Below are 115,343 nucleotides of genomic sequence, written 5' to 3' on the forward strand. Positions count from 1 at the left end.
TCATGTTTAATTCTTTTCAATTAAGAAAAGCCCTATCACATTTACGAAACTTTGTTCAGTTTTCAAAGGACTACCTTGTTGATAGTTGCAATCAACTACACAAGTTTATCATAACCATCAGTTTGTTGTCAAGAAAAAGTTTTAAAAACTTTTTGGTGAAGCGCTTCATAACGCCTCGCGACAACTTTTATATCATACCAACATTTTCAGAAAGTGTCAACAACTTTTTTTGCTGACCTTTTGGAAACGCCGGTGTTATCAAAAAGACAACTTTGATATCATACCAAGCACTGGCGATACCGTCAAGGCTTTTTTCAAAGAAAATATTCTCAACGTGAAATATTCAAAAACACCAACAAAAAAGACCAGCACAAAGGCTGATCTTTCAACGGTTCAATTAAGCTTTGGTGATGACAGTTTGGCCGCCCATGTAAGGGACTAACACATCTGGAATGGTGACACTGCCATCAGCATTTTGGTAGTTTTCCAAAATCGCAGCAACAGCACGACCAACGGCTAAGCCAGACCCGTTCAACGTGTGAACGAATTGTGGTTTGCCATTGTCATCGCGATATTTGATGCCGGCACGACGCGCCTGGAAGTCGGTACAGTTAGAACAACTGGAGATTTCACGATAACGGTCTTGGGCAGGCAACCACACTTCAAGGTCATTGGTTTTGGCACTGGTAAAGCTGGCATCCCCACTGGCTAAGGTGATCACATGATAGGCCAGGCCCAGCTTTTGCAGCAAGTCTTCAGCGTCGTGGACTAAATTGTCAAGTTCATGCCAAGAGTCTTCTGGTTTGCAGAATTTCACCATTTCGACTTTGTTGAATTGGTGCATCCGGATCAATCCGCGAGTATCACGCCCGGCAGACCCAGCTTCAGAACGGAAGGCTGGGGATAAAGCGGTGAAAGATTCAGGGAGTTTGGCAGCATCGATAATTTCACCCCGATGGAAGTTGACCAATGGCACTTCAGCTGTTGGGATCAACGTCATGTTTTGATCGTCATTGGTGATGCTATAAACGTCTTCAGTAAACTTAGGGAATTGGCCAGTCCCATACATGGAATCATCATTAACCAAATAAGGGGTGATCATTTCTGTGTAGCCTTCTTTATAGTGTTCATCTAAGAAGAAGTTGTACACCGCCCGTTCCAAACGCGCGCCGGCACCGATATAGTAGACAAAACGCGCACCAGATACTTTGGCGGCCCGTTCAAAGTCTAAGATCCCGAGGTCTTCACCAATTTCAAAATGGGCTTTCGGCTTGAAGTCAAAAGTCGGGATCGTCCCCCACTTGTATTCTTCACGAGAGTCGTCTTCATTCAAAGACATTGGGACATCATCTGCTGGGAAGTTAGGCAAGCGTTCGAGGATCTGTTTGATTTGTTCGGAAACTTGCTTCAATTGGCCGTCGAGTTTGCCAACTTGTTGACCAACTTCACGCATCGCTTTGATTTGTTCAGTGGCGTCCTCTTTGGCTCGCTTGGCTTTGGCGATTTCATCAGATACGGTGTTACGCTTAGCCTTTAAACCTTCTGTTTCTTGAATGATGGTCCGACGTTGTTCATCTAATGCCAACACTTCGTCGATTTTTTCCGCTTTGACGCCACGGGCTGCCAATTTGGCTTTGGCCCAATCTGGCTTTTGACGCAATAACTTAATGTCTAACATTCCATTCCTCCTATAAAAACACAAAAAGAGCCTCCATCCGTTTGGGACGAAAGGCTCTTTTTTCCGCGGTACCACCCAAAGTTCAGCCAATTGGCTACACTCTGTTGGGATAACGGCCCGACCGTGCATGATTAATGCCCACTCTTGCGCTGGAATAAGGGGATTCGAAGCTCGCACCGACCGCTTCGTCTCTGATACCCCATAATAGGCGCTGTTGTTGTGTTTGTTGCCTATAGAATAACGCATTTTTCCTAGTTTGACAACTAGTCCACTAAGGCATCGCGATCAAGTATTGTCACTTTACGACCAGGACCTTGCGTTAAGACTTTGGCAGATTCTAACTCCCGCAATTTGCGACTCAATGTTTCTGGCGTCGTTCCTAAAAATTCTGCCAATTCTTTTTTCTTCATGGGTAAGGTAAACGTCGGGCCAAACTCTTCAGTCAGCTCGTTTAAATAATGCGCCAACCGCGTCGCCACATCAGTAGTGGTCACTAAAGTGGTTTGGGTTTCTAAAGCAGCGATGCGATGTGCTAATGACGCGATCACTTCTTTGGCGATCGCCGGGTAGTCTTCGAGCAGCGCTTGAAAGTCTTTTTTATATAAGACACAGGCGGTCACTGGGGCCATAGCGACAGCTTCAGCTTGATGTTGTTGATCCATCAACAAGCCTTGATCGCCATCAAAATCCCCGCTGTGTAGCACCCGCAACAATTGCTGGCGACCATCGGCACTGGAACGCAAGATCTTCACCGAACCGGCATGCAAAATATATAACGCATCAGCAGGGCTGTTTTCCAAGTAAAGCGTGCTGTTAGCAGCAAAATGACGATGTTGCACCAACGCTTCGATTTGTTCCAATTGGGCATGTGGCAACCCTTTAAAAATCGGTACTGCTGCCACACATAAATGTTCAGACTTAGTAGTCGCCATCGCCATCCACACTTAACTTATCATCCCAGATCTGACGCAAGGTGGCATATAACTCGCCATACCAATCGTTAGAAGACGTCGAGGCCCACTTAAAGGTCAACGCATTGCCTTTTTTCTCGTCAACATCTGGCACTGTGGACGACATGATCACCAAATCGACTTGATCAAGATCTTCATGTTCAGGAGACGACAGTTCGACCCATGGTTGACTCATCAAAAAGGCCAACAAATCGATATACCCTAATAAGGTTTGTTCGATCACCACCGCGACTTTGACTTTCACTGGTGGGACGAATTGAACAACTAATTGCAAAACATTGCGATAAAAACTGCCAGTCAACACATCAACATAATCAGAGAAATCATCTAACTCATGGCTAAAGACGATATGCTCCAAGGTTTGACGAACCTTTTTGCGTAAGGTTGGGTTTTCTGGCATTTGATGCAGTTTTTCGTTGACTTCATAGGCAATGGTTTCCGTCAGATCTTCCCCAAATTCAAGGATCGACACGGTCACTGCCAACAAGTTAGCCAACAACATATTCATGGTTGCTTCTGGCAACACCCCATCGGCGATAAAGTCCACTGGCAACTTCGTCAAAAATTCCGTGACCAAGGTGTAGATCTCTGGGTTGTAACGTTCAAACCGTTTAACCACTGTGGATTTAATGTCAGCGCCAGTGGTCACATAAAATGGCAAGAAGTTGAATAAGAAGAACAAGGCCGCAGATTCACCCATTTGTTCGCCGATAGACATCGGACCAAATGCTGGGGCTGGGTCGAGTTGTTCGCTCATTTCTTCAAAGACATTAGGCACTGGGTACTTCAACGCAAAATGGGTATTTTGAAGCGATAAGCTATGACCGTCTTTGGCGCGTTGTTCTGCCACTGCGGCATAATACATCGCAATTTCGCGGGTCACTAAGTTCGGCTTGCCCATATCAAACATGTTGATGATCGCATCGATTTCACGACCTTTTTGATCGCGATCAGTTTCTTCAAATGGCCAGCCAGCGCCATCAGTGGCCATCCAAAAGATAATGGTCAAAAAGACGCGGATGCGTTTTTCATCGCCTTGTAAGCTCAACGTCTCATAAGAAAAACGGACGCCGAACTTCCGAGCAAAATCACGCACCGGCTTCAAATGCCGCAACATCGTCGCTTTGGAAGTATCTTCGTGATCAAGGAAGTCTTCAAAGTTGGCATAGCGATGATACAACAACGCCTCTAAGAATTTGTAAGGTTGACCTTGTTGGACAAAATACAAACGCACTTCACTTGAAGGTTGATTAAACAACTTCATGGTAGGTGCGTCTTTATGGTGCGTCATGGTTTCCAAGGTTTCAACTAAGCCATTGTAAGTGTTGTAGACACTCCCATAGTTACGGCCAGTTAATGACGCGATTTGTTTTAAGTTAACATCTTTGACTAATGGCTTCTCAGCGCGTTCCAGCGTTAATCGGTCTTCAACTGGTGTTTGAGCCACCCGCGCATTGACGATCCGACGAAAAAGACTCATTTTTTCAGTTTCAGACATTGACAGGAATATATCTTCCCGACCTCGCATATACAATTCCTCCAATGATTAAGTTGACAATATTTCTGAAATAATTATAACCGCAATCAGTAGCATTTTTCAAATTAAGTTTTATGAAAAATGACGCCGTCACAAAAATGAAACCTAAAGGCTATTTTTTTTAGAAAAAAGCGGCGCGATCAGGGATTTGACCGCTGAGATTTTTCCGGTACAAATTTCGTCAAGGCAACCAGCCGTAGTGATTTAGTCGACTTTTGTGATCACGACCCCACTTAAGTCTCAACCACGAATCCGGATACAATCGTGATCAGTTATACAACATTTCGTCGATTTATGGACAGCAATCGCACGTAACGTGCGAGTCCGATTTACACAAATGCAAGGTTTTAAATTCAGTTCAAAATTAGGGAAACCAATTACACAAAAATTACGTTGACAATTGACATCCCCTGCGGTTGATAAAAACACAAATTGGTAGTATTTTTTGGACAATTTGATATAATGACTGTGGAATCGGGAATAAAGGGGTGTCTTTATGCAGTTAGAAGCGGTATTCCTTGAAAAAACCGCCCAGCAAAAAATCGCATTACTCGCGGCCTTATGCCGTCGTGCCCATGCTGGGATCACCATTGCCGACTTAGCGGAACAGCTCGGCATCACCTATCAGCGGACCTACAATTTATTTCAAGAACTCAACGCTGATTTAGCAGAACTTTATCACCAAGCCCCTGATGAAATGCGACAACGTTTGATCGAAAGTGCTCCAGAAACCATTTCATTAGACTTATACACAGCGCAGCAATTTCGTGCGGCGACGGCTTGGCAATTTTTCAATACTGTGGTGCAAGGTCACCAGCCTAACTTAGATCGCTTTTGTGATGACTATTTCTTATCTCGTTCAACTTTAATGCGGAAAACAGCGAAGTTACGGGCATTTTTGACTCACTATGGGTTTAAATTGGTTTATCCAAGCATGCAGATCACTGGGTCTGAAGCTTGTTTGCGTTTATTGTTGCAGCAATGTTATTGGCAAGCGACTCAAGGGGCCAGCTGGCCATTTACAGCCATTGCTGAAGCGGACTTGTCGCGTCAATACCAACAATTTCCTCGGGTCCATACCAGTTTGCTCGCGCAACATATGGATCTTTACTTACTGGCAGTCAGCCGCTTGCGGATGGCGCAAGGCCATGCCTTAGATCATCAAATCGCCGCGATGTTGCCAAACGCCAATGCCTATTTCACAGCAGCTCAATTTCCACGTTTAACGGCTTCGCAATTAGTATTTGAAAATCAGTTCATCGCTTTTCACCAAGCTGCGGCGTTGCGTTATGGCCAAATCGACTTAGACAGCTGGACCAAACGGCGGCAACGATTGACCACGGCAACCCCTACTGCTGCCAAAGTGTTGCAAGCCTTACAACAAGATCTCCTGAATCCTGATGATCCGGGCTACGTGGCTTTGCACACAGACTTGGGTTTACAATTAAATTTACTGCGGGTATTGGCCTGTTTTTTAAGTTTAGGCCAAGACTTCTGTAAAGCCAGTGACTTTGATACCCCACCTAAAACCAGCAACCGCCTCAATCAACTCAGCATGCGGGTTTACACTTTTGTTGAAAACTTGCCGCATACTCCTGAATATGCCGTGTTACATCAATGCGCACACGCATTTTGTCGCTTCGCCACTTATGTGCTGGCCCCGACGATCAATGCCAACGATGCGCATGTGCGGGTCAAAGTCGCCTTATTATTGGAACCAAACGATATTTTACACCGACGGTTAAAGCATTTCTTAGACAACATGACCTTTGTGGATCGCCTAGTCGGTAGCGATGCCTTACAACACTGCGATTTTTTGATCACAGAAGCCGACATGTTACTGGCACCAATGACCAAAGCCTTCACCCAAGCATATCCTGAGGCCAGCTTGGTTTGGGATCTTGATGCTGATGAAGTTGATTTTCACCATCTGCATCAAAAGCTCACCGCCATGCGCGCCAGTCGCTTAGTGGCTTTGTCACCAAGCTTAGCGCCAGATGATTGAAAAAGTCCAAGACTTCAATTTCCCTATTGGAAACTGAAGCTTTGGACTTTTTTCTTGCGTCACACTGTCGCCGAATGCGGTTGTGACTCTTGATTTTGTTCACGTTGGGCCAAACGCCGCAATGCTGCCGTGTGATAAATATCATCTAAGCGGCGGTCATCATTACCGAGCTCATACATCACGATAGTCATCACTTCAAAATTCGTGAAAAAGCGATGATGACTAGGCATTGTTTGCAACCATTGGGCGAATGCCATTTCAAAATCATCGACGGTTTGATTCAAGCGACCAAGCAGTTGTTTGAGTAACTGCTTTTCAAAGCTGGTCACCTTCAACCATGAACTGTGGTAATTAAACGACTTTAAATCAACGTCATTTTGGACATCAAGTTCAGAATACATTAATTGCATCAGCGTGTGCACCGCAGCGTGATCGTGATGAGTGCCAAATTCTAACTTCAACTGATGACGCAACAACAACGCTAAATAATCTTGATCGTCTGCGGCTTGGCTTTTCGCCTGATCTAACAACGCTTGCACTAAAGGATAGCCTTGCAGATCGGTGCGATAAGCCAACCGCTTGGCGCGAGGAAAATCGATCACACCAGGCAGATAATATTCATGGATCCATAACCAATCATCAATATCGCCTAGCACCTTGCGCGCTTTCGCCGTTAGTTCATTGCCTGTGGCTACAGCTTGCAAATAGCCATGGTCAACCAGCTTGGTGAAGGTTTTCTGTGGGTCGAGATGATAGCGCTCAAACCATCGTGGATCTTGAAGCGTTTGTTGAGCATCTGCCATTGATACCATGTATAAAAAGACCTTTACCTCTGGGGTCATGCGCATACTGTCGCCTCCGTTTCTTGCCTCTCAATTGTAGCGGCTTGAGAAAGCGTTGTCAATTTTTGGTGATCGTAAAATAACCGCCAGTGAATAGCTGCAGTTGACCCAATGTTCGCGATCCCTATTGATCAAGCAACGCCCAGAAAAAAACGCCTCGACACCACGATTAAAAGATAAATCGTGACGCCAAGGCGTTTATATGATGTGCGGTCCCAGCCGCCAGCACATTATTGTTCTTTGGTTTCTTTGCGATGATCGCGATGTGGCGTTAAGTCGATTTCATCAAGTTTCAACAAGTGGGTTTTATGTTTGACTTTGTACCACACCGTCAAAATGATGAACAATGGGATCGACATGTAAGAGATCAACAAGCGATCCCAAGCAAAATGCGTCACACTGTTGATATCTTGACCTAAAATCACGATCAAACTCATGATGATCGCTAAAATCGGTCCGATCGGGAACCATTTGGCATGATACACCAATTCAGAAAGCTTGTGGCCTTGGGCAACAAACGCCCGCCGGAAGCGATAATGCGATACCGCGATCCCAAGCCATGCCAGAAATCCAGTCAACCCACTAGCAGCAACTAACAACTGATAGACATTAGGTCCCATAATACTGGATAAGAAGGTCAACGCCCCAACTGCAGTGGTAGCCAGCAAGGCTGGCAACGGCACCCCACGGTTATTGGTTTTCCCAAAGATCTTCGGGGCAAAGCCAGAATTCCCCATCGCCCAAAGCATTCGCGTGGAGGCATACATCCCAGAATTAGCTGAAGACAATACCGACGTTAAAATCACGGCATTCATCACACTAGCGGCCCCAGCTAAGCCGATCCGCTTAAACACCAAAGTAAAAGGTGAAATCGCCACATCAGAAGCAGAGGCGCCTAATAAATTCGGGCTAGTATAAGGAATGATCGCCGCGATCACAGCAATGGCTAAGATATAAAACAATAAGATCCGCCAAAAGACTTGCTTGATGGCTTTAGGAATACTGGTTTCAGGGGTTTCTGATTCCCCAGCGGTGATCCCGATCAACTCAGTGCCTTGAAACGAGAACCCAGCTACGACAAACACTGACAAAGTTGCTGGCCACCCACCGACAAATGGCGCTTGTTTATAGGTGTAATTGGCAAAACCGATACGTTGGCCACCTAAAATTCCAAAAATCGTCATCACCCCGACCACAAGGAAAATGATCACGGTGACCACTTTGATCAACGATAACCAATATTCAGTTTCCCCGAAGCTTTTAACGGAAATGATATTGATAATAAAAATCAACGCCAAAAACGTTAAACTGATGATCCAACCAGGGATCGTTGGCAACCAAAAGTGCATCACGATGGCAGTGGTTGCGATATCGACGGCCACGGTGATCGCCCAGTTGAACCAGTAATTCCACCCTAACGCAAAGCCCACTGCCGGATCAACGAAGCGACTGGCATATTCAGAAAAGCTCCCAGACACTGGAATATAAGTCGCCATTTCCCCTAAGCTCGTCATCAGGAAAAATACCATCACCCCAATGCCTAAGTAAGCGAGGATCGCCCCACCAGGTCCAGCACCAGCGATCGCGCCACCACTGGCGACGAATAATCCGGTACCGATCGACCCACCTAACGCGATCATCGATAAATGCCGGGTTTTCAATGACCGCGACACTTGATTATGTTCAGATTGATTTGCCAAAACAAACTCCTTTTTTGACCAAAAGAAAAGCGCCGCCTAAGCGTGCGCCAAAAAAACAAGTTCATTAGCACAACGCATTCGCGACAGTCCAAGCGGTATTTCCGACTTGGCCCAAGTTTCACTGATGTTGCAGTGTCCCTTTCGGCGTGAAAGCCTTTAAACCGGTTTCAATGTGGCAACACCCACCAAACCGGTCGACTGATCATTCACGCGACCTCTAAAGATTGGATTCAATTTTTTCATTTCACAGTATAGCAAAAAGCCGCCAGCATAAGCTAGCGGCTCTCACGGCGTTCTCACTTACTTCTCAGCAAGTTCGATATCACTGACGATTTCATCACTGTCGAGGTCCAACTTCAAAAATTCTGGTTCGTTGATCGGCAAATGCAGATCCAAATTCTCAAATGCTTGCAGTTGCAGGTCTGCTTTCAAGACATCCGCATGCAATAAGTGGCCCCCAAATTGGTGGTCATCACTTAAAAAGTGCAAGTGAAACCCAGGAGCAGCAGCCCCGGCAAACAATTTCGGCGAATAATAACCGATGATCGTTCCAGTGACTGTATCGCGGGTGAACACACTTTGTGCCGCTGCGGTGGCTTTTAAACTCGGGTAAGGCCGCGTTTGGGCAGCGACTGCTCGCGTGGTGACATTGGCAAACGTCCCAGTTAACGTCACACTCGAAAACACATTCAGCGAAACCAATTTGTGGGCTAAAGTGTCACGTAATTGTGCATCAGTTACCTGGTCGACTGCGCCAGCTGCGGTGAAGTCAGCGAAATGAACATTGGCAAATGGCACCATTTCATCAGCTTCAACGATCCGAACAACGCCTTGGGCATTCACTTGATACACAGTGCCTTGTAAAATGATCAACTCACCATCAAGGCCAGTCAAAGTGCCGATGCCAGTATCCCCATGTTGTAATAACTCGTGAATCGATAAGGTGCCGTTAAACAAGCCAGGCACTAAATTTGCTAAAGTGCCATGTTGAAATAGTTGCATATTGCTCCTTTTTTCTGGGGATCAGAATTGATCTTCCAGCATGTCTTGCGATAACTTCAAGTTGTCTGAATAATCCACTGGAATATCCACCACTACCGGACCATCAGTCGCGAAGGCTTCATCTAACACGGCCCCTAGTTGATCTGGCTTTTCAACCCGCAAACCTTTGGCCCCAAAGCTTTCAGCGTACTTCACAAAATCCACTGGTCCAAAGTCAACGCCGGCAGCATGGCCATATTTCATTTCTTCTTGGAATTTCACCATATCATAATGGCCATCATTCCAAATAATATGCACCAAGTTAGCATGCAGCCGCACTGCAGTTTCTAATTCTTGACCAGAGAATAAGAAGCCGCCGTCGCCTGAAATCGAAATCGCCTTTTCATTCGGGCGGACCAAAGTCGCTGCGATCGCCCACGGCAAGGCCACCCCTAATGTTTGCATCCCGTTAGAAAACAGCAAGCGGCGAGGTTGATAGCTGCGGAAGTGCCGCGCCATCCAAATATAAAAACTCCCGACATCAACTGCCACCGTCATATGATCAGTGACGCGTTTTTGCAATTCAGCCACAATGCTCAAAGGATGGGCGTAAACTTGATCTTCAATGGCAGGTGGGACATCGCGTTCTTGCAACTTCGCTTGTTGCGCGTGTAAGTAACGCTTGGCACTTGGCGCGACTTGATAGCCGCGAACCAATGGCGTCAGAATTTCTAAGGTTTGGGCAATATCACCGATCAATTCAGTTTCTGGTTGGAAGTTATGATCGATTTCTGCAGGGGCTTGGTCGATCACCACGATCCGCGCTTTGCCATCAGCGTTCCAGTTACGCGGTTCATATTCCACTGGGTCGTACCCAATGGTGATCACCAAGTCAGAGCGTTGCAGGAGTTGATCCCCTGGTTGATTGCGGAATAAGCCGACGCGACCAAAGAAATTATCTTCAAGATCTGCTGAAATGATCCCAGCGCCTTGGAAAGTTTCCACAACTGGTAATTCACTGACTGATAATAATTCGCGGATAGCTTTGGTGACTGCGGCACTTGATGCCCGCATCCCCAGCAACAACACTGGCAATTGCGCGTCTTTGATTTGACGCGCTAAGTAAGTCATATCTGCAGGGCTAGCAGGACCTAGCTTTGGGGCGTTCATCGACCGGATCACGTCAGAAGTGACTTCGGCATCAGTGACATCTTGTGGCACTGAAACAAAACTAGCACCTTGCTTCCCAGATTCGGCCGCTTGATAAGCATTAGCAATGATTTCTGAGACGTTATCAGGATCTTGAACTTCAGCAGAATATTTGGTGATCGGCGCAAACAGATCTGCGTTTTTCATACTTTGATGCGCAGAACGCAATAAATCCGCACGCTTGACTTGACCAGAAATGGCAAGCACTGGGTCGCCTTCTGCGTTAGCAGTGACCAAACCAGTGGCGAGGTTGGATGCCCCAGGGCCAGACGTGGTGATCACGACCCCTGGTTTGCCAGTGATCCGACCGATCCCACTAGCCATGAATGAGGCATTTTGTTCGTGGCGAGCGACGATCAATTTCGGTGCTTTAGGGTTGGTAGGATGTTCGAGTTTTTCAAAGACGCGATCGATTTTTGCTCCTGGGATCCCGAAAACATAATCAACGCCGTGGTTGACTAAGCTGTCGACGATTAAATCTGCGCCATAACGCTTTTCTTCTGACATGATAAGCCTCCTGAATAGTTGTCTGTCATATACATTACCACGAATGTGTATTAATGCAACTACATTTTTTAAATGAATCGTTGCACAATATGGTTTTCCCTGTTTCATTTCAAAAAGTAATCTGTATTCATTTTGCAAGTCAGCAAGGTTTAAAGCGGTTGCATTTACCGCTATCATACTTGGTATTTCATCAACACACAACTTTTTTCATGGGCATTTACAGCCAACAAAAAAGTCGAGGCGCTAGTCCTCGACTTCACTACTATGCTTTAAAGGTTTTGCTGATTTTCCCGATCCCTTGTTCAGGATCCGTCATTTGGAACTCAAAATCGTACTTTTCAAAAATATGTTTGAGCTTGGCATAATTTTCCTTATCAAAGGAACTGATGTTGCCATCGATTTTACCCACTTCAGCTTTGCGGGCTAAGTTCATGAAGGCTTTTAAGGCCAGTTGCGCTAAGCCCATGTTTTGGAAATCGTAAAAAGCTAAACGACTTTCGCTACCTAAAGTTTCTAAAACCGTGATGTGCATTTTATCTTGCCAACGATCGGTATCAAACAACAGTTGAGATTGGAATTCAGCTTTTGAATGCCCATATTTGTCGACATTTTCAAACGGCGTATACACCGAGATCGTGAAACTTTTGGCCGGCTTGTCAGGCTTGTAGTCTGTATAAACGATGTATTGCGTCGCCTTGGCTTCGCCTTCTTGCTGCGGCTGATTCATACTGGATAAAATGGTAAGCTGGTGGTCGCGTTCGATCGCGGCCAAGCGTTTGGCATACACCTGATCATACTCTGTTTGGGAACTCATCTTGAAACCTCCACCTGAAATGTTGATTTCATTATAGCATTATCTATCGCATCCCACGACAGTTCTTTTTAAATTGAAATGAAAAAATAATTTTACCGTCATCAAACGATAAAAAAAGTGACTTTTCATGCACTCGGGAGGCGTCGATAATAAGCTTCAACCACTTGGCCGTCGCGTCGCAACCCTGCTGGGATCGGCACTTGATACTGATAAACAAAGCGATGGGCCGTCAACAAGTTGATCGAACGGGTATTGTCAGGATACACCGCTGCCCAGATCTCAGTCACGCCAGCTAACCACAAAAAATCACACAATAATTCTAGCGCTTCTGCCATCAACCCTTGTCCCCAAAATGCTGGATCTAGCGCATAGCCTAACTCACGAGTGAAAGACTCAGGATCATCAGGGTCTGGCGTCGGTTGATAGGCGCCAATATTGCCGATCAGCTGATCATTTAAGGTGATCGCAAAGTCGCTACGTTGCGTCATAAAGCGGGTCACTGCCGCTTGGGCATCACTTAAATTCTGTAAGGTTTGCATCCCTGCTGGTATTGCCACCCGAGGATCAGTGGCATAGCGGAAATACGCTGGGGCATCTGCCAAGGTAAAATCTCGAATCACGATGTGTTTGCCGACTAAATGCATGCGATCACCTCCTGAATTCAGTGTAAAGCATTTAGGTCTGTTGAACAATTTCGACGTTATGGTACTGCCTAAGCGTCGTCTTGAATCCTGCGTTCCAAACCAAAAGAAAAAGCCGCTACTTAAGCATAAGCTTAAGTAGCGACTGGTCGTCACGGCCGTAGACGACGAAAGAATTACTTCTTAACTTCGGTAAAGGTAACGCGTTTGCGCAACTTTGGAGAATACTTCTTCAAAGAAAGACGGTCTGGCGTGTTACGCTTGTTTTTGGAAGTCAGGTAGATCCGTTCGCCGGTTTCAGCGCATGCAAGTAAAATGTTATCACGCATGTTCTTCACCTCGCTTTTAGATTTAAACTAACTTATTTATCATATCGAATTTCAGGCGTTTGTCAAGGAATTTTTCTTGACTAAGCCGTCGCTGCATTCAAAAAAGTTTCCAAATTCCGTGATTGGTTCACCCGAGCCAAGGCTTTGGCGATAGCGTAAGTCGAATCTGCCTCTTGATCGCCAAGCTTCTCCATTGCTTGGGCGCGCAAGGCGTATAACTCGTCTAACAAGAACAACGAGTCATGGCTGACCGCTACTTCGATACCAGCGCCAACATGTTTAAGGACTTGTTGATATTCCCCTAGTTCATAGTAGATCCGCGCAGTATGCCAATAAATCGTCAATTCGACATCGAGATATTTGGCTTCTTTTAACGGCATCCCTTTCAACAACCCTAAAGCTTGATCGATATAGACCCGAGCACGTTCTTGGGCGCCTTTTTCGGCGTAAGCCAAGCCTAACCCCAGCGTTGCCATGATTGCCAGTAAGTCACGTTCACGGGTGACCAGTGGGTTCAATACGCGGCCGAAGTAATAAATGGCTTCATCAGGTTGCTTTTCAGCAAATAATTCGATCATCCCGCGGAAATAGTAGAAGCGTTTCTTATCATCTGAATTCTTCAACTTATCCACATTGAGCTTGGCTAACGTTTCTTTCGCCGTGTCAAATTCTGAATGACGAACCAATTTTTCCACAGCGGATAATATTTGTTGGGTCTTATCGCGGTTTTCCACCACAATATCTGCCATTGTGACGCCTAGGCGCTCCACCAAGCGCACCAGGATATTCATGCTCGGCACTTTATTGCGTTTTTCGATCAACGAGATCGTGGCTTGGGTGCAAATGCCTTTGGCTAACTCTGCTTGTGATAAACCTTTCAGTTTCCGGTAATGGCGGACGCGTTCCCCCAGGATGCGTAGCGCCGGCTGTGTTTTTTGCATGACGTTCACTCCCATACTCTATCCTATTCACAATTACTAAGCGATGAAAATATCATTGTGTAGGGTTAATTATACTGAAAAATATTGTGGTTGACCAGTATTATTGTCACGTCACACTAAAAATGAATAAATATCACGCTTTTGTTTGTGAATTAATGACGGTTTACATGAGGCTTCAATGACAGCCTTGTCATCATCGTTAGAAAAACTTCATTTTCAAACATGATGACAACGCTGTTTAGAACGGGTCTAACTTGCAAGGCAACAGTCTAATGTGAGTCGTTATTTAAAATCCTAAAATTTTAACTTAATAGCCGTCGATGATTTTCTGCAAATAATCAACCACCACTTGCGGCATATCCGCACGCATGATGCAGGCTTCTAGCAATCGCGAACGGTTATACCAACGGTTCCAAAAAGCCACCGATTCTTGAGGTTGAACATGACGCAGACGCTTTTGCCAAGCAGTCAACGCCATCACCAACGATTGCGCATAAAACTGATGCATTGCGGCTAAATTCGTCAAATATAACGCAAAGCGCATCGCTTCGCCATCGATCAATGGGTGGGCCATCCGTTGCCACCCATTAAGCGCAGTCATCATTAAAAAGACTTTTTGGGCACGAGTCAGCGAGCTGACATCGCTGAGTTCATCCAGTAAATTCCCAATATGGGTATAACTGTGCGCCCAGCCTTTGTTTTCCACATAGCCGCGGCCATCTTGTTCTAAGGCAATATAAGTGGCCACAGGTAATACCAAATCATTGTAGTCTTGATCAGATAACACATGATAAGTGTTGCGATCAGCATATACCACCGCACTTAAGATCATCACTGCAAATGACCGCAAGAACACCGCATCGTTATCTGGCTCTAAGATATGGGCATACAACACGTCAGGGGCTTGAAGGCGTTTGAACAACCATTGCAGCTGTTCTGGTTTCGCCCCACCACCTTGAAGCCAATCGCCTAAGGTGAAAAACACCCCTTTATCGCGCACTGCTGGCTGTAAACTCCCTAAATGATCCACTAAAAAATGTAACTCGTCATCGCTTAATTGCGGCTGCGGCATTTTTTTATTGCGGGCATTGATGGCTTGGATCTTTTGCAATGCGGCTAGATCGTCGCTAGGCACGATCACTGGCGTCGCCGCCGCTGGTGTGATGTTGGCCATAATTTGTTGAATGCTGGCTGGCAAGCTGACAAATTTTTTGCCGGCGATCAGTTGATCATAAAGTTGTTTCAGTGCGTGATACGTGGTTGTGAGTTCGTTCATAACTGCTCCTACAATAAAATGGGTCGGGTGATTTTTTCTGTGGGATGGGCTAACACCCACCCGAAGTCATCGGCAGTGATCGGTTTGGCCACCCGCATTCCTGATTGCGCCATGATGGTAAAGGCGTAGTGATGCGCAAGCGCTTGTTGCATATAAGGCGTGATCACACTTTGCGGCATGCGGCCGTTCAAGTAGACCCGGTAGCCGGGATAGCGTTCCAGCACCGAATCCAATAAGTTGAAGATCCGCTCATCATGGAGTTGTCGCACGGTGACGGCCATCGCCACCCGTTCGCGAAAATTACCTAAAAACGCCCGCTTTTCATCAGGTTTGATCGTGGGAATGCCTAATGATTTGGCTTTGATAAAATCATTGAGATCTTCAGCCATTTGATCACCTCCTTATACCAACAATTTTAACACAGGGTCTGGACAACACCTATTTTATCGCGATGTTGTCGCCAAGCCCCGACCAAGAGCGGAATCTGATACAATGGAAATCATGATCGTCAGGCAGTCGCGCACGACGTCAAAAGGTAAACTTGGAGGAATTATCATGCAAACAATCGCAAGCCTCATTGCTTTGGGTGGCATTGTCCTTGCTGTCCACGGTGTTTTTGAATGGCGCAATCTCAAAAAACAAGGCGCAGACACGAAAAAGGCAAAATTAATGATCCCAGTCGGCATATTAGGCGTCATTATCGGAGGTGCCTTGATCACCACCACTCCAGAATATCAAAAAGGCTTAGCAGAATACGAAAATGGGACCCGCAACAGTCAAAAGGCTGATCGATGATCCCCCCAAAAAATGCCGAGACATCAATAAATCTTGGCCCTTTTGATACAAATGCTTTCCCGCAGCGTAAGTGTGAATTTGATTTTCTAACTAGCCATCCCAATTGCCTTGCGGCACGAAAATCTGTGGGCTCCGATGATTTGGCGACACTGCGGTGAATTGGACAAGTTGCCGGTGCGGCCGTCTGCAGAAATCGGCAAAGCCCGCCGATGTTCTTTCGACTAAATATTGAACCGGAGAAATTCACTCCGTTTCAATATTTACCGGTAAAATCTGCGCGAACCGCCATAAACCGGCGTTTCACTTGATTTCACTGCCACAGGCAATTGTCCAATTCACCTCCGTTCTGCTAAATCATCTCCGCCCACAGCTTTTCTACGTTGCTTTGCTAACTTCCAAATCAAATACGCTCATGTGCGACTTCATTCAATAAATGAAATGTCACTATGTAGCGGCGGCCAGCTTCCGTCCCAATTTCAAATCGCTGGAATCGAGCTAGTCCACTGTCTCCTGGTGGCGGCATGAAACACTTTCGCTGCTGGACATCATCACAAAAAAGGTTGAGACGAAGATGTCTCAACCTTTTTTATTTTGAAAATGATCAGCCGATGCCGCCATCCATTTCCATGCCGATCAAACGATTAAGCTCAACGGCATATTCCATTGGTAATTCTTTGGTAAATGGTTCGACAAAGCCCATAATGATCATTTCAGTGGCTTTCGCTTCAGAGATCCCACGGCTCATCAAATAGTACAACTGCTCTTCAGAGACTTTAGAGACTTTGGCTTCATGTTCCATCGCCGCTGTCGCATTGTGAATTTCATTATATGGAATGGTATCAGATTTGGATTTTTCATCCATTAAAATCGTGTCACATTCCACATGGCAAAAGGCATTGGCCGCTTTTTTAGTAAAGCGCACCGTGCCGCGATAATCCACCCGGCCACCGTTTCTCGCAATAGACTTGGAAATAATGTTAGAGCTGGTGTTTGGGGCGTTGTGGATCATTCGCGCCCCATTATCTTGGTCGACCCCTTCGCCAGCAACGGCAACAGACAACATCGTTCCGCGAGCCCCTTCACCATCCAAATAAACACTTGGGTACTTCATGGTGGTCTTGGACCCTAAGTTCCCATCGACCCATTCCATCGTGGCATTCTTCAAGGCTTGCGCACGCTTGGTTTCCAACGAGAAGACGTTTTTAGACCAGTTTTGAATGGTGGTATAGCGGCAGTAGGCATCATCTTGAACGAAGACTTCAACCACCGCCGCATGCAAGGAATCGCTGGAATACGATGGTGCAGTACACCCTTCAACATAATTGACATGCGCACCAGGGGCCACAATGATCAACGTCCGTTCAAATTGACCAGAATTTTCCGCGTTGATCCGGAAGTAAGACTGGATCGGCACATCAGTTTGCACCCCTTCAGGCACATAAATGAAGGAACCACCAGACCACACGGCAGAGTTTAACGCTGCAAATTTGTTATCGGTTGGGTGCACCAAAGTCCCGAAATATTGTTTGACCAAGTCAGGATAATCTTTTAAAGCAGAGTCCATATCTTCAAAAATGATCCCGAGTTTTTCAAACTCATCATGCATATTGTGATACACCACTTCTGATTCATACTGCGCCGAAGCCCCTGCTAAATATTTCCGTTCTGCTTGCGGCACCCCTAAGCGATCAAAAGTATTTTTAATGTCATCTGGGACATCTTCCCAATCTCTGTAAGTTTTATCGGTGGCTTTGATGTAATAACGCATCCGATCAAGATCGAGATCTGAAAGGTCAGGCCCAAAGTCTGGGTCTTTCATTTTCAAATAAGTGTGATAGGCCTTCAAACGAAAGTCTAACATCCATTGTGGTTCCTTTTTTTCTGCGGAGATCGCGCGGACGATGTCTTCAGTCAATCCACGCCCAGTGTCAAACACTGGGTCGATGTCATCATGAAAGTCGCCAGGATTTTCTGTGGGTAAGAAATCAACCGTATCCGCAACGGTTTCGTTGTTTTTCGTATTTTTGGTTTCAGGCATTCGCTTCACCTTCCGTTAATGCTTGGCTAGCTGCTTTCCAAGCGAGCATCGCACATTTGACCCGCGCTGGGAATTGATGGACGCCTTTTAAAATCGCCGCATCCCCGAGCACGTCTTCGTGTTCATTTTCGCCGTCGATCACCAGATCTGAGAACGTCGCCACCATGTCTTGCACTTCATCAGGCGTGTGGCCGATGATTTGATCGGTCATTAAACTGCCGCTTGCTTGGGAGATCGTGCAGCCACTACCTGAAAAAGCCGCATCGGACACTTTGCCGTCAGTCACTTTCAAGTCTAACGTCAACACATCCCCACAACTTGGGTTACGTAACGTGATTTCATGAGTCGGCGCATCGAGTTTGCCGTGATGTCTAGGATGATATGCTTCATCTAAAATCACTTGGCGATACATTTGATCGAGTTTAGTCAAGGCCATGGAAATACCTCCTTGCAGCACTCACTGCCGCCACTAATTGATCGACGTCATCGTCATTGTTATACACACCAAAGCTTGCGCGCGCCGTGGCTGGAATGCCAAGGCGTGCCATCAAAGGTTGTGCACAGTGATGCCCTGCCCGCACCGCAATGTCTTGTTCATCTAAGAAAGTGGCCAAGTCATGCGGGTGGATGCCTTGTAAGTTGAAGCTGACAGTCGACAAACTCTCGTCGCTGCCGTATAACACAATATCTTCAATGTCAGACAAACCGGCGCGGAGTTTTTTGACAAGGCGATTTTCTTCTGCCATCACTTGTGGCATGTCGAGTTGTTGCATAAAGTCGATGGCTGCCCCTAACCCAAAGACTTGGGCGATGTTTGGGGTCCCAGCTTCAAATTTCAATGGCACTTCTGCCCAGCTAGTGGTTTGATCTTGGACTTCATCGATCATTTCCCCACCAAATTGCACTGGTGGCATCGCCTCAAAGAACTTGTAGCGGCCATATAACGCACCAGAACCAGTTGGCCCGTACATTTTATGCCCAGAAAAAGCATAAAAATCGGCATCGATGGCTTGGACATCTACTGGCATGTGCGGCACGGCTTGCGCACCGTCAACAACAATGTAGCCGCCTTGGGCATGGACCAAATCAGCAAGTTCGCGTACAGGCACTAAACCACCAGAAACATTGGTGACTTGCGCCACAGCCAGGATCTTCGTTTTGGGTGTGATGTATTTCTTCAGTTGCGCGACATCGGTATCGCCATCAGATTTGACTGGTGCGATCACAAACTTCGCACCAACGCGGTGAGCAAGCTGTTGCCAAGGGATAAAGTTTGAATGATGTTCAGCACCAGATACTAAGATCTCATCTCCTGGTTTGATGACCATTTCACCAAAACTTGAAGCCACCAAGTTCAACCCATCAGTGGTACTGCGCGTGAAGGTGATTTCTTCAGGCCGACTCGCGTGAATGAAGTTTGCGACTTTACCGCGCACCGCTTCAAAGCCTTCAGTGGTGTTATAAGCGAGTTTGTATAAGCCGCGATGCACATTGGCATTGTCGTTAATATAATAATCTTGCAACGCTTTCAGCACACTGGCAGGCTTTTGGCTGGTGGCTGCTGAATCTAAATAAACGAGTTTTGGATGAGCTTCAAAAAAAGGAAATTTCTCACGCATCAGCATTCACCAACGTTTCATCAATTGTCTTAAACAGTTCATTGCGTAAATCAGGATCGGCGATTTCACTTAACCCGGCTTCCAAGAATCCGCGGATCACTAAGCGCTTAGCGACCGCCTCAGGAACCCCGCGACTCATTAAGTAATACATTTGTACTGCGTCCACGCGAGACACAGAAGCGGCGTGGCCAGCGGTGACGTCATTTTCGTCGATCAACAAAATTGGGTTAGCATCCCCGCGGGCTGCTTCAGATAACATCAACACGCGATTTTCTTGTTGGGAATCAGAGCCGCGAGCACCTTGGACGATATGGCCGACACCGTTAAACGCGAGGTGTGCTTTATCCACTAACACGCCGCGTTGATTGATGTGGCCGACAGTTTTTTCACCATAGTTGGTGATACCAGTGACATAGCCGATGTGTTGTTTCGCAGAAGCTAACACGCCGACATTGACGGTGGCTTCAGCCCCTGAGCCGTTAAGATCAGTGGTCAACAAACTGGCGCCGGAGTTATGAGAAAAGCCCGCAACCGTCCAGTTCAAATGCACATCTTTGCCTAAGCGTGCATACCGTTGCAAAATCACCATATCAGCGTCGAACGCATCATAGCTCAACCAATCGATTTGGGCGCCTTCATCAGCGTCAAGTTCAACTGAGACCCCAAGCATTTCACCGCTTGACACCCAGCGTTCTTGCAACGCCACATGCGCATTGGCGCCGACATGGATCAACACGTTGCCACCAGTGGTTTGCGGGCCACTGATTTTGATTGGCGTCGGATCGTTGTAGTTTTCAGGAATTGAAATCTCAGTTTGCGATTGCGGCGCATCTTGTAGCCAAGTATCTAAGCTGCTAGCTTCCGTCATTGCAACTGCCGAATCGGTGGACACTTTGACGCTATCAGGTGCCTGCACTGATGATTGACCTCGGACGTCGTCTTTGGCTTGTTTCAAATAACGCGCTAACGGGATCTTTGGCGTGTCAGGTAAAGTCAATTCAGGCATTGGCGTCACCTGCTTTGAGGTGTTCGTAGCCGGTTTTCTCCAATTCTTTTGCGAGTTCGGCGCCACCAGTTTCGATAATTTCGCCGTCTTTCATGACATGAACGAAATCAGGGACAATGTAGTCGAGTAAGCGTTGGTAGTGGGTGATCATCAAGGTCCCAAATTCAGGGGAGCGCATTTTGTTGACGCCGTTTGCGACAATGCGTAAGGCATCGATATCAAGCCCTGAGTCGATTTCATCAAGCAATCCGAACTTTGGTTTGATCATCATCATTTGGAGGATTTCGTTACGCTTTTTTTCACCACCGGAGAAGCCTTGGTTCAAATAGCGATCCGCCATGTCTTCTGGCATTTTCAAAAAGTCCATGGTGGCATCGAGATCTTTAAGGAACTTCATGATCGAGATCTGATCATCGTCTGGGCGGCGAGCGTTGATCGCCGCGCGAATAAATTCGGCGTTAGTGACCCCAGCAATTTCTGCAGGATATTGCATCCCTAAAAACAACCCGGCGCGGGCGCGTTCGTCGACGCCTTTATCTAAAATGGATTCACCGTCAATGGTGATATCCCCTTGGGTCACCAAATACTTAGGGTTCCCCATGATGGTTTCGGCTAAGGTTGATTTCCCGTTACCGTTAGGACCCATCAAGGCATGGATCTCGCCAGTGGATACGGTTAAGTTGACCCCTTTGAGAATTTCTGGGTGTTCTGGCTCTTCTTTAACTTTGACGTGTAAATCAGTGATCTTTAATGTGGTCACAACCGTCGCCTCCTATGGATTATGTATCGTATTGTTTATTGTAAGATAATCGATTGCGTGCGGCAAATCGCGCAAATTGAAAAATTGTCATTATTTTTGTGAGGAAAAGCACCAAGAAGCCATTCGTAGCGCTTTCTTAGATGAATAAAAAATTTGAAAATAATGTGAGTCGTGACAAACCACAAGTTTTTACACGGATTCGCACAAGTTTTCCACAGATAATGCCAATTTATTTTTTGGCAGATTCACGCAATAATCGGGTAAATAAGCTGCCAGCTGCACTCAATTGCCGATAAGCGTACACTGCAGTTAAACTTTTCGTCGTCATGTCTGTCGGCAATGCGATCAATTCGCCATCATCGAGCTGCGATTGGACACAAAACTGCGGGAGAAACGCCACTCCTAAACCAGAAATTGCAGAATTGCGGATCGCTTCGATACTCCACAGCTCCATATTCGGTTGCAAGCGAATGCGTTTGGCGGCCAAATAGGCATTGAACAACTCTAAATAACGGGCATGCGGGTCGTTCATTAAGCCGCAAACTGCTTTTGATTGACCTGGCGTGACGAAATCTTGTTGGGCCGCAGTTAATGCGGGACTGCCGACTAACACCAACGGATAGTCACCGTATGTGTCAGTATGGACACTGGCAGGATAATCGCGAACATCATAATGCACCGCAATATCCACTTGTCCGTCAGCCATTTGTGCATAAATGTCGTAACAATTCAGCACGCGGATCACCAATTCGACCCCAGGGGCTTGTTGTTTGAAATCATGTAACACACCTTGCAGTTGATAGGTCAACAAGGTTTCTGGAACGGCCACCACTAAGCGGCCGACAAGCCCGTCAGCATTTTGGGCAAAACGTTGCAGCGCCGCTTCATCTTCGAGGAGTTGATCGATCAACGGCATCGCCGCAGTCCCTTTGGCAGTTAACACCATTTGTCTGCCTACTTTGGTAAACAATTGCACCCCTAGTTGCACTTCCACTTGTTGCACTTGAAAGGTGACAGTTGAAGGCGCGTAGTTCAATAAAGCCGCCGCTTTTTGAAACGAGCCAGCAGCTTGAATGGTTTGGACAGTTTTTAAATATTTCAAGTCCATAGTTAGTTCAACCTTTTTGAAGTATGAGTTCGAATGTTTCGACTAGACTGAAGCAAACGACACCTATAGACTAACAGATATTGATGCAAAATGGGAGGCAACTATGAAAATATCACCTTATACATCCGATCCACACACCACTGCCGAATTGATCGACTTGATTCTTTACTGCCAAAATACCGAAGCGCAACTCAACATCACCATGGCAGAACAACCCGATGTGTTGATGATCCCTGAATATTATCAAGCACGCGGCGGGGAGTTTTGGGTGGCCACTCAGCAAGGCCACGTCGCCGGCTGTATTGCGTTACTCCCTGTGGATAAACACACCGCTGTTTTGAAAAAGTTCTTCACTTATCCCCAGTTTCGTGGCGGTAACGTGCATCTTGGTTGGCAGTTGTACCAAAGCTTCTTGGCATATGCTCAAGCCCACCACTTCAAACGCATCGTTCTCGACACCCCAGAAGGTGAGCATCGCTCGCATCAGTTTTATGAACGGCAAGGCTTTAAACAAATTCCCTTTGAACAGCTCGGTGTCGACTATGCGTTTCCTGATCGACACAGTCGCTTTTATATCTTGGATCTGGCGTAATTGTGGTATCCTGAAAGTATTGAAACCACAAGGAGCCGCCTATGTCTGTCAATAAAATTTCCACCTTGTTTACCAGCACCTTAAAAAATTCTGATTTATCAGAAAAACAACAAGCTGTCCTCACCGCTTGTTTAGAACTTTTCTCTGAACAAGGTTATGAAAATACCTCAACGGCTGACATCGCCAAACGTGCCCGCGTCGCAGAAGGCACGGTATACAAGCATTTCAAAACCAAACAAGAGATCCTCAACGCCATTTTAAAGCCGATGACTGATACTGTGGTCCCAGAAGTCGCCGCAGAATTCGTTGATCAGATCCAGCCTGATCAGTTCACGAGCTTAGAGGCATTATTGCGCTTTGTCGTCGCCGACCGCTTGCAGTTTGCCTTAGATAACCGCGCGATCATTCGCGTCTTTGCCCAACAAGCCTTCGTCCGTCAAGATCTGCTACAAAAAGTCCTCACCACCTTAAATACGCAATTTAACCACGGCTTCTTACCCGCGCTGCATCAACTCCAAGCACGCGGCGAAATGGTGAAATGGGAGGATGTCCGGATCTTTCGGTTGATCGGCAGCACGGTGTTAGGATACGCCTTGCCTGTGGTGATGATGCCTGCAGGAACTTCGACTTTTGATTTTGAAAAGTCAACGAATGAAATTGTGGAAACGTTGTCGAAAGCCTTCAGCGCTTAGGAGGGACATGATGGCAGACGAAATTTTTTGGCCAGACTCAGATCCTTTGTTACGCAAATATTATGATAACGAATGGGGCTTCCCGGAACACGACGATCAAAAGCTGTTTGAATTATTGACCCTTGAAGGCATGCAAGCAGGCTTATCTTGGTTGACTGTGCTCCGCAAACGTCAGGCTTTCGTTGATGCTTTTCATCAATTCGACATTGAGACTGTCGCAAAAATGTCCACAACAGACGTCGATGACTTAATGAAAAATCCGAATTTGATCCGCAGTCGCAACAAACTCAACAGCGTCATCACCAATGCGCAAGCGATTCAAAAGGTGCAACAAGAATTTGGAAGCTTTGACGAATTTCTCTGGCAATTCGTTGATCACTCCCCCATCATCAATCACCCCACCTCAAACGCCGATATCCCGACTCAAACGGAATTGTCTCAAACTGTCGCCAAAGCCTTGAAAAAACGCGGCTTCAAGTTCGTGGGGCCGGTGATCACTTATAGCTTCTTACAAGCAGCAGGACTGGTGAACGATCGTTTCTAAACGCATAACAAAAGACCGTCGAAAAATTTCGACGGTCTTTTTGATACCCTTAATTTTAGTGTTGCAGTTTGCGAGTAATGATATCCCCAACAAATTGGAAAATGAACACCATGACCAAAATGAGGATCGTTGCGACCCAAACGACATCGTTTTGGAAGCGTTGGTACCCCATCGCAATGGCCATGTTCCCTAAACCACCACCACCAACGGCACCAGCCATGGCAGTCAAACCGACGACAGAAATTACTGTTAAGACAGTGACCCGGACTAATTCACCTAAGCCTTCACGTAAATACACGCGGAACACAATGCCCATGGGACTGATCCCCATCGCTTCAGCAGCTTCGATCACCCCAGGGTCAACCGTGACTAAGGCATTTTGCACTTGGCGCGCGAAAAATGGTGCGGTGCCGGCGATCAATGGCACTAACGCCGCCGTCGCCCCGATCCCAGTCCCGACGATGGCGTGAGTAACAGGATACATTACCGCCAGCAAAATAATGAATGGGATCGCCCGGAAGATGTTGACGATTTTATCTAAAATAAAGTATGCCACGCGGTTTTGCAATAAGCCGTGGTCATCCCACAACACCAACAACACCCCAAGGATCAACCCGAGGATCGCAGACACGATCATGGTGACGACCGTCATATACAAAGTTTGCCAAATGGCTTGCACAAAGCCGCCATCGCCATTCCAAATCGGCACAACGTTTGGTAAATAGTGTTCAAAAAAGCTCATTATTCTGCCTCCGTGGTAATGTGTTGCACTTGCACGTCGTTATCGGCCAAGTACTTGAAGGTGCGGTCAATGTCAGCTTGGGTGCCTGACAACACAACGATCAAGTTCCCAAATGGCGTCCCTTGTAAGATTTGAATGTCACCAAACAAAATGTTGGCCGTGACATTGAAATCTTTGTACAACGTTGCGACTAATGGTTGATCAGTGGACGCACCTAAGTAAGTCAACCGCACCAATTGGTCGGCGCCTTTTAAATGCGCAACTGCTGGTTGTTTGCGAACAGATTCGATCGCCGCATCTAATTGCAAAGTGGTGTCGATGAAGTCTTTGGTCAATTGTTCTTGCGGTTTGGCGAAAATGTCCAACAAACTCCCACGTTCAATGATGCGACCAGCATCCATGACGGCGACTTTGTTACAGATCTGCTTCACAGCTTCCATTTCATGGGTGATCAACACAATGGTCAAGCCTAAGGTCTCATTGAGTTCTTTCAACAAGTCCAAAATGGAACTGGTGGTTTTAGGATCCAGCGCAGAAGTCGCTTCATCAGAAATCAGAATTTCAGGATCTGAAGCTAACGCGCGGGCAATGCCGACCCGTTGTTTTTGACCGCCTGATAACTCAGTTGGAAAAGCCGTCGCCCGGTCTTCCAAGCCAACGAGTTTCAACATTTCAGTGACTTTTTTGTCGATTTCAGCTTTTGATTTCAAGCCTTTTAATGGGAAAGCGACGTTTTCAGCGATAGTCAGCGAGTTCATCAAGTTGAAGTGTTGGAAGATCATCCCGATGCGTTTGCGTTCAGTCCGCAATTGCTTGGGGCTTAACGCCAACATATCTTCTCCTAACACGTTCACTGCACCACTGGTTGGGCGCTGCAGTAAGTTGATAGTGCGCACCAACGTTGATTTGCCGGCGCCAGAGTAGCCAACCACACCATAAATATCGCCGCGTTCAACAGTGAGATCCACGTGATCGACCGCGTGGACACTACGGTTTTTTTCACGAAATTGTACATCCACGTCGCTTAACGTGATGACTGCTTCTTTTGCCATGCATTCTTCCTCGTTTCTTCTCGTCGCATTTTACAAACGAAAGCGGCACAACATTGCGTGCCGCTCAGCGTTATCTAGTTTACCACAATCGCAAGCTGTTGCGACAGGTGCAAAATTTTAGGATCGTTCGTCGAGCTGCGCCAAGCAACGCTCTGGCCTACTTCCAAGCTGGAACCGTGGTGCCTTTGTAAACTTTCTTCATTAACTTCGCAGTTTCTTTGGTTTGATAAGCCTTGACGATTTTTTGATACGTCTTGTTCTTCTTATCTTTAGCGGACTTTGCAGAAATGAAGTTGATGTACGGACTAGACTTGTCGGTGATTTTTTCAACGGCGATGGAATCTTTGATCTTCAACTTCGCAGCAGCAGCGATATCGTTGTTAACGACCGCAGCGGCAACATCATTCATTGAACGGGCCGTTTGCGCAGAATCAAGCGGTTTGATCTGCAAGTCGAGCTTGTTTTCAGTGATATCTGCAGTTGAAGGACTCTTCACACCAGCTTTAAGCTTGATGACTTTTTCTTGGGCCAACAAGTTCAACGCGCGGCCTTCGTTAGAAGCATCGTTTGGTACGGATACCGTGTCCCCTTTTTTCAAATCATTCAATGATTTGATCTTAGTGGAATAGGCGCGGATCGGACCGAGGTAAGTGTCGCCGATGGAGACGATCTTGGTGCCATGCTTTTTGTTCCAATCATCCAAGAAGGTGTAGTTTTGGAAGGCGTTCAAGTCGACGTCGCCATCTTGTAAGGCTTTGTTTGGCGTGTTGTAATCGGTGAATTGCACCAACTTAATGTTGACGCCTTGTTTTTTGAGGCGCTTTTGAATGTTAGACCAGATCTCCACGTCATTGCTCATGATGCCGACTTTGACGGTTTTGTCAGCAGAACTGGAACTGCTGGAATTGCCGCAAGCGGCTAATGCTAAAACTGGTAAGGCCACTGCAACAGTGGCAACGATTTTCTTCCATAACTTCATAAGCGATAACCTTCTTTTTTAATTGAAAACTTTGATGTCGTCGAGCTACTTCAAGCAACGCTGATACGTCTAGCTACGCCTCAGCAATCGGACCAAAACCCGGTCCAAGCACTGAGGCTAGGCTACCCGATCAGCTAAATGCGCTTGAATCCGCTCTGGTTTACTTCCAGGCTGGAACTGTAGAACCTTTGTAGTACTTCTTCATTAACTTTTCAGTTTGGCTGGTTTGGTAAGCCTTGACGATCTTCTTGTAAGTGGCGTTCTTCTTGTCTTTCTTAGAAGCAGCGGCAATGATGTTAATAAATGGTGCAGAGTTCTTGCCGATCTTTTCAACGGAGATCGCTTTGCTTGGGGTGAGCTTTGCGGCAGCGGCGATATCGTTGTTGACGATGGCAGCGTCCACATCGTTCATGGAGCGAGCCGTTTGAGCAGCGTCAAGTTCAGTGATCTTCAAGTTCAACTTGTTTTCGGTGATGTCGCGAGTGGTTGGGTTCGTGACGCCAGCCTTAAGTTTGATCAACCCTTTTTGTTCAAGGAGTTGCAAGGCACGGCCTTCGTTGGCAGCGTCGTTAGGAACAGAAACCGTGTCGTCTTTTTTCAATTCAGACAAAGACTTGATTTTGTTGGAGTAAGCGCGCATTGGGCCGAGGTAAGTGTTCCCAACAGAGGTGATGGTATCTTTATGCTTCTTGTTCCAAGCGTCCATGAATTGAACGGTTTGGAAAGAGTTCAATTGGATATCGCCATCATCCAACGCTTTGTTTGGCGTGTTGTAGTCGGTGAATTCGACTAACTTAATGTTGACGTCTTGTTTCTTAAGGCGCTTTTGAATGTCTTGCCAAATTTCTTTATCGTTGGTCATGATCCCCACTTTAACCGTTTTGTCAGCAGAGCTAGAGCTGCTGGAGTTCCCACAAGCCGCTAAAGCAAATACTGGTAATGCAATTGCCACGCTGGCAACAATTTTCTTCCACAATTTCATGTCGTAAATCCCCCTATAAATTAAATGCCTATGTCTTTTGCAACAAACAAAAACCGCTCCTAACCAAAGTTAGAAGCGGTTTATCCCGCGGTACCATTCTAATTCAACAGCCATGCTGTCCTCACTAACGCGTCAAACAACGCGCGTGCGAGATAATGGTCGCCACCCATTGCAGCCTTAGGAATTCCCTCGGTGCACCGATCCGTGAGCCATTCTCAAGTGTGCTTGCTACCCCGCTCTCAGCAATCCGGGTTTTCTGTACAGCCTTGCACGCTATCTCTCTCACATCGTTCGTTTGTTGCTTTGAATTGTCTTTGATATTACAAGGTAAATGAGTAAATGTCAACACTTGATGAGAAAAAAATGAGTTTTTGTTGATCAGCCTTCGAAAAAGTTTTGAAAATTCAAGATTTTGCCAACGAAAAACGCCCAGCCGCAGCCAGACGTCACAACACGTTTATTCAAACCCTTCGCTGTCCCCTGAGAACATATAGCTTTGGTGATGGAACCGCATCGACAGTACCATCCCCACACATAACATATCCGCTAGCAAGAATGATCCCCCTTGGGAGATGAATGGCAGCGGGATCCCAGTTAATGGCAACAACCCGATGTTCATGCCGATATTTTCAAACACGTGGAATAAGATCATCATGATCACGCCAGTGCAGATATAAGCATAGAATTCGTTTTTGGTATCAAAGGTCACGCGGATCATTTGATAGATCAACAACATGTACAACAAGATCACCACCGCACAGCCGATAAAGCCGAATGCTTCACCGATCGTCGAGAAGATCATATCAGATTCCCGCACTGGAACCGTGACTTTCAAGTTGTTGAAGCCTTTACCCGTCAATTGACCAGAACCGATGGCTTTCATCGATTGCCACAATTGATAAGAATCCCCTGACGTCGCGCCACTAGGGTTCATCCATGAGTCGATGCGAGAGAACTGGTATGCTTGAAAGCCGACTTTTTCTAACAAATGCCGACCCCAAGTTTGCGTGACCATCACGATCGCGCCGCCGCCGATGACGACAGCACCGCCAGCAATCGGGCCAATGATCTTCCAGGTGGTGCCAGATACGAGTACTACCCCAGCAAAAATCGCTAAGAACACCAACATCGTCCCAAAGTCATGTTGTAATAACATTAAGATGAGCACAGGCAGCGTCCATAAGAACATCGTCCCGATCAACCGCCAATCATTGGCAGTGGAATGTGAATATTGCGTATTGTGTTGGGTGACCACGCGCCCTAGCATTAAAATATATGCCGGCTTCATCACTTCTGAAGGTTGGAAAGTGATCGGACCGACACTGAACCAACTTTTCGCCCCAGTCGACGCGGCAACGCTACGCGAGTATAAAAACAGCACCGCGATCAACAAGAAGATCCCTAAGCCATATAGGATCGGTGCCACGCGCCACAGTTGCTCGGCGTCAAATTGCATCACGAAAAAGATCCCGACGCCACCGATCACATACCACACCGCTTGCATGATCATCGCATGCGTTGGCGACGAACTTGCTGACGAGTCATGAACGACTGCCATATAAATGGCCGCCATCCCGATCAATGCCAGTAACATCACTGATAAAATGATCCCATAATCAATGCGGTTTTCGTTTCTGTTTTCAGTTACTTCTTGTGCCAAGAGTTCAGCTCCTTCATCATGTTTCTTGTTTGCAAGGTGGCATTGAGACTTTCGGTCGTCAGTCCAAATCCTTCAGTCAACTGGCCGCCTTGCTTCCCCACGTCGCACACCAGTTATCATCATAAACACGCGATTGGGGAGTCGTGGTCGCGGCTGAGGAAATCATCTGTCAGCGTAAAGCGACTGGCGGAAGGTGCGGCTGAAATCATCGAACGTGGCAGAACAATCAGTTGAGACAGTGAACTTCTGACTCAGCTGATTGTTCAGGTAAAATCAAAGACGCAGTTTTGGGCTTTGATTTTAGGCGAAAGAGCATCGGCGTTTTGTGCCGATTTCTGCAGCCGGCCGGCCACGAGAGATGATTTCAGTCGCACCGTGGCGCCGATCGTCCACAACTTCGAGATTTTCTTGCCACCCCTATTACAACAAAAACCACGCCAAAAAGCTATCCTGGCGTGGCAATCGTAAGCTTGTCTTAACTGTGGTGGAGGTGAAATTCGCTGATCAAGAAGTTGACCGCGTCGTCCATCGACTTGAAGTGGTTCGCCCGACTTTCACCGGCTAAATACGCGTTGAAACGTCCTTCGACAGTTTCGACATAGCCGATTTCATTTTTGTTGACCGTCAAGACGGATACCGTGTGCCCGTTACGCGTCACATCTTCTTGAACGACTTGAATCTTTTGTTCCTTAGCCATTATTGCCTCCGTGGTAATGTTCCCAATTCATGGTTTCATCAATATTTTTATCTGGGTCAGGGTTGCGGCGCAAAGTGAAGTAATCCGGCACCGGATCCACGCCACCTTTAGCAAAAGGATTGCACCGCAAGATCCGCGCGATCCCCATTAAGCTACCTTTGACCGCGCCATGTTTAACTAATGCCTGATAGGTATAAGTCGAACAGGTCGGATAATAGCGGCAGCTCGGCGGCAGTAGTGGTGAGATCGCCGCTTTATAAAAACTCACCAGCGCCATTAAAATGTATTTCATTATTTCAAGAAATCAGTGATATGCAACCAAGTGCTTGGCATAAACACTGCCCAAGGATCGCCGCCACCGATGGCAAATCCCACCATGGCGCCAATGATCAAGGCGATAATGGCAATTAAAACGCCCCAAGCAATTTTTCTCAAAATGCGATTGGCATAATGTGCGCTCATTGGCGACCCTCCTTTGATCACAAAATAATCTTAATACTGCTTATGGTGAGCGATATTGTCTAACAACACGCCAGTCCCTAAAGCAACGGCGTCTAATGGATCATCAGCTAACAACACTGGCACTTTGAGTTCTTGAGCGAATAACTTGGAGATGCCTTTCAACAAGGCACCACCACCAGTTAACATCACGCCGCGGTCAATGATATCAGCAGACAATTCTGGTGGGGTTTGTTCCAAGACGTCTTTAGCAGCGGCAACGATTTGCATCATCGTGTCATGCAAGGCTTCAGACACTTCAGCACTGGTGACGATCACTTCGCGAGGCAAGCCAGTGGCAATGTCGCGGCCGCGCACTTCGATTGTTTCTTCAGGATCAGCTTCGTAAACGGCACCGATTTGAATTTTGATTTGTTCGGCAGTGTGTTCACCGATCAACAGCTTGTGTTTGTTTTTGACATAAGCGGCGATGGCGGCGTCCATTTTGTCCCCTGCTAAACGCAGAGAACGGCTCGTGACGATTTCGCCCATGGATAACACGGCGACATCAGAGGTGCCACCACCCATGTCGATGACCATGTTGCCTTGCGGTTGGAAAATATCGAGGCCGGCGCCGACAGCGGCCACTTTTGGTTCAAATTCCAAGTAGACGCGATGGCCACCGGACTTTTCAGCGGCTTGAATAATCGCCTTTTGTTCGATCGACGTCACATTGGTTGGCGCGCAGATCAAAATGTTTGGCTTAGACATAAAGCCTTTAACATTCAACTTGTTGATGAAATATTCCAACATCGCTTCAGTAATATCAAAGTCTGCGATCACGCCGTCTTTTAACGGACGAATCGATTTGATGTTACCAGGGGTACGGCCCACCATTTTATAAGCTTCGGTCCCAACTGCTAAAACCTTGCCAGATTTGGTGTCGATTGCCACGACAGATGGTTCGTTCAACACGATCCCTTTGCCTTTTACATTGATGAGAACGTTCGCCGTCCCCAAATCGATGCCGATGTCTTTTGCCATTATTTCTCTCCTTGATCCACTTTTAAGCCCACGCAGGCCATTATCTTCAACTTATCAATTTTACCATAGCACAAAGCTTGCCTCAACTAAGATTTCCTTAACCGCGAGGGTGCCGTACCGCTGCCTACTTCAACAAGTAAGGCAAGTTCGCCGACGCCGACAAGACGGATAAGAAAAATTGTGACACATTATAGCCGATGGCAATAGCGATGAACAACAATAATAAGCGACTCGCGCCCACATGATTGGGCCGCAAAAACTTATCAAACCGCACTGCCGACAACAAGCGGAAGCTGATGGCGATAAACAGCACATGTGACACGATGGTTAAAAATCCGGATAATCCCATTGATTGATACATGATCGCCCTCCATTTTCTGAAACTAGTATAGCAAAACAGCCGCGACTTTGCGCGGCTGTTGGCGAAAATGCTGAAGAAAATTAAACCTCTGACTTAGCATAGGTGTGATCGAGGACTTTATCGTTGCCCCAGGTGAATAATCTGCGAATTCAAAAACCGCGGGTCAAAGTTTAACCTGGCTTGAAATGGAAAAGCGATAACAACTCAATCAGACTAAGCGTCCATCTTCAAACAAAAGTAAGCATCCAAAACCATCAACCCAAGCCAAGATAAAAAGATTTTCTGTCATTAACCACTGAATCTTGCATCTTCGTTATCGATCATGCCATAACCTGTTTTCAGGATTCAATTGTAAAAATGTTATTTACAAGGCACATTTTTTGCTGTAGTTTTTGATTTTTTGTGAGGTTTTTTCACCAAAATCAGACAGCATCAACAAAATCTGGTACCCAGCCAAAATCATTTCACGACACAACAAATCCACGAAATCAGGGCTAATTTCGTGGACTTCAATATACGATTACGTTCATATCGCTATTAAGTATCAGGTGGGTGTCTGCGTAGCCTTGGCTTATTGTACCTTAGCCGCTTTGATCGCTAATAGGCTCTGCATTGCCGTTCGCCTACAGGCTTCACCTGCTTCTCATGTCACCATGAGGCAGTACTTCCGCGTATACCTTGTTTGCGTCCACCAAACGAGACACTTCAGTACCGGCACTCTGGTATGGAAGAGCCAGCCATTAGAGTCACCTCACCTGACTGCGGATCGCTCTTCCTCGGTTTGCGAGGCACTTCCCCTCGTTGCGAAGTAATACTGACGACGTAGCCTTAGCCGCCCCTTCCTCCTCGATACCGCTTACAGAATAACACCGAAAAAAACAGAATTCCAGCATTAAATTGTAAATGTTTTGTATCTTGATAGTTAGTTTTCATTCTAAATAATAGTATTTGGCTCTGAGTTTTGTTATATTGGTCTACACAATAAAACTGATTGACAATACATCGTGAATGATTTTCGATTGTTTGTTTTATCTTTCGTATTTTAGCCGTGATATGAACGGAAGTGATCGGGCCTTGGGACGGAAGCTGACCGCCGCGACGTGGTGAGATTCTGGTAAGCGACAAGTCGCTTACCAGAACCCGCAGGGGAAGATCCGGCTGGTGGTGAGCGTAGCGAGACATCCAGGCTAGCTTCCCCGAGGACCCTCTCCACGTCGCGGCGGCCAGCTGGAGTCCCAAGGCCCGATCACTTCCACTACATAAAAAAATGACCAAGTCGTATGACTTGATCATTTTGGAAGTTACTTACCAGTTTTAACGTGGATCCGGTTGATGGCACGTTGCAAAGCGACTTGGGCGCGTTGCAATTCGTCAGTATCAGCCTTAGATTTCGCGTCATCGATACGACGTTGGGCCCGAGCACGAGCGGCTTCAGCACGCGTCAAATCAATATCGCGTTCACGTTCAGCAGAATCAGCGACGATGGAAGCGACGTTGCCGCTCATTTCCATGAAACCGCCGTTCACCGCGATGGCATCTTCATGACCTGGGTTATCCGTCCGCTTAACGCGAATTTCACCGATCACAAGAGGTGCAACGACTGGTTCGTGGTTGGCCATGATCCCCATTTCACCGGCGATGGTTTTCACCACCACCATGTCAGCATGGTGATCATAAACTAAACCGTTTGGGGTGACAATGTTCACCGTTAACACATTCGAAAGTTCAGCCATAATGCCTTACCTCCTAGTTTGCTGCGGCTTGCAAGTCATCTGATGCATTGGCGTCAGGATCAAAGCCCATCTTCTTGGCTTTTTCAACGACATCTTCGATACCGCCGACCAAACGGAAGGCTTCTTCTGGATAATCGTCATATTTACCATCGAGGATATCTTTGAACCCACGCACAGTGTCTTCGACCTTCACATACTTACCAGGTAAGCCAGTGAAGCGTTCGGCAACAGAGAAGGATTGTGACAAGAAGTTCTGGATCCGACGCGCACGCGCAACGGTGATCTTTTCGTCATCAGATAATTCATCCATACCTAAGATAGAGATGATATCTTGCAATTCCTTGTAACGTTGCAACACTTGTTGGACCTTCATGGCCACGTCATAGTGTTCTTGACCGACAATTTCAGGGGTCAACGCACTTGAAGTGGATTCCAATGGATCAACGGCTGGGTAGATCCCTTGTTGCGTCAAGCGACGTTCCAAGTTAGTCGTGGCATCCAAATGGGCGAAAGTCGTGGCAGGGGCCGGGTCGGTATAGTCATCGGCAGGCACGTAAACGGCCTGGATGGAAGTAACTGAACCCTTTTTCGTGGAAGTGATCCGTTCTTGCAATTGACCCATTTCAGTTGCCAACGTTGGTTGATAACCAACGGCAGAAGGGATCCGGCCAAGCAAGGCAGACACTTCAGAACCAGCTTGCGTGAAGCGGAAAATGTTGTCGATAAACAACAGCACATCTTGGCCTTCGACATCACGGAAGTATTCCGCGATCGTCAAACCAGTCAAGGCCACACGCATCCGGGCACCAGGTGGTTCGTTCATTTGACCGAACACCATGGCCGTGTTTTTCAAAACGCCAGAACCTTGCATTTCAAAATACAAGTCGTTCCCTTCACGGGTCCGTTCGCCGACACCAGTAAACACTGAAATGCCGCCGTGTTCTTCAGCGATGTTGTGGATCAATTCCTGGATCAAAACGGTTTTGCCGACACCGGCACCACCGAACAACCCAACTTTCCCCCCACGAAGGTAAGGTTCAAGCAAGTCGATGACTTTGATCCCAGTTTCAAGGATCTCAGAAGTCGTGTTAAGGTCTTCGAACGCAGGAGCTTCTCTATGGATAGCGTCGCGGCGGTGATCAGCCGCAAATTCAGGGCCGTTATCGATCGTCTCGCCTAACACGTTGAACACCCGGCCGAGGGTATCTTTACCAACAGGCACGGAGATCGAAGCACCAGTATCAGTAACTTCCATCCCACGTTGGAGCCCATCAGTAGAGTCCATCGCAACGGTACGCAACACGCCGTCGCCAAGTTGTAAAGTGACTTCAAGAGTTAACGTCTTGTCGTCAGACTTGGCAACAGTCAACGCATTGTTGATCGCTGGGGTTTCACCGTTAATAGGGAATTCGACGTCGACAACAGGGCCGATCACTTGCACGATTTTACCAGTATTATTACTCAATCAAATCGTCCTCCCTGTTGTAGATTCAAGCATAATGCTTGTTGAGTTTCATGATTATTCAAGCGCGTTAGCCCCGCCGACGATTTCCGTGATCTCAGTGGTGATAGCCGCTTGACGGGCCCGGTTATAGGTCACAGACAAGCGAGAGATCAAATCATTGGCGTTATCAGTGGCAGATTTCATGGCTGTCGTTGAAGCCGCATGTTCTGCAGTCTTCGCATCCATGATCGAACCAAAGATCAAGCTTTCAGCGTATTGTGGCAAAATTGCTTCCAACACAGCATCAGGATCTGGTTCTGTGAGGTAGTCGATATTTTTGTCAGCGACTTCCGAAACATCTAAGTCGGTGATCGGAAGCATTTTTTCAGCGCGGAATGCAGAAGTCAACGAGTTGACATGGTGGTTGTAGCAAACATAAAGTTCGTCAAACACACCAGAATCAAACATGGTGACCGCTGTTTTCACGATTTCGCGGACTTCATTGAACGTTGGAATGTCAGAAACACCCCGATATTCATAGGCCAAGTCCACACCGCGGGCTTTGAAGAAGTCAGCGCCAGTCCCACCAACAGCTAAAATGCAATATTCGTCAGGCGACTTGTGGTCGTCTTGGATCATTTGCATCATCGCTTTTAAAATGGTGGAGTTGTAGCCGCCGACTAACCCACGATCAGAAGTGATCACGAGGTAGCCAGTTTTCTTGACTTCGCGTTGTTGCAACAAGCTAGCGACTTGCATGACCTTTTTAGGATCTTGGTTGCCGGCTTGTTGGTTCGCTTCGATTTGCAACAGTTGGGCTGCTGCTAAATGCGTCACGATTTCACGCACCTTGTTGGCGTAGAGTTGGTAGTTATTCGCCCGCTTTTCGATTTGAGAAAGCTTGGCACCTGAAACCATTTGCATGGCTTGGGTGATCTGACCAGTTTTCTTCGTCGAAGCAATTTGGCGCTTGATGTCCATTAATGATTCAGCCATGCGGCACCTCCTTATTTCGCGTCGGTGCTAGCAGCGAACCCATCAGCAAAAGCTTTGATGGCGGCATCAAAGGAGTCGCCTTCAGGCAGTTTGCCAGTGTTTTTAATGGTATCAAGATCTTGTTTGTCGTTGGAGTCTAAGTAATCGGCTAAGCCAGCTTCAAAGCTAGCAATATCGTCGATCGCAATGGCATCCAAATACCCATGAGTCAACGCATAAAGGCTGGCCACTTGATATTCGACAGGCATTGGCTTGTGAACAGGTTGCTTTAAGACTTCAACTGTCCGCCGCCCACGGTTCAACTTCGCTTGCGTTGCCGCATCCAAGTCAGAACCAAATTGGGTGAAGGCTTCCAGTTCACGGAAGGACGCGAGGTCCAAACGTAAAGTCCCGGCAACTTTCTTCATCGCCTTGATCTGCGCATCACCACCAACACGAGAAACTGAAGACCCGGCATCGATGGCAGGACGTGTGCCTGAGTAGAACAGATCAGATTGTAAGAAGATCTGTCCATCGGTGATGGAGATCACGTTGGTTGGAATGTATGCGGAGATATCCCCTGCTTGCGTTTCAATGATCGGCAAAGCAGTCATTGAACCGCCGCCTAAATCATCAGACAATTTCGCGGCACGTTCCAACAAACGGGAGTGCGTGTAGAAAATGTCCCCAGGATAGGCTTCACGACCTGGAGCGCGACGCAGCAACAGGGATAATTCACGATAAGCAGTGGCTTGCTTGGTTAAATCATCATAAATGATCAACACGTGCTTGCCGTTGTACATGAATTCTTCACCCATCGCAGCCCCGGCATAAGGCGCGATATAAAGCATTGGTGCTGGTTCAGAAGGACCAGCAGTCAATACGATCGTGTAATCCATGGCACCATATTTCTTCAACGTTTCCACTTGGGCACGAACCGTAGAGTCCTTTTGCCCAATGGCGACGTAGACACAGATCATGTCTTGGTCTTTTTGGTTGATGATCGTGTCAATGGCGATCGATGTTTTACCAGTTTTACGGTCACCGATGATCAATTCACGCTGGCCACGGCCAATTGGAACTAATGCATCGATAGCTTTCAAACCAGTTTGCAACGGTTCCGTAACAGATTGACGTTGCATAACGCCTGGGGCTTTGACTTCGATAGGACGAGTTTTGGTCGTCTTGATCGGGCCATTGCCGTCGACAGGTTGTCCCAAAGAGTTAACAACGCGACCGATCATCGCTTCGCCAACAGGAACTTCCATGATCCGGCCAGTGCGTTTCACTTGGTCGCCTTCGTGAATGTCGTCAAAACTCCCAAGAATAATGATACCAACATCATTACTTTCAAGGTTTTGGGCCATCCCGTATGAGCCATTGCTAAATTGCAGTAATTCACTGGCCATCGCGTTTTCAAGGCCGGTCGCACGGGCGATCCCATCACCAACATAGGTAACAGTGCCGACTTCTTCAACATCGAGGTCATCTTGATAGTTTTCAAGTTGTTTTTTGATCAGAGAACTGATTTCCTCAGTCTTGATGCTCATCCGGTTCACCTCTTTTTCCAGTTACTTCGCGAGCAGTTGTGCCCGCAGTTTCCCTAAGCGCGTTGCCACAGACCCGTCGATAACAGCATCACGAGTTTGGACTTTCACCCCACCGAGCAAGGCCGGCTCAACTTGAGTGGTCATTTGCACGGATTTGGCGTGGAATTTATTGGCAATCGCAGCACTTAATGCTTGTTGTTGCGCTTCAGTCAATGCAACTGCCGTAGTGACAGTGGCATCGAGTTGTCCGATCGCATCAGCATACCGTTGATAAAAATCTGCGAAGATCAAAGGCAAAGCTGCCACGCGGCCATAATCAAAAGTCACTTGCAGTAAGTTGGCAACCAAAGTGGATGCTTCAGACTTTAAGGTATTGATCAAGGCTTGCTTATCTTCGAGTTTAACCGTCACGGCTGTCAATGTGGTCAACAAGCTAGGGTTTTGCGTCAACACTTGGCGCAATGAATCGAGCTCTTCGGACACCGCTTGAAGTTGGTCAGTTTCCTGTGCTGCTTCAAACAATGCGCGAGCATAACGCGGAGCTACAGTGGCATTAGTGATTGCCATTGACATCACCTAACCCTTTAATGTAGCCATCGATCAAAGCTTGTTGATCGTCTGCGTTTAATTCCTTGCCGATGATCTTCGTGGCAATTGCCAACGAAAGTTCAGCAACATCATCTTTAGCGCTGTTTAAGGCATCGGCTTTTTGTTGGGCGATGTCTTGTTGGGCGTTAGCTTTCAAAGTCGCGACTTCAGCATGAGCTGCGTCGACGAGTTCTTGACGTTGTTTTTCACCGTTTTGTTTTGCGGTAGACACAATTTTAACGGCATCGGCCTGGGAGTTTTTGAGCTCGGCTTGGCGCTTTTCAGCCAGCGCCTGGGCTTCAGTGCGGGCGTTTTCTGCATAATCTAAGTCGTTGTTGATCTTATCAGAACGTTCGCTCATCATTTTGGTCACAGGACCCCAAGCGAATTTCCCAACTAAGAACAGCAGCACGGCGAAGGTGAGCAACAGAAAAAGCGTATCACCTAATGAAGCCATGTGTAGCCACTCCCTTCTATCTGTTCACTCGTGAGTGAATTACTTCATCATTAACATGAAAGCAACAACGATAGACAGGATCGGCACGGCTTCGATCAAACCAACACCGATAAACATGGTTGAACGCAGAGCACCGGAAGCTTCAGGCTGGCGAGCCATCCCTTCCAAAGTCTTGGAGATAACTTGACCGTTACCATAAGAAGCGGCGAGCGCGGCGAGGCCGGCTGCGATAGCTGCGGCGATGTATTGCATATTATTCTTCCTCCTATTATTCAGAAACTACCTTGTGAGAGACATAAACCATCGCAAGGGTGACAAAAACGTATGCTTGGATCGACCCAATGAATACTGAGAACCCTTGCCAAACCATTTCCAACACGAAACCAACGATCAAACTTGTGATTCCGCCTGTACCTGAAAACGCAAATTGACGAATCAACAAGACCAGCACTTCGCCGGCAAAAATGTTCCCATACAGTCGCATGGCCAACGTCATGAAGTTCGTAAACTCTTCAATGATGTTGATCGGCAACAAGAACGACACTGGTTCGATATAGCCTTTCAAATACCCACCAAAGCCTTTCATGGCAACGGCAAAGTAATGAGACAATAACAACACCAGCATGGCCAAGCTCATCGTGATCACCGGATCTGCTGTTGGTGAGCGGAACCAGGTCTTTCCCCCAACATCGACTTGTAAGAACAAGCCGATTTGGTTATTCAGAAAGATAAACACAAACAGCACGAACGCCAACAAGCCAAAACGATTGCCTTCAGGACCAGGCATGGACTGTTTGACAATGCCGTTCGTGAAATCAATGAGATATTCTAAGACGTTCTGCTTGCCAGAGGGACGCAACTGCGGCTTACGTGATAGCCAAAAGACTAAACAAAATGCCAGCACCGCAGTGACTAAGATCCCAATGTCGTTCGTCAAATTAAACGTTAGCCCAAACAATTTAACGTAGGGATAACTTTCGTTCACAGAATTCACCTCCTTAACCGAAGCAATAGTTCTATGTAGGGCTCGTCAACCAACATTGACAGTCGGGCATTAACTATCGTTTCTAAAATCGCGGAATGTCCGGATACTTATCCTTCAAAACACAACCATTACTCTATCACCAAATGGTAGAAAAGACAAAGACTCTCGTCACATTTTTGTCATCTTGTCGCTTGGCTTTTCAATCCTTTTTTCATTGCTTGTCATAGTACTATTCAATTGGTTGAATAACGTCAAATGCCCATATGACGGCCTGTCACTGATGCCTATTGGGGTTTGCAGGCGTCGTCGGTCCCTTCAATCGCCTTTAGGTGGCGCTTACATTCCATTTTGAGCTTAAACATGAAAGTTCGCTTACATCTGTTACAAATTTCGGTTTTCAACTGTACTTACAAGCGAAATCTTCCAGCTAGCTATGCCGCGTGCATCTGGTACGAAAAGCTGTGGGCTCCGACGATTTGGCGTCACTGCGGTGAATTGGACAAGTTGCCGTGCGGCCGCCTGCAGAAATCGGCAAGAACCGCCGATGTTACGGGTCTTCGACGCATTTTGAACCAAAGAAAATCACTTTGTTTCAAAATCTGCCGGTGAAATCTGCGCGAACCGCCAAAAACCGGCGTTTCACGTATTTCACTCCCACAAGCAATTGTCCCATTCACCTCCGTTTTGCCAAATCATCTCCACCCACAGCTTTTCTTCGTTGCTATCACTAGCTTACAAATCCAATACACTGACGTTAAGACGTCGTTCATCAGATCAAATTTGATATGAGATCAACGTCGGTTTCAGTGTTTCGTAGCCATCAGGTGACATCGGTTTACGTCGTGGAAGTGATTTGAAATGGGAACGGAAGCTGACCGCCGCTACATGGTGAGATTCTCGTTAGCGACTTGTCGCTTACGGAAAGCCGCAGGTCGAAATCCGGCGAGTGGCGAGTGGAGCGAGACAGCTCGGCTAGTTCGGCTCGGCCGAGGACCCTCACCATACAGCGGCGAGCCAGCTGGAGTCCCCATTTCAAATCACTGCAACGGTGAGAACCCACTGACGCTGACAATATTGATATTAAAAAAATAAGGCTGAGACGAAAGGTCTCAACCTTATTGCAAAACTTTATTTGGTACCGAACAAACGGTCACCGGCATCGCCTAAACCAGGAACGATGTAACCGTCTTTGTTCAAGTGATCATCTAATGATGCGGCGTAAATGTCAACATCAGGATGGGCTTCTTGAACAGCTTTAACCCCTTCTGGAGCCGCCACTAACACGACCAAACGCATGGAGGTCGCACCACGCTTCTTCAACGCTTCGATCGCCATGTTGGCAGAACCACCAGTAGCGAGCATTGGGTCAACAATGATCAAATCACGTTGATCGATGTCCGTTGGCATTTTAACGAAGTATTCATGTGGCTTCAAGGTCACTTCGTCGCGGTACATACCGATATGCCCCACTTTAGCAGCTGGGATCAATTCCAAAACGCCGTCGACCATACCAAGGCCAGCCCGTAAAATCGGAACGACAGCTAATTTCTTACCTGCGAGTTCTTTTTGGACCGTCTTGCCCATTGGGGTCTCGATTTCAACGTCTTCCAACGGTAAGTCGCGGGTGATTTCATAAACCATCAATTCCGCAATTTCGTTGGCGACTTGACGGAACTCCTTGGTCCCGGCGTTCTTGTCGCGAATCAAAGTCAGCTTGTGTTGAATCAGTGGGTGGTTCAAAACCGTAAATTTGCCCATGCTAGTTAGGTCCTCCTTCAAATTTATGCGCCGATGCGCAAAACCTTATCTATGATAAAGGATGAAGGGCAGTTAACGCAAGGACTGATTGCTTAATTTCTGCAAGTTTTGCTGGATCTTCACGATTAGCGATGGCAGCAGAGATCAATTTTGCTACTTGTTTGCATTCTGCTTCATTGAAACCACGCGTGGTGATGGCAGCTGAGCCGATGCGGACACCTGAAGTTTTGAATGGGCCATTTTGTTCGCCTGGCACTTGGTTTTTGTTGGTAGTGATATCAACAGTATCCAACAGATCTTGAACATCCCGACCAGTGACGCCGTAACCGGTGACGTCTAACAAGACCATATGGTTATCAGAACCACCAGAAATCATTTTCAAATGTTCATCTTCGGCAAAGCCTTCACACATCGCTTGGGTGTTTTTGACGATTTGGGCAGCGTAAGTCTTAAATTCAGGCTTCAATGCTTCGCCTAAAGCCACTGCCTTAGCTGCGATCACATGATCTAATGGCCCACCTTGGATCCCTGGGAACACTGCAGAGTTGATGGCTTTGCCATATTGCGCTTTGGCTAAGATCATCCCGCCACGAGGACCGCGTAAGGTTTTATGCGTTGTGGTGGTCACAACATCCGCATATGGGACTGGGTTCATGTGCGCACCACCAGCTACCAAGCCAGCAATATGCGCCATGTCGACCATCAAAAAGGCCCCAACGCGATCGGCAATGTCACGAAAACGGGCAAAATCGATTTTGCGGCTATACGCAGAAGCCCCAGCCACGATCATGCGTGGATGAATTTCTTCAGCAAGGGCTTGGATCTTGTCATAATCCAAACGGCCAGTTTCAGGATCTAAGCCGTAATGATAGAAGTGATAAGTTTGACCAGAGAAGCTGACCGCAGCCCCGTGAGTCAAATGGCCCCCATCAGTTAGATCCATGGCTAAGACTTTGTCACCATCTTCAAGAAAAGCACGGTAAGTCGCCATGTTCGCGCCAGAGCCTGAATGCGGTTGAACGTTCGCATATTCGGCGCCAAACAGTTCCTTAGCGCGGTCGATGGCGAGCTGTTCGATCACATCGATATACTGATTACCGCCATAATAACGGTGGCCAGGGTAGCCTTCAGAATATTTATTGGTCAACACCGAGCCTTGAGCAGCGCGAACCGCTGGGCTGACAATGTTTTCAGAAGCGATCAATTCAATGTTGTGCTGTTGGCGTTGTTCCTCATCATGAATTGCAGTAAACACTTGTGGATCATAATCGTTAAAGTCCAATGTCTTGTACCCCTTTCTGAAAGTAGCTTCAGTATACCAGAACGTTTTTCACTTTGCAGGTTTAAAGTGTTCGTTCCCAGCAGATTTTAATAGGCGGTTCATGTAAGCGGCACCGAGGCCAACAGCCGGAAAGGCTTGCGCCAGCACTAAGGTCACTGTCGGATGTAAGTCAAACCACCGCAAGCCAGCAAACAGCGCATGCGTCGCGCTTTGAATGTCAGTCCCTAATGAAAATTGTGGCGTTGCCTCTGGCACTTGCGTCAAAATATCATCTGTGGCGAGCACACCAAAAGGTTGATTTTGGGTGGCGACCCATTTTAACGCTTCAGGGAATTGTTCGGGATCGTCAACAATCACCACTTGTGCCGTCGGGGCATAATGTTTGTACTTCATGCCAGGCGCTTTAGGCGTTTCGTTGGCGCCGACATGATGCATTTCGGAATCAACGGTGCCGATCACTGGATATAATTCTTTGGGACCGATCGCACCAGGACGCAAGATCGCCACTGGATCCACCGTTAAATCAACGATCGTCGACTCCACCCCGACTTCAGTGGGACCATCATCTAAGACGCCAGCAATTTCCCCGTCAAAATCATGCAATACATGATCGGCAGTAGTTGGTGAAGGTTTGCCAGACTTATTGGCAGAAGGACCAACGATCGGCACCCCAGCTTCGGCGATCAATTCGCGTGTCAGTTGGTTTTCAGGCATTCGAAACGCCGCAGTGTCTAGACCACCCGTCACGGTTTTGGACAATGACCCTGGATGAATGGTTAAGATAATGGTTAATGGTCCAGGCCAAAAAGCATCCATCAACTTCCCCGCTTGTGGGGTGATATCGGCAAACTGTGCCACCATTTCACGACTCGACACCGTGACGATCAAAGGATTATCACTTGGGCGGCCTTTGGTGGTGTATACCGATTTAGCCGCTTCGGCATTGGTGGCATCAGCCCCTAGCCCATAAACAGTTTCTGTGGGAAAAGCGACTAATTCACCACGACGCAATGCCGCGGCAGCTTCTGGGATCGTCGTTTTATTAAAGCGTTTGGTTTCCAATTCAATTGCTTCCCTTCTATATTAAAAGGTCAATTTCACCATACGAGGATGACCTGCAAGATCTTGACGAAATTCAACTTGGGCTTGCGGTAAGGTCTCAGCAAAAAGTGTCGCTAATGCTGGCTGTTGGTGATAACCAAATTCTAAATAAACTTGTGAACCAGGGTGAACATGTTTTGGCAATTGTGCACAAAAGCGTTCAAACAACGCCAAACCATCGTGTTCTGCAAATAAAGCCAAATGTGGTTCATAAGCTTTGGTACTTTCATCCATGACCGCTTCTTCTTGGTGAGAAATATAAGGCAGATTTGAAACGATGCGGTCAAACTGTTGGTCGGCGACTGCGCTGAATAAATCACTTTGCTTCAAGGTGACATCAACGGCCAAGCGTTCAGCGTTTTGTCGGGCAATGGCAAGCGCGTCAGTTGACACATCGACCATTGTCACCTTCAATTGCGGACATTGTTGTTTTAAGGTAATGCCGATCACACCACTACCAGTCCCAACATCCAGTAAGGTGACGGCATCCCCTACCGTTTCTGCCACCCACGCCACCAATTCCTCAGTTTCAAATCGAGGGATCAATACCGCAGGCGTCACCTTGAAATCATTCCCGTAAAATGGTGCCAACCCGATAATATATTGCGCGGGTTCATGTTGCAACAATCGCGGGATCGCCGCTTCAAACGCTTGTGCCACCGCGTCTGGCATGGCGTCGCGGCCATGAATTTGCAGTTGCGTCGGGGTGAAATCACCGAGATATTCTAAGACATAACGCGCACTATCAGGATCAATACCTGCTTTTTCAAGCAAAGAAGACGCCCCAAGGAGCGCCTCATGATAAGTCTTATTCACCGATGGACTCCAACTTCTTGGCTTGATCGGCTACGACTAAGGCATCGATAATTTCACCTAAGTCGCCGTTCATGATGCGATCGAGTTTGTTCAAGCTCAACCCGATACGATGGTCGGTCACGCGGTTTTGTGGATAGTTGTAGGTCCGGATCCGTTCGGAACGATCCCCAGTCCCAACAGCAGTTTTCCGCTTTTCAGCATATTCGGATTCGTTTTGACTTTCATAATAGTCATATACCCGCGCCGTTAAGATCTGCATCGCCTTTACGCGGTTTTGTTGTTGGGAACGTTGGTCTTGCATGGTGACCACGATGTTCGTTGGAATATGGGTCATCCGCACCGCAGAACTGGTTTTGTTGATATGCTGACCACCGGCACCACTGGAACGGTAGACATCGGTGCGAATATCTTTAGGGTCGAGTTTTAAGTCGACTTCATCATATTCAGGCATCACGCCGACAGTGGCGGTACTGGTATGGACGCGACCAGCAGATTCAGTTACTGGGACCCGTTGGACCCGGTGGGCACCGGATTCATATTTAAGTTTTGAATAAACAGAATCGCCAGTGATCATCACGGCAACTTCTTTGTACCCGCCGACTTCAGTAGGGTTTTCGTCGATGATCTCAAGCTTCCAGCCTTGGCGTTCGGCGTATTTCATGTACATGGACAACAAGTCAGCGGCAAACAAGCTCGCTTCATCGCCACCAGCAGCACCGCGAATTTCCATAATGATGTTTTTGTCATCGTTAGGGTCTTTTGGCAACATTAAGACTTTGATTTGGTCTTCAAGTTGTTCGAGTTCAGGACGTAATTCTGCTAATTCTTCTTTGGCGAGTTCTTCCAGATCTTCATCTTTAGATTCGCGCAAAACTGATTCTGCTTCATCGAGATCAGCTTTGGTTTTCTTGTAGTTTTGATAAGCAGCCACGACTTCGCGCATGCTACCTTCTTCTTTAGACAATTTTAAGTAGCGATCAGTGTCTTGAATCACTTCTGGATCGCTCATCAGTTCTTGTAATTCATCATAACGGTCTAACAAACCGTCAAGTTGGGCTAAAATCTTATCCATAATTCCTCCGTGAATGGCTTAACAATCGACGTTGGGCAACATCGCTAGGACTTGCTCAGTCGATATTCCGCCAAGTTTTCAGGCGGAAAATAATAATGATGGCGGCATACTGGGTAATAAGACTCATTGCCACCGATTTGGATCTGTTCACCAGCATACACTGGTTGGTCATCATGCACCCGCAAGTTCATGATCGCCTTTTTGGCGCAGAACCAGCAAATGGTTTTCATTTCTTCAATTTTATCTGCGTATAACAGCAAATATTTTGAGCCTTCGAACAATTCATTTTTAAAATCATTCTTCAACCCAAAAGCCATCACTGGGATCTTGAGTTCGTCGACGATCCGCGCACATTCAAAGACATGATGTTTTTGCAAAAACTGTGCTTCATCGATCAACACACAATATGCATTGGCATCCAACTGTTGCACCAGATCAAAAACATTGGTGTCTGCGGCAATCGGCGTCGCTTCTCGTTGCAAGCCATGAATGCGACTGGCGATCATCCCCACGCCTGAGCGATTGTCCAACGCGGAAGTTAAGATCACCACGGATTTGTTTTGTTCTTCATAATTATGTGCGACTTTCAAGATCTCAATAGACTTGCCTGAATTCATCGCCCCGTAGCGGAAAAATAGCTGCGCCAAGTGGATGCCTCCTTGATTGAAAATATACCTCAACTATTATAACGAATTTTCACTCGAAGTAACAGCGCAATTCACAGCGAAGCGATTAACCTAGTGAAACCCGCCAATCGCTTGGCAGCTGTGGTAAAATAAATGCAACTAACCTGAGAGGAAGAGCACATTGGCCCATTCAATCACTTTCAAAAGCCGCGTCGCGATCATCGCTGGGCGGTTCAGCTACTGGTTTTTACACACATTTATGAAAGGCGGCAGCTCCCTTCCTGGTAAAATCGCCCGGCGGATCGATCCTGATGTTTTGCAAGCATTAGGCCGCGACTATGATGTGGTGATCGTCACTGGCACCAACGGGAAAACCTTGACCACCAATTTGATCACCAAAGTCCTCGATCAAAAATATCAAGAAGTCCTTACCAATCCCACCGGTTCAAATATGATGCAAGGGATCATTACTGCCTTTTTAGCCAAAGGGAAAACTGGCAAACGTCGATTAGCCGTGCTTGAAGTCGACGAAGCCAACGTGTTGCCAGTATCGCAATACTTAACCCCTAAAGCTTACGTCATGACCAATATCTTCCGCGATCAAATGGATCGTTATGGGGAGTTCTACACCACCTATGAAAAAATTCTCGCCGGCATTCGGTTGCATCCCACAGCCACGATCATTGCCAACGGTGACGCTCCGATTTTTTCGTCACGAGAACTGCCTAATCCATGGCGCTACTACGGCTTTGCCTTAAGCGAAAATCAAAATGACGACCAAGTCGCCCCACCAAATACTGATGGTGTCTTATGCCCTGTCTGTGAACACATCTTGCACTACCACGGGATGACCTATTCCAATTTAGGGAGTTTCTTTTGTCCACACTGCGGCTTTAAACGCCCTGAACTCGCCCATGCCGTCACTGCAATTTCAGATCTGACGCCAACCAGTTCCGCTTTTGCCATTGATGGTCAGGCGTTGACCTTAGGGATCGGCGGCATGTACAACGTTTACAACGCCTTGGCTGCGTACTCTGTTGGTGCCGAATTTGAGGTTCCGGCAAATGCCGTCGCCAAAGCCTTCGCCTATGATGAAAAAGTCTTTGGTCGCCAAGAAGAAATCAATGTCGACGGCAAAAAAGTCACCTTGATCTTGGTGAAAAATCCAGTCGGTTTAAACGAAGTCCTGGCCATGATCCAACGGCAACCTGATCACTTCGGCTTAGGCGTGTTACTCAACGCCAATTACGCTGATGGCACTGACACTAGCTGGATCTGGGATGGGAACTTTGAAGAACTCGTCGCCTCAGGTCAAGCCACCACTTATTTAGTCGGTGGCGAGCGTTACAAAGACATCGCCTTTCGGATGACCGTTGCTGGCGTGGAGGACTTAATCGAAAAGCCTGACCTCGGTGACGTGATCCAACAAGTCAAACAAATGCCTGAAGATCACGTTTACTTGCTGGCAACTTATACCGCAGTGTTACAACTGCGGAAGAAACTTGCCGACGGTGGCTACATCAAACAAGGCTTCTAAATTGAAAACGGCGGCTCGACATTGACTGTCGAGCCGCTGTTTTTGACTTTATAGCACGGCTGCTAAGTTTTCTTTCAACACTTGTGCTGAGTCTGCTAAACGCTTTTGATCATCAGGGTTCAAATCAAGTTGCAAAATTCTTGCTAACCCATCGCCACCTAAAATCACCGGGACGCCGATCGATACGCCAGATAATCCATATTCCCCATCTAAGTGCACTGACATCGCAAAGGCTGCTCGTTCATCATTGAGGATCGCTGCAGTGAGGCGCGTCAACGATGCGGCAATGCCATAAAAAGTGGCGCCTTTTTTCTCAATGATCGAGTAAGCCGCAGTTTTAACGCGTTCACCGATGGCTTCACGATCTTTAGCAGCGCGTTGACCAGTAACAAATTGTTTGATTGGCTGCCCACCGATGGTCGTGTAATCCCACACTGGAAATTCGGAATCACCATGTTCACCCATGATATACCCATGCACTGAGCGCGCATCAACGTTATAACGGCGACTGATTTCTGAACGCAACCGCGCAGAATCCAAAGCAGTCCCAGAGCCTAACACATGATTCTTCGGCAACCCAGTGAGCTGCAGCACCAACTCAGTCAGTACATCTACAGGGTTTGAAGCCACTAAAATGATGCCGTCAAAATGATTGGCCATGATTTGGGTGGTGATCGATTTAATGATGCTGGCATTTTTTTGGAGCAGTTGTAGCCGGGTTTCACCAGGCTTTTGTGCCACCCCTGCTGTGATCACGATCAGATCTGCATATTGGGCATCAGCATACGTGGCAGCATAAATATTTTTTTGCCCAGTGTAAGGTAAGGCGTCGACCAGATCTTCGACATCCCCTTGTACCCGAGCGGCATTCACGTCGATTATCCCTAAACTTCCGCCGATCCCTGCAGTCAGTAAATTAAAAGCGTAACTAGAGCCGATCGCTCCGTCGCCGATCAAAAGAATGTTTGCTGTTTTCATGGTTGATTCCTCCTTAGCTTTAGTATAGCGCTTTCAGTCGTTGTATTAAAGCAAATTCATATCTGTATTATTTTTAAAAGGAAATTTACTAAGTTATCATTAGTTTAAGTGTAGTAACGGCAATTGTGTGTTATTGAGGATGCAACAAATTGTACCGAAGTTTAAACGATCCCTTGGTTTCAAATAATTAAACGATTGCTGTGCTCCCTCAGCAAAGCTGTCACCTGTCTGTGCGATATCGGAGAACGTCAAAACGTGACAGAAGTTCACAAAACGCGTACACTGAAAACATCTTTGAAAACACTGGAGCAAAACATGCATATTAAAAAAATCTCCCTGTTTCAATCGGTGATGTTGGCCTTAGGCTCATTGATTGGATCTGGCTGGCTGTTTGGCGCTTGGGAAGCCACCAAAATCGCAGGGCCTGCTGCCATCATCTCTTGGTTAGTTGGTGGCTTAGTCATCGGCATCATCGCTTACACTTACATCGAAATCGGTGCCATGTTCCCAGAAGCTGGCGGGATGAGCAAATATGCGCAATATTCTCACGGTTCCCTGTTAGGATTCATTGCAGCCTGGGCCAATTGGGTGTCATTGATCACCTTGATCCCCATTGAAGCCGTCGCCGCGGTTCAGTACATGTCCACATGGCCTTGGGCATGGGCAAAATGGACGCATCATTTAATGAATCATGGCGTAGTCACCAATGTCGGATTATTGGTCGTGTTTGGTTTTATCATCATCTTCACCTTGTTAAATTATTGGTCAGTCAAAGTCCTGACCCATTTCACCAGTTTGATTTCGATTTTTAAAATTGGGATGCCACTGTTGACGATCATCTTGTTGACTTTGTCAGGCTTTCATCCTCAAAATTACGGGACTTCTTGGCATGAGTTCTTTCCATATGGCACTAGCGCGATTTTTAGTGCGACCAGTGCCGCTGGGATCATTTTCTCATTTGACGCTTTTCAAACGATCATCAACATGGGCGCTGAAATCGAACATCCAGAAAAAAATATCCTCCGCGGCATCACCATTTCTTTATTGATCTCAGGCATCTTATACGTGTTGTTGCAATCGACCTTTATCACCGCTGTGCCGACGCATATTTTACAAACATCTGGTTGGAACGGTTTGAACTTCACGTCACCATTTGCTGATTTGGCCATGTTGTTAGGGTTGAATTGGTTAAGCGTGCTCCTTTACATGGATGCTTTTGTTTCACCATTTGGTACTGGGGTTTCCTTTGCTGCCACGGCGGCACGCGCATTGTTTGCGTTAGAGTCCAATCATCATCTGCCACACTTCTTAGGGAAGCTCAATCCCAAATATCGCATTCCGCGGATGGCAATGCTGGCAGATACCGTGCTTTCGATCGTCATGGTATCAACTTTCCGGTCATGGGCAGTGCTAGCGACAGTGTTATCAACTGCCACGTTGATTGCTTATCTCACTGGTCCGGTGACTGCCGTTTCCTTACGCAAGCTAGGAGCTCATTTATACCGGCCAGTGCACTTGAAGCGTTTGCCGATCATCGCCCCGATTGCCTTTGTGTTAACTAGCTTAGCGGTGTATTGGGCAATGTGGCCGACGACAGTGCAAGTGATCTTGATCATTTTAGTCGGCTTACCATTTTATTTTTATTATGAATGGAAAATGGGGTTCAAAGAATTGCGTGCTGCCATTAAACCTGCACTTTGGATGTTTGGGTATTTGATTTTTATCTCGGTGATGTCTTATGCCGGTGCCCATCAATTCAACGGCGTCAACTGGATCCACTATCCTTGGGATTTCTTAGTGATCACCGTCGTCAGCTTCGGCTTTTATCAATGGGGGATCCACTCTTGGACCACCAGTGATTTATCAGCCGCAGAAAAAGTTAATCAACGCGTTTCTCGCGACTAAAAAACTCGCCATTTGTTGGCGAGTTTTTTAGTGGTGCTTAAAGTATCGATACGCTACGATTCCTAACTCTACGACAAACGCAGCAATGAACAAGTAAAAGCCAATCACAAACGCTGCATCAGGATAACTCACTGTCATGGCTGACTCCTTTTTGTCACAGTATTCCAAATTCGCGGTTAGTTGTCAAGATAGGGATGTATAAAAAGCGCCGTTTGCACGACGCTTCTAGAACATTAAGCTTCTTCGCCTGGTTCAGAAGTGATGATCTCCATGTCACCAGAGAATTCCCAAGCTTTGATTTGGTTCGGGATCAAGAAATGGGTGCCTTTCTTAATTGGGAAAGACTTGCCATCAGCAGTAAATTCACCATTACCTTTTAAAACCGACACCAAGGTGTAAGGGGCTTTTGGTGTTTGGTGCAGCTTGCCGTTAAGTTCAATACGTTCAACGGAGAAGAATGGTGAAATTGGCGCTTGGACATACGTGGTGATCGTGGCATCATCTTTTTGTTCCGTTTGAATATCAAGCTTTGGATCAACAGATGGTACCGTGGTGGTATCGATCGATTGTTGTAAATGCAATTCACGTTTGTTGCCTTGGGCATCAGTGCGATCATAATCGTATAAACGATAAGTGGTATCAGAAGATTGTTGGGTCTCTAACACCATGATGCCTTTATTCAAGGCGTGAATCGTGCCACTTGGCACATAAACGAAATCTCCAGTTTTAACTGGGACCTTCCGCAATAAGTGGTCCCAATCACCTGAATGGATCATGTCAGCAAGTTCTTCGCGGGTTTTGGCGTGGTGGCCATAAATTAAGTAGGAACCAGGTTCTGCGGAGATCACATACCAACATTCCGTTTTCCCAAGTTCACCTGGTGCTTCATGCGCTGCGGCATATGCATCATCTGGATGCACTTGGACAGATAATGAGGCGTTCGCATCCAAGATCTTCGTTAACAATGGGAACACTTTAGACTTTTGGTGACCAAAGTAATCTTGATCATCAGCCCAAGCTTCAGTCAGCGTTTTGCCGGCTAAAGGACCGTTTTCGATGGTTGATGGGCCATTGGGATGTGCAGAGATTGCCCACAATTCACCGATTTTGCCATCAGGGATCTGATAGCCAAATTCAGTTTCGAGTTTGCGGCCACCCCAAATTTTTTCATGAAATACAGGTGCTAGGAATAATGGTTCAGTCATTGTACCCTCCTGGAAAACATATATTCTTTACTGCTTTCATTTTACCACGTCTTGGAGATATTGCGCGACGATCTCGTCTCTTCGCGCCAAAAAGTCTGCGTTGACTTGTGGGTGAACGCGATTAGACAACACGATCAATGCCTGTTGCGTTTGCGGTTGCATTAGCCAAAAGCCACCAGTATAGCCGGTGTGATACAACCAAATGCCGCCGCTGGCATCATAGCGCAAGTCCCAGCCAAGCGTTCGGCCACCAGCAAAATCTTGCGTCAACGTTGAAAACGCCGCCGCTGGAAAAGCAGTCGTTGTGCGTTGACCAAAGGCATATTGCGTGTAGGTGATCAAATCTTGTAAGGTTGCAAATAACCCTGCGGAGCCTGCATGCTCGCCTAAAATTCGGGCTTTTGGATCATGGACGATACCTTGCAACAAATGACCGTTAGCATATGTGGTTGGCACTGTGTTGCGGGGATCAGGATGAAAACTAGCACCAGTGAGTTGCAAAGGGTTCAACACACGCTGTTGGATCAAGGTTTGGATCGGCGCCTTAAATACATTTTCCAAAGCCCAGCCAACCAGCAATAAATTAAAATCCCGATACAACACCGTTTTCGGTCCTGTTGGCTTTAAAGTGTCGATCAACGCTTGTCGCAACGCTGATGCTGAAAGCTCATCACGGTGGGGGATATAGCTTTCTAAGCCACTGGTATGTGTCAACGCCTCGCGGAAGGTGGTGTTTGGCTTAAACTCCGGCAGCCAGTCATGGATCGACTGATCGAGCTTAACCTGACTTGCTGCTAACGCCTGCAAAAAGACAGTCGTCGTCCCCAACACTTTGGTCAAACTAGCCAAATCATAAGTCATCCCTGGCCGCAGCGGCGCCGTTTGAGGTACCCACTGAGCCTCCCCGATCACTTCAGTCCAAACTTGTTGTTCATCCATGATGGCGGCAGATAACCCTGGCACCACCTGATCAGTGACTAATTGTTGCAACATGCGCTTTGTCGGCGTCATTTTTCCACTTCCAATCTGGGTTTCATTTTACCACGGGATAAAAATATTTGTTGGAAGGGTATCTAAGCGCGGTGTTGGCGCGTTGACAAGCAGATGACGACTTGGTAGTTTCAACTTGAGGTGTTGAAAATGCATACAGTCGCATTGTTCGGCGGACAGGATCCGCATGGGCTCACCGCCCAGTTGCCGCAACAATTATTAAATGCCATTGATGGCACCACAGAATTTATCGATTTGAATCCGCTGGTGTTGCATCCTGATCGACCAAATCAACCTAATGTCGCCTTAGACGCATTGGAACGTGAACTTGCAAAGGCCGATGTCTGGATCCTAGTTAGCCCAACCTACTATGGCACCGTGGCTGGTCCTTTGAAGCAAGCATTAGATTGTCTACGCCCGCGCATCATTCGCATGACCTCAAAAGGCGATTCCTTACCAGGCAAGTATCGCGGGAAAGTTTACTTAACCATTTCAAGTTGTTTTGCTAGCGGCTTTGACAATACTTTCACCCATCAAACCGACGCATGCTTCAAAATGTTAGACAAAGCCATGAGTACCGCCGGTTTGCGCAAAGCCGGTGAATTGGTCTTGCCAAATACTTGGGGCATGACCGCAGTGCCTGAAGCCAAGCAACATGCTGCAGAAAAACTCGCAACGACTTTACCCCGCCGTGTGCGAAAGGATGATGAAACGATGAAACGCTATGGATTATTATTTGTCATGGTTGCTGTGATGGCCTTTGCCACCATGAGTTTACAATTATTGTTACCACTATCAGGATTTTGGTGGAACTATATTAGTTTTGTGATTATTTTCTTTTGCTTATTAGCAGGAATCTTACACTACGCCACGTTTATGCGCCACAAACACCGCTGATTCAACGCTGTTTTCTGATGGCCTGAAAAACTGCGATCACGATGATGGCGACAACCACCAAGAAGATCCCCCAACCAACTAATGGAAAGTGCCGCAGGATCAACAACCACCCCAGTACGATCAAAATCCCGAGCAATAAACCTCTGGGATCATGCATTTGCCGATTTAACCAGTTATTATTCACGTCAACCACTCCTTTTACTTGTAGCATACGCCAAATCCACCGTCAGTCATCCGCCTGACGATGGATTTTTTTGGAAGAAAAAGCCCTCAAATCTTTCGACTTGAGGGCCAAACGTTAAATCGCGACATTCCCAGAGAATTGAGAATTATATAAATCAGCATAGAAGCCATTGGCTGCCATTAAGTTGTCATGGTTCCCGGTTTCGATAATGGAACCGTGATTCATCACAATGATGTTATCAGCATCACGAATCGTTGACAAACGATGGGCGACAACGAAGCTGGTGCGCCCTTTCAACAAGCGACTCATCGCATGTTGAATGTGCACTTCAGTCCGCGTATCCACAGAACTAGTGGCTTCATCCAAGATCAAAATGTCAGGATCGGCGACAAACGCCCGGGCAATGGTCAACAATTGCCGTTGCCCTTGGGAGATATTTGATGCAGATTCATCTAAGACGGTGTTGTAGCCATTAGGCAATTGGCGCACAAAGTTATCCACATGGGCTGCTTTAGAGGCTGCGAGAATTTGTTCATCCGTCGCGTCTTCATTGCCATACTTCAAATTATCCCAAATCGTCCCAGTGAACAACCAAGTATCTTGTAAGACCATCGCAAAATGACTCCGTAAGTCTTCTCGAGACATATCCCGCGTATCCACACCATCTAAGCGAATCGAACCGCCTTTGACGTCATAGAAGCGCTCCAACATGTTAATGACCGTGGTTTTACCAGCGCCAGTTGGACCGACGATGGCGATCATTTGACCAGGTTTAACTTCCAAGTTGTAGTCAGTCATTAACAATTCGGAACCATCATAACCAAACTTCACATGATCCATCACTAACTTGTTAGGATCATTTTCAACAGCTGGCAAGCCAGAAGGGTTGTCTTCCATGTCTTTTTCATCAAGCACTTCAAAAACACGTTCTGCAGAAGCGACAGTGTTTTGAATGGTGTTGGCCAAGTTCGCTAATTGGGAAATTGGTTGAGAGAACTGCTGGGTGTATTGCAAGAAGGCTTGCACATTCCCTAAAGTGACGGTCCCATTCGTCACGCCGATACCACCGACAATGGCGACAAAAACATAACCGACGTTGTTTAAGAAATTCATCAATGGCATGATGACACCAGAAACAAATTGCGCTTTCCAAGCGGCAGAGAAGAACTTTTCGTTTTCTTCATCAAAAGCCTGCATCGCAATTTCTTCACGGTTAAAGGACTTCAACACCACTTGACCCGCGAAGTTTTCTTCAACTTGGTTGTTCAATAACCCTAAGGCCTTTTGTTGCGCCGCGAAGAAGCGTTGCGACTTTGGGGCAATGATCCCGACAACCACCAAAGATAATGGAATGGTGATCAACGCGATCAACGTCAACTTCCATGAAATCGACAGCATCATCCACAAGGTCCCAACAAAAGTGAACAAGCTGGTGACCATTTGCGTCAATGACTGTTGCAAAGTTGAGGCGATGTTGTCCATATCGTTGATCGCCCGCGACATGATATCCCCATTGGAATGGGTATCGTAGTAGTTGATCGGGACGCGCTTCATTTTGTCTTTGAGTTCTTTACGTAAATCATAAACGGTACGTTGGGCCACTCGCGTCATGATGTATTGTTGCAAGAAGCTGAACAACGCGGAAGCTAAGTACATCAAGATAACGGTGATGACAATGTGTTCGATTTTAGTGAAATTGATCGGAAATTCGGTCAATTTGATGCCGGCTTTTTGTTCCGCGACACCTTTCATGTAACCTTTAAAGATTTCCGTCGTGGCATTCCCTAAAATCTTTGGGGTTTGAATTTGGAACACCGTTGAGGCGATCGCAAAAATCAAGACAATGAAGATGCCCCAAATGCGACTTTTCATATAACCGAATAAGCGCGTCACAGTGCCCCAGAAGTTTTTCGGCTTTTCAACTAAGCCAGCACGACCACCAGGACCATGGCCCATGCCGCCATTTGGTCGACTGGATTGTGATTTTTCTGCCATTAGGCTTCATCCCCCTCTCGAATTTGTGATTTGATGATTTCTTGATAGGTGGTATTGGAGGCTTTGAGTTCATCATGGGTGCCACGACCAACCATTTTACCATCGTCTAAAACCACGATGGTGTCAGCGTCTGCAACCGTGGAAACCCGCTGGCCAACGATGACTACCACACGTTTGGAGATTTGTTCATCTTCACGCAACGCTTGGCGTAAGTTGGCATCAGTCTTGAAGTCCAATGCTGAGAATGAATCATCGAACACATAGATGCTGGCGTCTTTGACTAAGGCACGCGCAATCGCTAAACGTTGACGTTGACCACCAGAGAAGTTACCCCCACCTTGTTCAACGTGATAATCCAAACCTTCAGGATTTTCTTCGATGAAATCACGTGATTGGGCAATCTCCAAGGCATGCCAGATTTGATCATCAGTGGCATCAGGATTCCCATACTTCATGTTGTCGCGCACAGAACCAGAGAATAAAACAGCTTTTTGCGGCACGAAAGCAACTGCTTGATGCAACGTCTTTAAGTCGAGATCTTGTACTGGCGTCCCATTCACTTTCACGGCGCCTTTTTCGACGTCATAAAAACGCGGGATCAAGTTGATCATTGTGGTTTTACCAGAACCGGTACCACCGATGATTGCTAAAGTTTGACCAGCTTTCATATCGACATCGATGCCAGATAATGCCGGTTGTTCAGCACCGTGGTAGCGAAAGTCCACTTGGTCAAATTGTAAGCTTGGCGTATCGCCTAATGCTTTAGGATCTGCTGGCGAGTCGATGGGACTGGATTGATCTAAGACTTCGTTGATCCGCACTGCAGAAGCTTGCGCACGCGGGATGAACATTAAGATCATGGCTAACATCATGAAACTCATGAGAATCTGCATCGCGTAAGTCATAAAGGCGATCATGTTCCCAGTTTGCAACGCTTGTTGACCGATCAAATGACCGCCCCACCAAATAATCGCGATGTTAGTTCCTGACATGATCAACGTCATCACTGGCAATGCCAACGCCATGATGGTGTTAACCTTGACCGCGTTTTGGGTGTAGTCTTGGTTGGCCACATCAAACCGTTGTTGTTCAAAGTTATCTTGACGGAAAGCTCGGATGACACGCACACCAGTCAAACCTTCACGGAAAACCAAGTTGATCTTATCAGTTTTTTCCTGCATTTTGCGGAACAATGGCACCGCAAACTTCATTAAAATACCGACGAAAACCAACATGATCGGAATGACAACTAAGAAAATCATCGTCAAGGCATGGTCTTTTTGATAGGCTAAGAAACTCGCGCCCACTAACATGATCGGCGCCATGATCATCATCCGCAAGATCATCATCCAAGCATTTTGCAGCTGGGTGACATCGTTAGTGGTCCGGGTGATCAATGAACTGGTACCAATGGTGTCCATTTCGTCATGAGAGTAGTTTAAAACTTTTTTGTACACATCATGGCGAACATTTTGACCGAGTTTTTGGGAGGTGCGAGAAGCAAGGAATACGTTGCCAACCGCAGCCAAGATACTCAGTAAAGAAAACAAGATCATCTTGATCCCAGTTTGCCAGATGTAATTAACATCCCCGTTGGCCACCCCATTGTTGACGATATCTGAGGTTAAATTCGGTAAGTATAAACTGGCGATGACTTGCACCACCATGAATAAGACTGCCCCGAGGACTGCCACTGCCGACATGCGGCCTTTGGCAAGTTTAATCATGTGCTTCCTCCTTTTTAACTGCGCCGTACTTTAGCCATTGAAGCAATTGTGCCATGCGCTTCTTCAAGGCCAGAACTGAAGTTTCCTCGCCATCAGCTAAGTGATTATAGTAATAACCCATGGTTTGCATGAACAACCCTAAAACGAGGTGCACCAGCATGCGTACTTCTTCATCAGATTGTAGATCAAGTTGGGTGCGATCGATGTGCTCGACTAACAAATCAACCAGTTGGCCTTTGCCTTTCGGGTGATGCATGCCAGGGCTGAGCTTAGCCGCAGCGTGAAAATCCATATACATAAAGACATTTCGGTAAAACGGTGCATATGGCCCATCGACTAACGCATCGATCGCCTTATCAAATAAAATCGCCGCAGTGGCAAAAAAATCACCTTTTTGTTCGGTGATGGTTCGTTGCATCCAGCCTTCTGCATTTTCACGCATCCGGTCTAATAGGTAGAAGAAAATATCACTTTTATCTTCAAAATATTGATAGAAACTGCCTCGAGGAATGCCTGCATCTTTAATGATGTTTGAAATGCTGGCATCGGCAAACGGCGCACGGGTGAATTCTGCATAAGCAGCTTTGACTAAGCGCATCCGTTTTTCTTCAGGCAGTCGGAAAAATGTCGGTTTTGGCATAAGCGACTCCTTTCTGACATTATGCTCACAATAAAAGCGTTGATTTTGTAAAAACAATCAACGCCGTGAGTACACTCGCGGTTCATGACAATCTGTCATGTGACAACTTGTCATTATACGCGGGTCATTTTAAATTGCAACAGTCTTTAGTCTGATTGGACTATTTTCTGTAAATGATTTCGGGTCAGCTACGCATCAGCTTTCGCGAGATCACTGGCAGTTGTCAGATTCACCCCGCGTACTTGCCAGGTGCCATCAGCGACATCAATACGCGTCACGCTGGCATTTTTCAATAAACTTGCTGGCAATTTCTCTGGTGCGAGTAAATCGACCATCGTACTTAAAAACACCCCGTGGGCCACCACCAAGACTTTGGCTGCTGTCGGTTGTGCCGCGACAATTTGTGCAAAACTGGTTTGCACCCGCAATCGCAATTCAGGTAAGGTTTCCGCTTGTTTGGTCGGATCCATTTTTTCAAAATTGCGAATTAATTGGGCAAACCGTTCACCACGGGTCCAAGCATGAGTCATGGTTTTCACGCCGTAACGCGCCACTGATGCCGAGATCAGTTGACTATTAGTGACGCCTTCTAAGCCGCCGAAATAATATTCCCGCAAGCCGGCGCGACGATGCAATTTCACCCCTGGGTGTTTTGCTAAAATGATTTCAGCAGTATCCACGGCGCGAATGCGATCAGAGCTATAAGCCGCATTAAACGGCACATCAGCAAGCAATGTGGCAGTAGTTTGCGCTTGTTGGCGACCTTTTGGCGTCAATGGCATATCAGTGATCCCTTGTAATTGATTATTTTGATTCATTGGGGTTTCGCCATGGCGAACCAAATATAATTGAATAGTCATGAGATATCCTCCATGGATTGAGAAATCGGTTTCATCAACTTGATTTTGTTCTCGCTTAATTTTCATGCTATCATAAATGCGATAGTTCCCAAACAGACTAAAGTCGGAGGCCAAACTGTGAAAATTGCACCAATCTTATTAACTTATTTACACACCCACCCTAGCGCCTATCAAATCGTCGCTCGCGGCTTACAAAATGTGGTGGCCTTCAGCTTACCTGATACGATCATCTTTCCTTATCAACATGACGTCTTTCCAGATGACCGCTTAGAAGCCACACGATTAGATGATGATTTCATTCCTGATCATCCAGAGTTGATCAATTGGTTGGCCCAACTGATCGATCCTGACGAACCACCAATGCCACAAGAGCTGTGGCTAACGTTGAGTCACATCACTGAAGCGCAACATAACTTCATCGAGGTCAGCTTTGAATAAAGCGACACAAGCGATGTTGCAGCGAACGATTCAAGCCAGCATCCTCGCTTTTTTGTTTTGGATCGGTCAAAGTGTGATGGGATGGCCTTGGTTGTTGTATCTCAGCATTGCCACCTTAGTTTATGCCATCATCACCTTATTATATGCCTTATTCTTATGGCACCAACAATAAAAAAGCCATTCATCTTGATTTTTACAATCAAAATGAATGGCTTTTCATTATGCTTCTTCAGCGCTTAAGGCGGCTGCGGTTTCTGTATTATTGACGGCTTGGCTCAAGTGTTGTGCCAAATGGGCATCGATATACCCTTGAGTCAATAATTCATGAATCGCCGCGCGCTCTGCCGCTAATGCGATCGCACGCAACTGTTGCAGTTGGCCTTCATATTGTGTCGACTTATGCGAGGCGACTGCTTTGACGCTGGCGATGCGATTGCGATATTGCACGATCAACGCGTAAATCACCTGACGATTGTACTGATGATGCCTTTGATCCGGACGTTTCAAATATGCGGATAAATACTTCAACCCACCTTTAGCAAGATCTTTTTCCAAAGTAAGCTTGGCCAGATCTTTTTCACTATGAGTGCGATGACTACCAACCAAACGCTTCGAGGTTTGGATGAAGCTCAAACGCCACTTCGCCAGATGCATTCGTAACGTTTTATGACCACTGTGTTGCAACATTGAATCAATATCTGCCCGACGATTGACTAAATGCCGTTTGACTTTGGCGTAAAGCCTAGGCTCTAAGGTTGCTTTTTGAGCCGCTAAAGTTTGGAGTTCACCGTCTAAGCCGATGCCACGTAAGATCAGTTCATCTTTAATGATCGGCGGAATGTCATCTTCTGAGGTATCGGCTTGAAGATCGACGCGGCGGATCAAGTTTTGATACTCAGTAATCAAATCTAGTGCTGGCTTTTGATTGCCTTCGCGACGTTCTGATTCAATGCGGCGTACTGCCATTTGATATAAGAAGCGCTGCGCTTGGGCCATAGTCAATGCGCGAGGGGCGTTTGCTTCCACTTCATCTTCATCAGTGGACACCGTAGAGCCGCGTAACGTGATCGGTGTCCGGCTTGCCGTTAACCATGGCAACCCGATCACAGCGACGACCAAACTTAAAATCACAAATCCAGCTGCAATAAACAACATGAGATGCCGTGCAGGAAAAGCACTGCCGTCTGCTAAGGTCAACGGCACTGCTAAGACCCCGACTAAGGTGATGGCACCACGGACGCCTGACAAGCCTGATAATAACGCGGTTTTAAACCCCACTTGATCTTGATGCCCTAGGCGTTGATACCCCCACACCCAAGCGATCCGCAAACCAAGCACAACCAGATAGATCAATACGACGTCAAACAACGCTTGAAAAGTGTTCACATCACGAGCGGCGATCGTCGCATGCATCGCCACTGGCAATTCAATCCCAAGGATCAAAAAAATGATCCCATTAAGCAAATACACCACAATATCCCAAGTGCGCTCCGTCACGATCCGCAATTCAGGTAAAGCTTGAACATAACGATTGCCACGGGCATTGTTTAACAAACCTGCAACCACCACAGCAATCACACCGGAAGCATGTAGGCCTTCATCGACTGCTAAGTAGATCAACAATGGGGTCGTCAAATTCAAAACCGTATGCAAGATCACATCGTTGATGCCTTGGTGTAATAACCATACCCGCAAAGCATTAAGGACCAACATCATGACCAACCCAGCGAGTGCCCCAACAATCGCGACAAAGAAGAAATCGCCTACTGCTCGCGTCGCCACAAAACTACCAGTGACAGTGGCGGCAATGCCGTATTTGAAACCGATCAACCCACTCGCATCATTGATCAAACTTTCGCCACTGACCAAATGCAAAATACTTTTCGGCAAATGGACACGCTGAGCGATCGACTGTACAGCGATGGGATCTGTGGGGCTTAAAATCGCGGCTAACGCTAAGCTAGCAGGCAATGGTAACGCTGGGATCAGCCAGTGAATGAAGAAGCCGCCGATAAATGTGGTCGCAAACACCAAGAAAATCGCATTGCCAATGATCGGTCCGCGCATCGCCCATAATTCACGTTTGGGAAAATGCCTACCATCATTAAACAGCAAAGGTGCAGTGAACACTAACATAAACCAATCGGTGTTCATCGCCACTTCAACATGAAAGCACAACGCCACCACGAGGCCTAAGGCAATTTGAATCAATGATACTGGCACTGCGACGAGATAATGGCTGATCACATTTGAGGCGATCACCAATACCAATAACAAAATGATTGCTTCGATCAGATGCATTGCAGGCTCCTTTCCAATCATTTTTTGTTTTCAGTATACCATTGCGACGCCAGTGTCCAAATTTTGAACATACAAAATCCACGAAACTCAATTGAATTTCGTGGACCTTCGCAGTTCAACGATTTTTAAATTAGGGTTCGGTCTGCTCACTCACTCAAGGGATTTGGTCGATACCTCTATTACACTTACTGGCGCCGGTATCACCTTGCCAAATCAGCTTGCTTCCCGTGTCGCCACGAGGCGGATCATCCGTTGATGCCTGCCTAATCGCCATTGCGATCAGTATCGATACTGCAATGTCGTGAGACCAAACACTGATGATGCTGGTATTTGTGGATCTGTCTCACTCGGAAGACAAGCACTGCCGCTCGTCAAAAGGTCAACCGAAGCGCTTGGCCTAAGCGCTTCACCTCCCTGCCTAAAAAGATAGCATGTCCGTTGTTAAAATGCAAGCGTTTTTTGAAATTGTTTCGTGTCCTGTCAATTTGCCTAAGACCTTTATATAGGAATTCTATTCGTTAATATAAATATTGGTATTTAATCCATTTGTCGATAAAAATAACCAGTCAGAAACGACTGGTCAATGGTTTACTTCACGTCTTCGCCGATGATCCGGACTTCAGGTTCAAGTTGGACATCGAATTTCTCAGCGACAGTTTTTTGCACCAAGTGAATCATGTCTAAATAATCAGTTGCTGTTGCGCCGCCTAAATTCACGATGAAGCCAGCGTGTTTGGTTGAAATCTGTGCGCCGCCAATGATGTGGCCTTGCAACCCAGCTTTTTGAATCATTGGTCCGACGAAATGGCCCACTGGACGTTTAAACACCGATCCACAAGAAGGGTATTCCAACGGTTGCTTGGCAGCACGTTGGGCGTTTAAATTGTCCATTTGTTCACGGATCGCGATGGGATCCCCTGGTTTGAGGCCAAAAGTGGCACTCACGACGATATCACCAGTTGTTTGGACCAATGAATGGCGATAGGAAAAGCCCATGTCAGCATTGGAATAAGTTTTCAATTCACCAGCTTGGGTCAGCACTGTCGTCGATTGCAAACAGTCTTTGACTTCGCCACCATAAGCCCCAGCATTCATGAATACCGCACCGCCAACAGAACCTGGGATCCCAGCTGCAAACTCCATGCCAGTCAAACCAGCTTGATAAGCGGCTTCTGTAGTGTCGATCAACCGCGCACCAGCGTCTGCTGTCACTGTGTTGCCGTGAGCTTCAATGTTTTTCATCGTAGTGAGGATGATCACTAAACCACGGATGCCACCATCTTTAACGATTAAGTTCGAGGCATTCCCGATAAAAGTCAGCGGTAAATTGTTGTCATTGGCATATGCCAGTAATTGTTGAATTTCAGCGATTGATTTTGGAAACGCTAATAAATCAGCGGGACCGCCAGTTTTCGTAAACGTATAGTGGCTCAAAGGTTCATCATGTAACAACTCGATTTGATCTAATGTGGATGCCGCCACAGCATAACAGTCCTTTCGTTTTGGAAATCTCATTAAGTTTAACACATTTGTCGCCAGCCGGAATCTTTAGTAGAATGATAGCGACAGGAGTGACGATTATGAAAATGATTTCTTGGAATGTCAACGGCTTGCGAGCCGTGTTGAAACATGATTTTGAAACCAGCTTCAAAGCCTTGGATGCCGACTGGTTCTGCTTGCAAGAAACGAAAATGCAAGCAGGCCAAGCCACACTCGACTTGCCAGGGTATCATCAATACTTCAACTATGCCGAGCGCAAAGGCTATTCTGGCACGGCGATTTTGACCAAACATGAACCACTGAATGTGACTTACGGTATCGGTGTGCCTGAATATGATACTGAAGGCCGCGTCATCACTTTAGAATATCCTAAGTTTTATTTAATTACCGTGTACACGCCAAATTCTGGTAGTGAACTCAAGCGTCTCGAATTTCGTCAAGGCTGGGATGCGGCATTCTTAACTTACACCAAAGCCCTCGCTGCGAAGAAGCCTTTGGTTTACTGCGGTGACTTGAACGTCGCCCACAAACCGATCGATTTGAAAAATCCGACTTCAAACCATCATAACGCAGGCTTCACTGATGAAGAACGCAACGACTTTACCACGCAACTGGATAACGGCTTTGTGGACTCCTTCCGACATTTTTATCCCGACCAAGCAGATATTTATTCTTGGTGGAGCTATCGCTTCGGCGCGCGGTCGCGCAATGCTGGGTGGCGGATCGATTATTTTGTCGGGAGCGACAACTTCGTGCCATTTATGGAAGATGCCAAGATCCACAACGAAATTCTAGGCTCGGACCATTGTCCCGTTGAGCTTGTCGTGGACGGATTATTATAGGAGTCAACATGGATTTTATCGCAATGGATTATGAAACCGCCAATGCCCAACGTGCTTCTGCTTGTTCAGTCGCATTAGTGGTGGTCAAAAACACGAAGATCGTCGACGCCTTTTACTCGCTGATCAACCCGGAAGTCCCTTTTGCGCGTCGCAACATTGACGTCCACGGCATCACACCAGATCAAGTCGCTGATGCCCCAACGTTTCCAGAGTTGTGGCCACATATTCAAAACTTCTTCACCCCGACCTCCATTGTCACTGCACACAATTCGCCGTTTGATGTGTCGGTGTTGAAGCGCAGTTTAGAGCGCTACGGCATGCCGATCCCGCATTATCAAGTGATCGACACGGTGAAAACTTCCCGCGCGTTATTGCCAGGGTTGACGAACTACAAACTCAACACTGTCAGTGCCGCGATGCAGATCCCATTGGAGCACCACCACAACGCCTTAGAAGATAGTTACGCCTGTGCACGGATCTTGCTTGGACAATATTTGCAATTTGGTGCCGCAAAGCTCGATCCTTGGTTGAAAACTGCATAAAACAAAAATAACAGTCAGTGCGACTGTTATTTTTTTGTCTCATAAATTTGTTTTAACCCGGCTAAGTCACCAGCAGACAACTGGCTGACCCCTTGATCAACAGGATACATGACCGATGTGGTACTGGTGGCATGATCTAAACCTAATGCATGCCCCAGTTCATGCATCGCCACTGCTTCGGTCAATTGTGATTGATAAGCCACATTGAACTGGGCGCTGGCATGATTGACGACGCTGGTTCCAAGCGCCGACCAAGTTTCAGTGATCTGCGGGCCACCATGACCTAATTCAAACGTTGACGCAGCGCTAGGCATGGCCTTGGTGTAACTGCCAAAGGTCAAGGTATTACCAGTGCGACTGCTGCCTGCGATCAATTTAACGATACCGGTATGATTGTACGCCGCAACAGCTTGTTTGAATAATGCAATATTTTGATTTGATAAATTTTTTTGAAACTGATAGTGATACGTTGAAGATAACGCTTTACCTGACACGATGGACTCCACTGGGGTTGCTTGAACGTCTCGTGATGCCGAAGCAGTTTGGCTGACGCGACGAGAGGAAACTGTTCGATCAGATGGTTGCGGTAACTGCGGCAATAAACCATATCGCCATGCAAACACCCCAGCAATCAACAACAAGATCAATAAGAAGCGCGTTTTAAATTTCAAAATTTAGCCTCCTTTTAACATGAGCGTAGTGTACCACATTCACTCACAAGGGCAAATTTGAGTCAAAAAAACAGGCACCGCAGCAATTGCGCATGCCTGTCTCCTTCCGCTTCTCGCGCAAAATCGGACGCATTCACGGAATTTGTGTGTCTCGGCCAGACCGGTTGATGTCTGAGCCTCCCTCGAGACGATTCTATCTTAACACAAATTTTTATTGTTGTGCTAGTTGTTGGTGGAAAAGCAGATAAACCACGCCGACTAACGGCAATGTCAACAGCAACAGCGGGTAAAACCACACATGCGAGACGCCACCAAACAGCAAGCCACCGATGATCGGCCCTAACACCATCCCAGCATCCATGCCGATGTAAAAAGTCGAATTCGCTAAGCCTTGTTCATTCAGCGGTGCGATCAACAAACTCGTCGCCTGACAAACCGAATACATGACCCCATAGCCGCCAGCTAAACCAAAAGCCGCAATGATCATCATCCAGTTATTCACCAAATAAGTCATCCCCAGCATTCCGATCAAGTTCGCTAACACCCCTGCCGCTAAGAAATATTTAAACGGCAAGCGATCGAAATAATCTTTAAGTCCGAGTCGCAATGCCAGCAAAATCGCGGCATAAATCAAAAAGAAGCTCCCGACCATCACATGTAAATGGCGACTGGCCACATATTCCACTAAATATGCCTGGGTCGCAAAATATGGGATCGACAATAACATAATGATCAAGGCCACTGGCACTACTTTTGGTTGAACAATACGCATTTTAGCCGGGTGTGGTGTGCCGACGACTTTTCGCGGTTGACCGTGATCGGCGATGAATTGGATCATGATGATCATTGCCAAAGATAATACCGCTGCCCCAATGAAGGCTAAGCGATAATTAAAATGTTGATAGATAAAGATGCCGAATGCTGGCGCAATCGCCATCCCCAAAGCATTCATCATGCCATAATAGCCCATCCCAGCGCCGATGCGGTCACGTGGTAGCAAGCCCGACAACCATGTCGCCATGCACACCGAACACAAGGCAAAGCCAAGCCCGTTAACCACACGGACAATGGCGATCATCCAACCTGCTGTCGCGATCGCATAACCGATCCCTGCGATCAACAATAAAATCCCACCAGTCAACGCCAAGGTGAATTTTGACAGTCGATCAGTCAATTGTCCAGCAAACGGTCGAAACAATAAACTGGTGATATTCATCACTGCGGCGATCACCCCAGCGACGGCAGCAGATTCACCGAGACTGGTGGTAAAGCCGACGATCAAGGGATTGACTAACATCGAGTTGGACATATAACAAAAGCTTCCCAGCAGGATCAAAATGGTATCGCGGGTAAATAATTTCTTTTGGGTCGACATGGTGACGGCTTCTTTCTGAAAAGTGATAAATATAATTGTACCACTTGCTGAAAGTCGTCAAAGGCTTTTTTTCTCAGCGCAACGATCGTCCAAGCAACAGCATCCGCATCACCGTCGCACCGGTCGCCATTAAATTTGACTTCACGTTGGCGACGGCTTCGACTAACGATTGCGGACCATGACCGATTGCCAGTACCGCATCGATACCTTGTTGATAAACTGCCTCAAGGTCATCACTGTGAGCCCCAACGATGGCAATCACTGGTAGTCCATATTTTTTGGCGGCATGAGCGATCCCGATCGGCGCCTTACCATTCAGAGATTGCGCATCTAAATGCCCTTCACCAGTGATCACCAAATCAGCATTGGCTAAAGTCTCATTTAATCTCGCCAATTGTAAAATCGTGTCGATCCCGCTGCGGTTTTGCGCGTGAGTGAACGCCAGTAACCCAGCCCCTAAACCACCAGCAGCACCGGCTCCAGGGAAATGTTGAATCATTTGACCAGCATATTTGTCGACTATCTTCCCAAAATGTTGCAAACCAAGATCAACTGCTTGACGTTGCGCGACAGTTAAGCCTTTTTGTCCGCCATAGATCATCGCTGCACCATTGTCGCCAGCTAAGGGATTTAAAACATCAGATAACATGATCACTGACACCTGATCTAACGCTTCCAAGTGCTGAGTGTCATCGATGCGGGTCAATGTCGCTAAACCCGCAGCACCACTGGCAATTGGCTGGTCATCTTGATCATAAAACTCATAGCCCAAGGCGCGCGCCATGCCAATGCCGCCATCGGTGGTCGCAGAGCCGCCGAGCCCGACATAAATAGTCGTCGCACCTTGTTCGATCGCCATGCGGATCAATTCTCCAACCCCATAAGTTGAAGCTTGCATTGCGGCACTTGGTGTTTGGGGACTGAGATGCAAGCCACTTGCTTGTGCCATTTCGATCACTGCGGCATTGTGCGGCAATGAGCCCCATTGTGCCGTCACTGATTTTCCTAATGGACCGGTGACATGGGCTGTCAGCACTTTGCCGTGCAGTGCCTCAGTTAAAGCGGCAACCGTCCCTTCGCCACCATCAGCGATCGGGAGGTTGGTGATTTTGACATTTGGTTCGACGCACTTGATGCCGGCGCTGACCCAAGTTTCTGCTTGTAAACTGGTGGCACTGCCTTTAAATGAATCAATGGCTAAAACTACGTGTAATGGATTTTGCATCTGTGCACCCCTTAACAAATTGCTTCACTTTATTTTAAACCGCATTGATGATAACAACAAAAAAACTGCGCCAGCCAATCGACGCAGTTTTGGAAATTACCCGAGGTCTTCGCCGTTAGAAGCGATGACTTGTTGATACCATTTGAAAGAATCTTTGCGGGAACGCTTCAACGTCCCAACACCTTCATCATTTTTATCAACGTAAATGAAGCCGTAGCGTTTATCCATTTGCCCAGTGCCTGCAGACACTAAATCGATGCATCCCCAAGGCATGTAGCCCAATAACTCAACGCCATCTTCATCGACAGCTTTGATCATTTGTTCAATGTGGGCTTTGAGATAGGCGACACGGTAAGGATCATGAATACTCCCGTCTGGTTCGACATGGTCAAAGGCCCCTAAGCCATTTTCGACGATCATCAATGGCAAGTCGTAACGTTCGCTCATCCAATTCATGCTGTAGCGCAAGCCGATCGGATCAATGGTCCAACCCCAATCATTGGTTTGTAAATGCGGATTTTTAACTTCGGCTTTGACCCCGTCAAAATCATACCAAGGATTATCAGCGCTGGCTGCGACAGTGTTTGAGCTGTAATAAGAAAAACCGATGTAATCGACTTTGCCAGCTGCTAAATCCTGACGATCTTGTTCGGTAATGTCAGGTCGCAAGCCGGTGCGGTTGAAGAATGCCTCCATAAACCGCGGATACTTCCCGAAGGTTTGGACATCTTCCCACCAAAAACGCTTTTGCATCGCCTTTTGTGCCATTAACACATCTTCTGGTTGACTGGAAGCTGGATATTGCGGTGTGAAGTTGATCATGGACCCGATTTTGAAATCTGGGTTGATCTTGTGTCCTGCTGCTACCGCTAAGGCTGAAGCAACTAATTCATAGTGACTCGCTTGATACATGGTCGCTTCATGTTCAGCAGGCGTGGCGTCAGGTGAGAAAATCAACCCAGAATTTGTCGCCATGGAGAAATCACGCATATAGTTGCATTGATTGTTGATTTCGTTGAACGTCATCCAGTATTTGACGGAATCTTTGAAATGCGTGAAACAAGTTTTTGCAAAACGCAGGAAAAAGTCGATCAACCGGCGATCACGCCACCCGCCATAAGTGGTCACCAAATGATAAGGCATTTCAAAATGCGCTAATGTCACCACAGGCTCAATGCCATATTTGTGACATTCTGCAAAAAGATCATCATAAAATTTCAACCCTTCAGCATTGGGTTCGAGTTCATCGCCATTCGGATAGATCCTAGTCCAAGCAATCGAAGTGCGAAACGCCTTAAACCCCATTTCCGCAAAAAGCGCGATGTCTTCTTTGTAGTGATGATAAAAATCGATCGCATCGTGATTGGGATAATTTTTGCCTGGGAGGACGCCATTGGTGATCTCGCGTGCTTTGGTGTTGGAACCTGCCGTCATCACATCAGCGATCGACATCCCTTTGCCGCCTGCTTGCCAAGCCCCTTCCAGTTGATGGGCAGCCACTGCGCCGCCCCATAAGAAATCTTTTGGTAATTTTGCCATCATTTGCCTCCTGTTGTATGCGGATACATGATCAGTATACCACCGTCAGGCAAGCAAAAAGCACCTCGCGATGAAACGAGGCGCTTGCGTTTAGAGCAAGTTAAAATGTTTTAACCCATTGACAATGCCATGATCATCGTTGGCAGTCGTCACAAATTCTGCTTGTTTTTTGGTGGCTGCTTGCCCGTTACCCATGGCGATGGGATGATCGACCCCAGCAAACATTGGCAAATCGTTTTGCGCATCACCGAAGGCATAAGTGGGAATATCAACAAAATCACGGTGACTCAGCAATTGCCGAATGCCAGACATTTTAGTGACGCCAGCTTGCATCACGTCTAACCCACGGGGATTGTTGCGCACCATGCTTAACGCCGGAAACATCTGCGGCAGCGTGTGATCTTGATTGCGTTCAAACACGAACATGAAATTCACCGGATGGGTCATATACCAATCGGCATCAACATGCGCATCTAAGTGAAGCAATTGATAATTGGCTTTGGTATCCGCATTTTCAGCACTCAGCGCAAAGCCTGACTGATTGTACCACCCAACCGGATCATTGTGTTCAGCGGCGTAAGCATTGAACTTCAACACCACTTGAGGATCCAGCAAAGTTTGATGGACCACCCGCCCATGCGCTTGGACATAACTGCCGTTAGCGGAGACAATGGTATCAATGCCTGTTGCGTCTAACACATACTGCACTTCAAAAACATTGCGACCAGTTGCGATCGCTGGCTCCACGCCGTTAGCTCGCAACTTTTGAATGGCGTCGCTGACTTCTGGAAGCACTGATTTATCAGCTTGCAGTAAGGTCCCATCTAAATCAAAAAAGACAATCGCTTTAGCCACGCAGGTCACCTGCCATTCCAGCTTGAATAGTTGCTAACGTCAATTCTGCAGTACTAGGCAACACCACATTTGCTTGCGAAAGGAGTTGATCATCGCCAATACCGATCGACACAGCCCCAGCATCATTGATCGCAGCGACTCCGGCAGCTGCGTCTTCGATCCCCATACATTGGGCAGGATCTAAATTCAACAAAGCCGCGGCTTTGGCATATATTTCACCGTTTGGTTTCCCATGGGTCAACGTTGACGGGTCAACCACTTCAGTGAAAAAGTCGGCTAAACCTAAGTGTTTCAGCACTAACGGCGCATTTTTGGAAGAAGAAGCTAACGCGATTTGGTAATTGTGATGTTTCAATTCATCTAAAAACACCCGAATCCCTGGTAAAATATCTGTCGGCTTCAAATCGGCGACTAAGGCTAAGTATTGGGTATTTTTTTCAGTGGCTAACGCTTGTTTTTCCGCTTCAGAATATTGACGTGGTCCGTCGCCTGCTTGAATGATTTTTTCAAGGGAATGCATGCGGTCGATGCCAGCAAGACTCGCTTGCAGTTGCGGCGTCCAGGTGGTGCCCACTTTTTTGGCGATGGCCGACCACGCTTGGGCATGCAAACGTGCGGTATCGCAAATTACCCCATCTAAATCAAATAGTACCCCTTTGAGTTCACTAAATTTGGTCATGTGCGTCATCCTTTCTCAACATGAAACGATGCATGTTACCGGCTTGGATCCGTTGTTGTTGACCTTGAATATCAACTGTAATGTCGTGATCGGCAATGATCGCTACCGCTTGGGCAGTGACTGTGAGGACCACGCGGGTGCCGTGAAAGTCTTGCGTCACTTGCATCGACGTCCAAGCTTTCGGGAGCTTGGGATCGATGGTCAACTCCTCACCTAGCGGATCAACCCCAGCGTAGACGCGAGTCGCCACATCGATGGTGGCCCCCATCACCCCGAGATGTAAGCCTTCTGCGGTGGTGCCGCCTTGGATATCGTAATAATCTGACAGCAATGCTTGATGATACAGCGACCATGATTGATCGACGCGGCCTGCGCGCGCATCTAACAATGCATATACGATCCGCGAAAGCGTCGAGCCATGAGTCGTCCGATCCAAATAATATTGTAAATTCTGTTGGGCATAATCTTTTGGTAAGTGGTAACCCATTTCCGTAATTAATTGATGAACGACTGGTTCGTCCAATAAGTAAAAAGCCATTAAGCTATCGGCTTGCTTGGCTACTTGATAAGCGTCAGGCGTTTTGCCTTCTGCTTTCAAGATGCGATCCAACCGCGAAATGTCACCATATTGCTTGTGATAATCATCAAAATTCAACTCGGCCAGTTTGAAATACCCAGCAAATTGCCCGATGATGCCGTCATCATTAATATCTAAGGTTAAATGCCGCCGCACGTGATCCATTTGTTTGAGTTGTGCTTTGGTTAACGCTGCCGGTTGCAATTGTTGTAACCACTTGAATAACCACGCCACCATCACATTGGTATAGGCATTATCGGTTAAACCTTTGTCTTTAGCATGAGGATAATTTTCGTGAAATTCATCAGGTCCCATGACGCCTTTAATGTGATAACGTTTGGTGGTTGGGTCAAAGGCTGCTTTGCTCAACCAAAATTTCCCAATTTCAGCGACCATTTCCTCACCTTGCGCATGCATGAAGTCAGCATCTTGATTGAGATGATCATACAACCACACGTCATAGGCGATCGCTAAACTGACATGCCGTTGGCGATTGGATTCATCAGGATCAAATTGATTGGTCAACGGATTTAAATGCAAGTGTTGCGATTGTTCGCTGCCATCTGTACCAGATTGCCAAGGATACATGGCGCCTTGATACCCTGCCTCTTGAGCGGCTTTTTTTGCTTGAGGCAAGCGGTTGGCGCGATAGGTCAACATCGCTCGAGCAATTGCCGGAGCATGGGCGGCAAGATACGGCATCATGTAAAGCTCATCCCAAAAGATATGGCCGCGATAGGCTTCGCCGTGCAAGCCACGCGCGCCGATGGAAGCATCTAAGTCCCCTGTCGCTAGCGCCGCACCTGAAACGTAAAGTTGAAAAATATTGACCCGCAACAATTTTTGACTGGTGACATCTGGCGTGACTTGCACATCGCCTTTGGCCCAGACGTTTTGTAAAAACTGTTGCGTATGCGCGGCTGCTTCGTTAAAGCCACCATCGCGACCATGTTGCCAAGCGGTGGCATTGACGTCTTCAGGAGTTTCGCGACTGGTATAAATGCCGACAGTTTTTTCGACGATCACACTAACCCCGGGTGCGACGTTGAGGTCGACTTGTTGCAACAGCTTTTGGCCTTGCGCTTTGGTGGTGACATCACCGTGAACATCAAAGCGACTGGTAATGGCAAAATCTAGGTGACTATGTTTGGTGGTGCCGGTCAACATACCGAGGTTGGCATCGCTTTGTAAACCGGTGATATTGAGATGTTGCTGATCAAAAGGCGCATATCTGGCGACATTTTGATTGGTGACGGTGCCGTCGATCCCGGCAAATACACTTAATTTTCCGGCAAAATTCAACGGCGTTAGGCGATAACGGATGGTAAACTGATGGTAATGCTGCATGTCCGCAATTTTAGTCGTTTCGATCATCATTTGATGGCCAGTCGCTAAGGCCACCAACATCGTCGTCCGCAATTGTCCGGTTTTCAAATTGAGGCTGCGATAAATATCAGTGATATCAGATTTTTTGATGGTGAAGCGTTGGCCGTGGTCGATGGCAAAACTCAAATATTGCGCATTCGGCAAGTTCACCAAATCTTCGTTAACAATGTCTTGGTCATTGATTTTGGTGGTGGCTTGATCATACATCCCAGCGACATAAAAGCCGGGATAATTATCGCTGTCAGCATTGGCTTCAACATACGCGCCGCGCAAGCCTAAATAGCCGTTGCCAATGGTCAACATCGCTTCTTGACCAAAGTTACGCGCGCCAGTGTATTCTCCGTAATAATCCAAATGCCAACTCGCATGTTCGCGCTTCTCCTCCAAAGCCTGCTTCAACCCTAAGGCACGCACAGTTGGCGCGGCAACAACTGGTTTGTTAAACATATTCATCAACGCCAAGCCGATATCGATGCGTTGATGGTTCAAGCCGACAACAGTATCAGAAAAGGTATAGCTTAAGGGATTTTCAATGATGATCGCATCAAAATCGATGCCCACTAACGCAACGCGAATGTTTTCCAAGTTCTTGCCAATTGAAAGTTTGGGATCATAGGCAATGCGCATTTGACTTGGCGCACTGGCATCAGCTAAATTGCTGATGGCGATGGCTTGATCTGAAACTTTTAAGGTGACAGTGTTCATAAACAGACTCCTTTCAGAAAATCATTGGTAACTTTATGTTAACTCCGATTTTTGAAACAAGCAAATTAAGCCTGTTTTATCAATGATTAAATATTGTCATTGTCATGTACAAAAATATTATTATGACAACCTGAATATTCTCAGTTATATTTGCAGTGCCGCCGTTCAACAGATTTTTCAAACTGAAAAAAGTTTTTCCCGGTGACGCGACGAAAAAAACGATTGTCATGATTCGCGCTAACGACAAAAAACACGCCAACAACTGGCGTGTCTCATGATTTATTGCAATGCTTTTTGTTTCTGATGGCGACGACCGAAGTACAACCCAGCGATCCAAATCACGGCAAGGCCTTCAGCGATCGCAGTTTCGCGACTAAACAACATCACGACCACGACCATCGCTAAGAATGCTAAGACATAATAGTCACCAAAAGGATGCCAAGGGGCTTTGAAGTCCCCGCCTTTGGGATTGGCTTTGCGGAATTTCAAATGAGTCAACACGATCATCACCCACACAAACAAGAAGCTGATCGTGGCAACACTGGTGACTAACGTAAAGACTGATGCCGGCAAGAAAATGTTCAAGATCACCGCAATCCCGATCACGGCAGCACTGGCAGTCAATGCGCGAGAAGGCACTTGGCGACGCGACAGTTTCGACATTTTGTGCAACCGTGGGGATTTACTTTCCAGTGACAACGAGAACAACATCCGCCCAGTGGAATATAACCCTGAGTTGCAGGCAGAGGCTGCAGCAGTCAATACGACGAAGTTGACGATATCTGCAGCGGCGTTGATCCCAATATTGGAAAACACAGTGACAAACGGACTGTTATTTGCAGATACCGTATTCCATGGATAAATAGCCATGATCACCAGCAAAGCGCCGATATAAAACAAAATTACGCGAATCGGTAATTTGTTGATCGCATCAGGGATCGTTTTTTTCGGATCGGCGGTTTCACTGGCAGTCAACCCTACTAGTTCAATACCAGTAAAAGAAAACACCACCATTTGAAACGCCATGAAAAACCCGCTGGCACCTTTAGGGAAAAAGCCGCCGTAGTTCACGAGGTTCGCCAAGCTTGCATGACCACTTGGGGTTTTGTAGCTGGTGCCGATCAAGACGATACCAATGGCAATCAACGCAATGATGGCGACGACTTTGATCAACGCGAACCAAAACTCTGCTTCTCCAAACAACCCAACAGAAATTAAGTTGACTAACAACAAAATCACCAAGGTCAACAATCCTGGGATCCATTGCGCAACATGAGGCAACCAAAAGCGAATGTAGGTCCCGACTGCCGTGACTTCAGCCATTGCTAAGGCTGCCCAGCAGATCCAATAGGTCCAGCCAGTGACAAAACCCCAGGAGTCGCCGAGATATTTTTTAATGAAGTCGATAAACGAATGCTGAGAAAGGTCAGACATCAACAATTCGCCAAGCGCGCGCATCAACATAAAACACATGCCGCCAGCTAATAAATAAGCTAATAAAATCGACGGCCCAGCCAAATGAATCGATTGGCCAGCACCGAGAAATAATCCGGTGCCGATGGTCCCGCCGATCGCCATTAGTTGGATATGGCGACTTTTCAAATTGCGTGCTAACTCTTGGTTTTCAGACTCTTGCATGCTTACCCTCCAGACATAACAAGAATTATACACGCCTGTTCACAAATTACAAACAGATAACGATTTCATGAAACGATGACCACGCGTTTGGGGTCCATTTTTTGCCGTAAGAATTTGGCAATTTCGTCAACTGGGCGGTTAAATTTCAACCGCACCACGGCGACGCTACCCACCATTGCCGCCAATAAGCAACCGTCATCTAGCGGTTGCAGTTGAATCGCTGTCAGCACGCGAAATTGTCGCACAGAGCCTAAGCCATTGATGACAGAATCTTGGGTCAACCCTCGTTGCCAAAAAGCGAACACCAACAACATTGCGGCAATGAAGCCGCCAGACACTAAGCCATCAAAGTTTTCTGCCGTCAACCACGTGACCCCGGCAACCATCGCTGCAGCGACAATGTATAACCATCGCCAAAACCACCGCGGCTTGGCCGGGATCGTGATTTTAACTCGAAACCAAATCGTCACGATCAAGGCAATGATAAAAATCAAAATATAGCCGACACTCCATAAACTCATGGCGCTCCTCCGTTACCGTTAATACAACTATTATCATATTTGTCCACATAAAAAGCTAGCGTTGACGACGATTTGTCGCTAAGCTAGCTTTTCATTAAACCAAATGCATCACGTCGCGGGCGATCATCAACTCTTCATTCGTTGGGATCATGAACACTGGGATCGTGGAATCCGGCGTTGAGATCACAGTTTCACCGTGAGGATCAAGGTTAGCTTGTTCATCAAGTGTCACCCCGAAGATCTTGAGGCCATTGATCACATCACGCCGCACATCTTCATCATGTTCGCCGATCCCGGCAGTGAAAATCAACCCGTCTGCGTGTCCAAGCTCAGCTAAATAACTCGCCACATACTTGATGACGCGATTGCTGAAGACATCTAACGCTAAACGCGCATCAGGATTCGTCGGTGCAGCGGCTTGTAGTTCCCGCATATCAGGCGACAACCCTGACAAGGCGAGCAACCCAGATTCACGGTTGAGAATGTCGATCATTTTTTGAGGATCGTGTAAATGCAATTTTTGCATTAAAAACAACACCAATGACGGATCAATGTCACCACTGCGGGTACTCATGGCAAGGCCAGCCACTGGGGTAAAGCCCATGGAGGTGTCATAAGACTGACCGTTTTTAATCGCCGTGACGGAAGCACCGGACCCTAAATGCATTGACACGAGGTTCAATTCACTTAGCGGCTGCTTCAATAACGCCGCCGCACGACTGGCCACATAGCGATGGCTGGTGCCGTGAGCGCCGTATTTACGCGCGCCATATTGTTCATAGAATTCTTGTTTGATGGCGTAGCGATAATTCACCGCAGGCATCGTCGCGTGAAACGCGGTATCAAATACCCCGACTTGTGGCACTTTCGGCAAGCGATGCGCAAAAGCCCGCACTGCGGCAGCTTCTGGTGGGTTATGCAACGGCGCATACTCTGCTAAGGCGTCAACTTGCGCTAACGCTTGATGATCTAAAATTGCCGATTCTGAAAAGATCTCGCCGCCTGCCACGATCCGATGACCGACCCCTTTAAGTTCGGTGAGGTCGCGAATCACGCCTGATTCTTTCAGCGCGTTCATCACCGCAGCCACAGCGGCTGCGATGGTAGGCATATCTTGATCACGTTTGATCACCACTTGATCATTAACACTCATGGTGATGCTTGATTGCCGCATCCCCATGCGATCGATCAACCCTTTGGCCAAGGCTTTTTCTTCGGGCATTAAAAATAGTTGCCACTTCAGCGTGGAACTGCCAGCATTGATCGCAAGAATTTTTGCCATATGCCCTCCTACGCTAAGTTCGCTTTGGCCCAGGCTTGGACGTTAGCGATGAATTCAGTGAAGGCTTTGCGGTCAGATAAGTCTGGGAAGGTCCCTAACAAGACTTGTTGCGCTTGTTTGGTGTGGTCGCCAGGCTTTTGCAAAATCAATAATGACTTTTGCGCGGCAGGATCGGCAAACAAGCTTTCTGGCAAGTTCAACAACCCTTGAAAATGCGCCGCTTTAGTCATCCACGCGGTCAACCCAGCCGCTTCTTTGGATTTGAACACATTGGCAGGCACATAAAACAACCCAAAACTACCAGGTTTCAGCAACTTCAAGCTTTGTTCGATCAACAAATGATGGGCATAAGAATGCCCGGTTGCCGCAGCCGTTTCAAAGGTTTTGGCCCGTTCGTCTAAGGGATAATAACCCACTGGCAAGTCAGCGACGATCAAATCAGCATCAGTGACTGGCAAGTCTGCTAACGCGTCTTGATGAAATAACTGGACATCGAGATGTTGCAAACCTGCACTCATATCAGCAAACGCCAACAAAGTGTCATCGTTATCGATACCGACACCTTTCACGTTGACGTTTTTAGCAGCATGAAGCTGATTCATCACCGCATACAACAAATTCCCGCTACCTACAGTGGGATCCGCCACCGTCATCGTTTCTGGCATGTTTGCATGAAAGGTCGTGGCCACAAACGTTGCTAAACTCGCCATCGCATCAGGGGTGACTTGTTTATTAGGTTCGATGCCATCGGTTTGCACGGCTTTAACTAACACCAATTGTAGCGCTTGGCGCAATTCTTCGGCAGAATAGTCACTGACGTCGATGGTTTGGTATTGCGCCATTAACTTATCCACAGTTGCTTGGCTAGGCAAGCCGTCTTCTTGATGGACAGTGTGCGCCATTAAATTCTCACCGGATTCAATGGCGGCATCCAAATAAGTGCTACCAAGTGTTTTGTGCAACAAGGCGGTGGTATCGTCTAACACATCATAAAGCTGTTTTAATTGTTCGTTTGCCACTTGAGACCCTCCGTTTCATTTCTTCTCAATTCTACTCAAGTGGCGGCTGTGTTTCAATACAGAGCGACTTTTCTGTAAAAAACTAGTCTTTTGTACTAGTGGTTGTCGCATTTTGCTGGGTTGACCAAACATCGAAGCGTTGATCAAAAGTTTGTTTTTCATGAATCAGCAATCGTTGCTCATCAGCGCGCCACTGGGCAATTTGTTCCATGGCACTCAGTGAAAACAACGTCACCACCAGTAACATGAATAGCGCTGAAAGCAAGGCACTACCACGTCTTCGTCCCATCGACGATCACTCCTTCATAAATCCGGCCGCTGACCATGGTGAGGTGATATTTCACTGCATGCGGCGCAGCTTGCCATTTGATGGCTGCCACATTTAACAAAAGTGGTTCATGGCCGCCGCTTTCCTTAGTGGCAAAACGCAACATTTTCTCGGTATCGTTGGTATAGCGTTCAACTGTTTTATCGCGGCTGCCAGGGGCGATCACCAACTGATTGTCATCGATTGTCAAGGTTTCATCTGCCGCCACTTGATTTTGGACGGCTTGTTGAAAAGTAGACACTGATAAAAGTTCAGCATCGACCCAAGTCATTTTCCCCATGATGGCGATCACTGGCTCCCACAAGGTAAACATGGTGATCAACAACCCTAATGCAATCAACGTTTCAATCATGGTCACGCCGGATCGTTTGCGTGACATGGGTTTGCCTATTGACCACTTGGACACCATTAGCCTTCACCTCCACTTCCCAATCTTGCCCGGCGACGATCACTTGCGATTCACCAGTTACCAGTGCTGTATTTGCAGCTTGAAACGCCGAAACTTGCTGACGGATTGGGTCAAGTTGTGCATGAGCATACGTGATGATGCCGCCTAACCACATGATCGCTAGCGCAATCACACTGATTGCCGCTAAGTGTTCAGCGATCATCAACCCTGATCGACGATTTTCCGTAGTAACACCCCCGTTCCCAGTTGCCAGGTAAACTGCACCTTGTCAGTGCTGTGAACTGAATGAAAAATCAACGTTTGCGGTTTGGCAAAGTTATCGCCTGAATACATCAGTGACCAATTGTTATTGCCTTCTGGAAAATCAGTGGTTAAACTTTTCGGCCGCGGCAAATAAAGCTTGGTCAACCGTTTGTCTTGACCGAAGCGAAAACTTTGCTGGTCGCGATTCCACCACACTTCAACAGTGACATGATCAGTGATCGCCATTTGTCGCAAATGCGCCCAATCACGTTGAAAATCAGCAAAAAATTGGGCTTCTTGTTGCTGTTGCCACCACCGCTGGCCAAACTGCACAGTGGCGATCAACGCGATCATGCTCACGGCTAAGGTCGCTAATACTTCTATCAACGTAAAACCTGACTTTTTCATTTGACACTAAATGCTGGTGGATTGGTCTTCGCATCATACACCAGCTTGGCATTTTTGTTGGCTTGATCCGCTTGATCAGGGGTAATGATCCCGGCGGACAACAACGCAGCGATACTTCCAAAGTTTCCGTCTTGGCGGTCTACTTGTTCATAGGCGACAGCGATTTGCATATTCATCGCCGCAGCGACTGAACGTAAATTCTCATCGTTAGCTTTTTGCAATTGGGCGCGGATCGTCACCACTAAAGTCAACGTCAACACAATAATGATCCCTAACGCAGCTAGCACCTCGATCAAGGTGAAGCCTTTTTGACGGGTTCGTTTCACTATTTTCTCCTCCTAATATTGATTTACACTGTTATAAAGCGGGCCTAACATGCCCATATACACCAACACAATCTGCACGCCGATCACCAAAAACATCAAAGGTTGCACCAGCGCCATCACTTGTTCAAACCGTTGATTCAAACGGGTGAATAACGCTTGGGCAAACAAGGCCACGCCATGGGCCACCAATGCTTGTTCTTGACCGAGGTGCAATAATTCTGCGATCGGCGGATAGATCAACGGTTGGGCAAAGGCTTTTTCTGGTGGGGTGCCAGCATTGAGTTGGGCGACCACTGCTTGGCCAGTGGTCGCTAAGACCCCTTTTGGCAAATGGGCAAGCAGTTCACAATACGCACTCAGCTCCAACCCCGCCGCTAAAAAATGACTCGCACCAATGGCAAATTGATAGCGATAATAATCATTCACTAACCCACGCACCAACGGAATGGCTTGACTCAAACGATAACGGGTGCGAGACGTTAGCTTTGCGATCACCACCCAACTGCCGCCCCCTAACAAACCGATCCCTAATACGACCGCCAAAGGCCACCAGTTCGTCACTGTGGCTTGCATTTGCAAACTTGGTAATACCCCAAGCCACAACACCAATTGCAACGTCACCAACAACCCCATCAAAATACTGGGATACACCATCAATTGTTTGAGTTTGCGGCGATTGGTCACTTGCAACTGCAAATACTCCCCTGCATGTTGCAGACTTTCTGCTAATTGACCGTGTTGTTGTGCCAGTTGGACTTGTTGAATGATCAACGGATGCAGGTGAATTTGGGTGAGACAGTCGGCAAACTCAATGCCTGTAGCTAATTGTTGTTGAAGCTGTTGCCATTGGTATTGATGTTTGGGCATCGCAATGCTGAGGTACAGCAGCGCTTCATTCAAGCTGAAGCCAGCATTCAACAACTCTGCAATTAATTGACAAAATCGCAATTGGTCAGCCAAGTTGAGTTTTTTCATTGATCACACCTTCTCTCCATTTCACCAACAAGACGCGAGCATGTGGGGTTGGCGTTAACGCCAACGTTACTGCTGCGCTTGCCACTACAGCGGCATCGACTAACGCCGAAGCGACGCCTAAACTTTTCAACCGCAACGGCACTAACTCGGCACTGCGCGCATGCACCGTGGTCAACACAATATGCCCTGAAATCGCGGCTTCACACGCCACTTGGGCGGTTTCTAAATCGCGGATCTCGCCGATGATCAACATATCTGGGCGCTGACGCAATGCCGCTTTTAATAAATTGGCATAGGTCAAGTCGGCTTGTGGGTTCACTTGAAGTTGCATAAATTCTGGATGTCTGATTTCCACTGGGTCTTCGATAGTCATGACCATTTTGTCAGCAGCAATGGCTTGGGCTAACTGATACAACAAAGTGGTTTTACCGCTACCAGTGGCGCCACTTAAGGCAAGTAAACCGCGGGCTTGCAGACTACTCGCCAACGCTGCAACGGTGCGTTGGCCACTTTCATCTAGCGGCGGGATCCCGTAGATCAACCGCGCAACTAAAGCTTCATGTCCACTGACTTCACCAACAGTACTCAATCGCAGCAATACTGGCGGTTGCCGAATCGTCACCGCCCCAAGTTGCACCCGACGATGTTCGGCCACGTTCATATCCGCTTGATACTTTAAATAATTGATCCAGCGACGCGCAGTCGTTGCAGGGATCACGGCTTGTTGGGAAAAACCACCAGCACGTCGGAAAAATAAGTGATAATCTGCGGTTTGCGGCAACAAATAAAGATCGCTGACGGCAGCCGCGACTGCTTGGGTCAACCAATCAAATAAATCCTCCATGACAATTCCTCCTCACTTAATAAATACGCGAAAAACGCCCTTAAGTTTTTTTACAGTTTGATGTCAAGAAAATGACCTATACCAATTTAAATAATTTTGCCATACCAATTAAATTAATATTTGACATTACGCATTGCACTGGGTATAGTTAGGCACGTACTTCAGAAAACCAATTTGATAAATCAATCTAGTCCAATTCTAGAAAATTTTAATGTGAGGTCCTTGACTATGTGCGGAATTGTTGGTGTGATCGGTCGCGACGACGCGACGCAAGTATTGTTAAACGGTTTGAAAAAGCTTGAATATCGCGGCTATGATTCCGCCGGTGTGTATGTCAACGACCAAAACGGTCATGACTATTTAGTCAAGCGCGTCGGTCGGATCAAAAATCTCGAAGCCGCGTTGACCCCTGAGATCCAAGGTAGCATCGGCATTGGCCACACCCGCTGGGCCACCAACGGCGCGCCAACCGAAGCAAATGCTCATCCGCATGTCTCAAACGACGGTCGCTTTTACTTGGTGCATAACGGTGTCGTCACCAACGCCCAAGCTTTGCGGCAACAATATTTAACTGACGTTGAACTCCACTCCAGTACTGATACTGAAGTGGTGGTGCAACTGATCGCTCTGTTTGCTAAAAACGACGGCTTACCGGCGAAAGAGGCACTACGCAAAGCCTTGAAGCTGATCGAGGGATCTTATGCGTTCTCATTAGTCGACCGTCAACAACCAGACACCTTATATGTCGCCAAAAACAAAAGTCCTTTGTTGATCGGCAAAGGCGACGGCTTTAACGTCGTGGCTTCAGATGCCTTGGCGATGCTTGATGTCACCGATCAATTCATCGAAGTCAAAGATGAAGAAATCGTCACCTTAACCAAAACCACCATCACCATCGAAAACTTAGCTGGTGACGTGATCAACCGCGACGCTTTCACAGTGAAAATGGATGCCGCAGATTTAGGCAAAGGCACCTATCCTTTCTACATGCTCAAAGAAATCGACGAACAACCAGTGGTCATGCACCGCCTCGCTGAAAAATATCTCGACGATCACGGTCAAGTAGTTTTGCCAGAGGCCTTGCTTGACGCGTTGAAGCAAGCTGATCGCTTGTACATCGTTGCCGCCGGGACTAGCTATCACGCCGGCCTTGTTGGGAAGCCATTGTTTGAACAACTTGCTGGCATCCCGACTGAAGTGGTATTGGGTAGCGAATTTGGTTATCACATGCCGATGTTGTCTAAAAAGCCGATGTTCATTTTCTTGAGTCAAAGTGGTGAAACCGCTGATTCTCGTCAAGTCTTAGTCAAAACTAAAGCGCTTGGCTATCCAGCTTTGACGATCACCAATGTTGGGACTTCAACGTTGGCGCGTGAAGCTGACTTCGCGTTGGAACTTTATGCTGGTCCTGAAATTGCCGTGGCATCGACGAAAGCCTATACTGCACAAATCGCCGTCGAAGCCTTAGTCGCAAAAGCATTAGGCACTGCCTTGCAGCAACCTGCCGCAGCACAATTTGATGTCGCCCATCAACTCGCCTTAGCCGCTGATGGTCAACAAGCGTTGATCGATCAAAAAGAACAGTTGCATGACCTCGCCAAAGACATGTTTGCCACCACTTGCAATGCCTTTTTCATCGGTCGTGGTACTGATTACTTCGTCAGCTTGGAAGCGGCGTTAAAGCTTAAAGAAATTTCTTATGTCCAAGCAGAAGGTTTTGCCGCTGGGGAACTCAAGCATGGCACTATTGCGTTGATTGAAGACAATACTCCGGTGGTCGCCTTCATCACTGACCCGATCACTGCCGAACACACCCGCGCTAACGGCCAAGAAGTTCAAGCCCGCGGTGGCAAAGTCTTGCATATCGCGGCACACGACCTGGCAAAGGCTGATGATGAACTCGTCATCGGGGATATTGATCCCCTGCTTTCACCTTTAGTCACTATCGTTGCTGGACAACTATTGGCTTATTACACCAGTTACGATCGCGGTTACGATGTCGACAAACCACGTAATTTAGCAAAATCCGTTACGGTTGAATAAAAAATGACCATCAAGTCGATCGACTTGATGGTTTTTTCATGTAGCACACACGAGTTATGTGGTAAGCTGGTGGCATTGATTTTTGAAAGGATGAACCCCTTGAAAACTTTGCATCGCTACTTTTGGTTGCTGCTAGCGTTAGCGGTGATCGCCACGCTATTCGTGTCTTCCAGCATGACTTACAAACAACAAACTACCGTGCCGCTGCTTGAACGTGTATTGGCAAACCAACCATTCAAGGCGCAACTGTCTGCGATCCATTTCAATTATGCCGGCGGTCCTGTCAGTATCAAACACAGCGGCTACTTCGCCTTTATCGAATTCTTCATGCGCAAAGCCGCCCATATCACCACTTATTTTTTGATCGGGCTCTTTGCTAGCCTAGGCTTGCGAGAATTTGTCAAACCCACTTGGATGCGGGCGATTTTAACGATTTTAAGTGCAGCAGGATTGGCTGCTTTTGACGAATTTCACCAAATGTTGACTGGCGGGCGCCAACCAAGTTTTGATGATGTGTTGCTCGATACCATCGCCGCTACTGCGGCAGTGGTGATCGTGTTGTTAGTTTCTGGGTTGCGGCGGCGAAAACCCGTTGTGAGACGATGAGTTTTTTGGTACAATATTAACGTTTATGAGTTCCGAAACTTTAAGAAAAGAGGGTTAATAATTATGTCAGGACATTCCAAATGGCATAACATTCAGGGTCGTAAGAACGCCCAAGATGCTAAGCGCGGAAAAATTTTCCAAAAGATCTCCCGTGAACTTTTCATGGCAGCTAAGCAAGGTGGTTCCGACCCCAACAACAACCCGGCGCTTCGCTTAGTTATGGATAAGGCCCGCGCGGCCAACATGCCAAAAGACAACGTTAAGCGTGCCTTAGATAAAGCGGATGGCGGCGACGCTACTCGTTATGATGAAGTCACTTACGAAGGCTATGGCCCTGCAGGTATCGGTGTGTTGGTTCACGCCTTGACCGATAACAAAAACCGGACTTCAAGCTCTGTGCGTGTGGCGATCACGCGTCACGGTGGTACCATGGCTGGTGCCGGTGCGGTATCCTTCATGTTCGATCGTAAAGGCATGTTTGTCATCGATCGTGAAGACCTCGACATGGACGAAGACCAAATGTTTGAAGCCGTCTTAGATGCTGGTGCTGAAGACTTGCAAACCACTGAAGATGAATTCACGGTTTACACTGATCCTAAAGACTTCACCGCAGTACGTGACGCGCTTGAAGAACAAGGCTTCAAGTTCTCCACTTCTGAATTGACCATGGTGCCTCAAAACACTGTGCCGATCCCAGAAGACAAGCTGGAAACTTTCCAAAACATGCTCGATGCTTTGGAAGATGATGATGACGTACAAAACGTTTACACCAGCGCTGAATGGCCAGACGAAGACTAATTCACAAAAAACCGATCTGCGATTGCAGATCGGTTTTTTTGTGCCATAGTTTTATTCATGAAAGGCTTTACTTAACAATTTTCTTGTGGATAATTAGCATTATAATAGTAGAAATTATTCGTAATCCAACTTATTGGAGATGTTAGGCGATGCCACCACAACATTTTTCCGCAAAAACGCCACGCGGCATGTTCATCATCTTGCCGTTGAAATATGAGCAACCCATCGACCTCACAGAACTTGACGGCAAAAAGATAGGTTTACCAATTGCTGCAGACCAACCTCAATTTCACTCAGCAGATTTCATTCAGCTGATGAATCACAAGTGTGCCGAAAGCGAAGGTTTTGTGCGTCGCTGGGTCCTTGATCTACCAGCCGAAACGATTGTTTTAGATGCGCCATTCACTTTCACAGACTTTCAAGTATTTATTTTCAACAACGGGATCGCCTTTGTCAGCGCATTTCTTGAATATACCAACGAAGATGTCCACGCGGTTTACGAGTTTTTGCAGCCTGGCTACACAAAAGAGGACGGTGCCGCTTTGCGCGTGGCTTTTATCGAACAAGTTGAGGCGAAAGTCATTAACAAGATCCACCCACAATTAACTTGGTTTACGGATAATTACGACAGTGCCCTTGTACGTTACCACTCGGACTTGATCACTAAAGATGCATACCGCGTCAACGTCGCTTTTGCTGCCAAGCGCTTCGCCTCACCGGAAGCAACTCATCAACCAACTTACAACTTGCATCGGATGGTGGACTTAAATCGTGATTTCAGTGATTCATCTGAACATGATCTCGCTTACGTCACTGGTGCTAAGGATGTGGATGATGAACATTACGGCTGGGGATGCGCGATCACCTCACAAGAAGCCTCTTATGTTTACGTACCTGATGACCCAGACGAGTCACTGCCAAAGGCTGCAAATGATGATTTATTATTGTGCATGCTGGTGATGTATCAAAAATATGAAAGTATGAGCATCAATGAAAAAATCCACTCTCGTTATCTGAAAGCTGATGAACGCACCCCTGCCAGCGTTCGCAAACTTAAGCAAGAAGCTTTGAATTTGATTGCTTATGAAACCCTTGCTCCTTCTCAAATTTCTAGATGGAACAATGTCACTGAGATTTATCGCTATTTGCTTGATCTCACCGGTGTTGATGAAACCATCGCGGAAGTTAAAGATAAAGTCGCACTGTTGACTGACGAGCAGGATCGTCGTGATGCCGCTCGTGACAATGCCATCAGTATGGTGATCACCGTCTTCGGGTTAGTCTCAATTATTTCCGCAATTTTGCAGACAGTGGATTATTTAGATAGCCGATCACCGGTCATGTGGATCAGCTTTATCGGATCGTTAGCTGTGGTGTTGGTGTTTGGAATTTATTTGGGGATGCGCTGGACACGCAAGAGAGGATGAATGGTCATGACTAATGAAACTCGGCCAACGAATAGACAAGTATTTGATTACTACGCTTCAAGGAATCAAAATCAACTGGTTCAGCTTTATCATAACAATCTAAAACAAAACGAAACGGATGAATATCAGGGACTTTATCGTTATTTCTGCAACACTACTTTGGATCAACCAAAAAATCCAGAGAATATCAGTTTTCAATCATTATTATCCGTCTGGAAGCATCAATCGCAAAACTTCCACCCCATACAACTTGTAGAAAAAAGCGCCAAACACTTCAATAAAGAAACGCCAATAATGTCCTTAGAAGAAATCAATCAAAAACTTAATTTCTTAATTACGGTCGATGACCTTCATGTTTTACATCCGGAATTGGATGGCGAAATCGAGGAAAATCAAAAATGGCATCTCCTAGTTAGTACGCTCGCATATAAATTGGTCTGTGGATATATGACTAGCACTGAAAAGAAGAAACGAACAACACCCTATTCTCCTTGGTTTTGGGATGATCCTGATGACTACTGGAAAACATCATTCAAAACTGAAGATGTTAAGACTCCCTTTTTAAGATTATGGATGGTTGAAAATGTCACAAGTTTAAGTTTTCAAAATACCTATACAAACGAGATTAGAAGTCTTCTCACAAATTCCAACGAACAGAACAAAAGTGAAACCCTCTCCAAGTTAAAGGGTTGTAAACCGAGATCACGGACAGAAGGCTTAATCAACATAGGGTTTAACTACTTAATTTATCACTGGGACGAAGCCACCAAAGAATAACGGCTGTGGCAATCCAAAATTATGTGAGCATCCTTTGTATGTAATTCAGGCTGATTGCGAAACTCATTCTTATCTTCGCAATGGAATACCCGCCACCTTCGAATAATAGCGAAAGAGGCGGGTATTTTGATGGAAAGAATTGCTTGTTACCTCACACGTCTTCAACAGCTTCAATCAAGTATTTCTACAAATTCATTCACCAATAATTCTATTTTAGCCTAGACCATCACACTTGACACGAGCATACTTCGATCGGCGACCGCGCCACCCTGGGGACCTAGTGACGAGATAATTTCCAAATACGAGTCATTCCCCCGTAGATGGTGTTTTGAGGAATATAAACGTTTGTAACCGGCCATACCAAACCATCAAACGTCCTCCTCAAGAATAATTACTTGATCCTCACCCAACTACTTCCCACTTCAGTTTGAAACATTGAAGAATAGCCTGATCAAAAACATTAAGTCACATTCACGACCGATACTGAGTTGAATTTGCAACAGGATGTAATTGGCCCTATGTTTGCGTGTATTAGCCCCACCGGCTTTGGCTTAATCATACATAAATCGACACTTAATAAATATTAAAGTTCTCACCCTCAACTGCTTCGAGACATAAGGCTGCTCGTTATGATTTTACAGGTACGATTTGCGACTGATTACGACGGCATTAGTCCGATTAGTTTCATCCGGTCGCTAAAATTCTTTCAGATGTATTTTTGTATATTTTGCGCGCTGAGCTTATTTGACGTCATCCAAGAACTCCAACAATTTAGCTACCATTCGCACGATTGATTCGTCTGCTTCCATGCGTCCCAACCTTTTGACCAGATTGATGCACCTCAATCACCTAGCGAAATTCTTCCTTCTATCCCAGTGCCAACTCTCGCTGCAAGTGTTCAAATTCAGGAATCGTCAGCGAAGACGCCACATTCACATGCCCAACCACTTCATAGTGAAATGCGAGAATAAATCGCCCAACACATGGAATCGTCTGTTGACCAACCAACACTTGTTGGTCCCAATGACGATGAGCAGCAGGCACGGGATCTGGGATCAACATGATATCTCCGTGAAAATACCAGTCAAAGCCCCCACTTTCAATCGATTGATCTAAATGTTGAAAAACTTCATCATCATCTGGCACCTGATTACGCCAATGCAACTGCATTGTAGCCACGTCTAAGTAGCCAATTGTTGGCGTCGCTGCAAAATTGATCGAGAAATTATTCATCATAATCCTCCTCACACCTCTTGGTAACTGTGGTCATTCCAATAAAGTACTGGTACGCGATGACTTTTCAACGTGTCACCATCGATAAAATAATGACTCGCGTGATCATAATAAATATGCCCCAGGTAATGCTGATCATGAGCTACTTGGCGACTAGATACGTGACCTGCGATCACCACTTTTTCAAAATACCCCGTTGTCGGTGGAAATTTACTCAACAAAATATCACGTGAAAGGCCAAAAGCTTGCCAGTCGGGAATGGTTTCATCAATGCCGGCATGCACCAAAACCTGTCTTGGTAAAACCGCAATTAGTGGGCGAGCACTTAACCACTCAAACAATTGACGATGCGTTTGCCATAACGCCGTCACCACTGATTGCCGTGCATTCGTTGGATCAGCTTTAAGTTGATTCACCAATGCTTGCCACTGTGTCGCAGTAAAGAAACTCTTCGTCGTGTTAAAACCAGTATCTTGCGTCAACCAATCCAAATCATCAGTCCCCTCTAGAAAATCTAGGAACATCGCTTCATGATTGCCTAACAATAACTTCACGCCTGCATCCCCATTTGCGAGCTCATACACTCGCTGTAATACCGCGCCACTAGCTGCACCACCGTCGATCAAATCACCTAACACATACACCGGTTCATCACGTCGCAACGTCGAAAGCCGCGCCCAAGCTTCTTCAAACGCTTGACGATCGCCATGAATATCACTCATTGCAAAAAACGCCATTGACTACCTCCAGTAAGTCCCGCAATTCTCAACTTGAGATTACCATGATCGAACTGCCGCTTTTGCTTGCACTTTGGTTTCAGTCATAAACATTGCGTCGTGCCGGAGAGTTCGTCAACTTCTTCCGTTGATTGACACCTTAGTCGCCAGTACCAATCTCACCACCAACACATCATAACCCTTTCCAACTAAAGGTCCCCTTCGACATCATATTTTCGCTGTTTTGCCACTTGAATCAATAAGTCAGGTTTTTGATCCCATCCAGTGGGAATGACTGAAGCCACACCGTCTTCCACCAACAATAATTCCCCAGCACCATGAAATGCAACATACGGCGGCATACCCATCGGTCGTAAATTGAAGTTATCGACATCGATAAAAGGGACTCGCTCATGATTCCAATGTGACAATGAGATCTCAGTTTGCGGCGTATGGCCAAAGATTTGCTTGCGATATTTCAGGTTTGGACGATCCATCAATAAATTTGGCCGTAACCACAACGGCGAGCCAGTTTGATCGAAGCCGCCATCTTGAATCGAGTCCCGTCGCTCTAGTGTATCGATTGCATCAAGGTGATTTGGCGTCAACGGTTTTAAATACCAAGGTTGCAAGCCTTCACCTTGGGCAAAACCAGCATGTGACACTAAAATACCATCTAGTAAGTAGGCCACCTGGAGATCCAACGCCATCAGTTTGGCCTTAACTTGCGAGCGGTCAAATCGCAGTGAATAAACTCGCGTATGGTCCACTAAATATGGCGCATCGTGGTTGCCAAGCAACATCACGATTTCTAAGCCCGTCGCTTGTTGTCGTTGTTTCCATGCAAGCAGCGCGTCAAGTTCACTTAAGTACAATTCGGTGTCTTGTTGGCAATACCAATCATCCACATAATCCCCGACAAAGATGATCCGTTGAACGCCTTGCGTTTGAATCGCAACATCCACCAACGGTAAGATCACACGAACTTTCAAATGCAGATCACCGACAATCAAAGTTTTCATTTGAGTCCTCCTCGAATACCACCGTTAAATTTGGCTTGAACGGGATCCAACTGATCGCCCCACCAGTTTGCGTGATCACGTCACGGATTCCAAGATTTCCGGTCAAATCGGCATAGGCTTTCAACAATAGCAGCAGTTGCCCGACTGCCGGTTGATGAAAAACTTTGGGAAAGGCTAACTCAGCCATTTGCTGATCAGAAGCATCAATGCTGACAATTTGACTTTGATCAGCATTCAACGTCACCGTTAGAAAAGGGGTTTCCCGCACTTTAAAGATCACTTGCACTGCAATCCTCCCATAAAGCTTGTGTTTTTGGATCAGCAAGGACTCGTAACAACACATTTGCTTTGGTCCGCGCATACCAGTATAGCTGTGGCGCTTTGAACTGCACTTCTTCGCAGAGATCATTTAACCGATTCGTCAACGTTCGGTGATCAATTTGAAACGGCATGAAACCATTATTCAACAACTCTTTCACATTATCTTCAAAGCGCGTCCGATTCCCAAAAATCCCGCCACGAGTCCGAATCACGTCATTAGCATAATCTTGTTCGAGTTCAACCTCTCCCAACTGCAATTTTCCAGATCCAAACTGTGCATTGATGCGATCCGTCCAATACATCGGCAAGCACCGCCCATAATCGAAGTTCAACGGATGCACCAGCCCATTAAGGCGTTGAATCATCACAAAGTTCCCCATATTTTGCTTGCGGTCAGTGTTGCCAACCAACAAGTCAAATCCTGCTTGTTGCACCAAAAAGCGTTTGGCATGTTCCGGTGATACCCCGTAGCGTTGATAATAATCGATCAAATGAAGTAAGGTCTGTTGATTATCACCACAGTCAGCAACGTTGTGGGCAAATTCTTCCATGGTCACTGCATAATGTTCATAAATCTCAGGGTTCGGTGAATCATTAGCCAAAATCACTTCCAACCCATCATCACCTAAGAAATTCGGTGCACTGGAGCCGGTAATTTGACGTCCATGTTCTTGAATGACTTCAAAACTGTATGACAAACGCGACAAGAACGCTTCATGATGAAAGTTATTCGTCAAATACGCCGTGATCACCTCTGAAATCGAGGGATACTGAAAATCATATTCTGGTTTAAAGTGACGTTGACGATCGCGATGGTCGTCTAATTTCACACAACGTTCAAATACCTGATCACCGAATTTAGTGTATACCATGCCTTTGCGCTGATTGCCCTTGAATCGTGAATCACCAAATGGTCGCTGACTCAAGACCATCAATGAACCGTCATCATCAGCGTGAGTACCCTGGGCATAAGCCTGATTTAAATAAGAATTTGCGTTCATTGTGGACTCCTTTCTCCTCGGTGTGTAAAAGCATACATCTGAGTTTACAAAATTGCAAGCGGTTTTTGAATATATTTTATATCTATTTTTCAAATAACTTTATATATACGTTTTTCGCCTTAAGAAATTCAATGTATTAGGAGAGGTTTTGACGTATTTTTGACCAAACCTTCGCCACCCGTTACAATGAATTTGAAGCAATCCAAGGAGAAAAAGATGGAAACTCGCAACGAAAAGTTTCGCCGCTTAGCGCAAAAGCGCATGAGCACGCTGTATCAAGATATGAACAAAATCGCCAATCTAGCCAACAACACCCGCTATGAAGCTACCGCAGCAGACATTGAAGAACTCGCGACGAAATATCATACCCAAGGCCTTAACATACGGGCATATTTTGATGCGCCAATGACCTTATGGAACGAACTACCAACTGATTTCACTTTCGACAATACGGTGCCGCCAGTCAACGCTCAAAAACACATTTTATTCCGCGAGTTAGCAACAAAACGAATGGAAAATGTCTTTTTAGACGCCCGCTTGATCGTGAATCTCAGCAATAAAAGCAATTACACCTTCTCGCCACAGGAAGTCGATTTATTGATGGATGGTTATGAAAACAAAGGCATTGAAGTCTTCAATCGCTTCATGCCTTTGAAAACCGAATTTCGATTCAACTGATTGCGAACACAAAAATCCCCACAACTTTCGAAGAATTCGAAAGTTGTGGGGATTTGATTTATTGAAGGTTACTTGTTGCCCATCACTTGTTCGACGACGTCGACAATGCTATCGACATATTCGTTGACCAATGCTTCAGTCTTGGCTTCTGCCATCACACGCAACAACGCTTCAGTACCGGAAGGACGGACCAACACGCGGCCGTCGCCAGCCATTTTAGCTTCAACGTCTTCAATGGCAGCTTGAATTTCTGGATATTGTTTCCAGTTGTTCTTGTCGGCTACTGGTACGTTGACCAACTTTTGTGGATAAGTGGTGACTGGCGCTGCTAATTCAGATAATGGTTTGCCAGTTTGGGCCATCACATGCAACAATTGGATCCCAGTTAACATGCCGTCCCCTGTGTTGTGGTAATCTGACAAAATCACGTGACCTGATTGTTCGCCGCCGATGTTGTAGCCATTGGCGCGCATTTCTTCAGAAACATGACGATCGCCAACTGCCGTTTGCACAGACTTCATGCCGTTAGCTTCAAGGGCTTTGTACATGCCGAGGTTAGACATCACCGTGGTCACGACTGTATCTTTTTTCAACCGGCCTTGGGATTTCATGTAACTGCCTAAAACAAACATGATCTTGTCGCCATCGACGATTTGACCATTTTCATCAACGGCGATACAACGATCGCCATCGCCATCAAAAGCTAAACCGACTTGCGCACCAGATTCGACAACAAACTTCGCTAACGCTTCTGGATGGGTAGAGCCGACGCCTTTGTTGATGTTGATGCCATCAGGCTTGGTGGCCATGGTTTCAAATTCAGTATCAAGATCTGCAAACAAACGTGATACTAACCCACTAGTGGCACCGTTGGCAGCATCTAAGCACACATGAATGCCAGCTAAATCGTCAGATAAGGTTTGTTCCAAAAATTGAGTATACTTCAAGGCGCCTTCTGGATATTCAGTAACCGAACCTAACCCTTCTGCAGAAGGACGTGGCAAGGTGTCTTCTGGGGCATCAAGCAACGCTTCGATTTCATCTTCAGTGTCGTCAGATAACTTAAAGCCATCAGGACCGAAGAATTTGATCCCGTTATCTTGAGCGGGGTTATGTGAAGCTGAGATCTGGATCCCAGCAGCAGCGCTTTGCACGCGGATCAAGTACGCAACAGCAGGCGTGGTGATGACGCCTAAGTTCAACACTTCAATGCCGACAGACAATAACCCAGCCGTCAAGGCACTGGCTAACATTTCACCGCTGGCCCGAGTGTCGCGTGCGACTAACACTTTAGGGGTTTTGTCTTGGTTGTGTTGGGTCAACACATAACCACCACAACGCCCTAAACGAAAGGCCATTTCTGGCGTTAATTCAGAGTTGGCCACGCCACGCACACCATCGGTACCAAAATACTTTGTCATTTTAAAAAGTCCTCATTTCTATTAGTCATTTGCACTACTGCTGTCGCTAGCGGAATCACTTTCGCTAGTGCTGCTACTGCTACTACTTGAGCTGCTACTACTTGATTTAGCGCTGGAAGATGAACTGGCGCTTGAGTTATTGCTGCTTCCATTATCAGAGACTGAATATTGCACCTTGATGCTTTGCGGTGAAAAATCCGTCAATTTCGGAAACAGCTTGGCCAGCGTCAAGGTTTTAGTTTGGGAACTGGAAATATCAGAGATATCCACCGGCACATTCAATTCGTCGATGCCTTTGAGCACCGCGCTGGACCCATAAATCGTGATGTTGTTGGTGGTCGTCGTCACTGTGACGGCTTTGCCACTTGGGGCATTGCCAGTTGGCTTTAAAATCACTGGAACTGATTTTGACGGAATCGAAATCGGTAAGGTCACATGCACCGTTTCTGGAGATACCACCACGTTGACGGTATTGCCATTCTCATCTAAGGCTTGTAAGATCACTTCTTGACTCACTGAAGTCTTGGTATCACGTTTCATCACAACGTTTGCGACCACTTGATAAACGCGGTTGATCTCACCTTTGGCCCCGGTGATCTCAGCAGTGTCTGCAGACAGTTTCTCGTTGCCAACTGAATAACCAGGGGCGAGGGAATCTTTGTTGTAATGCACTTGGATCGGCATCCGGCGAGTTTTACGATCTTGGATCTTCACGGTAATGGTTTGCGGCTTGATCTTATAGGTCAAGTCTTTGTTTAACCCAGTTTCCGTCAACCGCACTTTATGGGTGCCAACAGAAAGATTTTGCAAGTTTGCTAAGATCCGGAAGTTTTGAGTGTTGGCAGTCACCGTGACTAATGACGCTGAGCCTTCAATGGTGACTTTGACTTTTTCTGGATAGCCAGTAATAAAATATTTATCCGTATCGGCGTTGAGTTGTAGCGGCACCGAAATCGTCCGCTTCGCCGTGGCAGTGATGGTGTTATCTGTCGACGCGTCTTGGCGCGTGTTATTGATATTTTGCACATTCACATAAGCAAACAACCCGACAGCAAGCAGAAAGGCTAACAAGCGATAAGCCCATTTACTTTCCCAAAAATCATTCAACCATTTCATCGCTTTTGCCCCCCTTTGCCAAACTTAGAGGTAAACCATGCAACGATCGGACTTTGCTCTTGGGCTTCGTCTGCAGGAACCAGTTGCGCTGTCAACAACTTCATATAATCTTCGTGGGTCAAATCGCGGATCAAATGGTTGTTGTGAGTGACGGTGACGCCACCAGTTTCTTCTGAGATCACCACAGTCAGCGCATCAGTCACTTCCGAGATCCCAACAGCTGCACGGTGGCGAGTGCCAAGTTCTTTAGGAATGGCGTTTGATTCAGACAACGGTAAATAAGCAGCAGCGACTGCGACGCGATTATCGCGAATGATCACGGCGCCATCATGCAATGGCGTGTTGGGGATGAAAATGTTGATCAAGAGCTCCCCAGAAATATCGGCATCGATCGGGATCCCAGTTTCGATGTAATCTTCCAAACCGGTATTTTGTTGAATGGTGATCAACGCCCCGATACGACGTTTGCTCATATACTGGATCGCTTTATCCAGTTGGGCCACCATGCGCTGTTCTTCCACGTGTTGATTGGAGCGAGTCCATGGCAACACCGAGCCACGCCCTAAGTGTTCCAACCCACGACGAATTTCTGGTTGGAAAATGATCACTAACGCTGGCACTGACCAGGTAATGATCATATCAGTGATGTAGCCCACGGTTTTGAGCTGTAAGTACCACGACACGATTTTGATGATCGCGATCACGAAGACGCCTTTGAGCAGTTGCACAGCTTTGGTGCCGCGGATCAACATGATCAAACGGTACAGTGCATACCATACCACCAAAATGTCGATGGCATTGGCGATGGTCGACCACGTCCATAAATGCGTCAGGATTGACTGCATACCACGCCCTCCTATTTTTCGTTTCTGCCAATGATGACAGAATTGATTTTACGCATTATTATACCACGAATTGTTGTGGTAGCCTTGAATTCCATTTCTGTATTGAAACAAAAAAACTTCTGTATCAATGACTGTTTGATGAAAACGCGGCCATTGTCATTGAAAATCCGTGATAATTATCACAAAGAGTGGATAAGATGGGCATTTTGCCGCTTTAGTTTCAGTGGGTGGATACACCCACGATCGCCTGTTTCGCGGCGTTTTCACGGTGTTTACAAAGCATTAGACACAGGTTAAGATAGCCTCAATCACTGATTATAGGAGCTGAGGAAATGTCAAACAAAGTTACGCAAATGAATCCCCAAGCACAAGTCGAATCCGCTGTCAACGAACTCGTTGAAAATGCCCAAACTGCTTTTAAAGCTTACCAAAACTTTACGCAAGAACAAGTCGACGCCATTTGTGTCGCGGTGGTCAAAGCCGCTACTGCCCATGCCAAAGACTTAGCCTTCTTGGCTTGGAAAGAAACTGGTCGTGGCGTCGCTGAAGATAAAGCGATCAAAAATATTTATGCCTCCCAATATATTTGGAACAGCATGAAAAATCAAAAAACTGTTGGCTTGATTGAAGAAAGCCCAATGGATCACATTAAAAAATACGCTGAACCGCTTGGCGTCGTTGCTGGTGTGACCCCTGTCACCAACCCAACCTCCACGGTGATCTTCAAAGCGTTGATGGCGTTAAAGACGCGCAATGCAATCATCTTCGGCTTACATCCACAAGCCCAACAATGTGGCGCGGCCACTTGCAAAATTTTAAACGAAGCAGCGGTCCGTGCTGGTGCTCCTGATAACTTGATCCAATATATTCATGAACCAAGCATCGAAGCTTCCAGCGCTTTGATGAATCACCAAGGGGTCGCTTTAGTCTTAGCCACTGGCGGCCCTGGCATGGTCAAAGCCGCATACTCCACTGGTAAGCCTGCTTTAGGTGTCGGCCCTGGTAACGCCCCTGCATACATTGAAGCTACCGCCGACATTGAAGCGACAGTTAACGACATCACCTTGTCCAAGTCGTTTGATAACTCGATGATCTGTGCTTCTGAAAACTCGATCGTCGTTGATCGGGCGATTTACCCACAAATCAAAGCTAGCTTTGAAAAACACCATGCTTACTTTGTGCCAGATGATGAAGTCGAGAAGTTATCCGAAGCAGTCATCGATCCTCAACGCCGCACAGTCCGTGGTCCGATCGCTGGTCAATCTGCTGAACACATTGCCAAACTTGCCGGCATCAAAGTTCCTAAAGGCACCAAGTTATTGATCGCCAAGCTTGATGGGATCGGCCCGAACTTCTTGTTATCAGGCGAAAAGCTTTGCCCAGTGTTGTCGATGTATATCGCCAATGATCACAAGTCTGGCTTTGCTTTATGCCACGCCTTGCTTGATTATGGTGGCTTAGGTCATACCGCTGCCATTCACACCCAAAACATGCAACTCGCTGATGAATTCGGCGAACAAATGCCAGCTTGCCGTGTGTTGGTCAACACCCCTGCCTCATTGGGTGGGATCGGTGGTTTGTTCAACAAACTCGCCCCATCATTGACGCTTGGGACTGGTTCTTATGGGAAGAACTCGATTTCTCATAACTTGACTGCCATGGACTTGTTGAACATCAAAACCGTTGCTGGTGCCACTCGCCATCCTAACGAATTGATCGGTGAATTGCGTGATTTGATCCACAGCCGCAAGTAATCGTATCGTCATTTGAAAAATTTTGCCGAATTTTTGCAGGTCATCATCGTGATGGCCTGTTTTTTTCGCGGGACGTTGCCTGATCACAAATCTTCAAACAAATATTTCACTGACTGTTACGTAACAGAAAAACCACCAAAATCCTGTTACGTAACAAGAAAATGTAATCGCTTGCAATTAAAATTGTGTGATGCTATATTATTGTCAGGAGAAGTGATCAGCTTAGCGCAGGTTGACCGTACCACTTCATGGCGAGGCGGAAGAGCTTCGTTAAACCGAATGAGACAGACCCGCAGCGACTCAGCGACTATTACGTTTGGTTGTTGAGCAACGTTGGATCTCTCGTATCAAAGTGCCGGTACTCGAAGGGCCCCTGTGGGGCTCAAACCAGTGACACCGGGTCGAGTTCCCTATGGCAACATAGGAAGAAAGTGACGCCTGTGTGACGAAAGGCTAATGCATTGCTGATTAGTCCCGAACGTGGTCAAGGTTCAATAAACCAAGGCGACGCAGATACGCACTTGCTGTCATCGTGCTAAAACGTAATTGAATCGGCGTCAAAGCCAGAGGTCCACGAAATGGCGTGCTGTTTCGTGGATTTCCTGCGCCTTCGACCAGAAGAGCGTCTCAACTGCCGTGGTTGAGACGCTTTTTGAATTGCAACGAAAAAAATCGCGCCGACGATCTGTCGACGCGAAACTTCAAGTGCTTATTCCCCAGCTAACGCCACCAAATGTTTAAACGGTGCCAACTGCGCTTGATCTTCGGTATACAACATTTCAGGATGCCACTGCACGCCGAAGATCCGGTGACGCGCATCGTTTGATTCAACAGCTTCCACCACGTCGTCATGAGCGCGAGCAATCACGGTGAAGTCGTCTGCCACGTCTTTTAACGCTTGAGTGTGCAATGAGTTCACGAGATGCGTTTTACCTAAAGCTTGTGACAAATACGTCCCTTCAGTGAGATCCACGTAATGAGACGCTTGGGTGTCAGGCGTTGGCACTTGCATGTGCTTGATCACCGGTTCCTTGCGATACGCAAGGTCTTGCCACAAGGTCCCGCCTAAACCGACGTTGAGCATTTGCATGCCGCGGCAGACGCCTAAGATCGGTTTGTCCGTTGCGCGCACGGCTTGAATAATCGCCAATTCGAATTTATCGCGGCGCAAAGAGGTTTGCCCCATCAACGGTTGCGGCTCTTCCCCATATAAAAACGGTGACGCCCCTTGGCCGCCAGTCAACAAGAAGCCGTCAAACTGGTCGACATATTCGCTTGCAGCTTCGCGGTCGACTAACGGCAAAATCACCGGCGTCCCGCCAGCGGCATAAACAGCATCGATGTAAAACTGTGGCACATAAGTCGCAGGATGGTTGTGGAACACTTTTTCGGCAAAATCATATTGATTCGCGACAATTGCGATCAATGGTTTCATTGTTACTTCACCTCAATATATTGATAGTTCACGGTCGAGCCAAACGGAATGATTGCAAGGCCCGACGTCTTTGGATTCTGCACATAGCTTAACCCCACTTGATAGACTGGCGCAATGGCCACATCCGTTTTGATCAAACGCGTTTCGGCTTGTTGAATCGCTGTATAGCGTGCGTCTGCGTTGCTAGCTAAGCTGCCGTGGATCTTAGCGAGATCAGCATCATAAGCTTGGGAATCGTATTTAGAGAAGTTGAGTTGGCCAGTGGATTGATACACATCTAAGAAGTTGATTGGATCATCAAAGTCAGGCGCCCAAGTCCCAAAGGCGATATCGTAATCACCGGAACGCTCCAAAGCAATGCGTTGCGCCACTGGGATCGACTTTAAGGTGATGTGAATGCCTGGCAAATGAGATTCGATCTGCCCTTGCAAAAATTCACCAGCATTTTTAGCGTCTTCTGTATCTGCCGTTAACAAGGTCAAATTCAAACTCGACTTGCCAAGTTCTTGTTGCGCTTTAGCCCACTCGGCTTTAGCGTCAGTCGGGTTAAACGTCAACAAGTTGCCAGTATCTTGGCGATAGTCTTTGCCAGTCTTGGGATTAGTCGACAAGTTGCTTGGCACTAACCCATTTAATGCGGCTGAGCCATCTTTTAACACGTTTTTGGCAAACTTACTTTTGTCGAAACTTTCTGCTAATGCGCGCCGCAAGTGGACATTAGCTGTCGCTGAACGTTTGAAGTTCATGCTGAGATAACCGATGGTCGGCGTGGTGATTTGATGCAACGCTTTGTTGTTGGTAAAGCGACTGAGGTTTTCAGACGTCAACGCCGCATAATCGACTTTGCCGGTGTTGAACAAGTTCGCTGCCGTACCAGTATCTTTGACCACCCGAACGGAAACTGAATCGAGTTTCACTGATGACTTATCCCAGAAATTGTTGTTCTTTTGATAAGTCCAATTGTCGTTTTTTAAACTAAAGCCTTTGACTTTAAACGGTCCGTTGGCTAAGACGTCTGCGGAACTGGTCCCAAATTTCTTCCCAGTTTTCTTGACGAAAGCTTCATTGACTGGCACATAAGGTGTCCCAGTCAGCAGATCTTTCAAATAAGTCAACGGCTCAGACAAGGTCAGTTGCAACTTGTAAGTGCCAAGGGCTTTGGCCCCAAGGCTCGACAATGGCTTGGCGCCGGTACGTACTGCTTGCCCATTTTTCAAAAAGTCCACGCGGGCCGCTTGGCTGGCACCAACTGTAGGATCAGCTAAGCGTTTGAAGGCATATACAAAGTCCGCTGCGGTGACTGGTTTGCCGTTAGACCACTTGGTGTGTTTTAAGGTGAAAGTGTAGACTGTTTTGTCGGCGTTAGTGGTGTAAGATTTCGCGACGCCGGCGACGACTTTATTCTTGGCGTCTCTGGTGTACAAGCCTTGTTGTTCGGCATTGATCACTTCAGCAGAAACGCTCAAGGTGTATTGCGCCGGATCCAAGGTATCAGGATTGGCATTCAACGTGGTTTTAAACACTTTTTTGTCGGTCGTTGCCGCTTTTTGTCCACAAGCAACTAGCAACAACCCCAAACTTGCGATGGTAATGGCGACGGTGGTGCCTTTGAATTTCACTGTCATTGATTTACCCCCATTGGCGTCAGGTGAACTGCGATCGTCCACTTCCTAGCGAATGTTTATGAGAAAACTCTTCGCAATTATTCGCTATATGCCAAATATTTTAATGGGTTTCAAATAATAAGTCAATCTATAAATCGCAAACATTTGTTTATAAATAAAGGTACTGTTCCACGATGCCAACGAAGTAACTCGCCATCGGTGCGATCAAATCGTCGTCAAAATCAAACTTACTGGTGTGTACATAAGGTTTGTTCTTGCCGCCACTCATCAAGGCATAACACCCTGGCACTTGATCGAGCATAAAAGCAAAATCTTCAGAGGCCATCACCGGATCAAATTGGGTACGGATCTTGTCGCCGAAGACTTGTTCTGCTACTTGTTGGGCGATTGCCACTGGTTGTTCAGCATTGATCACCGCCGGGGAAATTTGAAAATGTTCGCATTGTATGTTGGCACCATACGCTTGCCCCACCCCTTGTGCGATTTGATCGATATGCGCAATGGTTTGGTCGCGCACTTTACTGTCCAGCGTGCGAATACTCAAAAACAGTTGTGCGGTGTCTGGAATCACATTATAGGTTTCCGCTTGTCCGGCTAAGAAACTCCCGACTGTCACCACTGTGGCATCAAGTGGTGAGGTATTGCGCGAAACCACGCTTTGCAAACTTTGAATCAACGCCGCGCCGACGACAATAGGATCAACGGTGCGTTCAGGCGCTGACGCATGGCCGCCATGGCCGTGAATGGTGATCCGCATGCGATCAGAGCTTGCCATCACGGCGCCTGGCTGCAAATAAATTGTGCCATCATCGAGATGCGGCCAGTTGTGATACCCAAACAACATGTCGCAAGGAAAACGATCAAACAACCCGTCGGCAAGCATTTTCGGGGCGCCATGAACGCCTTCTTCCCCAGGTTGAAAAATCACATTCACAGTACCATCAAATTCACCATATTCAGACAAGTAACGCGCAGTCGCAAGCATCGTGGTGATGTGACCGTCATGGCCGCAAGCATGCATCAAGCCTGGGACTTGGCTCTTGTATGGAAGGCCGGTGGCTTCTGTGATCGGCAAACAATCCATATCGGCGCGCAAGCCAACGGTTTTGGTTGAGGTGCCGCGGCGCAGTTGCCCCACGACACCGTTACCGCCGACATGTTCGGTGACAGCAAAACCATAGTCGCGCAATTTTTCTGCGACGAGTTGCGCCGTATTGACAGTAGCTAATCCCAGTTCTGGATGTTCATGTAAGTGATGGCGCAGTTGCGTGAATTCATCTTGCCAGTCATCAAGTGGCGCTAAATTGTGAGTCATGGAAACCTCCAGTGAAACTATGATAGCTTTGATTGTACCGCAAAAATGAGATATTGGTTAATTTAACGTGATAAAAAAAAAAAGCCGCTAATCAGCGACTTTTGGTAAAACGAACGGTTTGGGCCACCGCATCGAATTCGGCAAAATCTCCGATCGGCGTGGTCATCATCGGGACTGTGTGACACGAATCATAATCGTAGATCACCGGTAGCGGTTGGTCATTGAGCACTTCCAGTAAAATATCGATCGGCGCCCGCCCAGTCCCAGCATCATCAAACAGCGCATGTTTGCCGAGGATCACGCCGCGAACTTGATCGAACACCCCAGCATTTTTCAACATGGCAAAGTTGCGTTCAACCGTGGCGGCATCTTTTTCTGCATCTTCGATCAACAACAGATCATCAGGTGCCAACTGCGGGAAATAAGTCGAATGAATAAACCCAGTCATCGTATCGAGGTTGCCACCAATGATCCGGCCTGATAATTGCGGCGTTTGGGTGTAACCCCAATGATTGCCATGCATCTGCTTAGGGGTGTCAAAATTTTCCCAGTTGGTATGATCATCACTCCAAGTGGTTGGGGCTTGAAGCAACGTGTCACCAGCCAACACCGCTTGAAAATCCTTCAGCGATTCATTGACAATTGGTGCCCACTCACCAAACCCTGCCACCAGCGTCGGTCCATACAAGACTCGACAGTTCGGCGCTTTGGTATAAATGGCTAACAACAAAGCCGTCACATCTGAATAACCAACGATGGTTTTGGGATGGGCATTGAGATAGTCATAGTCGAGATACGGCAACATCGCATTGCTATTCATCCCACCGATCGTTGCCATTAAAATATCGACTTGCGGATCATGGATCAAGGCGTTGAGTTCTGCCACCCGCGCTTGAATCGCGCCGCTGCGATAACCATCTGCCTGCCCAGTCAAGGAACCCGCGACCAACTGATAGCCAGCCGCTTTCAAAAAATTCTGCGCCCGGGCAAAGCGTACCGGACTGATTGCAGTGATCGGCGTGGACGGTGAGAAAAAGCCGATTGTCGTCATATTGCACCCCTCCTTGTTGGTTAGCAATTATAACACAAAAAATCACCTCACAAGGAGATGATTTCGTTGAAACCTTATTTTTCAATCAGCGCTAAGACGCGATCGATGTTGGCCATGACTTTGTCGCGACCCATCAGTTCCATGGTTTCGGCTAATTGAGGGCCGTGCATATGGAAAGTAGCAGCGATACGAACAGGCATAAAGAGCTTACGGCCTTTAACGCCTAAAGCCAAGCGGATTTGGTAAACTTCTTGGTTGATGAAGTAAGCGGTGAAGACATCTAAGGCTTCAAGCTTTTCTTTCAACAACTTGATGATCGGCAAGGCATTGTCATCGGCGATTTCTTTCATTTCGTCTTCAGTCAATTCCGTGCGATCTTCAAAGAAGATGCTGGACAAGTCAACGACTTGTTGGGTGTAACTCATTTGTGGAATGTACAAGCTGATCATTTGACGCGCCCATTCGATGGTGTTCGCGTCTGGATCTGCAGGCACGCGGCCAGCTTCGATCAAGTTTTCCAACGCCAAAGCAGTGAGCTCTGAAGGTTGGGTTTCCTTGATGTACTTGTTGTTGACCCATTCCAGCTTCTTTTGGTCAAAGCGCGCAGGTGATTTGCTCAGGCGCTTTTCATCAAATAACTTGATGAATTCCTTTTTGGTGAAGATCTCGTCTTCACCTTTAGGCGACCAGCCCAGCAAAGTGATGAAGTTGAACATCGCGTTTGGCAAGTAACCCAGTTCACGATATTGTTCGATGAACTGCAAGACGTTTTCGTCACGCTTGGAAAGCTTTTTGCCAGTAGCGCCGTTGATGATCAAGGTCATGTGACCAAAGACTGGGGCTTCCCAACCTAAAGCATCATAAACAGCCATTTGCTTTGGGGTGTTGGCGATATGGTCATCCCCACGTAAAACGTGAGTGATTTCCATCAAATGATCGTCGATCACCACAGCAAAGTTATAAGTTGGCATGCCGTCGCGCTTTAAAATGACAAAGTCGCCGCCGATGGTGTTGCCATCGATGGAAATATCGCCTTTGACGATATCTTGCCATTCATACGTTTTATCTTCTGGAATGTGGAAGCGAATGACTGGGGTCAAGGCCTTAGCCTTAGCGGCATCGATCTTGGCTTGCTTTTCAGCTTCAGTCAAGCCTTCATATTCGTAAACGTAATGCGGCATTTCGTGGTTAGCTTGTTGCGCTTCACGATCGGCTTGCAATTCTTCTTCAGTCTTGTAAGATTCGTAAGCCTTGCCTTCAGCCAGCAATTGGTTGATGTATTTCATGTAGATGTCTTTGCGTTCAGATTGACGGTACGGCCCGAAGTCGCCGCCTTTATCTGGACCCTCATCCCAATCAATGCCTAACCAGTGCAGGTTTTCGATTTGGCTTTTTTCACCATCAGCAATGTTACGTTTTTGGTCGGTATCTTCAATGCGAAGTACCATCGTCCCATTGTAATGACGTGCGAAAAGATAGTTGAACAGTGCCGTCCGGGCATTTCCGATGTGAAGATGGCCGGTTGGACTTGGTGCATAGCGCACCCGAATTGGTCGATCTGCCAATGCATTACGCCTCCATTTTTCTTTAAACAATGCGTTACTAGTGTACCACAGACACACACGGCTTGCAGAAAAAATCACGCTGGGATGCTCGGTTGATACGACCACCACAACAAAATCGCACCACTAGCTAACATCCCCACTAAAGCAAGCTTGCCGATAAGGCCGTGGATGAAGATGACGGCAACTGCTGTCACAGCATCTATCCCCATCGCCGTCACGCCTTTGGGTAAAGCAATGCCAGCATCGCGCAGCCGTCTAACTTGTAGTGACGCACTTGGCACAACAGTCAAGGCGATGACGACCAGTAAGGCAATGATCAGTGTTTGTCGTAATTGATTGTTGCTGAAAATTGCTCGTCCTTGCACCAACACGATTAAGTTCACGATCACGGATAATAAATACCCAAATAACCACACCCACCAATATTCTGAGCGACTTGAACGACCTTTGAAATTGCCTGCATTGCGTCCCCAGGCGACGACTGCTTGAAAGCAACTCGCCCCATACCACCGATTATGCATTTCCCCACCTCCATGGGCTCATTATCTCAAATTCCAGGGACTTTGCAATCGGTTTCAGTTTCTTCTATTAAAATAGCTGGCTTCATCGCAAGCCAGCTAAATCAATTATTTTTGACGCAATTGGCGGATCTGGATAACAGCGTCGTAAATCGAAACCAAAGCGATCAGCCCTTCGATCCACATCACCATCGAACCTTTGAATCCATGGAACAACGCCAACACAGCAACAATCGCCAAAATGATCACATCAAGCGTCAAGCGACCTTTTGGGGTTTCAAACCAGCTGCGATAACGGAAGTACACAATGGCAAACACCACCAACAAAATGATCCACAACATTGCATTCACGGCTTTCATAAAAGACTATACATTTATGATAGCGGTTTACACCGCGAAACACCAGACTGAATTACACAACGTCATTTTAATGCTTCACTAATGAATGCTGCTTTTGTTCGCGACGCGCTAAAAGCGGCATGATCCCGCCGACCCCAAACAACACAGCAACTGATACGATGTTCATCGCCAGCTCATGCCACCACAACCCTGACCACAAAGCACCTTCTTGTGGTAAGACACCAAGGCTTGCGCAAACAAAAGCAAACAAGAAGCCCCAAACGCCAACGGTGATCGCCAAGCCTTTATTTTTAATGAAGACAAATGGGGAATCAAAGCGGTCTTCATGCAGCCGCAGAGCGATAAAGCCTAAGAACAACCAGCAAGACTTATATGGGGTCACGATCCCGTTTAAGTTCAACAACCAGTTAAAAATCGAGTTGATCGAAGGCAACGTCCCAGATAGCAACAACAAGAACAAGCACAGTAGCGCCGTCAATGTGTAAGCATGAATGGGACGACCAGTGCGATCGAGTTTCCGCATCCAACTTGGCATGTAGCGATCAGAGGCATCCCCTGACAACACGCGACTGGAAGCATCCAGCAAAACGCCAAGTTGTGACAACATATAAATGAAGGAAACAAACGAGTAAATGTGAAGCATCAACTTCCCAAGCCCCAAGCTTTCGCCTAAACGATCAAAGGCGTAAAAGGCACCGTTCATTTTCAAATCGTTTGGTAAGTGATGGGCGTTGAAGAAAACCCCTAAAGCCAAAGACCCAAACACAGTTAAAAATACAGTGAGGACGATCAACAAGTACATCGCTTTAGGAAATTCAGACTTCGGATTGCGGAGCTTGGTGACATATGCGGCGCCAATTTCTGCGCCAGACACCGCAAACACTAACAAACCAGTGGTGGCAAAGTAATGGGTGTCAAACTTGGGAATGAAGGCTGACCAAGTGAATGGTTGCGTGGCAATGTGCACGCCTTGCTTCAACCCGACAACCGTCATGATCACAAACAACACCGTCATGATAAACATGGCGCCACCTGCTAACATCCCTAAGATTTCGAGAGATTTTTGCACGAGGTTTTGGAACACTAAGAACAACCCAATGACCACAAAAGTGAAGATCCCAAACATCACGTTAGTCATATATTTATCTAAGGAATTATTCCCTAAAATCGTCCAAGACAGCGACACGATCACGGAGTTGGCAACGTCAACGGTGTAAGGCATTAAACTTGCCCAAAACATCCAGCCAGTCCAATACCCTGCCCCTTCGCCTAGCGCATGCTTCGACCAACTCGCCAAACCACCGCCTGCTTCATTAAACGTCGATCCCATTTGCGCAGAGATCAACCCGTAAGGCAATACATAAGCCACCGCCATGAAGATCCATGAGAAAATCACTGACAAGCCTTGATTTTGGAATGGGTAGATCACATCTTCAAAGCCGACGATGGTGGTGAACGTCAATAACGTCAACATCGGCCATTTCATATAAGATTTCGTATCTGGATTTAAATCTGGATCCATTTGCATGAAAATAATTCCTCCCGAATATGTACGAGTCAGCATATAGCACCGACCCAATTGAATTAATGCCAATTGAATATGTTACGCTTTCTGAAAACTTATGCCAAGAAAAATCAATGTTTTCATACAAAAAAATCGCAGCTGGCGAGCTGCGATTTCTGTCAGAGGTTATTTTTGTTTCCAGGTCCCATCGGCTTGTCGTTCGATTTCGATGACCTGTTTGGTTTTGTTATCATAAACCTGCATTGTCGAAGGCGTGTCTTTGAAGCGACTGGGATAAACTGCGTTGCCGTTTTTATCCCAGATCTTCACTTGATCGCCGCCTTGGGCTTGAAAACTGCGGTAAGCAGTGAGGCAAGCGACGCTGATTGCAAACATGGCGATGATCGCGAGCATTACAGGGATCGGTTTAAGGGAGCGGTATGCTTTCATCAGTGGGCGCCTCCATCTGGGTGTCATGTCAAAGATAACTTTAATATATCATGACTGGATTGCTGACACTACTATTTTTACAACGCGGCATCGATTTTTTCAGCTTGGGCTAACCACTGTTGGCGCTTGTTGTCGCTAGATTTCTTGACCATATTGCAACTGAACCATTGCACCTGTTTCAACCCCATTTTCCGAAACGTCCCGCGAATCAGCGCGCGTTGGATCGCATCGCCAAACACAAAACGGTACAACGCTTTGGGTGTATTCATCGTGGTCATGATCGTGGTGGACTTCAAATTGGTGAGCAGCGAAGTCATGCCAGTGCCGCCTTTGGTGTAGTCAAAGGTTTCACCAGGAAAGACGACTTTATCGATGAAGCCTTTCATCATCGCTGGCATAAGTTCCCACCAAATCGGGAACACCAAAATCAAATGATCTGCTTGCTTCACTCGTTCAATATAGTCAACGGCTTGTTCATCTTGCGCCTTGTGTTTCAAAAAGCCGATCAAGTCTGCACTGTGCATCACTGGATCAAAACCATCTGCTTCTAAGTCGATGACGTCGACTGCATGACCTTGTTGTTGGGCGCCTTGTTTTGCGGCTTCCATCAAGGCGTGGCAGAAGCTGCCGGCATATGGGTGAGAGGTAACGATTACTGTTTTTGTCATTTTACTGACCTCCATTTAGTTGATGACAACAGCATATCGTCAACTTTGAAGGCCAGCATTAACCTTTGTTAATTCGCCTGATCTTTTTTCACGCGGTTGCGGATCCGCGACAAAGATACTGGTGTAATCCCTAAATAAGTGGCGAGCTCAGATTGCGGGACGCGTTTCACTAACGCCGGATCACTGACTAACAAACTGCGATAGCGCGTTTCTTGCGATTGTTCGATCCGATTCAAAAAATATTGCATGTAGTCAATGAAGCGATGGGCAATATGATCAGTAAACGCAGCGATCATTTCTGGATCAGTTTGCAGACGTTGGCGCAACAAGTTGCCATCGATCACTTGCACTGTCGTCGGTTCGATGGCAGTGATGGCAAATAGACTCGGCGTTTTTAAATAGAAGCTTTCAAACGATGCCACGGCTTGTTCTTCAAAGAAAAACTGTAAGGTAATGTCGCGGCCATCGTCGTTATGCCATAATCGCACCGCGCCTTGTTCAATATAAAATAAGCTTTGTGCCTGATCGCCTTCGCGCAGCAGATCCTCGCCCACGGCAAAATGCCTGACATGACCCATTGCTTTGATTTGCTCGAGATCATCCGTTAAATTCATCGCCAACGCCTCCAATTCGTTGGTTCGATTATACCTTGAATGCAGAAAATCCTCAGTAACACCCAGAATTAAATAACAAAATAAATATCTGATTATAAATGTTAGGGGCTACTTTCGGCGGTGAAATCTTGATATGATTTTACTAAGCAGAAAAGTGAACAGAGCGGTGACCTTTCAGTACCAGAAAGGAGTGGATGCCTATGCAACCTGTGGCAGAAGCAAAATCTGGGAAAGGAGTGTCTATATGTCGGTGGCTATTTACATAGTCACAGTCGTGGTCCAACAATGCGACCAGTCAGTTTCGATCACTGATTGGATTACATCATTGGCAGCGTTGCTTGCGTCAGTAGCGCCGTATTGGCTTGCGATGCGTCAGACTTGCAAAAAGTCGAAACGAAAAAACGGCAGTAAAAAATCGCGCTGATTATACTTTGACCAGTACGCGCGATTAGCTTTAAAATAATTTGTGCTGATGGTTGCCGGTTTGAAAACTACCTGCTGAGGAGAACTTTTCCGGCGTGGTGTTGGCGCACCACGTTTTTTCTATGTCATCATTCTAGCATGAACCTCAAACATATTGCAACGTATAGAATAACAAAAAGGCTCGACATCTAGTCAAGCCTTCATGACATCAGCGACGCTTAGGCGCTGATTTACTCTCTTTTCCCGCTTTACCAGCAGGCTTTTTCTCTGGACCATCTTTTAATGATTTCTGCTGATGCGCAGGCTTTGCAAAAACCATGCGGCCGGCGGCGGTTTGAATTGCTGAGGTGACGATCACCGCTAATGGTTGATTGATGTAGAATTGCCCATCTTCAACCACCACCATGGTGCCATCTTCAAGGTAAGCGACCCCTTGCTGACGTTCGGTCCCTGCTTTGATCACTTTGACCGTCATCCCTTCGCCTGGTAACACTTCAGGCTTTAAGGCATTGGCCAAGGCGTTAATGTTTAACACTGGGACATTTTGGAATTGGGCGACTTTGTTTAAGTTGTAATCGTTCGTCATCACGATCCCGTCAAGCATTTTGGCGAGCTTCAACAACTTGGAGTCGACTTCAGTCATATCTTCGAAGTCCCCATCATACATTTCCACATGTAAATCAGGATCTTCTTTCATATGATTCAAAATGTCTAACCCGCGGCGGCCGCGCCCACGCTTCAAAGCATCTGCAGAATCAGAGATCAGCTGCAGTTCATGCACCACAAATGTCGGCACCAACAGTGTACCTTCGATAAACCCAGTTTTAGCGATCGCTTCGACGCGACCATCAATGATCACTGACGTATCCAGCAATTTATATTTCCGGAAGTTATCCCCTGCTTTGCGCTCAAGGATATCGCCAGATTCTGCGGCTTTAGGTTGTTGACGACGAATGCTTAACAACTTCCGCCACTCGTCGCGACGGGTCGTTCCCATCCGAAACCCCATATAACCTAAAAACAACATCAAAATGATCGGAATCAAGGCCCCAAAAGGATTGGGTAAATTATAAAAGGGAATCGAAATAATGGCAGCTAACACCAATCCGATAATGGTCCCTAAACTTCCGAACAACAGATAACTTGGGGATTGTTTCCCCAAGAAAGTTTCCACTTTCTTTAACTCGCGAATGATGAAACCGGCGGACATTTCCGCTAAGATCAAAAAGATCAGCAGTCCCAACAGCGCATCGACCAAGGCATTGTTGATCCATGTCGAATTTTCAAGATTCAACAAGTCCCACAATGCTGGCAGAAATCCTAAGCCTAAGCCGATGCCGACTAGGCCAAATACTAAGGCGATCACGCGTTTTTTCATCATGCAAGCCTCCTTTCAAATTTTTCTTCTCAATATCACGCAAAAACTCGTTGTAATGCCTCTGCAATGCTTGTGACACCGATTACCTCAATCTTATCACGAGACGTCCATCCTTGCAGGTTATTCTTTGGGACAAAAATGCGTTTAAACCCAAGTTTTGCCGCTTCTTTGATGCGATCTTCGATATGATTGACGCGCCGCACTTCACCAGTCAACCCGATTTCCCCGACGAAACAGTCAGTCGGTGAAATTTCTTTGTCACGATAAGAGCTTGCTAATGCCATGGCCACAGCTAAATCGATCGCTGGTTCATCCAATCGCACGCCACCAGTGGCTTTCAAATAAGCATCTTGGTTTTGCAACATGAGGTTGGCGCGCTTTTCAAGTACCGCAATGATCAACGACACTTTGTTGTGATCGATCCCGGAACTGGTCCGCTTGGCATTACCATATTGCGTTGGCGTCATTAATGCTTGAATTTCCACCAAGATTGGTCGTGTGCCTTCCATCGATACCACCACTGCAGAGCCAGTCGCCCCAGCCAAGCGTTCGTCCAAGAATAATTCACTGGGATTGGCGACTTCTTTGAGACCAGATTCATGCATTTCAAAGATCCCAATTTCGTTGGTCGAGCCGAAACGATTTTTCACTGACCGCAACATGCGATAAGTGTGGTGCATATCCCCTTCAAAATACAACACGGTGTCGACCATGTGTTCCAAGATCTTAGGTCCGGCAATTGCCCCTTCCTTGGTGACATGCCCAACGATGAAGATCGTGATCGTATTAGACTTGGCGATCCGCATCAATTCCGCAGTGACTTCACGAATTTGGGCCACTGACCCAACTGCAGAACTCATTTCCGGCACATTCATCGTTTGCACCGAGTCGATCACCACATAATCAGGATGCATGTCGTCGATGGCTTGAGTGATGCTTGGCATATCTGTTTCTGGATACAAATACATCCCAGACTTCCCGACGCCAAGGCGGCCGGCACGCATTTTAATTTGGCTGGCAGACTCTTCACCTGACACATATAACACTTTGCTGCCTTCATGGGCCAAAGTTCCAGACACTTGTAGCAACAAGGTTGATTTCCCGATGCCAGGATCCCCGCCGATCAAAATCAAACTCCCAGGGACGATCCCACCGCCAAGTACGCGGTTGAGTTCGCCAAGGCCGGAGCCAATGCGAGTTTCTTTTTGAATTTCGACTTGATCTAACCGTTGCGGGCGAATTTGATGACCATCGCTAGTATGACGCGGTGCCGCTTGTTTGGCAGCGGCAGGGGCGGCAACGACTTCTTCTTCAATGGTGTTCCAAGCCCCGCAGTTAGGGCAACGCCCTAAATAAGACGCAAAGCTGCGCCCGCAGTTACTGCAGACATAACGGGTGGTGGTTTTTGCCATCATCAACACCTCCTATTAATAGATTACGCAAAAAAGCGCTGAACCATTTTTGACAAAATAATTACTTCACGCCAGTTGAGCCAAAGCCAGCAGTTCGTTGGTTCGCATTGCCGAGATCACCGTCTGCTAATAAGTAAGGCATGAAGATCCCTTGGCCGATGCGTTCGCCTTTGGCAATGACCACATCGCGCGGTGAGCAGTTGACCATTTGAATGAAGATCTCACCTTCGTTGGATGGGTTATTATAATAATCGGCATCGATCACGCCGATACCATTGGGGATCACTAATCCCCGTTTCAACGGATTCGATGAGCGGTTGGCTAAGATCAACACTTCGTTAGGTTGCATGTAAGCTTTAATGCCAGTTGGCACCAAAAGTGGCTTCAAAATACTCGACGCGCGCTGCATATCATCAGGCGTCAATGGGTGTTCGTTTTTGATCAAGCGAAATAAGCGAATAAAGTCATAGCGCCAAATCGACTTCAATACGAAATCTTCCCGCGCAAAAAAGTCATACCCGGCGGCGTTGGCAGTTTGACGTTCTGGGAGTTTTAATCCTTGATCTTGATAGGCGGAAACAATTTCAAATCCTCGTTGCGACATAACATCCTCCAAAATAATTTCTACTATCTAGTATCTTACCACGTCGTCAGTTGAATTCAGTGGCTAGAGGCTTTAAAATTAAAGTAAATCGGAGGTGCATTATGGAATTCCAACATGAACCAAATCGCATTTTCAACGAACAAGATGGCAAATTACTCGCAGAAGTCACGTTTCCTGACATTGATGACCAATCATATGTCATCGACAAAACCTATGTCGACGATTCCTTGCGTGGCCAAGGTGTGGCAGCACAGTTGATCAAAGCCGTCGTCGATCAAGCCCGCGCCGAAGGCAAAACCTTAGAGCCGCTGTGCACGTATGCCCGGCATGCGTTTGACACCCATCCAGAATACGCAGACGTGTTGCGCCCCACACCTGAGGCTTAATGTGGTAAAATAGTCTCATTGTTTTAATATTTTTCTCATTGAGGAGGCATTTCATGTCAACTGCAATTACTGCTGCAGATCTTGCATCTTATCAAAAAGCCTTAGAAGCCACTCCAGGTTCTAAAGCATTACAAAAAGCGGTGATGAATAACGGCGTTTTAAAGTCCGCTGAATCCATCGAATCGCAAACCAAAATGGACCAAACCTTCTCCATTGATTTGTCCACTGGCGCCGTTGCCAACCAAAAGCAATCTGGCCGTTGCTGGATGTTTGCCGCATTAAACACCATGCGTCACGGCATTCAGGCTCAATTCAAGATCAAAGACTTTGAACTTTCCCAAAACTTCACCTTCTTCTGGGACAAATTTGAAAAGTCCAACTACTTCTACGAAAACGTCTTAGCCACTGCTGACCAACCATTGGATTCTCGCAAAGTCGCTTTCTTAATGACCACCCCGCAACAAGACGGTGGCCAATGGGACATGCTGACGGCGTTGATCGACAAATATGGCATCGTACCAAAGTCTGCAATGCCTGAAACCTTCTCCTCAAGCGCTTCTCGTGAACTCAACTCAACCTTGAACTTGAAATTGCGCCATGACGCCGTTGCTTTGCGGAAATTAGTCGCTGATAAAGCATCCGATGCTGACATTGCTGACGCCAAGTCGAAGATGTTGTCTGAAGTTTATCGCATTTTAGCTTACACCTTAGGTAACCCACCAACTGAATTTGACTTTGAATACCGCGACGATGATAAAGCTTATCATATCGATCGCGATTTGACGCCAAAGACCTTCTACGACAAGTACATCGGCTGGGACTTGGATCAATATCAATCCATCATCAACTCCCCAACTGCTGACAAGCCTTACAACCACTTATACACCGTGGAAATGTTAGGCAACGTCATCGGCGGTCGCGAAGTCCGTCACTTGAACCTTGAGATCAACGATTTCAAAGCTTTAGCCATCAAGCAGCTTGAAGCTGGCGAATCCGTATGGTTTGGTTCTGATGTCGGTCAATCTTCTGACCGTAAGATCGGGATCTTAGATACTGCGATTTATGATGAAGACAGTTTGTTTGCCACTGACTTCACTATGTCTAAAGCAGAACGCTTGGACTACGGCGAATCGTTGATGACTCACGCCATGGTCTTAACTGGTGTAGATATTGTTGACGGCAAGCCAACCAAGTGGAAGGTCGAAAACTCATGGGGCGATAAAGTCGGCGAAAAAGGTTACTTCGTCGCTTCTGATGCTTGGTTTGACGAATTTGTTTACCAAATCGTCATCAACAAGTCCTTCTTATCCACTGACTTAAACGACACCATCAAAAAAGAATACGATCAACCAACTGTTTTAGCCCCTTGGGATCCAATGGGTGCGTTGGCTTAATCATTTGAGAAAATAAATGCAGCTGTGGTTGCATTTATTTTTTTGGCCTGAAACGCAAAAACTCGCGCACTGACATCAGTGGGCGAGTTTCGTGTCTAAAACGGTTTTATCTAAAATATTGAGTTTATCATCTAGCGTATATACGATCGGTTGCGCGTTAGCGACTTCCACTTGATCAATGCCAGTATCGGAAATGTTTTCCAAATACTTGATCAACGCCCGCAACGTTGAACCATGGGCAACCACTAGTTGATTCTCCCCTGACATCAGCCGCGGTGCCAACTCTGCTGTCCAGTAAGGCACTAAGCGCACCACGGCATCGGCTAAGCTTTCACCGCGGGGAACAATACTTTTCGGATAGGCGTGATAGCGACGCGAGCGACTGGGATTCACTAACAACGGTGGGCGAC

At 46.8% G+C, this 115,343-nt stretch carries 115 protein-coding genes and 1 riboswitch (1 of these 116 running past the window's edge); of the genes, 21 read left to right on the plus strand and 94 right to left on the minus strand.

Annotated features, from left to right (window positions below; genetic code table 11):
- Positions 1-397: 397 nt before the first annotated feature.
- From serS to EKM92_RS03725, 3 genes are all read right to left on the minus strand, one after another.
- Positions 398-1,678, minus strand: a complete 1,281-nt coding sequence (gene serS, locus EKM92_RS03715) for a serine--tRNA ligase (protein WP_125708021.1) — start codon at positions 1,676-1,678, stop codon at positions 398-400.
- A 263-nt stretch (positions 1,679-1,941) separates the two neighbouring features.
- A complete protein-coding gene (locus EKM92_RS03720) occupies positions 1,942-2,610 on the minus strand; it encodes a Crp/Fnr family transcriptional regulator (RefSeq protein ID WP_164509887.1) in 669 nt (222 codons plus the stop codon).
- A complete protein-coding gene (locus EKM92_RS03725) occupies positions 2,597-4,177 on the minus strand; it encodes a helix-turn-helix domain-containing protein (RefSeq protein ID WP_125708025.1) in 1,581 nt (526 codons plus the stop codon). Before EKM92_RS03725 ends, EKM92_RS03720 begins: the two co-directional genes overlap by 14 nt.
- 505 nt (positions 4,178-4,682) lie before the next feature.
- On the opposite strand from EKM92_RS03725, the gene EKM92_RS03730 reads away from it, so the two are divergent.
- On the plus strand, positions 4,683-6,191 hold the full coding sequence (locus EKM92_RS03730; RefSeq protein WP_125708027.1) for a helix-turn-helix domain-containing protein: 1,509 nt from the start codon (positions 4,683-4,685) through the stop codon (positions 6,189-6,191).
- A 59-nt stretch (positions 6,192-6,250) separates the two neighbouring features.
- On the opposite strand, the gene EKM92_RS03735 is transcribed toward EKM92_RS03730, so the two are convergent.
- From EKM92_RS03735 to EKM92_RS03780, 10 genes are all read right to left on the minus strand, one after another.
- Positions 6,251-7,039 (minus strand): hypothetical protein, encoded by a 789-nt coding sequence (locus EKM92_RS03735; RefSeq protein ID WP_125708028.1) that lies wholly within the window; start codon positions 7,037-7,039, stop codon positions 6,251-6,253.
- A gap of 224 nt (positions 7,040-7,263) precedes the next feature.
- Positions 7,264-8,673 carry an amino acid permease gene (locus EKM92_RS03740; protein WP_225420721.1) on the minus strand — a complete coding sequence of 470 codons (1,410 nt, stop codon included), beginning with the start codon at positions 8,671-8,673 and terminating at the stop codon, positions 7,264-7,266.
- A gap of 117 nt (positions 8,674-8,790) precedes the next feature.
- Positions 8,791-8,961: riboswitch (Lysine riboswitch) on the minus strand.
- Positions 8,962-9,033: 72 nt separating this feature from the next.
- On the minus strand, positions 9,034-9,735 hold the full coding sequence (gene budA, locus EKM92_RS03745; protein ID WP_125708032.1) for an acetolactate decarboxylase: 702 nt from the start codon (positions 9,733-9,735) through the stop codon (positions 9,034-9,036).
- A 21-nt stretch (positions 9,736-9,756) separates the two neighbouring features.
- Positions 9,757-11,430 carry an acetolactate synthase AlsS gene (gene alsS, locus EKM92_RS03750; RefSeq protein WP_125708034.1) on the minus strand — a complete coding sequence of 558 codons (1,674 nt, stop codon included), beginning with the start codon at positions 11,428-11,430 and terminating at the stop codon, positions 9,757-9,759.
- 262 nt (positions 11,431-11,692) lie between these two features.
- Positions 11,693-12,244: a hypothetical protein gene (locus tag EKM92_RS03755; RefSeq protein ID WP_125708036.1), complete on the minus strand. Its 552-nt coding sequence runs from the start codon at positions 12,242-12,244 to the stop codon at positions 11,693-11,695.
- A gap of 125 nt (positions 12,245-12,369) precedes the next feature.
- Positions 12,370-12,888 carry a GNAT family N-acetyltransferase gene (locus EKM92_RS03760; RefSeq protein ID WP_125708038.1) on the minus strand — a complete coding sequence of 173 codons (519 nt, stop codon included), beginning with the start codon at positions 12,886-12,888 and terminating at the stop codon, positions 12,370-12,372.
- A 173-nt stretch (positions 12,889-13,061) separates the two neighbouring features.
- Positions 13,062-13,214, minus strand: coding sequence for a 50S ribosomal protein L33 (rpmG, locus tag EKM92_RS03765; protein ID WP_054718962.1), 153 nt, complete (start codon positions 13,212-13,214; stop codon positions 13,062-13,064).
- Positions 13,215-13,294: 80 nt separating this feature from the next.
- Complete coding sequence (locus EKM92_RS03770; protein ID WP_125708040.1) at positions 13,295-14,155, minus strand: helix-turn-helix transcriptional regulator; 861 nt, start codon at positions 14,153-14,155, stop codon at positions 13,295-13,297.
- 307 nt (positions 14,156-14,462) lie between these two features.
- Positions 14,463-15,431: a DUF2785 domain-containing protein gene (locus EKM92_RS03775; protein ID WP_125708042.1), complete on the minus strand. Its 969-nt coding sequence runs from the start codon at positions 15,429-15,431 to the stop codon at positions 14,463-14,465.
- 8 nt (positions 15,432-15,439) lie between these two features.
- Complete coding sequence (locus EKM92_RS03780; RefSeq protein ID WP_125708044.1) at positions 15,440-15,820, minus strand: DUF1694 domain-containing protein; 381 nt, start codon at positions 15,818-15,820, stop codon at positions 15,440-15,442.
- A gap of 166 nt (positions 15,821-15,986) precedes the next feature.
- On the opposite strand from EKM92_RS03780, the gene EKM92_RS03785 reads away from it, so the two are divergent.
- The gene (locus EKM92_RS03785) at positions 15,987-16,226 is read left to right on the plus strand and encodes a hypothetical protein (protein ID WP_125708046.1); all 240 of its coding nucleotides are present in this window, start codon (positions 15,987-15,989) and stop codon (positions 16,224-16,226) included.
- A gap of 601 nt (positions 16,227-16,827) precedes the next feature.
- Here EKM92_RS03785 and sufB read toward each other — a convergent pair.
- The 6 genes from sufB to EKM92_RS03815 all read right to left on the minus strand — a co-directional run bounded on the left by sufB (position 16,828) and on the right by EKM92_RS03815 (position 22,757).
- A complete protein-coding gene (gene sufB / locus EKM92_RS03790; RefSeq protein ID WP_125708048.1) occupies positions 16,828-18,264 on the minus strand; it encodes a Fe-S cluster assembly protein SufB in 1,437 nt (478 codons plus the stop codon).
- Complete coding sequence (sufU, locus tag EKM92_RS03795) at positions 18,257-18,700, minus strand: Fe-S cluster assembly sulfur transfer protein SufU (RefSeq protein WP_125708050.1); 444 nt, start codon at positions 18,698-18,700, stop codon at positions 18,257-18,259. The genes sufB and sufU overlap by 8 nt, the downstream gene beginning before the upstream one ends.
- Positions 18,687-19,883 (minus strand): aminotransferase class V-fold PLP-dependent enzyme, encoded by a 1,197-nt coding sequence (locus EKM92_RS03800; protein WP_125708052.1) that lies wholly within the window; start codon positions 19,881-19,883, stop codon positions 18,687-18,689. Before EKM92_RS03800 ends, sufU begins: the two co-directional genes overlap by 14 nt.
- Positions 19,876-20,889, minus strand: coding sequence for a SufD family Fe-S cluster assembly protein (locus EKM92_RS03805; protein WP_125708054.1), 1,014 nt, complete (start codon positions 20,887-20,889; stop codon positions 19,876-19,878). Before EKM92_RS03805 ends, EKM92_RS03800 begins: the two co-directional genes overlap by 8 nt.
- The gene (gene sufC / locus EKM92_RS03810) at positions 20,882-21,649 is read right to left on the minus strand and encodes a Fe-S cluster assembly ATPase SufC (RefSeq protein ID WP_125708056.1); all 768 of its coding nucleotides are present in this window, start codon (positions 21,647-21,649) and stop codon (positions 20,882-20,884) included. Before sufC ends, EKM92_RS03805 begins: the two co-directional genes overlap by 8 nt.
- A 229-nt stretch (positions 21,650-21,878) precedes the next feature.
- A complete protein-coding gene (locus EKM92_RS03815; RefSeq protein ID WP_125708058.1) occupies positions 21,879-22,757 on the minus strand; it encodes a LysR family transcriptional regulator in 879 nt (292 codons plus the stop codon).
- Positions 22,758-22,860: 103 nt separating this feature from the next.
- Here EKM92_RS03815 and EKM92_RS03820 point away from each other — a divergent pair, with 103 nt between their 5' ends.
- The 3 genes from EKM92_RS03820 to EKM92_RS03830 are packed head-to-tail and all read left to right on the plus strand — an operon-like array spanning position 22,861 to position 24,585.
- The gene (locus EKM92_RS03820) at positions 22,861-23,349 is read left to right on the plus strand and encodes a GNAT family N-acetyltransferase (RefSeq protein WP_125708060.1); all 489 of its coding nucleotides are present in this window, start codon (positions 22,861-22,863) and stop codon (positions 23,347-23,349) included.
- A 41-nt stretch (positions 23,350-23,390) separates the two neighbouring features.
- Positions 23,391-24,041, plus strand: a complete 651-nt coding sequence (locus tag EKM92_RS03825; protein WP_125708062.1) for a TetR/AcrR family transcriptional regulator — start codon at positions 23,391-23,393, stop codon at positions 24,039-24,041.
- Positions 24,042-24,051: 10 nt separating this feature from the next.
- Entirely contained in the window at positions 24,052-24,585 is a 534-nt protein-coding gene (locus EKM92_RS03830) for a DNA-3-methyladenine glycosylase I (protein WP_420812558.1), read from the plus strand.
- Positions 24,586-24,640: 55 nt separating this feature from the next.
- On the opposite strand, the gene EKM92_RS03835 is transcribed toward EKM92_RS03830, so the two are convergent.
- The 24 genes from EKM92_RS03835 to EKM92_RS03950 form a co-directional block, all read right to left on the minus strand.
- A complete protein-coding gene (locus tag EKM92_RS03835; RefSeq protein WP_125708066.1) occupies positions 24,641-25,330 on the minus strand; it encodes a methionine ABC transporter permease in 690 nt (229 codons plus the stop codon).
- Positions 25,327-26,379, minus strand: a complete 1,053-nt coding sequence (locus EKM92_RS03840; protein ID WP_125708068.1) for a methionine ABC transporter ATP-binding protein — start codon at positions 26,377-26,379, stop codon at positions 25,327-25,329. The genes EKM92_RS03835 and EKM92_RS03840 overlap by 4 nt, the downstream gene beginning before the upstream one ends.
- A 157-nt stretch (positions 26,380-26,536) precedes the next feature.
- Complete coding sequence (locus EKM92_RS03845; RefSeq protein ID WP_125708070.1) at positions 26,537-27,358, minus strand: MetQ/NlpA family ABC transporter substrate-binding protein; 822 nt, start codon at positions 27,356-27,358, stop codon at positions 26,537-26,539.
- A 160-nt stretch (positions 27,359-27,518) separates the two neighbouring features.
- Positions 27,519-28,340, minus strand: a complete 822-nt coding sequence (locus EKM92_RS03850; RefSeq protein ID WP_125708072.1) for a MetQ/NlpA family ABC transporter substrate-binding protein — start codon at positions 28,338-28,340, stop codon at positions 27,519-27,521.
- A 457-nt stretch (positions 28,341-28,797) separates the two neighbouring features.
- Complete coding sequence (locus tag EKM92_RS03855; RefSeq protein WP_125708519.1) at positions 28,798-29,934, minus strand: FtsW/RodA/SpoVE family cell cycle protein; 1,137 nt, start codon at positions 29,932-29,934, stop codon at positions 28,798-28,800.
- Positions 29,935-30,475: 541 nt separating this feature from the next.
- A complete protein-coding gene (locus EKM92_RS03860) occupies positions 30,476-30,697 on the minus strand; it encodes a DUF2969 family protein (RefSeq protein WP_054717119.1) in 222 nt (73 codons plus the stop codon).
- Positions 30,690-30,989: a membrane protein insertion efficiency factor YidD gene (yidD, locus tag EKM92_RS03865; RefSeq protein WP_125708074.1), complete on the minus strand. Its 300-nt coding sequence runs from the start codon at positions 30,987-30,989 to the stop codon at positions 30,690-30,692. Before yidD ends, EKM92_RS03860 begins: the two co-directional genes overlap by 8 nt.
- A complete protein-coding gene (locus EKM92_RS03870; protein ID WP_125708076.1) occupies positions 30,989-31,159 on the minus strand; it encodes a DNA-directed RNA polymerase subunit beta in 171 nt (56 codons plus the stop codon). The genes yidD and EKM92_RS03870 overlap by 1 nt, the downstream gene beginning before the upstream one ends.
- Positions 31,160-31,189: 30 nt before the next feature.
- Positions 31,190-32,179, minus strand: a complete 990-nt coding sequence (gene mreB, locus EKM92_RS03875; RefSeq protein ID WP_054717113.1) for a rod shape-determining protein — start codon at positions 32,177-32,179, stop codon at positions 31,190-31,192.
- 124 nt (positions 32,180-32,303) lie between these two features.
- Entirely contained in the window at positions 32,304-32,540 is a 237-nt protein-coding gene (locus EKM92_RS03880; protein WP_125708078.1) for a DUF1146 family protein, read from the minus strand.
- A gap of 1,301 nt (positions 32,541-33,841) precedes the next feature.
- On the minus strand, positions 33,842-34,273 hold the full coding sequence (locus tag EKM92_RS03885) for a F0F1 ATP synthase subunit epsilon (RefSeq protein ID WP_125708080.1): 432 nt from the start codon (positions 34,271-34,273) through the stop codon (positions 33,842-33,844).
- 13 nt (positions 34,274-34,286) lie between these two features.
- The gene (gene atpD, locus EKM92_RS03890) at positions 34,287-35,738 is read right to left on the minus strand and encodes a F0F1 ATP synthase subunit beta (RefSeq protein ID WP_125708082.1); all 1,452 of its coding nucleotides are present in this window, start codon (positions 35,736-35,738) and stop codon (positions 34,287-34,289) included.
- A gap of 54 nt (positions 35,739-35,792) precedes the next feature.
- Positions 35,793-36,713, minus strand: coding sequence for a F0F1 ATP synthase subunit gamma (locus EKM92_RS03895; RefSeq protein ID WP_125708084.1), 921 nt, complete (start codon positions 36,711-36,713; stop codon positions 35,793-35,795).
- Positions 36,714-36,724: 11 nt separating this feature from the next.
- Positions 36,725-38,242, minus strand: a complete 1,518-nt coding sequence (gene atpA / locus EKM92_RS03900) for a F0F1 ATP synthase subunit alpha (protein WP_125708086.1) — start codon at positions 38,240-38,242, stop codon at positions 36,725-36,727.
- 21 nt (positions 38,243-38,263) lie between these two features.
- A complete protein-coding gene (gene atpH / locus EKM92_RS03905) occupies positions 38,264-38,809 on the minus strand; it encodes an ATP synthase F1 subunit delta (RefSeq protein ID WP_164509888.1) in 546 nt (181 codons plus the stop codon).
- Positions 38,796-39,287 (minus strand): F0F1 ATP synthase subunit B, encoded by a 492-nt coding sequence (gene atpF / locus EKM92_RS03910; RefSeq protein WP_125708090.1) that lies wholly within the window; start codon positions 39,285-39,287, stop codon positions 38,796-38,798. Before atpF ends, atpH begins: the two co-directional genes overlap by 14 nt.
- 39 nt (positions 39,288-39,326) lie before the next feature.
- Positions 39,327-39,539 (minus strand): F0F1 ATP synthase subunit C, encoded by a 213-nt coding sequence (atpE, locus tag EKM92_RS03915; RefSeq protein ID WP_125708092.1) that lies wholly within the window; start codon positions 39,537-39,539, stop codon positions 39,327-39,329.
- 16 nt (positions 39,540-39,555) lie between these two features.
- Positions 39,556-40,272 (minus strand): F0F1 ATP synthase subunit A, encoded by a 717-nt coding sequence (gene atpB / locus EKM92_RS03920; RefSeq protein ID WP_125708094.1) that lies wholly within the window; start codon positions 40,270-40,272, stop codon positions 39,556-39,558.
- A 1,128-nt stretch (positions 40,273-41,400) separates the two neighbouring features.
- Positions 41,401-42,030: a uracil phosphoribosyltransferase gene (upp, locus tag EKM92_RS03925; RefSeq protein ID WP_054718041.1), complete on the minus strand. Its 630-nt coding sequence runs from the start codon at positions 42,028-42,030 to the stop codon at positions 41,401-41,403.
- Between the two features lie 49 nt (positions 42,031-42,079).
- A complete protein-coding gene (gene glyA, locus EKM92_RS03930) occupies positions 42,080-43,312 on the minus strand; it encodes a serine hydroxymethyltransferase (protein WP_125708096.1) in 1,233 nt (410 codons plus the stop codon).
- A gap of 48 nt (positions 43,313-43,360) precedes the next feature.
- Entirely contained in the window at positions 43,361-44,374 is a 1,014-nt protein-coding gene (locus EKM92_RS03935; protein ID WP_125708098.1) for an L-threonylcarbamoyladenylate synthase, read from the minus strand.
- 21 nt (positions 44,375-44,395) lie between these two features.
- Positions 44,396-45,229, minus strand: a complete 834-nt coding sequence (gene prmC, locus EKM92_RS03940; RefSeq protein WP_125708100.1) for a peptide chain release factor N(5)-glutamine methyltransferase — start codon at positions 45,227-45,229, stop codon at positions 44,396-44,398.
- The gene (gene prfA, locus EKM92_RS03945; RefSeq protein ID WP_125708103.1) at positions 45,222-46,301 is read right to left on the minus strand and encodes a peptide chain release factor 1; all 1,080 of its coding nucleotides are present in this window, start codon (positions 46,299-46,301) and stop codon (positions 45,222-45,224) included. Before prfA ends, prmC begins: the two co-directional genes overlap by 8 nt.
- Before the next feature lie 44 nt (positions 46,302-46,345).
- Complete coding sequence (locus EKM92_RS03950) at positions 46,346-46,948, minus strand: thymidine kinase (RefSeq protein ID WP_056962276.1); 603 nt, start codon at positions 46,946-46,948, stop codon at positions 46,346-46,348.
- Between the two features lie 172 nt (positions 46,949-47,120).
- Here EKM92_RS03950 and EKM92_RS03955 point away from each other — a divergent pair, with 172 nt between their 5' ends.
- Positions 47,121-48,464, plus strand: coding sequence for a Mur ligase family protein (locus EKM92_RS03955; protein WP_125708520.1), 1,344 nt, complete (start codon positions 47,121-47,123; stop codon positions 48,462-48,464).
- A 48-nt stretch (positions 48,465-48,512) separates the two neighbouring features.
- Here EKM92_RS03955 and EKM92_RS03960 read toward each other — a convergent pair whose 3' ends face one another.
- Positions 48,513-49,442 carry an L-lactate dehydrogenase gene (locus tag EKM92_RS03960; RefSeq protein WP_125708105.1) on the minus strand — a complete coding sequence of 310 codons (930 nt, stop codon included), beginning with the start codon at positions 49,440-49,442 and terminating at the stop codon, positions 48,513-48,515.
- A 315-nt stretch (positions 49,443-49,757) separates the two neighbouring features.
- Here EKM92_RS03960 and EKM92_RS03965 point away from each other — a divergent pair, with 315 nt between their 5' ends.
- Entirely contained in the window at positions 49,758-51,347 is a 1,590-nt protein-coding gene (locus EKM92_RS03965; RefSeq protein WP_125708107.1) for an APC family permease, read from the plus strand.
- A gap of 233 nt (positions 51,348-51,580) precedes the next feature.
- Here EKM92_RS03965 and manA read toward each other — a convergent pair whose 3' ends face one another.
- Together manA and EKM92_RS03975 are read right to left on the minus strand one after the other, a co-directional pair.
- Positions 51,581-52,552, minus strand: coding sequence for a mannose-6-phosphate isomerase, class I (gene manA, locus EKM92_RS03970; protein ID WP_125708109.1), 972 nt, complete (start codon positions 52,550-52,552; stop codon positions 51,581-51,583).
- Between the two features lie 36 nt (positions 52,553-52,588).
- Positions 52,589-53,563, minus strand: coding sequence for a serine hydrolase domain-containing protein (locus tag EKM92_RS03975; protein ID WP_125708111.1), 975 nt, complete (start codon positions 53,561-53,563; stop codon positions 52,589-52,591).
- A 129-nt stretch (positions 53,564-53,692) separates the two neighbouring features.
- Between EKM92_RS03975 and EKM92_RS03980 the strand changes: the two genes are divergently transcribed.
- Complete coding sequence (locus EKM92_RS03980) at positions 53,693-54,439, plus strand: flavodoxin family protein (protein WP_125708113.1); 747 nt, start codon at positions 53,693-53,695, stop codon at positions 54,437-54,439.
- Between the two features lies 1 nt (position 54,440).
- Here EKM92_RS03980 and EKM92_RS03985 read toward each other — a convergent pair whose 3' ends face one another.
- From EKM92_RS03985 to EKM92_RS04005, 5 genes are all read right to left on the minus strand, one after another.
- Positions 54,441-54,623, minus strand: coding sequence for a hypothetical protein (locus EKM92_RS03985; protein ID WP_125708115.1), 183 nt, complete (start codon positions 54,621-54,623; stop codon positions 54,441-54,443).
- 114 nt (positions 54,624-54,737) lie between these two features.
- On the minus strand, positions 54,738-56,618 hold the full coding sequence (locus EKM92_RS03990; protein ID WP_125708117.1) for an ABC transporter ATP-binding protein: 1,881 nt from the start codon (positions 56,616-56,618) through the stop codon (positions 54,738-54,740).
- Positions 56,618-58,345, minus strand: coding sequence for an ABC transporter ATP-binding protein (locus EKM92_RS03995; RefSeq protein WP_125708119.1), 1,728 nt, complete (start codon positions 58,343-58,345; stop codon positions 56,618-56,620). The genes EKM92_RS03990 and EKM92_RS03995 overlap by 1 nt, the downstream gene beginning before the upstream one ends.
- On the minus strand, positions 58,338-58,985 hold the full coding sequence (locus EKM92_RS04000; protein WP_125708121.1) for a TetR/AcrR family transcriptional regulator: 648 nt from the start codon (positions 58,983-58,985) through the stop codon (positions 58,338-58,340). The genes EKM92_RS03995 and EKM92_RS04000 overlap by 8 nt, the downstream gene beginning before the upstream one ends.
- 188 nt (positions 58,986-59,173) lie before the next feature.
- Positions 59,174-59,845, minus strand: coding sequence for a histidine phosphatase family protein (locus EKM92_RS04005; RefSeq protein ID WP_164509889.1), 672 nt, complete (start codon positions 59,843-59,845; stop codon positions 59,174-59,176).
- A gap of 117 nt (positions 59,846-59,962) precedes the next feature.
- On the opposite strand from EKM92_RS04005, the gene EKM92_RS04010 reads away from it, so the two are divergent.
- Positions 59,963-60,283, plus strand: coding sequence for a hypothetical protein (locus tag EKM92_RS04010; protein ID WP_125708125.1), 321 nt, complete (start codon positions 59,963-59,965; stop codon positions 60,281-60,283).
- Positions 60,276-60,455: a hypothetical protein gene (locus tag EKM92_RS04015; RefSeq protein ID WP_125708126.1), complete on the plus strand. Its 180-nt coding sequence runs from the start codon at positions 60,276-60,278 to the stop codon at positions 60,453-60,455. The genes EKM92_RS04010 and EKM92_RS04015 overlap by 8 nt, the downstream gene beginning before the upstream one ends.
- A 47-nt stretch (positions 60,456-60,502) precedes the next feature.
- Here EKM92_RS04015 and EKM92_RS04020 read toward each other — a convergent pair whose 3' ends face one another.
- Positions 60,503-62,584 (minus strand): cation:proton antiporter, encoded by a 2,082-nt coding sequence (locus tag EKM92_RS04020; protein WP_125708128.1) that lies wholly within the window; start codon positions 62,582-62,584, stop codon positions 60,503-60,505.
- 588 nt (positions 62,585-63,172) lie between these two features.
- Entirely contained in the window at positions 63,173-64,066 is an 894-nt protein-coding gene (gene murB, locus EKM92_RS04025) for a UDP-N-acetylmuramate dehydrogenase (protein ID WP_338035096.1), read from the minus strand.
- Positions 64,067-64,164: 98 nt separating this feature from the next.
- On the opposite strand from murB, the gene EKM92_RS04030 reads away from it, so the two are divergent.
- The gene (locus EKM92_RS04030) at positions 64,165-64,926 is read left to right on the plus strand and encodes an exodeoxyribonuclease III (RefSeq protein WP_125708130.1); all 762 of its coding nucleotides are present in this window, start codon (positions 64,165-64,167) and stop codon (positions 64,924-64,926) included.
- Positions 64,927-64,934: 8 nt separating this feature from the next.
- Positions 64,935-65,468: a 3'-5' exonuclease gene (locus tag EKM92_RS04035; RefSeq protein ID WP_125708132.1), complete on the plus strand. Its 534-nt coding sequence runs from the start codon at positions 64,935-64,937 to the stop codon at positions 65,466-65,468.
- Between the two features lie 26 nt (positions 65,469-65,494).
- Here the strand turns inward: EKM92_RS04035 and EKM92_RS04040 are convergent, their stop codons facing one another.
- From EKM92_RS04040 to EKM92_RS04125, 18 genes are all read right to left on the minus strand, one after another.
- On the minus strand, positions 65,495-66,139 hold the full coding sequence (locus EKM92_RS04040; protein WP_125708134.1) for a matrixin family metalloprotease: 645 nt from the start codon (positions 66,137-66,139) through the stop codon (positions 65,495-65,497).
- 211 nt (positions 66,140-66,350) lie between these two features.
- Positions 66,351-67,514, minus strand: a complete 1,164-nt coding sequence (locus tag EKM92_RS04045) for an MFS transporter (RefSeq protein ID WP_125708136.1) — start codon at positions 67,512-67,514, stop codon at positions 66,351-66,353.
- A 73-nt stretch (positions 67,515-67,587) separates the two neighbouring features.
- Positions 67,588-68,739, minus strand: a complete 1,152-nt coding sequence (locus tag EKM92_RS04050; RefSeq protein WP_125708138.1) for a glycerate kinase family protein — start codon at positions 68,737-68,739, stop codon at positions 67,588-67,590.
- A 96-nt stretch (positions 68,740-68,835) separates the two neighbouring features.
- Positions 68,836-70,278 (minus strand): 6-phospho-beta-glucosidase, encoded by a 1,443-nt coding sequence (locus tag EKM92_RS04055; RefSeq protein WP_125708140.1) that lies wholly within the window; start codon positions 70,276-70,278, stop codon positions 68,836-68,838.
- Positions 70,279-70,368: 90 nt separating this feature from the next.
- Positions 70,369-71,133 (minus strand): Cof-type HAD-IIB family hydrolase, encoded by a 765-nt coding sequence (locus EKM92_RS04060; protein ID WP_125708142.1) that lies wholly within the window; start codon positions 71,131-71,133, stop codon positions 70,369-70,371.
- Complete coding sequence (gene pgmB, locus EKM92_RS04065; protein ID WP_125708144.1) at positions 71,126-71,812, minus strand: beta-phosphoglucomutase; 687 nt, start codon at positions 71,810-71,812, stop codon at positions 71,126-71,128. Before pgmB ends, EKM92_RS04060 begins: the two co-directional genes overlap by 8 nt.
- Positions 71,799-74,480 (minus strand): glycoside hydrolase family 65 protein, encoded by a 2,682-nt coding sequence (locus tag EKM92_RS04070; protein ID WP_125708146.1) that lies wholly within the window; start codon positions 74,478-74,480, stop codon positions 71,799-71,801. The genes pgmB and EKM92_RS04070 overlap by 14 nt, the downstream gene beginning before the upstream one ends.
- Before the next feature lie 279 nt (positions 74,481-74,759).
- Positions 74,760-76,118, minus strand: coding sequence for an amino acid permease (locus EKM92_RS04075; protein WP_125708147.1), 1,359 nt, complete (start codon positions 76,116-76,118; stop codon positions 74,760-74,762).
- Between the two features lie 65 nt (positions 76,119-76,183).
- Positions 76,184-76,639, minus strand: a complete 456-nt coding sequence (locus EKM92_RS04080; protein WP_125708149.1) for a hypothetical protein — start codon at positions 76,637-76,639, stop codon at positions 76,184-76,186.
- A 94-nt stretch (positions 76,640-76,733) separates the two neighbouring features.
- The gene (locus tag EKM92_RS04085; protein WP_125708151.1) at positions 76,734-77,921 is read right to left on the minus strand and encodes an acetate/propionate family kinase; all 1,188 of its coding nucleotides are present in this window, start codon (positions 77,919-77,921) and stop codon (positions 76,734-76,736) included.
- A gap of 8 nt (positions 77,922-77,929) precedes the next feature.
- The gene (locus EKM92_RS04090; protein WP_125708153.1) at positions 77,930-78,940 is read right to left on the minus strand and encodes a class I SAM-dependent methyltransferase; all 1,011 of its coding nucleotides are present in this window, start codon (positions 78,938-78,940) and stop codon (positions 77,930-77,932) included.
- Between the two features lie 82 nt (positions 78,941-79,022).
- A complete protein-coding gene (locus tag EKM92_RS04095) occupies positions 79,023-79,229 on the minus strand; it encodes a hypothetical protein (protein ID WP_125708155.1) in 207 nt (68 codons plus the stop codon).
- The gene (locus tag EKM92_RS04100; RefSeq protein ID WP_125708157.1) at positions 79,210-79,647 is read right to left on the minus strand and encodes a competence type IV pilus minor pilin ComGF; all 438 of its coding nucleotides are present in this window, start codon (positions 79,645-79,647) and stop codon (positions 79,210-79,212) included. The genes EKM92_RS04095 and EKM92_RS04100 overlap by 20 nt, the downstream gene beginning before the upstream one ends.
- Positions 79,613-79,879 (minus strand): hypothetical protein, encoded by a 267-nt coding sequence (locus EKM92_RS04105; protein ID WP_125708159.1) that lies wholly within the window; start codon positions 79,877-79,879, stop codon positions 79,613-79,615. The genes EKM92_RS04100 and EKM92_RS04105 overlap by 35 nt, the downstream gene beginning before the upstream one ends.
- Positions 79,879-80,328: a prepilin-type N-terminal cleavage/methylation domain-containing protein gene (locus EKM92_RS04110; protein ID WP_125708161.1), complete on the minus strand. Its 450-nt coding sequence runs from the start codon at positions 80,326-80,328 to the stop codon at positions 79,879-79,881. The genes EKM92_RS04105 and EKM92_RS04110 overlap by 1 nt, the downstream gene beginning before the upstream one ends.
- Positions 80,325-80,654 (minus strand): type II secretion system protein, encoded by a 330-nt coding sequence (locus tag EKM92_RS04115; RefSeq protein ID WP_164509892.1) that lies wholly within the window; start codon positions 80,652-80,654, stop codon positions 80,325-80,327. The genes EKM92_RS04110 and EKM92_RS04115 overlap by 4 nt, the downstream gene beginning before the upstream one ends.
- Positions 80,655-80,666: 12 nt before the next feature.
- Positions 80,667-81,629: a type II secretion system F family protein gene (locus tag EKM92_RS04120; protein ID WP_125708165.1), complete on the minus strand. Its 963-nt coding sequence runs from the start codon at positions 81,627-81,629 to the stop codon at positions 80,667-80,669.
- Positions 81,607-82,473, minus strand: a complete 867-nt coding sequence (locus tag EKM92_RS04125) for an ATPase, T2SS/T4P/T4SS family (protein ID WP_125708167.1) — start codon at positions 82,471-82,473, stop codon at positions 81,607-81,609. The genes EKM92_RS04120 and EKM92_RS04125 overlap by 23 nt, the downstream gene beginning before the upstream one ends.
- A 228-nt stretch (positions 82,474-82,701) precedes the next feature.
- Between EKM92_RS04125 and glmS the strand changes: the two genes are divergently transcribed.
- The 5 genes from glmS to EKM92_RS04150 all read left to right on the plus strand — a co-directional run bounded on the left by glmS (position 82,702) and on the right by EKM92_RS04150 (position 88,124).
- The gene (gene glmS, locus EKM92_RS04130; RefSeq protein ID WP_125708169.1) at positions 82,702-84,516 is read left to right on the plus strand and encodes a glutamine--fructose-6-phosphate transaminase (isomerizing); all 1,815 of its coding nucleotides are present in this window, start codon (positions 82,702-82,704) and stop codon (positions 84,514-84,516) included.
- Between the two features lie 99 nt (positions 84,517-84,615).
- Positions 84,616-85,122: a VanZ family protein gene (locus tag EKM92_RS04135; RefSeq protein WP_191988944.1), complete on the plus strand. Its 507-nt coding sequence runs from the start codon at positions 84,616-84,618 to the stop codon at positions 85,120-85,122.
- A 63-nt stretch (positions 85,123-85,185) separates the two neighbouring features.
- Positions 85,186-85,920, plus strand: a complete 735-nt coding sequence (locus tag EKM92_RS04140; RefSeq protein ID WP_125708171.1) for a YebC/PmpR family DNA-binding transcriptional regulator — start codon at positions 85,186-85,188, stop codon at positions 85,918-85,920.
- Between the two features lie 149 nt (positions 85,921-86,069).
- Positions 86,070-87,347 (plus strand): hypothetical protein, encoded by a 1,278-nt coding sequence (locus tag EKM92_RS04145; protein ID WP_125708173.1) that lies wholly within the window; start codon positions 86,070-86,072, stop codon positions 87,345-87,347.
- 6 nt (positions 87,348-87,353) lie between these two features.
- Positions 87,354-88,124, plus strand: a complete 771-nt coding sequence (locus tag EKM92_RS04150) for a hypothetical protein (RefSeq protein ID WP_125708175.1) — start codon at positions 87,354-87,356, stop codon at positions 88,122-88,124.
- An 867-nt stretch (positions 88,125-88,991) separates the two neighbouring features.
- Here the strand turns inward: EKM92_RS04150 and EKM92_RS04155 are convergent.
- From EKM92_RS04155 to EKM92_RS04175, 5 genes are all read right to left on the minus strand, one after another.
- The gene (locus EKM92_RS04155; RefSeq protein ID WP_164509893.1) at positions 88,992-89,360 is read right to left on the minus strand and encodes a hypothetical protein; all 369 of its coding nucleotides are present in this window, start codon (positions 89,358-89,360) and stop codon (positions 88,992-88,994) included.
- A gap of 8 nt (positions 89,361-89,368) precedes the next feature.
- Entirely contained in the window at positions 89,369-90,094 is a 726-nt protein-coding gene (locus EKM92_RS04160) for a metallophosphoesterase (RefSeq protein ID WP_125708179.1), read from the minus strand.
- A gap of 188 nt (positions 90,095-90,282) precedes the next feature.
- On the minus strand, positions 90,283-91,095 hold the full coding sequence (locus EKM92_RS04165; protein WP_125708181.1) for a metallophosphoesterase family protein: 813 nt from the start codon (positions 91,093-91,095) through the stop codon (positions 90,283-90,285).
- Entirely contained in the window at positions 91,073-91,381 is a 309-nt protein-coding gene (locus EKM92_RS04170) for a hypothetical protein (protein WP_125708183.1), read from the minus strand. The genes EKM92_RS04165 and EKM92_RS04170 overlap by 23 nt, the downstream gene beginning before the upstream one ends.
- The gene (locus EKM92_RS04175) at positions 91,365-92,417 is read right to left on the minus strand and encodes a hypothetical protein (RefSeq protein ID WP_125708185.1); all 1,053 of its coding nucleotides are present in this window, start codon (positions 92,415-92,417) and stop codon (positions 91,365-91,367) included. The genes EKM92_RS04170 and EKM92_RS04175 overlap by 17 nt, the downstream gene beginning before the upstream one ends.
- A gap of 216 nt (positions 92,418-92,633) precedes the next feature.
- Between EKM92_RS04175 and EKM92_RS04180 the strand changes: the two genes are divergently transcribed.
- Positions 92,634-93,095, plus strand: coding sequence for a hypothetical protein (locus tag EKM92_RS04180; RefSeq protein WP_125708187.1), 462 nt, complete (start codon positions 92,634-92,636; stop codon positions 93,093-93,095).
- A 68-nt stretch (positions 93,096-93,163) separates the two neighbouring features.
- Here the strand turns inward: EKM92_RS04180 and glmM are convergent, their stop codons facing one another.
- The 3 genes from glmM to cdaA are packed head-to-tail and all read right to left on the minus strand — an operon-like array spanning position 93,164 to position 96,477.
- The gene (glmM, locus tag EKM92_RS04185) at positions 93,164-94,516 is read right to left on the minus strand and encodes a phosphoglucosamine mutase (protein ID WP_125708189.1); all 1,353 of its coding nucleotides are present in this window, start codon (positions 94,514-94,516) and stop codon (positions 93,164-93,166) included.
- Between the two features lie 21 nt (positions 94,517-94,537).
- Positions 94,538-95,623 carry a CdaR family protein gene (locus EKM92_RS04190; RefSeq protein WP_125708526.1) on the minus strand — a complete coding sequence of 362 codons (1,086 nt, stop codon included), beginning with the start codon at positions 95,621-95,623 and terminating at the stop codon, positions 94,538-94,540.
- 5 nt (positions 95,624-95,628) lie between these two features.
- Complete coding sequence (gene cdaA, locus EKM92_RS04195) at positions 95,629-96,477, minus strand: diadenylate cyclase CdaA (RefSeq protein WP_125708192.1); 849 nt, start codon at positions 96,475-96,477, stop codon at positions 95,629-95,631.
- A gap of 332 nt (positions 96,478-96,809) precedes the next feature.
- Between cdaA and EKM92_RS04200 the strand changes: the two genes are divergently transcribed.
- The gene (locus tag EKM92_RS04200) at positions 96,810-98,231 is read left to right on the plus strand and encodes an aldehyde dehydrogenase family protein (protein ID WP_125708194.1); all 1,422 of its coding nucleotides are present in this window, start codon (positions 96,810-96,812) and stop codon (positions 98,229-98,231) included.
- Between the two features lie 709 nt (positions 98,232-98,940).
- Here EKM92_RS04200 and EKM92_RS04205 read toward each other — a convergent pair.
- The 14 genes from EKM92_RS04205 to EKM92_RS04270 all read right to left on the minus strand — a co-directional run bounded on the left by EKM92_RS04205 (position 98,941) and on the right by EKM92_RS04270 (position 113,153).
- On the minus strand, positions 98,941-99,666 hold the full coding sequence (locus tag EKM92_RS04205; protein WP_125708196.1) for a gamma-glutamyl-gamma-aminobutyrate hydrolase family protein: 726 nt from the start codon (positions 99,664-99,666) through the stop codon (positions 98,941-98,943).
- 2 nt (positions 99,667-99,668) lie between these two features.
- Positions 99,669-101,291 carry a peptide ABC transporter substrate-binding protein gene (locus tag EKM92_RS04210; protein WP_125708198.1) on the minus strand — a complete coding sequence of 541 codons (1,623 nt, stop codon included), beginning with the start codon at positions 101,289-101,291 and terminating at the stop codon, positions 99,669-99,671.
- Between the two features lie 148 nt (positions 101,292-101,439).
- Entirely contained in the window at positions 101,440-102,606 is a 1,167-nt protein-coding gene (locus EKM92_RS04215; protein WP_225420715.1) for a M20 aminoacylase family protein, read from the minus strand.
- A gap of 91 nt (positions 102,607-102,697) precedes the next feature.
- Entirely contained in the window at positions 102,698-103,657 is a 960-nt protein-coding gene (locus tag EKM92_RS04220) for a S66 family peptidase (protein ID WP_125708202.1), read from the minus strand.
- A gap of 74 nt (positions 103,658-103,731) precedes the next feature.
- Positions 103,732-105,222: a glutamate--tRNA ligase gene (gene gltX / locus EKM92_RS04225; RefSeq protein ID WP_125708204.1), complete on the minus strand. Its 1,491-nt coding sequence runs from the start codon at positions 105,220-105,222 to the stop codon at positions 103,732-103,734.
- Between the two features lie 74 nt (positions 105,223-105,296).
- Positions 105,297-105,743 (minus strand): DUF805 domain-containing protein, encoded by a 447-nt coding sequence (locus EKM92_RS04230; RefSeq protein ID WP_125708206.1) that lies wholly within the window; start codon positions 105,741-105,743, stop codon positions 105,297-105,299.
- A gap of 105 nt (positions 105,744-105,848) precedes the next feature.
- Positions 105,849-106,100, minus strand: coding sequence for a hypothetical protein (locus EKM92_RS04235; protein ID WP_125708208.1), 252 nt, complete (start codon positions 106,098-106,100; stop codon positions 105,849-105,851).
- A gap of 67 nt (positions 106,101-106,167) precedes the next feature.
- Positions 106,168-107,628 (minus strand): APC family permease, encoded by a 1,461-nt coding sequence (locus EKM92_RS04240; protein ID WP_420812559.1) that lies wholly within the window; start codon positions 107,626-107,628, stop codon positions 106,168-106,170.
- A gap of 162 nt (positions 107,629-107,790) precedes the next feature.
- Positions 107,791-108,054, minus strand: coding sequence for a hypothetical protein (locus EKM92_RS04245; RefSeq protein WP_125708210.1), 264 nt, complete (start codon positions 108,052-108,054; stop codon positions 107,791-107,793).
- A 77-nt stretch (positions 108,055-108,131) separates the two neighbouring features.
- On the minus strand, positions 108,132-108,722 hold the full coding sequence (locus tag EKM92_RS04250) for an NAD(P)H-dependent oxidoreductase (protein ID WP_125708212.1): 591 nt from the start codon (positions 108,720-108,722) through the stop codon (positions 108,132-108,134).
- Positions 108,723-108,790: 68 nt separating this feature from the next.
- Positions 108,791-109,336 (minus strand): Crp/Fnr family transcriptional regulator, encoded by a 546-nt coding sequence (locus tag EKM92_RS04255; RefSeq protein WP_125708214.1) that lies wholly within the window; start codon positions 109,334-109,336, stop codon positions 108,791-108,793.
- Positions 109,337-109,967: 631 nt separating this feature from the next.
- Positions 109,968-111,137 carry a PIN/TRAM domain-containing protein gene (locus tag EKM92_RS04260; RefSeq protein WP_125708530.1) on the minus strand — a complete coding sequence of 390 codons (1,170 nt, stop codon included), beginning with the start codon at positions 111,135-111,137 and terminating at the stop codon, positions 109,968-109,970.
- Between the two features lie 35 nt (positions 111,138-111,172).
- Positions 111,173-112,552, minus strand: a complete 1,380-nt coding sequence (gene radA / locus EKM92_RS04265) for a DNA repair protein RadA (protein ID WP_420812560.1) — start codon at positions 112,550-112,552, stop codon at positions 111,173-111,175.
- A 58-nt stretch (positions 112,553-112,610) separates the two neighbouring features.
- The gene (locus EKM92_RS04270) at positions 112,611-113,153 is read right to left on the minus strand and encodes a dCTP deaminase/dUTPase family protein (RefSeq protein WP_125708216.1); all 543 of its coding nucleotides are present in this window, start codon (positions 113,151-113,153) and stop codon (positions 112,611-112,613) included.
- A gap of 101 nt (positions 113,154-113,254) precedes the next feature.
- Here EKM92_RS04270 and EKM92_RS04275 point away from each other — a divergent pair, with 101 nt between their 5' ends.
- Both EKM92_RS04275 and EKM92_RS04280 read left to right on the plus strand, forming a co-directional pair.
- Positions 113,255-113,539, plus strand: coding sequence for a GNAT family N-acetyltransferase (locus EKM92_RS04275; RefSeq protein WP_125708218.1), 285 nt, complete (start codon positions 113,255-113,257; stop codon positions 113,537-113,539).
- 53 nt (positions 113,540-113,592) lie between these two features.
- A complete protein-coding gene (locus EKM92_RS04280; RefSeq protein WP_125708220.1) occupies positions 113,593-114,933 on the plus strand; it encodes a C1 family peptidase in 1,341 nt (446 codons plus the stop codon).
- Positions 114,934-115,008: 75 nt separating this feature from the next.
- Here the strand turns inward: EKM92_RS04280 and EKM92_RS04285 are convergent, their stop codons facing one another.
- A protein-coding gene (locus EKM92_RS04285; RefSeq protein WP_125708222.1) for a 2,3-bisphosphoglycerate-dependent phosphoglycerate mutase crosses the window boundary here: on the minus strand, positions 115,009-115,343 show its 3' end. It continues 355 nt past the right edge of the window; the window shows 335 of its 690 coding nt (coding positions 356-690); the start codon falls outside the window, past its right edge — the gene reads right to left on this strand; the stop codon is at positions 115,009-115,011.

The sequence above is a fragment of the Lacticaseibacillus porcinae genome (assembly GCF_003946305.1).
In the GTDB taxonomy this organism is placed as follows: domain Bacteria; phylum Bacillota; class Bacilli; order Lactobacillales; family Lactobacillaceae; genus Lacticaseibacillus; species Lacticaseibacillus porcinae.

Excerpts from the sequence above, each read along its gene's own strand:
- serS (WP_125708021.1), bottom strand. The coding sequence starts at position 1,678 with ATGTTAGACATTAAGTTATTGCGTCAAAAGCCAGATTGGGCCAAAGCC.
- EKM92_RS03720 (WP_164509887.1), bottom strand. The coding sequence starts at position 2,610 with ATGGCGACTACTAAGTCTGAACATTTATGTGTGGCAGCAGTACCGATT.
- EKM92_RS03725 (WP_125708025.1), bottom strand. The coding sequence starts at position 4,177 with ATGCGAGGTCGGGAAGATATATTCCTGTCAATGTCTGAAACTGAAAAA.
- EKM92_RS03730 (WP_125708027.1), top strand. The coding sequence starts at position 4,683 with ATGCAGTTAGAAGCGGTATTCCTTGAAAAAACCGCCCAGCAAAAAATC.
- EKM92_RS03735 (WP_125708028.1), bottom strand. The coding sequence starts at position 7,039 with ATGCGCATGACCCCAGAGGTAAAGGTCTTTTTATACATGGTATCAATG.
- EKM92_RS03740 (WP_225420721.1), bottom strand. The coding sequence starts at position 8,673 with ATGATCGCGTTAGGTGGGTCGATCGGTACCGGATTATTCGTCGCCAGT.
- budA (WP_125708032.1), bottom strand. The coding sequence starts at position 9,735 with ATGCAACTATTTCAACATGGCACTTTAGCAAATTTAGTGCCTGGCTTG.
- alsS (WP_125708034.1), bottom strand. The coding sequence starts at position 11,430 with ATGTCAGAAGAAAAGCGTTATGGCGCAGATTTAATCGTCGACAGCTTA.
- EKM92_RS03755 (WP_125708036.1), bottom strand. The coding sequence starts at position 12,244 with ATGAGTTCCCAAACAGAGTATGATCAGGTGTATGCCAAACGCTTGGCC.
- EKM92_RS03760 (WP_125708038.1), bottom strand. The coding sequence starts at position 12,888 with ATGCATTTAGTCGGCAAACACATCGTGATTCGAGATTTTACCTTGGCA.
- rpmG (WP_054718962.1), bottom strand. The coding sequence starts at position 13,214 with ATGCGTGATAACATTTTACTTGCATGCGCTGAAACCGGCGAACGGATC.
- EKM92_RS03770 (WP_125708040.1), bottom strand. The coding sequence starts at position 14,155 with ATGCAAAAAACACAGCCGGCGCTACGCATCCTGGGGGAACGCGTCCGC.
- EKM92_RS03775 (WP_125708042.1), bottom strand. The coding sequence starts at position 15,431 with ATGAACGAACTCACAACCACGTATCACGCACTGAAACAACTTTATGAT.
- EKM92_RS03780 (WP_125708044.1), bottom strand. The coding sequence starts at position 15,820 with ATGGCTGAAGATCTCAATGATTTTATCAAAGCCAAATCATTAGGCATT.
- EKM92_RS03785 (WP_125708046.1), top strand. The coding sequence starts at position 15,987 with ATGCAAACAATCGCAAGCCTCATTGCTTTGGGTGGCATTGTCCTTGCT.
- sufB (WP_125708048.1), bottom strand. The coding sequence starts at position 18,264 with ATGCCTGAAACCAAAAATACGAAAAACAACGAAACCGTTGCGGATACG.
- sufU (WP_125708050.1), bottom strand. The coding sequence starts at position 18,700 with ATGGCCTTGACTAAACTCGATCAAATGTATCGCCAAGTGATTTTAGAT.
- EKM92_RS03800 (WP_125708052.1), bottom strand. The coding sequence starts at position 19,883 with ATGCGTGAGAAATTTCCTTTTTTTGAAGCTCATCCAAAACTCGTTTAT.
- EKM92_RS03805 (WP_125708054.1), bottom strand. The coding sequence starts at position 20,889 with ATGCCTGAATTGACTTTACCTGACACGCCAAAGATCCCGTTAGCGCGT.
- EKM92_RS03815 (WP_125708058.1), bottom strand. The coding sequence starts at position 22,757 with ATGGACTTGAAATATTTAAAAACTGTCCAAACCATTCAAGCTGCTGGC.
- EKM92_RS03820 (WP_125708060.1), top strand. The coding sequence starts at position 22,861 with ATGAAAATATCACCTTATACATCCGATCCACACACCACTGCCGAATTG.
- EKM92_RS03825 (WP_125708062.1), top strand. The coding sequence starts at position 23,391 with ATGTCTGTCAATAAAATTTCCACCTTGTTTACCAGCACCTTAAAAAAT.
- EKM92_RS03830 (WP_420812558.1), top strand. The coding sequence starts at position 24,052 with ATGGCAGACGAAATTTTTTGGCCAGACTCAGATCCTTTGTTACGCAAA.
- EKM92_RS03840 (WP_125708068.1), bottom strand. The coding sequence starts at position 26,379 with ATGGCAAAAGAAGCAGTCATCACGTTAAGCGACGTGGATGTACAATTT.
- EKM92_RS03845 (WP_125708070.1), bottom strand. The coding sequence starts at position 27,358 with ATGAAGTTATGGAAGAAAATCGTTGCCACTGTTGCAGTGGCCTTACCA.
- EKM92_RS03850 (WP_125708072.1), bottom strand. The coding sequence starts at position 28,340 with ATGAAATTGTGGAAGAAAATTGTTGCCAGCGTGGCAATTGCATTACCA.
- EKM92_RS03855 (WP_125708519.1), bottom strand. The coding sequence starts at position 29,934 with ATGTTACTGGCATTGATCGGGATGGCGGCCATTTATATGGCAGTCGTT.
- EKM92_RS03860 (WP_054717119.1), bottom strand. The coding sequence starts at position 30,697 with ATGGCTAAGGAACAAAAGATTCAAGTCGTTCAAGAAGATGTGACGCGT.
- yidD (WP_125708074.1), bottom strand. The coding sequence starts at position 30,989 with ATGAAATACATTTTAATGGCGCTGGTGAGTTTTTATAAAGCGGCGATC.
- EKM92_RS03870 (WP_125708076.1), bottom strand. The coding sequence starts at position 31,159 with ATGAGCGCACATTATGCCAATCGCATTTTGAGAAAAATTGCTTGGGGC.
- mreB (WP_054717113.1), bottom strand. The coding sequence starts at position 32,179 with ATGGCAAAAGACATCGGCATCGATTTGGGGACGGCGAACGTTCTCATC.
- EKM92_RS03880 (WP_125708078.1), bottom strand. The coding sequence starts at position 32,540 with ATGTATCAATCAATGGGATTATCCGGATTTTTAACCATCGTGTCACAT.
- EKM92_RS03885 (WP_125708080.1), bottom strand. The coding sequence starts at position 34,273 with ATGGCTGAACTTTCGAATGTGTTAACGGTGAACATTGTCACCCCAAAC.
- EKM92_RS03895 (WP_125708084.1), bottom strand. The coding sequence starts at position 36,713 with ATGGCTGAATCATTAATGGACATCAAGCGCCAAATTGCTTCGACGAAG.
- atpA (WP_125708086.1), bottom strand. The coding sequence starts at position 38,242 with ATGAGCATCAAGACTGAGGAAATCAGTTCTCTGATCAAAAAACAACTT.
- atpH (WP_164509888.1), bottom strand. The coding sequence starts at position 38,809 with ATGGCAATCACTAATGCCACTGTAGCTCCGCGTTATGCTCGCGCATTG.
- atpF (WP_125708090.1), bottom strand. The coding sequence starts at position 39,287 with ATGGCTTCATTAGGTGATACGCTTTTTCTGTTGCTCACCTTCGCCGTG.
- atpE (WP_125708092.1), bottom strand. The coding sequence starts at position 39,539 with ATGCAATACATCGCCGCAGCTATCGCAGCCGGCCTCGCCGCGCTCGCC.
- upp (WP_054718041.1), bottom strand. The coding sequence starts at position 42,030 with ATGGGCAAATTTACGGTTTTGAACCACCCACTGATTCAACACAAGCTG.
- prfA (WP_125708103.1), bottom strand. The coding sequence starts at position 46,301 with ATGGATAAGATTTTAGCCCAACTTGACGGTTTGTTAGACCGTTATGAT.
- EKM92_RS03960 (WP_125708105.1), bottom strand. The coding sequence starts at position 49,442 with ATGAAAACAGCAAACATTCTTTTGATCGGCGACGGAGCGATCGGCTCT.
- EKM92_RS03965 (WP_125708107.1), top strand. The coding sequence starts at position 49,758 with ATGCATATTAAAAAAATCTCCCTGTTTCAATCGGTGATGTTGGCCTTA.
- manA (WP_125708109.1), bottom strand. The coding sequence starts at position 52,552 with ATGACTGAACCATTATTCCTAGCACCTGTATTTCATGAAAAAATTTGG.
- EKM92_RS03975 (WP_125708111.1), bottom strand. The coding sequence starts at position 53,563 with ATGACGCCGACAAAGCGCATGTTGCAACAATTAGTCACTGATCAGGTG.
- EKM92_RS03980 (WP_125708113.1), top strand. The coding sequence starts at position 53,693 with ATGCATACAGTCGCATTGTTCGGCGGACAGGATCCGCATGGGCTCACC.
- EKM92_RS03990 (WP_125708117.1), bottom strand. The coding sequence starts at position 56,618 with ATGGCAGAAAAATCACAATCCAGTCGACCAAATGGCGGCATGGGCCAT.
- EKM92_RS03995 (WP_125708119.1), bottom strand. The coding sequence starts at position 58,345 with ATGATTAAACTTGCCAAAGGCCGCATGTCGGCAGTGGCAGTCCTCGGG.
- EKM92_RS04000 (WP_125708121.1), bottom strand. The coding sequence starts at position 58,985 with ATGCCAAAACCGACATTTTTCCGACTGCCTGAAGAAAAACGGATGCGC.
- EKM92_RS04005 (WP_164509889.1), bottom strand. The coding sequence starts at position 59,845 with ATGACTATTCAATTATATTTGGTTCGCCATGGCGAAACCCCAATGAAT.
- EKM92_RS04020 (WP_125708128.1), bottom strand. The coding sequence starts at position 62,584 with ATGCATCTGATCGAAGCAATCATTTTGTTATTGGTATTGGTGATCGCC.
- EKM92_RS04030 (WP_125708130.1), top strand. The coding sequence starts at position 64,165 with ATGAAAATGATTTCTTGGAATGTCAACGGCTTGCGAGCCGTGTTGAAA.
- EKM92_RS04035 (WP_125708132.1), top strand. The coding sequence starts at position 64,935 with ATGGATTTTATCGCAATGGATTATGAAACCGCCAATGCCCAACGTGCT.
- EKM92_RS04045 (WP_125708136.1), bottom strand. The coding sequence starts at position 67,514 with ATGTCGACCCAAAAGAAATTATTTACCCGCGATACCATTTTGATCCTG.
- EKM92_RS04050 (WP_125708138.1), bottom strand. The coding sequence starts at position 68,739 with ATGCAAAATCCATTACACGTAGTTTTAGCCATTGATTCATTTAAAGGC.
- EKM92_RS04055 (WP_125708140.1), bottom strand. The coding sequence starts at position 70,278 with ATGGCAAAATTACCAAAAGATTTCTTATGGGGCGGCGCAGTGGCTGCC.
- pgmB (WP_125708144.1), bottom strand. The coding sequence starts at position 71,812 with ATGACCAAATTTAGTGAACTCAAAGGGGTACTATTTGATTTAGATGGG.
- EKM92_RS04070 (WP_125708146.1), bottom strand. The coding sequence starts at position 74,480 with ATGAACACTGTCACCTTAAAAGTTTCAGATCAAGCCATCGCCATCAGC.
- EKM92_RS04075 (WP_125708147.1), bottom strand. The coding sequence starts at position 76,118 with ATGCAAGAGTCTGAAAACCAAGAGTTAGCACGCAATTTGAAAAGTCGC.
- EKM92_RS04080 (WP_125708149.1), bottom strand. The coding sequence starts at position 76,639 with ATGAGTTTATGGAGTGTCGGCTATATTTTGATTTTTATCATTGCCTTG.
- EKM92_RS04085 (WP_125708151.1), bottom strand. The coding sequence starts at position 77,921 with ATGGCAAAAATTCTTGCGATCAATGCTGGCAGTTCCACGCTGAAGTGG.
- EKM92_RS04095 (WP_125708155.1), bottom strand. The coding sequence starts at position 79,229 with ATGGGACGAAGACGTGGTAGTGCCTTGCTTTCAGCGCTATTCATGTTA.
- EKM92_RS04100 (WP_125708157.1), bottom strand. The coding sequence starts at position 79,647 with ATGTCACGCAAACGATCCGGCGTGACCATGATTGAAACGTTGATTGCA.
- EKM92_RS04105 (WP_125708159.1), bottom strand. The coding sequence starts at position 79,879 with ATGATCGCTGAACACTTAGCGGCAATCAGTGTGATTGCGCTAGCGATC.
- EKM92_RS04110 (WP_125708161.1), bottom strand. The coding sequence starts at position 80,328 with ATGAAAAAGTCAGGTTTTACGTTGATAGAAGTATTAGCGACCTTAGCC.
- EKM92_RS04120 (WP_125708165.1), bottom strand. The coding sequence starts at position 81,629 with ATGAAAAAACTCAACTTGGCTGACCAATTGCGATTTTGTCAATTAATT.
- EKM92_RS04125 (WP_125708167.1), bottom strand. The coding sequence starts at position 82,473 with ATGGAGGATTTATTTGATTGGTTGACCCAAGCAGTCGCGGCTGCCGTC.
- glmS (WP_125708169.1), top strand. The coding sequence starts at position 82,702 with ATGTGCGGAATTGTTGGTGTGATCGGTCGCGACGACGCGACGCAAGTA.
- EKM92_RS04140 (WP_125708171.1), top strand. The coding sequence starts at position 85,186 with ATGTCAGGACATTCCAAATGGCATAACATTCAGGGTCGTAAGAACGCC.
- EKM92_RS04145 (WP_125708173.1), top strand. The coding sequence starts at position 86,070 with ATGCCACCACAACATTTTTCCGCAAAAACGCCACGCGGCATGTTCATC.
- EKM92_RS04150 (WP_125708175.1), top strand. The coding sequence starts at position 87,354 with ATGACTAATGAAACTCGGCCAACGAATAGACAAGTATTTGATTACTAC.
- EKM92_RS04155 (WP_164509893.1), bottom strand. The coding sequence starts at position 89,360 with ATGATGAATAATTTCTCGATCAATTTTGCAGCGACGCCAACAATTGGC.
- EKM92_RS04160 (WP_125708179.1), bottom strand. The coding sequence starts at position 90,094 with ATGGCGTTTTTTGCAATGAGTGATATTCATGGCGATCGTCAAGCGTTT.
- EKM92_RS04165 (WP_125708181.1), bottom strand. The coding sequence starts at position 91,095 with ATGAAAACTTTGATTGTCGGTGATCTGCATTTGAAAGTTCGTGTGATC.
- EKM92_RS04175 (WP_125708185.1), bottom strand. The coding sequence starts at position 92,417 with ATGAACGCAAATTCTTATTTAAATCAGGCTTATGCCCAGGGTACTCAC.
- EKM92_RS04180 (WP_125708187.1), top strand. The coding sequence starts at position 92,634 with ATGGAAACTCGCAACGAAAAGTTTCGCCGCTTAGCGCAAAAGCGCATG.
- glmM (WP_125708189.1), bottom strand. The coding sequence starts at position 94,516 with ATGACAAAGTATTTTGGTACCGATGGTGTGCGTGGCGTGGCCAACTCT.
- cdaA (WP_125708192.1), bottom strand. The coding sequence starts at position 96,477 with ATGCAGTCAATCCTGACGCATTTATGGACGTGGTCGACCATCGCCAAT.
- EKM92_RS04200 (WP_125708194.1), top strand. The coding sequence starts at position 96,810 with ATGTCAAACAAAGTTACGCAAATGAATCCCCAAGCACAAGTCGAATCC.
- EKM92_RS04205 (WP_125708196.1), bottom strand. The coding sequence starts at position 99,666 with ATGAAACCATTGATCGCAATTGTCGCGAATCAATATGATTTTGCCGAA.
- EKM92_RS04210 (WP_125708198.1), bottom strand. The coding sequence starts at position 101,291 with ATGACAGTGAAATTCAAAGGCACCACCGTCGCCATTACCATCGCAAGT.
- EKM92_RS04215 (WP_225420715.1), bottom strand. The coding sequence starts at position 102,606 with ATGACTCACAATTTAGCGCCACTTGATGACTGGCAAGATGAATTCACG.
- EKM92_RS04220 (WP_125708202.1), bottom strand. The coding sequence starts at position 103,657 with ATGACGACAATCGGCTTTTTCTCACCGTCCACGCCGATCACTGCAATC.
- EKM92_RS04230 (WP_125708206.1), bottom strand. The coding sequence starts at position 105,743 with ATGCATAATCGGTGGTATGGGGCGAGTTGCTTTCAAGCAGTCGTCGCC.
- EKM92_RS04235 (WP_125708208.1), bottom strand. The coding sequence starts at position 106,100 with ATGAAAGCCGTGAATGCAATGTTGTGGATCATTTTGTTGGTGGTGTTT.
- EKM92_RS04240 (WP_420812559.1), bottom strand. The coding sequence starts at position 107,628 with ATGCAAATGGATCCAGATTTAAATCCAGATACGAAATCTTATATGAAA.
- EKM92_RS04245 (WP_125708210.1), bottom strand. The coding sequence starts at position 108,054 with ATGAAAGCATACCGCTCCCTTAAACCGATCCCTGTAATGCTCGCGATC.
- EKM92_RS04250 (WP_125708212.1), bottom strand. The coding sequence starts at position 108,722 with ATGACAAAAACAGTAATCGTTACCTCTCACCCATATGCCGGCAGCTTC.
- EKM92_RS04255 (WP_125708214.1), bottom strand. The coding sequence starts at position 109,336 with ATGAATTTAACGGATGATCTCGAGCAAATCAAAGCAATGGGTCATGTC.
- EKM92_RS04260 (WP_125708530.1), bottom strand. The coding sequence starts at position 111,137 with ATGAAAAAACGCGTGATCGCCTTAGTATTTGGCCTAGTCGGCATCGGC.
- radA (WP_420812560.1), bottom strand. The coding sequence starts at position 112,552 with ATGATGGCAAAAACCACCACCCGTTATGTCTGCAGTAACTGCGGGCGC.
- EKM92_RS04270 (WP_125708216.1), bottom strand. The coding sequence starts at position 113,153 with ATGTCGCAACGAGGATTTGAAATTGTTTCCGCCTATCAAGATCAAGGA.
- EKM92_RS04275 (WP_125708218.1), top strand. The coding sequence starts at position 113,255 with ATGGAATTCCAACATGAACCAAATCGCATTTTCAACGAACAAGATGGC.
- EKM92_RS04280 (WP_125708220.1), top strand. The coding sequence starts at position 113,593 with ATGTCAACTGCAATTACTGCTGCAGATCTTGCATCTTATCAAAAAGCC.